General features: G+C 32.8%; 92 protein-coding genes and 3 tRNA genes (1 of these 95 running past the window's edge). 30 read left to right on the forward strand and 65 right to left on the reverse strand.

The genetic code is table 11. The features are described 5' to 3' along the window. Positions 1 to 173 precede the first annotated feature (173 nt). From ACKTTV_RS01960 to ACKTTV_RS02045, 18 genes are all read right to left on the reverse strand, one after another. On the reverse strand, positions 174 to 800 hold the full coding sequence (locus ACKTTV_RS01960) for a hypothetical protein (protein ID WP_408029125.1): 627 nt from the start codon (positions 798 to 800) through the stop codon (positions 174 to 176). A gap of 21 nt (positions 801 to 821) precedes the next feature. Then, positions 822 to 1,355, reverse strand: a complete 534-nt coding sequence (locus ACKTTV_RS01965) for an OmpH family outer membrane protein (RefSeq protein ID WP_408029126.1) — start codon at positions 1,353 to 1,355, stop codon at positions 822 to 824. A gap of 1 nt (position 1,356) precedes the next feature. Next, positions 1,357 to 1,851, reverse strand: a complete 495-nt coding sequence (locus tag ACKTTV_RS01970) for a hypothetical protein (protein WP_408029127.1) — start codon at positions 1,849 to 1,851, stop codon at positions 1,357 to 1,359. Further along, positions 1,841 to 2,377, reverse strand: coding sequence for a hypothetical protein (locus tag ACKTTV_RS01975; RefSeq protein WP_408029128.1), 537 nt, complete (start codon positions 2,375 to 2,377; stop codon positions 1,841 to 1,843). The genes ACKTTV_RS01970 and ACKTTV_RS01975 overlap by 11 nt, the downstream gene beginning before the upstream one ends. Further along, entirely contained in the window at positions 2,374 to 3,519 is a 1,146-nt protein-coding gene (locus tag ACKTTV_RS01980) for a hypothetical protein (RefSeq protein WP_408029129.1), read from the reverse strand. Before ACKTTV_RS01980 ends, ACKTTV_RS01975 begins: the two co-directional genes overlap by 4 nt. After that, positions 3,519 to 5,414: a type II and III secretion system protein gene (locus ACKTTV_RS01985; RefSeq protein ID WP_408029130.1), complete on the reverse strand. Its 1,896-nt coding sequence runs from the start codon at positions 5,412 to 5,414 to the stop codon at positions 3,519 to 3,521. The genes ACKTTV_RS01980 and ACKTTV_RS01985 overlap by 1 nt, the downstream gene beginning before the upstream one ends. Positions 5,415 to 5,420: 6 nt before the next feature. Then, positions 5,421 to 6,800, reverse strand: coding sequence for a GspE/PulE family protein (locus ACKTTV_RS01990; RefSeq protein WP_408029131.1), 1,380 nt, complete (start codon positions 6,798 to 6,800; stop codon positions 5,421 to 5,423). A gap of 506 nt (positions 6,801 to 7,306) precedes the next feature. Next, positions 7,307 to 7,717, reverse strand: coding sequence for a prepilin-type N-terminal cleavage/methylation domain-containing protein (locus tag ACKTTV_RS01995; protein WP_408029132.1), 411 nt, complete (start codon positions 7,715 to 7,717; stop codon positions 7,307 to 7,309). 50 nt (positions 7,718 to 7,767) lie between these two features. Further along, positions 7,768 to 8,889, reverse strand: a complete 1,122-nt coding sequence (locus tag ACKTTV_RS02000) for a type II secretion system F family protein (protein ID WP_408029133.1) — start codon at positions 8,887 to 8,889, stop codon at positions 7,768 to 7,770. Then, positions 8,879 to 9,370: a type II secretion system protein gene (locus ACKTTV_RS02005; RefSeq protein ID WP_408029134.1), complete on the reverse strand. Its 492-nt coding sequence runs from the start codon at positions 9,368 to 9,370 to the stop codon at positions 8,879 to 8,881. The genes ACKTTV_RS02000 and ACKTTV_RS02005 overlap by 11 nt, the downstream gene beginning before the upstream one ends. Continuing rightward, complete coding sequence (locus ACKTTV_RS02010; protein ID WP_408029135.1) at positions 9,357 to 9,701, reverse strand: hypothetical protein; 345 nt, start codon at positions 9,699 to 9,701, stop codon at positions 9,357 to 9,359. The genes ACKTTV_RS02005 and ACKTTV_RS02010 overlap by 14 nt, the downstream gene beginning before the upstream one ends. Continuing rightward, positions 9,689 to 10,900 (reverse strand): hypothetical protein, encoded by a 1,212-nt coding sequence (locus ACKTTV_RS02015; RefSeq protein ID WP_408029136.1) that lies wholly within the window; start codon positions 10,898 to 10,900, stop codon positions 9,689 to 9,691. Before ACKTTV_RS02015 ends, ACKTTV_RS02010 begins: the two co-directional genes overlap by 13 nt. Beyond that, positions 10,857 to 11,537: a toxin-antitoxin system YwqK family antitoxin gene (locus tag ACKTTV_RS02020; RefSeq protein ID WP_408029137.1), complete on the reverse strand. Its 681-nt coding sequence runs from the start codon at positions 11,535 to 11,537 to the stop codon at positions 10,857 to 10,859. The genes ACKTTV_RS02015 and ACKTTV_RS02020 overlap by 44 nt, the downstream gene beginning before the upstream one ends. A 101-nt stretch (positions 11,538 to 11,638) precedes the next feature. Continuing rightward, positions 11,639 to 13,066, reverse strand: a complete 1,428-nt coding sequence (pyk, locus tag ACKTTV_RS02025) for a pyruvate kinase (protein WP_408029138.1) — start codon at positions 13,064 to 13,066, stop codon at positions 11,639 to 11,641. A gap of 3 nt (positions 13,067 to 13,069) precedes the next feature. Next, positions 13,070 to 13,537: an IPExxxVDY family protein gene (locus ACKTTV_RS02030; RefSeq protein ID WP_408029139.1), complete on the reverse strand. Its 468-nt coding sequence runs from the start codon at positions 13,535 to 13,537 to the stop codon at positions 13,070 to 13,072. An 83-nt stretch (positions 13,538 to 13,620) separates the two neighbouring features. Beyond that, positions 13,621 to 14,358, reverse strand: a complete 738-nt coding sequence (gene rnc, locus ACKTTV_RS02035) for a ribonuclease III (RefSeq protein WP_408029140.1) — start codon at positions 14,356 to 14,358, stop codon at positions 13,621 to 13,623. A gap of 6 nt (positions 14,359 to 14,364) precedes the next feature. Continuing rightward, on the reverse strand, positions 14,365 to 15,615 hold the full coding sequence (gene fabF, locus ACKTTV_RS02040) for a beta-ketoacyl-ACP synthase II (RefSeq protein WP_408029141.1): 1,251 nt from the start codon (positions 15,613 to 15,615) through the stop codon (positions 14,365 to 14,367). Positions 15,616 to 15,639: 24 nt separating this feature from the next. Next, the gene (locus tag ACKTTV_RS02045) at positions 15,640 to 15,873 is read right to left on the reverse strand and encodes an acyl carrier protein (RefSeq protein ID WP_093671694.1); all 234 of its coding nucleotides are present in this window, start codon (positions 15,871 to 15,873) and stop codon (positions 15,640 to 15,642) included. A 180-nt stretch (positions 15,874 to 16,053) separates the two neighbouring features. Here ACKTTV_RS02045 and purN point away from each other — a divergent pair, with 180 nt between their 5' ends. Further along, the gene (gene purN, locus ACKTTV_RS02050) at positions 16,054 to 16,623 is read left to right on the forward strand and encodes a phosphoribosylglycinamide formyltransferase (RefSeq protein WP_408029142.1); all 570 of its coding nucleotides are present in this window, start codon (positions 16,054 to 16,056) and stop codon (positions 16,621 to 16,623) included. Then, entirely contained in the window at positions 16,616 to 17,254 is a 639-nt protein-coding gene (locus tag ACKTTV_RS02055) for a ribonuclease H1 domain-containing protein (protein WP_408029143.1), read from the forward strand. The genes purN and ACKTTV_RS02055 overlap by 8 nt, the downstream gene beginning before the upstream one ends. A 50-nt stretch (positions 17,255 to 17,304) precedes the next feature. Here ACKTTV_RS02055 and ACKTTV_RS02060 read toward each other — a convergent pair whose 3' ends face one another. Continuing rightward, on the reverse strand, positions 17,305 to 17,649 hold the full coding sequence (locus ACKTTV_RS02060; protein ID WP_408029144.1) for a toxin-antitoxin system YwqK family antitoxin: 345 nt from the start codon (positions 17,647 to 17,649) through the stop codon (positions 17,305 to 17,307). A gap of 157 nt (positions 17,650 to 17,806) precedes the next feature. Between ACKTTV_RS02060 and ACKTTV_RS02065 the strand changes: the two genes are divergently transcribed. The 3 genes from ACKTTV_RS02065 (at position 17,807) to ACKTTV_RS02075 (ending at position 19,291) form a co-directional block, all read left to right on the forward strand. Beyond that, positions 17,807 to 18,007: a dodecin family protein gene (locus ACKTTV_RS02065; RefSeq protein WP_408029145.1), complete on the forward strand. Its 201-nt coding sequence runs from the start codon at positions 17,807 to 17,809 to the stop codon at positions 18,005 to 18,007. Positions 18,008 to 18,065: 58 nt separating this feature from the next. Next, entirely contained in the window at positions 18,066 to 18,419 is a 354-nt protein-coding gene (locus ACKTTV_RS02070) for a DUF1304 domain-containing protein (RefSeq protein ID WP_408029146.1), read from the forward strand. A 65-nt stretch (positions 18,420 to 18,484) separates the two neighbouring features. After that, positions 18,485 to 19,291: a mechanosensitive ion channel family protein gene (locus ACKTTV_RS02075; RefSeq protein WP_408029147.1), complete on the forward strand. Its 807-nt coding sequence runs from the start codon at positions 18,485 to 18,487 to the stop codon at positions 19,289 to 19,291. A 111-nt stretch (positions 19,292 to 19,402) separates the two neighbouring features. Here ACKTTV_RS02075 and ACKTTV_RS02080 read toward each other — a convergent pair whose 3' ends face one another. The 15 genes from ACKTTV_RS02080 to cyoE all read right to left on the reverse strand — a co-directional run bounded on the left by ACKTTV_RS02080 (position 19,403) and on the right by cyoE (position 52,498). Further along, positions 19,403 to 21,460, reverse strand: a complete 2,058-nt coding sequence (locus ACKTTV_RS02080) for an OmpA family protein (protein WP_408029148.1) — start codon at positions 21,458 to 21,460, stop codon at positions 19,403 to 19,405. Positions 21,461 to 21,471: 11 nt separating this feature from the next. Beyond that, on the reverse strand, positions 21,472 to 22,395 hold the full coding sequence (locus ACKTTV_RS02085) for a PorP/SprF family type IX secretion system membrane protein (protein WP_408029149.1): 924 nt from the start codon (positions 22,393 to 22,395) through the stop codon (positions 21,472 to 21,474). 38 nt (positions 22,396 to 22,433) lie between these two features. Next, the gene (locus ACKTTV_RS02090) at positions 22,434 to 26,600 is read right to left on the reverse strand and encodes a DUF7507 domain-containing protein (protein ID WP_408029150.1); all 4,167 of its coding nucleotides are present in this window, start codon (positions 26,598 to 26,600) and stop codon (positions 22,434 to 22,436) included. 138 nt (positions 26,601 to 26,738) lie between these two features. Next, on the reverse strand, positions 26,739 to 32,186 hold the full coding sequence (locus tag ACKTTV_RS02095) for a beta strand repeat-containing protein (RefSeq protein ID WP_408029151.1): 5,448 nt from the start codon (positions 32,184 to 32,186) through the stop codon (positions 26,739 to 26,741). A 126-nt stretch (positions 32,187 to 32,312) separates the two neighbouring features. Beyond that, positions 32,313 to 40,661, reverse strand: a complete 8,349-nt coding sequence (locus ACKTTV_RS02100; protein ID WP_408029152.1) for an Ig-like domain-containing protein — start codon at positions 40,659 to 40,661, stop codon at positions 32,313 to 32,315. A gap of 702 nt (positions 40,662 to 41,363) precedes the next feature. Next, positions 41,364 to 44,747, reverse strand: a complete 3,384-nt coding sequence (locus ACKTTV_RS02105; RefSeq protein ID WP_408029153.1) for an Ig-like domain-containing protein — start codon at positions 44,745 to 44,747, stop codon at positions 41,364 to 41,366. Between the two features lie 363 nt (positions 44,748 to 45,110). Then, positions 45,111 to 45,788, reverse strand: a complete 678-nt coding sequence (gene tsaB / locus ACKTTV_RS02110; RefSeq protein WP_408029154.1) for a tRNA (adenosine(37)-N6)-threonylcarbamoyltransferase complex dimerization subunit type 1 TsaB — start codon at positions 45,786 to 45,788, stop codon at positions 45,111 to 45,113. 95 nt (positions 45,789 to 45,883) lie between these two features. After that, positions 45,884 to 47,248, reverse strand: a complete 1,365-nt coding sequence (locus tag ACKTTV_RS02115) for a TolC family protein (protein WP_408029155.1) — start codon at positions 47,246 to 47,248, stop codon at positions 45,884 to 45,886. A 437-nt stretch (positions 47,249 to 47,685) separates the two neighbouring features. After that, positions 47,686 to 48,216 (reverse strand): DUF420 domain-containing protein, encoded by a 531-nt coding sequence (locus tag ACKTTV_RS02120; RefSeq protein WP_408029156.1) that lies wholly within the window; start codon positions 48,214 to 48,216, stop codon positions 47,686 to 47,688. Continuing rightward, a complete protein-coding gene (locus ACKTTV_RS02125; protein ID WP_408029157.1) occupies positions 48,209 to 48,856 on the reverse strand; it encodes an SCO family protein in 648 nt (215 codons plus the stop codon). Before ACKTTV_RS02125 ends, ACKTTV_RS02120 begins: the two co-directional genes overlap by 8 nt. Before the next feature lie 36 nt (positions 48,857 to 48,892). Further along, on the reverse strand, positions 48,893 to 49,540 hold the full coding sequence (locus tag ACKTTV_RS02130) for a hypothetical protein (RefSeq protein WP_408029158.1): 648 nt from the start codon (positions 49,538 to 49,540) through the stop codon (positions 48,893 to 48,895). A gap of 64 nt (positions 49,541 to 49,604) precedes the next feature. Then, positions 49,605 to 49,949, reverse strand: a complete 345-nt coding sequence (locus ACKTTV_RS02135; RefSeq protein ID WP_093671655.1) for a cytochrome C oxidase subunit IV family protein — start codon at positions 49,947 to 49,949, stop codon at positions 49,605 to 49,607. 19 nt (positions 49,950 to 49,968) lie between these two features. After that, a complete protein-coding gene (locus ACKTTV_RS02140) occupies positions 49,969 to 50,949 on the reverse strand; it encodes a cytochrome c oxidase subunit 3 (RefSeq protein ID WP_408029159.1) in 981 nt (326 codons plus the stop codon). Between the two features lie 56 nt (positions 50,950 to 51,005). After that, positions 51,006 to 51,596, reverse strand: a complete 591-nt coding sequence (locus tag ACKTTV_RS02145) for a cytochrome c oxidase subunit 3 (protein ID WP_408029160.1) — start codon at positions 51,594 to 51,596, stop codon at positions 51,006 to 51,008. Then, complete coding sequence (cyoE, locus tag ACKTTV_RS02150; protein ID WP_408029161.1) at positions 51,596 to 52,498, reverse strand: heme o synthase; 903 nt, start codon at positions 52,496 to 52,498, stop codon at positions 51,596 to 51,598. Before cyoE ends, ACKTTV_RS02145 begins: the two co-directional genes overlap by 1 nt. A 167-nt stretch (positions 52,499 to 52,665) precedes the next feature. Here cyoE and ACKTTV_RS02155 point away from each other — a divergent pair. The 3 genes from ACKTTV_RS02155 to ACKTTV_RS02165 all read left to right on the forward strand — a co-directional run bounded on the left by ACKTTV_RS02155 (position 52,666) and on the right by ACKTTV_RS02165 (position 52,989). Beyond that, positions 52,666 to 52,737: transfer RNA gene (locus ACKTTV_RS02155), tRNA-Gly, on the forward strand. A 23-nt stretch (positions 52,738 to 52,760) separates the two neighbouring features. Next, positions 52,761 to 52,846 (forward strand) — tRNA-Leu (locus ACKTTV_RS02160). Positions 52,847 to 52,903: 57 nt separating this feature from the next. After that, positions 52,904 to 52,989 (forward strand) — tRNA-Leu (locus ACKTTV_RS02165). Between the two features lie 72 nt (positions 52,990 to 53,061). Here ACKTTV_RS02165 and ACKTTV_RS02170 read toward each other — a convergent pair. Next, a complete protein-coding gene (locus ACKTTV_RS02170) occupies positions 53,062 to 53,220 on the reverse strand; it encodes a hypothetical protein (RefSeq protein WP_408029162.1) in 159 nt (52 codons plus the stop codon). A 143-nt stretch (positions 53,221 to 53,363) separates the two neighbouring features. Between ACKTTV_RS02170 and ACKTTV_RS02175 the strand changes: the two genes are divergently transcribed. From ACKTTV_RS02175 to ACKTTV_RS02190, 4 genes are all read left to right on the forward strand, one after another. Then, complete coding sequence (locus ACKTTV_RS02175; RefSeq protein WP_408029163.1) at positions 53,364 to 54,071, forward strand: DUF547 domain-containing protein; 708 nt, start codon at positions 53,364 to 53,366, stop codon at positions 54,069 to 54,071. A 117-nt stretch (positions 54,072 to 54,188) separates the two neighbouring features. Then, positions 54,189 to 54,524: an arsenosugar biosynthesis-associated peroxidase-like protein gene (locus ACKTTV_RS02180; RefSeq protein WP_093671645.1), complete on the forward strand. Its 336-nt coding sequence runs from the start codon at positions 54,189 to 54,191 to the stop codon at positions 54,522 to 54,524. Between the two features lie 118 nt (positions 54,525 to 54,642). After that, positions 54,643 to 55,692 carry an arsenosugar biosynthesis radical SAM (seleno)protein ArsS gene (gene arsS, locus ACKTTV_RS02185; protein ID WP_408029164.1) on the forward strand — a complete coding sequence of 350 codons (1,050 nt, stop codon included), beginning with the start codon at positions 54,643 to 54,645 and terminating at the stop codon, positions 55,690 to 55,692. A 24-nt stretch (positions 55,693 to 55,716) separates the two neighbouring features. Beyond that, positions 55,717 to 56,208 carry a rhodanese-like domain-containing protein gene (locus ACKTTV_RS02190; protein WP_408029165.1) on the forward strand — a complete coding sequence of 164 codons (492 nt, stop codon included), beginning with the start codon at positions 55,717 to 55,719 and terminating at the stop codon, positions 56,206 to 56,208. On the opposite strand, the gene ACKTTV_RS02195 is transcribed toward ACKTTV_RS02190, so the two are convergent. From ACKTTV_RS02195 to ACKTTV_RS02210, 4 genes are read right to left on the reverse strand one after another with little or no spacing between them, the layout of a single operon-like run. Next, entirely contained in the window at positions 56,205 to 57,470 is a 1,266-nt protein-coding gene (locus tag ACKTTV_RS02195; RefSeq protein ID WP_408029166.1) for a POTRA domain-containing protein, read from the reverse strand. The two genes, ACKTTV_RS02190 and ACKTTV_RS02195, sit on opposite strands and share 4 nt — an antisense overlap. Then, on the reverse strand, positions 57,470 to 58,201 hold the full coding sequence (locus ACKTTV_RS02200; RefSeq protein WP_408029167.1) for a hypothetical protein: 732 nt from the start codon (positions 58,199 to 58,201) through the stop codon (positions 57,470 to 57,472). Before ACKTTV_RS02200 ends, ACKTTV_RS02195 begins: the two co-directional genes overlap by 1 nt. Continuing rightward, positions 58,191 to 59,192, reverse strand: a complete 1,002-nt coding sequence (locus tag ACKTTV_RS02205) for a glycoside hydrolase family 113 (protein WP_408029168.1) — start codon at positions 59,190 to 59,192, stop codon at positions 58,191 to 58,193. Before ACKTTV_RS02205 ends, ACKTTV_RS02200 begins: the two co-directional genes overlap by 11 nt. A 21-nt stretch (positions 59,193 to 59,213) precedes the next feature. Further along, on the reverse strand, positions 59,214 to 60,080 hold the full coding sequence (locus ACKTTV_RS02210) for a transporter family protein (protein ID WP_408029169.1): 867 nt from the start codon (positions 60,078 to 60,080) through the stop codon (positions 59,214 to 59,216). Between the two features lie 140 nt (positions 60,081 to 60,220). Here ACKTTV_RS02210 and ACKTTV_RS02215 point away from each other — a divergent pair, with 140 nt between their 5' ends. From ACKTTV_RS02215 to ACKTTV_RS02245, 7 genes are all read left to right on the forward strand, one after another. Then, a complete protein-coding gene (locus tag ACKTTV_RS02215; RefSeq protein WP_408029170.1) occupies positions 60,221 to 61,564 on the forward strand; it encodes an NAD(P)/FAD-dependent oxidoreductase in 1,344 nt (447 codons plus the stop codon). Between the two features lie 3 nt (positions 61,565 to 61,567). After that, complete coding sequence (locus ACKTTV_RS02220) at positions 61,568 to 63,193, forward strand: 4Fe-4S binding protein (protein WP_408029171.1); 1,626 nt, start codon at positions 61,568 to 61,570, stop codon at positions 63,191 to 63,193. A gap of 22 nt (positions 63,194 to 63,215) precedes the next feature. Further along, positions 63,216 to 63,698: a toxin-antitoxin system YwqK family antitoxin gene (locus ACKTTV_RS02225; RefSeq protein ID WP_408029172.1), complete on the forward strand. Its 483-nt coding sequence runs from the start codon at positions 63,216 to 63,218 to the stop codon at positions 63,696 to 63,698. A 3-nt stretch (positions 63,699 to 63,701) separates the two neighbouring features. Next, complete coding sequence (locus tag ACKTTV_RS02230) at positions 63,702 to 64,394, forward strand: glycosyltransferase family 2 protein (RefSeq protein WP_408029173.1); 693 nt, start codon at positions 63,702 to 63,704, stop codon at positions 64,392 to 64,394. Continuing rightward, on the forward strand, positions 64,394 to 65,884 hold the full coding sequence (locus ACKTTV_RS02235) for a cellulose synthase family protein (RefSeq protein WP_408029174.1): 1,491 nt from the start codon (positions 64,394 to 64,396) through the stop codon (positions 65,882 to 65,884). Before ACKTTV_RS02230 ends, ACKTTV_RS02235 begins: the two co-directional genes overlap by 1 nt. After that, positions 65,884 to 67,242 carry a mannosyltransferase gene (locus ACKTTV_RS02240; RefSeq protein ID WP_408029175.1) on the forward strand — a complete coding sequence of 453 codons (1,359 nt, stop codon included), beginning with the start codon at positions 65,884 to 65,886 and terminating at the stop codon, positions 67,240 to 67,242. Before ACKTTV_RS02235 ends, ACKTTV_RS02240 begins: the two co-directional genes overlap by 1 nt. A gap of 61 nt (positions 67,243 to 67,303) precedes the next feature. Continuing rightward, a complete protein-coding gene (locus ACKTTV_RS02245) occupies positions 67,304 to 68,338 on the forward strand; it encodes a LacI family DNA-binding transcriptional regulator (RefSeq protein WP_408029176.1) in 1,035 nt (344 codons plus the stop codon). Positions 68,339 to 68,485: 147 nt separating this feature from the next. On the opposite strand, the gene ACKTTV_RS02250 is transcribed toward ACKTTV_RS02245, so the two are convergent. From ACKTTV_RS02250 to ACKTTV_RS02285, 8 genes are all read right to left on the reverse strand, one after another. Beyond that, complete coding sequence (locus tag ACKTTV_RS02250) at positions 68,486 to 69,082, reverse strand: acyltransferase (protein WP_408029177.1); 597 nt, start codon at positions 69,080 to 69,082, stop codon at positions 68,486 to 68,488. Positions 69,083 to 69,134: 52 nt separating this feature from the next. Continuing rightward, a complete protein-coding gene (locus ACKTTV_RS02255) occupies positions 69,135 to 69,887 on the reverse strand; it encodes an energy transducer TonB (protein WP_408029178.1) in 753 nt (250 codons plus the stop codon). A 107-nt stretch (positions 69,888 to 69,994) separates the two neighbouring features. Further along, positions 69,995 to 70,717 carry an energy transducer TonB gene (locus tag ACKTTV_RS02260; protein ID WP_408029179.1) on the reverse strand — a complete coding sequence of 241 codons (723 nt, stop codon included), beginning with the start codon at positions 70,715 to 70,717 and terminating at the stop codon, positions 69,995 to 69,997. A gap of 64 nt (positions 70,718 to 70,781) precedes the next feature. Next, complete coding sequence (locus ACKTTV_RS02265) at positions 70,782 to 71,159, reverse strand: VanZ family protein (protein WP_408029377.1); 378 nt, start codon at positions 71,157 to 71,159, stop codon at positions 70,782 to 70,784. Continuing rightward, positions 71,128 to 71,508, reverse strand: coding sequence for a glycine cleavage system protein GcvH (gene gcvH, locus ACKTTV_RS02270; RefSeq protein ID WP_408029180.1), 381 nt, complete (start codon positions 71,506 to 71,508; stop codon positions 71,128 to 71,130). Before gcvH ends, ACKTTV_RS02265 begins: the two co-directional genes overlap by 32 nt. A 32-nt stretch (positions 71,509 to 71,540) precedes the next feature. Beyond that, positions 71,541 to 78,713 carry a T9SS outer membrane translocon Sov/SprA gene (gene sov / locus ACKTTV_RS02275; RefSeq protein WP_408029181.1) on the reverse strand — a complete coding sequence of 2,391 codons (7,173 nt, stop codon included), beginning with the start codon at positions 78,711 to 78,713 and terminating at the stop codon, positions 71,541 to 71,543. Positions 78,714 to 78,733: 20 nt separating this feature from the next. Beyond that, positions 78,734 to 79,315: a Holliday junction branch migration protein RuvA gene (gene ruvA / locus ACKTTV_RS02280; RefSeq protein ID WP_408029182.1), complete on the reverse strand. Its 582-nt coding sequence runs from the start codon at positions 79,313 to 79,315 to the stop codon at positions 78,734 to 78,736. Between the two features lie 78 nt (positions 79,316 to 79,393). Continuing rightward, complete coding sequence (locus ACKTTV_RS02285; protein WP_408029183.1) at positions 79,394 to 81,676, reverse strand: NADP-dependent malic enzyme; 2,283 nt, start codon at positions 81,674 to 81,676, stop codon at positions 79,394 to 79,396. Positions 81,677 to 81,829: 153 nt separating this feature from the next. Here ACKTTV_RS02285 and ACKTTV_RS02290 point away from each other — a divergent pair, with 153 nt between their 5' ends. Next, on the forward strand, positions 81,830 to 82,420 hold the full coding sequence (locus tag ACKTTV_RS02290) for a PAS domain-containing protein (RefSeq protein WP_408029184.1): 591 nt from the start codon (positions 81,830 to 81,832) through the stop codon (positions 82,418 to 82,420). A gap of 128 nt (positions 82,421 to 82,548) precedes the next feature. Next, a complete protein-coding gene (locus tag ACKTTV_RS02295; protein WP_408029185.1) occupies positions 82,549 to 83,175 on the forward strand; it encodes a PAS domain-containing protein in 627 nt (208 codons plus the stop codon). A gap of 50 nt (positions 83,176 to 83,225) precedes the next feature. Here ACKTTV_RS02295 and queG read toward each other — a convergent pair whose 3' ends face one another. Then, positions 83,226 to 84,161 (reverse strand): tRNA epoxyqueuosine(34) reductase QueG, encoded by a 936-nt coding sequence (gene queG, locus ACKTTV_RS02300; protein WP_408029186.1) that lies wholly within the window; start codon positions 84,159 to 84,161, stop codon positions 83,226 to 83,228. A 199-nt stretch (positions 84,162 to 84,360) separates the two neighbouring features. On the opposite strand from queG, the gene ACKTTV_RS02305 reads away from it, so the two are divergent. Further along, positions 84,361 to 86,961, forward strand: coding sequence for an AsmA family protein (locus tag ACKTTV_RS02305; RefSeq protein ID WP_408029187.1), 2,601 nt, complete (start codon positions 84,361 to 84,363; stop codon positions 86,959 to 86,961). A gap of 132 nt (positions 86,962 to 87,093) precedes the next feature. Then, the gene (locus ACKTTV_RS02310; protein WP_408029188.1) at positions 87,094 to 89,556 is read left to right on the forward strand and encodes a DUF5686 and carboxypeptidase regulatory-like domain-containing protein; all 2,463 of its coding nucleotides are present in this window, start codon (positions 87,094 to 87,096) and stop codon (positions 89,554 to 89,556) included. Positions 89,557 to 89,558: 2 nt separating this feature from the next. On the opposite strand, the gene ACKTTV_RS02315 is transcribed toward ACKTTV_RS02310, so the two are convergent. The 7 genes from ACKTTV_RS02315 to ACKTTV_RS02345 all read right to left on the reverse strand — a co-directional run bounded on the left by ACKTTV_RS02315 (position 89,559) and on the right by ACKTTV_RS02345 (position 96,737). Further along, a complete protein-coding gene (locus tag ACKTTV_RS02315) occupies positions 89,559 to 92,219 on the reverse strand; it encodes a carboxypeptidase-like regulatory domain-containing protein (RefSeq protein ID WP_408029189.1) in 2,661 nt (886 codons plus the stop codon). Positions 92,220 to 92,245: 26 nt separating this feature from the next. Beyond that, positions 92,246 to 93,004, reverse strand: coding sequence for a GLPGLI family protein (locus ACKTTV_RS02320; protein WP_408029190.1), 759 nt, complete (start codon positions 93,002 to 93,004; stop codon positions 92,246 to 92,248). Between the two features lie 55 nt (positions 93,005 to 93,059). Beyond that, positions 93,060 to 93,302, reverse strand: a complete 243-nt coding sequence (locus ACKTTV_RS02325; protein WP_408029191.1) for a hypothetical protein — start codon at positions 93,300 to 93,302, stop codon at positions 93,060 to 93,062. A gap of 513 nt (positions 93,303 to 93,815) precedes the next feature. Continuing rightward, positions 93,816 to 94,550 carry a GLPGLI family protein gene (locus ACKTTV_RS02330; protein ID WP_408029192.1) on the reverse strand — a complete coding sequence of 245 codons (735 nt, stop codon included), beginning with the start codon at positions 94,548 to 94,550 and terminating at the stop codon, positions 93,816 to 93,818. A 51-nt stretch (positions 94,551 to 94,601) separates the two neighbouring features. Next, positions 94,602 to 94,844 carry a hypothetical protein gene (locus ACKTTV_RS02335; protein WP_408029193.1) on the reverse strand — a complete coding sequence of 81 codons (243 nt, stop codon included), beginning with the start codon at positions 94,842 to 94,844 and terminating at the stop codon, positions 94,602 to 94,604. A gap of 343 nt (positions 94,845 to 95,187) precedes the next feature. Next, positions 95,188 to 96,273, reverse strand: coding sequence for a CNNM domain-containing protein (locus ACKTTV_RS02340; protein ID WP_408029194.1), 1,086 nt, complete (start codon positions 96,271 to 96,273; stop codon positions 95,188 to 95,190). Positions 96,274 to 96,353: 80 nt separating this feature from the next. Continuing rightward, the gene (locus tag ACKTTV_RS02345) at positions 96,354 to 96,737 is read right to left on the reverse strand and encodes an ankyrin repeat domain-containing protein (protein WP_408029195.1); all 384 of its coding nucleotides are present in this window, start codon (positions 96,735 to 96,737) and stop codon (positions 96,354 to 96,356) included. 500 nt (positions 96,738 to 97,237) lie between these two features. Between ACKTTV_RS02345 and ACKTTV_RS02350 the strand changes: the two genes are divergently transcribed. Both ACKTTV_RS02350 and ACKTTV_RS02355 read left to right on the forward strand, forming a co-directional pair. Continuing rightward, the gene (locus tag ACKTTV_RS02350) at positions 97,238 to 97,867 is read left to right on the forward strand and encodes a hypothetical protein (protein WP_408029196.1); all 630 of its coding nucleotides are present in this window, start codon (positions 97,238 to 97,240) and stop codon (positions 97,865 to 97,867) included. Between the two features lie 188 nt (positions 97,868 to 98,055). Beyond that, complete coding sequence (locus ACKTTV_RS02355; RefSeq protein ID WP_408029197.1) at positions 98,056 to 100,383, forward strand: GH92 family glycosyl hydrolase; 2,328 nt, start codon at positions 98,056 to 98,058, stop codon at positions 100,381 to 100,383. Between the two features lie 89 nt (positions 100,384 to 100,472). Here ACKTTV_RS02355 and ACKTTV_RS02360 read toward each other — a convergent pair whose 3' ends face one another. The 4 genes from ACKTTV_RS02360 to ACKTTV_RS02375 all read right to left on the reverse strand — a co-directional run bounded on the left by ACKTTV_RS02360 (position 100,473) and on the right by ACKTTV_RS02375 (position 104,009). Beyond that, positions 100,473 to 100,895 (reverse strand): hypothetical protein, encoded by a 423-nt coding sequence (locus tag ACKTTV_RS02360; RefSeq protein WP_408029198.1) that lies wholly within the window; start codon positions 100,893 to 100,895, stop codon positions 100,473 to 100,475. Further along, the gene (locus ACKTTV_RS02365; RefSeq protein ID WP_408029199.1) at positions 100,858 to 101,550 is read right to left on the reverse strand and encodes a hypothetical protein; all 693 of its coding nucleotides are present in this window, start codon (positions 101,548 to 101,550) and stop codon (positions 100,858 to 100,860) included. Before ACKTTV_RS02365 ends, ACKTTV_RS02360 begins: the two co-directional genes overlap by 38 nt. Before the next feature lie 244 nt (positions 101,551 to 101,794). Continuing rightward, a complete protein-coding gene (locus ACKTTV_RS02370; RefSeq protein ID WP_408029200.1) occupies positions 101,795 to 102,505 on the reverse strand; it encodes a hypothetical protein in 711 nt (236 codons plus the stop codon). Next, the gene (locus ACKTTV_RS02375) at positions 102,468 to 104,009 is read right to left on the reverse strand and encodes a hypothetical protein (protein WP_408029201.1); all 1,542 of its coding nucleotides are present in this window, start codon (positions 104,007 to 104,009) and stop codon (positions 102,468 to 102,470) included. Before ACKTTV_RS02375 ends, ACKTTV_RS02370 begins: the two co-directional genes overlap by 38 nt. Before the next feature lie 373 nt (positions 104,010 to 104,382). Here ACKTTV_RS02375 and ACKTTV_RS02380 point away from each other — a divergent pair, with 373 nt between their 5' ends. The 5 genes from ACKTTV_RS02380 to ACKTTV_RS02400 all read left to right on the forward strand — a co-directional run bounded on the left by ACKTTV_RS02380 (position 104,383) and on the right by ACKTTV_RS02400 (position 109,487). Beyond that, positions 104,383 to 105,144: a cyclase family protein gene (locus tag ACKTTV_RS02380; RefSeq protein WP_408029202.1), complete on the forward strand. Its 762-nt coding sequence runs from the start codon at positions 104,383 to 104,385 to the stop codon at positions 105,142 to 105,144. Between the two features lie 85 nt (positions 105,145 to 105,229). Further along, entirely contained in the window at positions 105,230 to 106,603 is a 1,374-nt protein-coding gene (locus tag ACKTTV_RS02385; RefSeq protein WP_408029203.1) for a DUF1800 domain-containing protein, read from the forward strand. Positions 106,604 to 106,614: 11 nt separating this feature from the next. Beyond that, positions 106,615 to 107,808 carry a DUF1501 domain-containing protein gene (locus ACKTTV_RS02390; RefSeq protein WP_408029204.1) on the forward strand — a complete coding sequence of 398 codons (1,194 nt, stop codon included), beginning with the start codon at positions 106,615 to 106,617 and terminating at the stop codon, positions 107,806 to 107,808. A gap of 154 nt (positions 107,809 to 107,962) precedes the next feature. After that, positions 107,963 to 108,799 (forward strand): helix-turn-helix domain-containing protein, encoded by an 837-nt coding sequence (locus tag ACKTTV_RS02395; RefSeq protein ID WP_408029205.1) that lies wholly within the window; start codon positions 107,963 to 107,965, stop codon positions 108,797 to 108,799. A 142-nt stretch (positions 108,800 to 108,941) separates the two neighbouring features. Next, positions 108,942 to 109,487, forward strand: a complete 546-nt coding sequence (locus tag ACKTTV_RS02400) for a YbhB/YbcL family Raf kinase inhibitor-like protein (RefSeq protein ID WP_408029206.1) — start codon at positions 108,942 to 108,944, stop codon at positions 109,485 to 109,487. 60 nt (positions 109,488 to 109,547) lie between these two features. On the opposite strand, the gene ACKTTV_RS02405 is transcribed toward ACKTTV_RS02400, so the two are convergent. The 6 genes from ACKTTV_RS02405 to ACKTTV_RS02430 all read right to left on the reverse strand — a co-directional run. Beyond that, positions 109,548 to 110,687, reverse strand: coding sequence for an ATP-binding protein (locus tag ACKTTV_RS02405; protein WP_408029207.1), 1,140 nt, complete (start codon positions 110,685 to 110,687; stop codon positions 109,548 to 109,550). Positions 110,688 to 110,689: 2 nt separating this feature from the next. Then, positions 110,690 to 111,556, reverse strand: a complete 867-nt coding sequence (locus ACKTTV_RS02410) for an aldo/keto reductase (RefSeq protein ID WP_408029208.1) — start codon at positions 111,554 to 111,556, stop codon at positions 110,690 to 110,692. Further along, complete coding sequence (locus tag ACKTTV_RS02415; protein WP_408029209.1) at positions 111,549 to 112,304, reverse strand: SDR family NAD(P)-dependent oxidoreductase; 756 nt, start codon at positions 112,302 to 112,304, stop codon at positions 111,549 to 111,551. Before ACKTTV_RS02415 ends, ACKTTV_RS02410 begins: the two co-directional genes overlap by 8 nt. A gap of 194 nt (positions 112,305 to 112,498) precedes the next feature. After that, on the reverse strand, positions 112,499 to 113,431 hold the full coding sequence (locus tag ACKTTV_RS02420) for a hypothetical protein (protein ID WP_408029210.1): 933 nt from the start codon (positions 113,429 to 113,431) through the stop codon (positions 112,499 to 112,501). A 164-nt stretch (positions 113,432 to 113,595) separates the two neighbouring features. Then, positions 113,596 to 114,423: a DUF3078 domain-containing protein gene (locus ACKTTV_RS02425; protein WP_408029211.1), complete on the reverse strand. Its 828-nt coding sequence runs from the start codon at positions 114,421 to 114,423 to the stop codon at positions 113,596 to 113,598. A 77-nt stretch (positions 114,424 to 114,500) separates the two neighbouring features. Continuing rightward, positions 114,501 to 115,343: the 3' portion of a DUF3078 domain-containing protein gene (locus tag ACKTTV_RS02430; RefSeq protein WP_408029212.1), read on the reverse strand. 6 nt of this gene lie beyond the right edge of the window; only the last 843 of its 849 coding nucleotides appear in the window; the start codon falls outside the window, past its right edge; its stop codon occupies positions 114,501 to 114,503.

Raw genomic sequence — 115,343 nt, forward strand, 5'->3', positions numbered from 1 at the left:
CCTTAGTGGCTCTATTAGTCTTAGAAAATTTCATAATAAATTATTAGCTGTTTTTAAGCAATTTGTTAATATTCTTTTTTTACAATTTTAGAAGTAGGCTCCTAGCAATTAATTTCTATACAAAATTAGAATTTTATTAGTTGATAGCAAACACCAATTTCAAAAAAAATCAATTATTTCTTAAGTGAAAACTTTAATATCTGATTATCAAACACTTTTCCAAAATATACTAATTTCATTTTTTCTTGTTCTTGAGGGAACTTGAAATACAATAATAATCTTTTATAAGGTGTTACCTTAAAAGTTCTTTCAAAAAGAACTCCTGAAGCCGGAATGGTATCACCTTTGGTTGTAATAGCGTAAAAATCATTCTTTATGTTAAACGACAAATATTTCACTAGTTCTTCAACTTCTTTCGCCGACCTATTCTTAAACAAATCGTCTCCTTTATAATACTGAAAATCAAACTGGACTACCTCTTCCTTCTTCAACTTATTTAAGTAATTATCAAGAGAATCTGTCTTTTTCAAGTGCTTTTTGATATAGTACTCTTTTGGTAAAATTGAAGCGGAATAAAACATATTATTAATAAAAACCGTCTTTTTACTCCCTGAAAAACTCTCACCTAAAAAATTAAAGCTCTTTTTAGTGTCTTTGAAATTATCTTCATCATACAATTTAAAATCCGAAATACTAGAATTAGCATCTCCCTTTCCCACAGAATTATCTTCACTTTTGGACTGTTTTTCTGTTTTACAAGCAACTATTAAAATCACAAATAAATAAATTATCTTCTTCATTTTTTTACACTTTATAAAAAATTAATTTCCTTCGTACTTTGAATTAGCATACTCAATAAATTCATCCGTCACATTAAACTCTTCTTTTGAATACATAATATTACCTTGACCCTGTGCTCCTAAAACGACATCGTAATTACGCTCTTTTCCAAACTCCCTCACATATGTATTTAAACGTTCCCAAACTTTCTTATTGATTTCCATTTTAACCTGCGTTCTTAAATCCTGAATTTCAGCATCTCCAGAAACTACCAATCTCTTTAGCTTTATATACTCCTCCTCTTCTTTTTTAGATATTTTCTTTTGACCGTTTAGTTTCTCCTCAAACGTCTTTAGCTTATTCACTATACTATCAAATTTGACTAAAAATGGCTTGTATTTTTTCTCATTTATATCTCCCAACTCCTTAGTCATATTAAATTCATTATACAACTTTACATTATCAATATAAACAACCCTTTCCTTATTATTACTAGCTATAAAAAACATTATGGCTAAACCAATAAGTATAACACTATTTATTATACTCCAACTATTTCTTTTAATATGTTCCATTTTAACTTCCTTTTTTTATTGTTTTTATTTTCTTTTTTCCTTCAATTATTATTGAATCTTTAAATACTTTCTTAATTTTAATATCATTTAATATTCTTTCATTTTTTCCAACTTTTTTAAACTTACCATTTACTAAAAGTAAAATCTTTTTTCCACTATTTTCTTTTTGCAAAAAACCTAAATATTTAATACTTGGCCAAACATCATTAATAATTTTCTTTGTTATATTTTTCTCTTTAACAACATTGGGCTTAGCAACTTTTTCTTTTCTTTCTTTTTTGAACATATTTTGGTTCAAAAACGGGTCTCTATTTAATGGAATTATAGAAACTTCTTTTATTTTCCTCGGGCTGCTGACAATGGAATTGTGTTTGGTATAATCTCTAACAAATTGATTTTCTGAAGAACCTTTAAACCAATATTTATATATTACCAAAGCCCAAACAAGGACAACAATAAAAACTAACACTTTATTTGTTAAACTCTTATTCATCATGCTTAAAGTTTTGGAATAATAACTCCACAAACAACTCTTCGTTTTTTAATTTATAATTTCTTTTCTTAAAAAATTTTACATTATTCAGTTTTGATTTTCTAAAATCCTTTTCAATCTGATAGATTAAATCTATCAATGAATTATACGTTCCTTTAAGAGTAAACGAATTTGATATTATAGAATAATTTCCTACAAAATATGAATGAGTTGGTTTTATATCAGTTACCATTATATTATTCCTTGATTCTTTTGACGTAATAAATTCTAATATTTCCTGTTGAATCATATGTTCTTTGAAGTTTTCTTCTCCTAAATAGTTATCTAGATTGTAAATCTCATTTTGAACACTTAATATCGATTGTCGAATTCCCTCTTCATTTTTCTTTATGTTTTTATTCTTCAAATACCTATTTCCTTCACTGATAGTATTTTTAATAACCCTTTTATATCCTAGAAGTAAAACAAGAAAAAAAAGCACAAAAACTCCTATTTTCTTTTGCTTGTATGTAAACTTATCTTCCATCATCTATTCAACTGAATATTTAATTCAAACTTCACTTCTTGGTCCTTTCTCTGTGTATAGTTGATTATATCAATTTTAAATATTTTCTCTTTTTGAGTCAATACTTTTATCCAGTCATTAAATCCATTTTCATCAAAAGAACTTCCCTTAACAACAATTAAATTCCCATTAATATCAATTTTCTTATTTTTCTTTATTTTCTGTTTTATAGTAAATACTTCAAGTTCTGATAATACTACACTTCTAGGAATATCTTTTACTATCTCATTTGTCCAATAGCTAACTCCGTCTGAGTTCAAAAAACCTGAAATCCTTAATATTTCCTCTTTTTTAGTCTTTTCTTTATTTAACTTATTAAGAAGGTTTTCTTCCTGAATTAAATAATTCAATCTCGACTCTATTTTTTCGTTTTGACTAGCAAAAAACTTAGTGACTACAAAACTCAAAAAAATTATTATAAATATTACGATGAGGGCTATCTTACCATAAAATAGAAGTTCAGACTTATGAACACTTTCTGTTTTATTTTCAAATATTATCGAGTTTTCATAATTACTTATCAATTTATCCGAAGGATAGTAATGATTATAAACCGATGAAAGCGCTATGTTGATTTCTTTTTTTTCATCAAGATCAGTTCTAACCAACGAATCTGATATTTTCTCAACCTTAACACAGTCCTCATCATCAAAAACCAGGGATAAATAACTTGTTTTAAACTCTTTATCAAAAAAACTCTTTTTGTAAAAAAGCCCAATACTGAAACTTCCAATTTGAATATCAATTATAAAAAGTCCATTATCTAAGAAATTTTTCACAATTTTATCTACCTCCTCTTTTCTCGCAAGAGCGAGAAACTCTCTATCGTCACTACTAGAATATTTACTCGTATAAAACGAATTTAATGTTGACCGAAACAAATCTCCATTTCCAGTATAAAGAACTTTATCTCCATTAAATAATAATATAACACTCTTCTTTCTTGAAACCTCAATTACTCCATGAATCTTCCCAGAAACCAAGACTTCATCAATAACCCTTATTTTATCTCCTACTTTTTTTACTGAAGAGCATATAAACTTAAGTTCTGATCCGAGCAAAATGTTAACTACAACTAACTCTTGAATATGTTTAAAAAACTCCATTATTGATAAAATACAGTTGGTTTTATAAACATGTGTAATTTCTTCTTCGCCTTTTTCTTCTTCCTTCCACTAAAGAACCATTTGATAATTGGAATACGAGATAAAAAAGGTGTTCCTGTTCCTGAGTTACTCTTCTCTGCTTCATCCAAACCTCCTAATAAAATCATATCTCCATTTTTTACTCTGATGAATGATTCGAACTGCTGCGTACTTTTACTTGGTGGAGCTGTTTCTCCTACCCTTCCTGTAAAAGAACTCTTTTCTACTCTAACTTCTAAAGTTACACTTTCATCTTGAGATACGAATGGCTTTATTTTCAAGCTTAAGTTAGCTTCTGTTGGTTTCCATCTTCCTGACTGTAATATATTATCATTATTATTATTGTTTCCGTTTAATAATTGATTCGTCTGTTCGAAATAGTAGTCTGTAGCCCCAATTTTTAAAGATGCTTCATGCCCGTTAAGAGTTGCCACTTTAGGGGTTGATTCTAAATCTATTATAGCATTGTTTTCTAACGCCTTTAACTGCATAAAAAAACTAGAAGGTACTTTTCCTAAATTTACTATTCCAAATCCATTAAATGCATCAATGATTTTATTAATATTATTTGAGTTTAAGTGAACATCAGTAGTAGGGAATGCACTTGCCAAATTTGATGTCTGTTGATTTTTATCAAACCCAGCTTTTAACCCTGTCTGTATGTCATGTGATTTTTCATACTGAAAAATAATAACTTCAATTTGAACCACTGGTACACTTTTATCAATTTGAGTTAAGAATGCTCTCAATTCTGATATCGCCGAAAAATGTCCAGTAACTACTAGAGCATTTAATTCAATAAACTCCTTCACTTCTAACTCAGAAACTATTCTTTGAGGTATCGATTTTAAAACATTTTCAATTGTTCTATTTTTCATTTTAATAACCTCTGTCATCCTCATTCCCTCAGTCGTTTTGTTTCCAATTAAAAAATAATCTCCTTCTTTTTTAAACGTAAACTTAGTTCCTTTTAAAATATGCTCCAGTACATCTTTATAAGATGCATTTTTAATAGAAAATGATGCCCTGTCTCCGCCATTTAAATTAGAATATAAAAAATAGCTTTTTTTCATTTCCTTTGATAAGTTATAAATGACATCAATTATTGAAACTTCATTAGCTAATATATTAACCGTTCCATCGGAATTCGTTTCTATTAACAAATTGTCTGTTGCCCTTTGCAGGTTTACTACCTTTCCTCTCTTTTTAACAGCAGGTTTAATTTCCTTAGGCTTCTTGGTAATGAAGTAATAGCCTTCTTTATTTTTTGCGATATGAAGATTATTTGATTTCGCTATCATTTCTAAAGCAAAATCGATTTCCTTATCCATCACAAAAGCACTAACAATTTCATTTTTAATTTCTGGGCTTAAGACAATATTTTCTTTTGTTTTGTTCGTAATTAATCTAGCAACTGTAAAAAGAGAATCTCTGTTTAAATTTAATGAAAGAAGTTTTTCATTTTTTTTATACGATATGTCTATTTTCTTTTGAAGTGTTTTTTTTACTTCTTTCTTCCTTTTTTCTACAACTATAATTTTACCAAGAATCTGTACATCTAAGTTATATTTTCTAACGAGAAAAGAAAAAACATCTTTGACTTTAACATCGTGGAAATTATTTATTATTCTTTGATTCAAAGATTTATCAACACTTACATTTAACTGATGGTCATTGCTTAATGCAGTTATAAAGTCATATAAGGAAATTTGCGATACGTTAATTTGAACCAAATTATTCAACCCTTTTTCGGTAAGAGATAATTTCTCTAGTTTTTCATTTATATTTCCTGATTCCTGTCCAATCATTAGATTAAACACGAAACAGAATATTACAAAACTTAATATTTTTTTCATTTCTTTTTAAATAGCATTAATTAAAATTGGATATACTTCACTAGGAGTAGTTTCTCCTTTCATCACCAAATCAAAAGCTTTATCAGCTAATGTTTTTATATTTCTCTTTTTCAAAATTCTACTGAAATTATTAGTTTCCTTACTAATTTCATTTGCTAAGTCATTATCTACAATTACAATTTCATAAATAGCTCTTCTACCACTATAACCAGTGTAGTGGCATTCTTTACAGCCAACTTCCTTAAAATATGATTCTGTCACTTCTAAAGAACTATAAGTGCTTGGAAAATCACTTTTATTAAACTTCACTTTCTTTTTACAACTACATAATTTTCTTACTAGCCTTTGAGCAAGTGTTACATTTATTGTTTCGGATAACAAAAATGGTGAAATACCCATATCTACTAACCTCGAAATTGTTCCCAAAGCAGAGTTCGTATGAATTGTTGATAAGACTAAATGCCCTGTTAAAGACGCTCTAATTGCCATTGAAGAAGTCTCTTTATCTCTTATTTCACCAAGCATTATAATATCAGGATCTTGCCTTAGAAAAGATCTTAATGCACTTGAAAAGGTAAGTCCGATATCTTCATTTAATTGCATTTGATTTACTCCATTCAAAACGTATTCTATTGGGTCCTCAATGGTCATTATATTCTTTTCTACACTATTCAACATTTTAAGCGTAGCGTAAAGTGTAGTTGTTTTACCAGAACCTGTTGGTCCACTAATTAAAACAATTCCATTGCTTTTTTTTACTGCTTCCAGATAACTTTTTAGTTCATCTTCCTCAAAACCCAGCATGTTTAAATCTAAGGAATCCGCACTCTTACCTAGAACCCTCATCACTATTTTCTCTCCAAATTGCGTGGGTATTACTGAAACCCTTATATCATAGCCACCTAGCTTAGTTCTTCCATCCTGAGGCAATCTCTTCTCTGTAATATCAAGGTTCGACTTAATTTTGATAATATTAACAAACTCAAGATATATTTCTTTTTCAATAGTTCTTTTTTGTATTAAAACTCCATCTAAACGATACCTAACTCTTGTATAGTCTTCATAAATTTCGAAATGAATATCACTACTTTTTAAAGAAATGGCCTCTTCAATAATTTCACCCAATAAATCTGACTGTACTTCTTTCTTTCTTTCTTTTTTCTCATTATTATCGGTATTTCGAAACCTTTGAGTTAGCTCTCTTTCGGCTTCGAATGAACTTACCTTTCTAAGAATTACTTCCTTTCCAAAAATTATTTCAAGTTCAACCTTTAACTCATCTTTGAACTTTGCCTCGTCAATAAGTAACTCAATACTTTCATCGTTTTCACTTATTGGTACAACTCTGTAATACCAAGCTAGTTCTTTAGTTAAAATATTTTCCATAGCACTAAAATATTATATTAACATATAAGCTTCTTCCCGAAACCTGAGTAAATAAGATCAATATTACTAGATAGAAAGCCATATATCCAGCTAATGGAATTGTTTCTCTTTTATCTATTCTAAACTTTACGAAAAGATGAATTATAAGAGAAATTAATAACCCAGTAATAAAAAAAAGCACATAATTATAAAAACTAAAGAGGGGGATAATTACCAGAAAAAAAAGTATATCTCCTTCCGCCAAATTATTGATTTTTAAAAAATTACCTGCAAAATCCTTTTCTTTAATAATTAAATAAGCTTTAATACATAGAAGGTTTATCAAAAGAAAAACAAAGCTAAAAGCTAGATTCTTAAAAATTCCATTTTTAAGAATAAATATGACAAAACCAGTTATGACTACTGCTCCAAAATAAAAGATATTAACCAATCTGAATTTAAAATCCTCCCAAAATATTAGCCCTAAAAAAAGAACTAATAATACATTTAGTAATAAAAGCATTTTATTAGTCTTTTACAACTTCTTTTAAATTTCTGTCTTGATCAATTTGCCATTCATTAAAGACGCCATCTCCATCAAAATCTGCCAATGCCCTAGCTCTTGCTATGAAACCTGAATTCGATGCTTCTTGAATTGTTATTACATAAACTGCCTGACCATTACTTTCAATTGTTTTTTCTTGAACAAAACCAATATCATCTAAGTTTGAAGTGTATTTGGAATATCTATAAAAATAATTCTTTTGTAAGCCATGTAGATGTGCTAACATATTTTGCGCTTCCAATGATTTGGCTTGAGATACAACTGACGTTTGATTTGGCATTACTAGCAGTATTATAATTCCAATAATAGCCAGAACAACAAGAATTTCACTAAGTGAATAGGCTTTTACGTATTTTTTGTTTTCTTTTTTCATATTCATTAAAATTTAAGGCTTCATAAGCTATTTATTTGCAAATATAGAAATTAATTTGAATTTAATATTTTACTTAAATCAAACATTGGGAGATACATGGCTATTAAAATAACCCCAACTAAACTTCCTATTACTATTATTATTACTGGTTCAATAATAACTCCAATTCTTTTAGATTTGGTTTCTACCTCTTCAGAATAAAGAGATGCCAAATAGTTGAACATATCCTCTAATTCATTAACTTCTTCTGAAATTTTTATCATAGAAACCATCCTATTATCAAAAAAGGTATGTTTTTTTAAACTATCGGTCAAACTCCTCCCCTTAACAATGTCTTTCTTTATATTATCAATGGATGATTCAATAGGGTAAAAAGTTATCATTTCTTTTATAAAGGTTAACGACTCTACTATAGACACATTGGCTCCAAGCAGTAGTGCCAGAGCATTGCAAAACCTTGATAAATAAATAGATTTTACCATAGACCCTATAAATGGGATTTTTAAAATAACACGAGACGTTATACTTCTGAATCTATTTGTGTCTTTAAATTTGAAGTAGAATAAAAAAGTAATTACCAAAAAAACGACTATTAATAGCAGGAAAAATGAAAAATTATCGGATATATATATAATTTTCTTTGTTAATTCAGGTAAATCGCTATTAAATTGCCTAAATACTTTCTGAAACATTGGCACTACATTTCTTAACATAAATACAAGTACACCAATGGTTATTGCTATTACAAAAGCAGGATAGGTTAACACAGTTTTAATTTGGCTCTTTAATTTGTTCTTTTTCTCAAAATAAAGCTCTAACTCCTCAAGTACCTTGGGTAATGTTTTAGTTTGTTCTCCTATGGATAAGCTATTAATTTCAAATGGGGTAAAAAACTTTACCTGATTCATGGCGAAAACTAAAGTTTTCCCTTTCAACAATTCCTCTTTGATTTTTTTAAGACCTGAAACTAATTTTTTATTCTTGTATTGCGAAATTAATAATGTAAAAGCTTCTTCCAAAGTTACTCCAGACTTTAGCATAACCTTTAACTCTCTATACATTATCATCTTCAACTTATCATTAACCTTAAAATCTAAGGAAAAACTAAGCCCTTGATTCTTTTTGGGCTTATTTACTTTTTTTCTTCTGTAATGTTTTACATCAATTTCCATTAGCAAAGTATAGATTAGTTAATATATCCGATGAATACTCTTTTGAAAAATGTAATCCCAAATCTCTTCCTAAGAAATCTAACCTAAGTGAAAGTTTTTTAAGCACCTTTAATTTATCATAATCAATAAAAGAAGGGGTTGTTTTTTTCACTTTAATTTCAAAAGTATCTATAACACTACTTTTCTTCAACCTTCTTGTTATGTATGAATCTCCAAAACTATAAATTAGAGTTTGGTTATTTCTTATACATTTGAGTTCGTTAAAGTTCAATATTAAATAATCTGATTTATAAACATCTCTTTTAAGAGTGTTTTTGAACATCGACACTTCTGTAACTTCAATTTCATTTTTATTAAAAGCTAAATATCTCTGAGATAGCATCGAAAAAAGCACATATAAAATACTTACTATAATACTTGTGATAACCATTGTAATTAATAATTCAAGTATTGTATATCCTTTTAGTTTATTCTTTTTCATTTATGATTAGATATTTTTTATCTAAAATTTCCTTTCCATTATAATCTGCAACAATATTCAGTAACAACAACTCTTGGCTCTTCTCTTTCAAGTTAGTTACAATAACCGTATTATTAAAACTAAACTCTTTTCTACCCAAATAAATAGCTGGATTTTGTTCAACCTCAATTTTTATCGAATCGATTCTAGCAATTACTTCTATTTCAACAACTCTACTATGAAACGAACCAAACAAATTTGAAAACATCATCATGGAAATAACAATCGCTATAGAAACCAAAGCCAAAGAGAGAATACTTTCCGCTAAGGATGATGCCTTTACTTTATACATTTTATAACTTTATAAGTACTTTTCTTTTTCTCAAATAGGTTTAAGTGACAAGCAAAGGAAGGTAAATTAAATATTTGTAAATCTAATGCTGCATTTTCATACTCCGACTCATTAGTTCTAAAGCATAAATCATTTGCCATAACTTCTCCATACATTTGTCCATGAACCATTAAATTCCCCATACAAAATATGTCTCCCATTATTTTGGTATTTTTATTTATGGTTACCTCAACTTTATTTTGATCAGAAACTGCAACAACAGCTCCTAAAACCAAGCTTTTATCTTCTATAAGAATTTCTCCTTCTTTCTTACCTTTTAAATACAAAACAGAGGGAAATTCCAACATAACATTTTCTTCTAATTTTATACTCTTAGTTGCCAATAATTGAATATTTCCAGTAAAACCACCTTCAATAAGAACTTCTGGCGCAATAATAATTACATCTCTTAATTTTGCACTTCTTTTAATTATAAGTTTTTGCTGTGATTCTATGATAACATTACCATTAATCTTTATATTTTCTAATACACCTTTTTCAATACTGATTTTTTTAGTTGGAGAAAAAAAACTGTTAGAGTACTCCATGTTAAAATCAAACAGATCAATAGGTTCAACATTTTTTTCAATAAAAAAATCTTCAACTTTAGGTAAATGATCTGAAGATTTATTTATCTCCCCTTTAATAGTTATATCATTTATTTTTTGTGGGATATATAATTCTCCAAAAGTACTCATTGGAAAATAGGCGTCTCCCTCTATGATTGTTTTCCCTCCTAACTTTAATTGTTTACTATTATTTGGAATATATAATGATATGTTTTTACTTCTTCTTTCTCCTAAAAATAATGTTTCTTTGAGTGTATCATTTTTTACCCAAGTCTTAAAATGAACTTTATCGATTAGACCCCATTTACTTTTCCTTACAACAACATTCTTCATCCCATCAAGTTCACCGAAAGTGCTTTGAAAAATATTTTCATTTCCAAAATTAGAACTACAAAAATTACGTATAGATTTCGCATTATCAATTAGTGAATCTTGACTTTCAAGTTCATTGGTTATTTTATAGAAATAGCTTACCATTAAAACTATTGAAGACAAAACAATTCCAACCAATAATAACGTAATTATCACATAGGGTAATGATTTCGCACTAACTTTTCTTTTCTCTGAAAGTATCCCAAAACGTTTCAACATGTTCCTCTACTATAGTGTCTTTATTGTATCTCTTCCTAGTCTTTTTTAAATAATCAATCCATATTCCTGATTTCATATTTCTTTTGTACTTACCCTTTCTAAGCAAATTACCTTGACTATCGTACTCTTTATAAGTTCCGTCTAAAAGATTCTTTGACCAATTAGCTTTTATTAAAACTCCATTCTTAACACTTATCCAAACACCCGTCTTTTGCCCTCTTCTAAAACTCCCTTTAGATAAAATTTCCTGGTTTTCATCATACAACTCAAACTCACCTTCTTTCCGACCTTTTTCCCAATTCGTAATACTGAGTATATTACCAGAGTTATCCCATTCCTTCCATTCTCCATTTTTCATCCCAAAGAAAAAAGACCCTTCTTCTATATTTCTTTTAGAATTATTCAAACTTTTCCTATAATGACCATTAAGTAATTTACCATTAAAACCATAGTAGGTCGATTGTATTCTCTCGAGAGCATACCAATAAAGCTTAATATCTTTTTCCAACTTCACCTTTGAACTCTTGTTTGTAATCGAAAATTCATAAGTAAAATTGGCATCACTATACCTCCTTTTTGTACTGTCCGACATAATAAAAGACAACACAGCTATATAAAACAATACTGAAAACTTCATAACAACTTGTAGTTTAAAGTACAAAGTAACAATTTTTTTTAAAAACTAAAAAACCTCTTCAAAATAATGAAGAGGTTTTGCAAATATATTGTCTTTGCTTTTTAGTCTATTTGTGAAACTCTTAAGGTATTTACCATACCTTTTGCTTCAACTGGCATTGAAGAAAGATTTATAATAAAATCTCCTGTTTTTACATATCCTTTTTCTTTAGATATTTCATTTATATCTTCAACAGTATCATCAGTACTTAGCTCTCTATCGTAATAATATGCTCTTACACCCCAAAGTAAATTTAACTTACCTAAGATTCTTTTTTCAGAAGAAAACGCTAAAACATGTGCCTTTGGTCTCCATGCCGATATTTGAAAGGCAGTATATCCACTATTTGTTAAAGTAGATATTGCAGAAGCTTTAATATCATCAGCCATTAACGCTGCGTGATGGCAAACCGATTTAGTTATGAAACGATTTGTTCTAATATGTGGTGCTTCTTGAGGTACTTTAATAAGATCTGAAAACTCAACACTTCCAATAATCTCAGTCATCTTCTTAATTACTCTAACTGGGTGTTTCCCTACTGAAGTTTCTCCCGAAAGCATCACTGCATCTGCTCCATCCATAATAGAGTTCGCTACATCATTTACTTCGGCTCTAGTTGGTACCGAATTCTCTATCATCGTCTCCATCATTTGTGTAGCAATAATAACTGGAATTCTAGCTTGTTTTGCTCTTTGAACTAAACTCTTCTGAATTAAAGGCACATCTTGCATAGGTACTTCAACACCTAAATCACCTCTAGCTACCATTAATCCGTCACAATAAGGGATTAAGGCATCAATATTTTCAACGGCCTCTGGTTTTTCTATTTTTGCAATTACAGGTACTCTGTAGCGAGATTTCTGCTTAATTAAATCTCTCAACATTCTTAAATCTTCAGGCGTTCTCACGAAAGAAAGCGCTACCCAATCAACTTCTTGCTCTAATGCAAAAACAACATCCTTTTTATCTTTCTCTGTTAATGCAGGAAGTGAAATATCAGTATTCGGTAGATTTACTCCTTTTTTCGATTTTAAAGGACCTCCTACAACTACTTTAGTCACTACATTTTTATCTTTGTCTGTAGAAACAACTTCAAACATTAACTTTCCATCATCTACCAAAATATTCTCTCCTGCTTTTACATCTTTAGGAAAGTTTTGATAGGTCATAAAAGCTTTTTCTTTACTTCCCTTACACTCTTCTGTTGTAAACACGAACGTATCACCTTCCTTTAGCACAACACCATCTTCCATAACTCCAACGCGTAATTTTGGACCTTGTAAGTCAGCCAAAATTGCAACATTGAACCCTCTCTCTTCATTTATTTCTCTAATTTGTTGAACACGTTCTTTCACGATGTCATAATCGGCATGTGAAAAATTAATTCTAAAAACATTTACCCCTTCTTCTGCCATTCTTTCCAAAACTTCTTTGGTACTTGTGGCAGGTCCTAGTGTGGCAACTATTTTCGTCTTTTTATTATGTGGCATATGCTAAAAAATTAAAAAATCCTTAGATTTTAATGAGTCTATATCTATTTCGTATGACGTTAACACTTGAGGTAGTTCTTTCAATTTTACCACCAAGTCCGATAAATAATCTGAATTAACGTCCCCTTCTATTTTAATAAAATAATCAACTTTTTTCTTTTCCGGAACTAAGTAATCTACCGTATAACTTTCCGTAAATAAACTTACTCCATTGGTAGTTGATTTATTCTTAAAAGTATTGTTAATCAGAAAGAAATCATATTCTGCATTGGAATACTCATATACAGAAAATGATGCTTTCACATCATTTTTATTATTCTTGTCTAAATTAAAATTACTCTTTTTAAATGTACAACTTAACTGTCGGTTTAATAGATAAGCTAACTTGTAATCCCCTAAAGTTGTATGTATTGCTACTAACGAATACTCACAAGATGAAAAATCATTAAAGTCTAACTCATAAATCGTCATAAACAACGTTAAGTTTTTTGCTAAGTTAATGAATGTCGTTAAAATTTAATATGAAAATAACGAAAAGGTTTTCGAGAATAACGTTAAGAATTGGACATTTTATCCTGCATTGCGAAATAAACTCTTTTCGCTGCAATCTCTTCTGCTTTCTTCTTTGATGTAGCTCTTCCCTTGGCTACCATAACTCCATCAATGCTTACACGAACACTAAAATGCTTCTTATCTTGATTACCAGTATCTTCATAAGAGTCGAATTTATACTTCTTCTTATTCTTTTGACACCATTCAATAATGAAACCTTTATAACTCGAAATCTTACCTTCTAATCGTTCAATATCCACATAAGGTAAAATTACCTGTTCATAAATAAACTGATGACAGTAATTATATCCTCTATCCAGGTAAATAGCCCCTATTAAGGCTTCAAAAATATTTCCATGAATATTCTCACTTATCTGATTGTTGACAATATTGCTTTTTACAAATTTTAAGAGATCTAAGTCCTTCCCAAGAGCGTTCAAATGCTCACGGCTAACAACTTTAGATCTCATTTGTGTTAAATATCCTTCATCTCCTTCAGGAACCTTCTTATATAAATAAGAGGCTATTACTGAACCCAAAATGGCATCTCCTAAAAACTCCAATCGTTCGTAGTTAATAGGATTTCCTTTACTATCAATTAACTTTAAGGATCTATGTGTAAACGCCTTTTTATAATGCGTTAATTTTATAGGCTTAAAATTTAATAGCTCCTTTAGTTCGTAGTAAAAGTTTTCATCCTCTTTATTCTGGGGCTTAACTATTCTACGAAGGAAATTCATATAAATTTAATCTAGTTTTTTGAAAGCAACACAAGCATTATGACCTCCAAAACCAAAAGTATTACTCATGGCCACTTTTATCTCTCTCTTTTGAGCCTTATTAAGTGTTAAGTTAAGGTCTGGATTAATATTCTCGTCAACCGTAGAGTGATTAATTGTTGGTGGAACAATTCCGTGTTCCATGGCAAGTATTGAAGCTATTGCTTCAATTGCTCCTGCTGCACCTAACAAGTGACCAGTCATTGACTTTGTAGAATTTATATTAATTGTTTTGGCATGCTCTCCGAATACTTCAGAGATCGCTTTTAACTCTGCCACATCTCCTAATGGAGTTGAAGTTCCGTGAGTATTAATATGATCAACGTCTTCTGGTTTTAATCCAGCATTTTCAAGACAGTTTTTCATAACAGCTATAACTCCTACTCCTTCTGGATGTGGAGCTGTCATATGGTGAGCGTCAGAAGACAATCCTCCTCCTACTACCTCAGCATATATTTTAGCACCTCTTGCTTTAGCATGTTCATATTCTTCAAGTACAATTGCACCTGCTCCTTCTCCTAAAACAAATCCATCACGTTCCGCATCAAAAGGTCTTGATGCGCTTTCTGGACTATCATTTCTAGTTGATAAAGCATGCATTGCATTGAATCCTCCCATACCAGCAATTGTAACCGCTGCCTCACTACCACCAGTTACTACTACGTCACAGTGACCTAGTCTGATGTAATTTAATGCATCAATCATTGCATTAGCCGATGATGCACACGCTGATACTGTTGTATAATTTGGTCCCATGAAGCCATTCTTAATAGAGATGTTTCCTGGAGCAATATCAGCAATCATTTTTGGGATAAAAAATGGGTTGAATTTAGGAGTACCATCTCCCTTAGAGTAATTTAGAACTTCATCTTGGAAAGTTTCTAAACCACCAATTCCTGCACCCCATATTACACCCACTCTTAATTTGTTAACCTCATCTAAGTTAAGCTTTGCATCAGCGATTGCCTCATCAGAAGCGACCATAGCATATTGCGTGAATCTATCCATTCTACGCGACTCTTTTCTATGGATGAAGTCGTTTACATTGAAGTCTTTAAGTTCACATGCAAAACGAGTCTTGAACTTGGCAGCATCAAAATATGTTATAGGTGCTGCTCCGCTAACTCCGTTAACCAAGCTATTCCAATACTCATTTTTATTGTTTCCTATAGGCGTTAATGCGCCAAGTCCAGTTACTACAACTCGCTTTAATTGCATATAATTCTTATTTTTTGCTTCTTATTATTTAGTGCCTTCAATATAGCTAATCGCTTGTCCAACGGTAGCAATGTTTTCAGCTTGATCATCTGGAATTTGAATATCAAATTCTTTTTCGAATTCCATTATTAACTCAACAGTATCTAATGAGTCAGCTCCTAAATCGTTTGTGAAGCTTGCTTCATTTGTTACCTCGCTATCGTCTACTCCTAACTTGTCAACGATAATCGCTTTTACTCTTGATGAAATGTCTGACATAATTTTATAAGTTTTAAAATTTAAAATCGGGGCAAAAATACAAATCTTAAGTTTTAATTCTAATTTTTCCTCAAAAATGTGATGTCTAAAATAAAAAAAATACTTGAATCTTTTGTCTCAGAGCCCTTCAATCTTAATAATTATTCTTTTTTTTGCACTAACAACACAATCAAAAAAAACATGAAACGTATAGTGATTTTTGCTTCAGGTTCAGGAAGTAATGCCGAAAATATCATTAATTATTTTAAAAATTCGAACGATATTTCAGTAACTCATGTTCTTTCGAACAACAAGAACGCAAAAGTTTTTGATCGATGTGAACGTTTGAATATTGAAGCTTCATTATTCGACAAAGAGAGCTTTACAAAGGAAGAAACCGTGCTAAATTTTTTACTAGTAGAGGCTGATTTCATAATTCTTGCTGGTTTTTTATGGCGAATTCCAGCGGCAATTGTCGATGCTTTTCCTAACAAGATTATTAATATTCATCCTGCATTATTACCAAAATATGGAGGGAAAGGAATGTATGGAATGAACGTCCATAAAGCGGTTAAAGAGAATAATGAGAAAGAAACGGGTATTACCATACATTATGTGAATGAAAATTATGATGAAGGAGCTATTATTTTTCAGGCAAAAACAGAGATAACTCCCGAAGACACTCCTGAAAGTATTGCTAGTAAAGTACATACTTTAGAGTATGAACATTTTCCTAAAGTTATTGAAAACGTCATTTTAAATAATGAGTAAAAAAAAGAAATACTATGTAGTTTGGAGAGGTAAAAAAACAGGTGTTTTTACCTCATGGGCAGAATGTAAAAAACAAATTGATGGTTTTGAAGGAGCTCAGTATAAATCTTTTGTAGATAAAAAAGAGGCAGAAGAAGCTCTGAAAAGGTCTTATAATGACTATAAGGGAGTTAATACGAAGGTAAAAACCTTAACAAAAGCTGAAAAGGAAAAGTATGGCTCTCCCATTTTACAAAGTATTTCAGTAGACGCCGCCTGTGCAGGTAATCCTGGTATTATGGAGTATCGAGGTGTTTTAACTCATAATAAGAAGCAAATATTCATAAAAGGGCCTTTTAAAAATGGGACTAATAATATTGGTGAATTTTTAGCTTTAGTTCATGGAATTGCCTTCTTAAAAGGTAAAAAAATGGAGAATCTCCCCATTTATTCGGACTCAAAGATCGCTATGAGCTGGATTAAGCAAAAAAAATGTAAAACTAATGTAACCTTCGATAGTTCTAATAAAGAGCTCTTAGAGTTAATAAAAAGAGCTGAAAACTGGCTTCAAAATAACTCTTTTAAGAATCCTATTCTAAAATGGGAAACAAAAGCTTGGGGTGAAATTCCTGCCGACTTTGGAAGAAAATAAAAAAACCGGGTAATTAACTTACTCGGTTTTTAAATATATTTAATTAGATATTACTTAATAGCAATCTTGGTTTCTTCTCTCCAAGTTTGAACACTTGCTATTGTATGATCTTTATAGTCAATTTCTCTTAAGCCTTCTTTATGCCACATGAACCACTTTCCAGTTTTTTTACCGTTGGTGTAATGAGCGATAGCGGTTTTGTTTCCTTTTTTATCGAAAGTAATCCAAGTTCCTTCAAGCTTTTTATTTTTAAAGAAACCTTGCTCTTTTACAGTTCCGTCTTTATAAAAATATGTAGCTTTTACTAAATCACCTGCTTTTTCGTATTTCGGTTCTACTTGAGCTTGCACAGCAACAAAGCATAACATACAAGCTAAAACAATTATTTTTTTCATATCTAACATTTTAATCATTAACATTGTTATTACAAACATAACACTTATTTTACACATAAGCAACATTTTGGTAACATTAATTTAACATTAGATTTTCAACTATTCTTTATGCCATTTTACTATATTTACTGTTATTCAACCATTTAAACAAAAAATCATGGCAGTAATGAAAGTTATCGAAATCTTAGCTAACTCTGACAAGAGCTGGGAAGATGCAACAAAGAAAGCAATTAAACACGCCTCGAAATCCGTTAAAAACATCAAATCGGCATTTGTTCAATCACAAAGCGTGGTGGTAAATGACGATGAGGTATCAGAATTTAGAGTTAACTTAAAAATTACTTTTGAAGTAGTTTAATTGTAAAATATCATTTATTTATTATGCGATTTCTTAAGAAATCGCATATTTTTATGGTATGAATTTACTCCAGAACTCCTTCGTAGCTATTTTAGCTCTTATACACATTTACATACTAATATTAGAAATGTTCTTATGGACGAAACCAAAAGGAAGAAAAGCTTTTGGTATTAGAGATGAACAGTTTGCTGAAGACACCAAAACCTTAGCTGCTAATCAGGGATTGTATAACGGCTTTCTCGCCGCTGGTTTTATTTGGGCTTTGATTTCACAAAAAACTGATGTTGCTTTGTTTTTTGCGGCCTGTGTTTTTGTTGCGGGACTTTACGGAGCCTATTCAACTGGTAAAAAAAAGATTTTATATATTCAATCTGTACCAGCACTTATCACAATTATTCTTTTAATATTATAAACTAGCTTGGTAAACCATTACTACTTCAATTCAATATTAACTATTTAAAAATTATAATTAAAAAAATGGAACAGTACATTGAAAAGACAAAGGAACTGTTGATGGATTACGCTCCGAAAGTTGTAACAGCTTTAGCTATTTTACTCGTAGGATTATTTCTTATTAAAATAGTTGTTAAAGGTGTTAAGAAAGTAATGCAGAAACAAAATGTTGATATTACTTTACAGAAATTTCTAGGCGACTTATTGGGATGGGCTTTAAAAGCTTTATTATTTGTAACAGTAATTTCAAAACTTGGTGTAGCCACAACATCGTTTGCTGCCATTATTGGTGCCGCTGGTTTAGCCATTGGTTTGGCTCTACAAGGTTCGTTATCAAATTTTGCAGGCGGAACTTTGATAATGATCTTTAAGCCTTTTAAAACTGGAGACCTTATAGAAGCTCAAGGTGTTACAGGTGTTGTGAAGGAAATTCAAATATTTACTACTCATGTTAACACTCCAGATAATAAACTGGCTATTATTCCAAATGGAGCTTTATCTAACGGAAATATAATTAACTATACCAAAGAAGGAAAGCTTCGTATTGATTTAACCTTTGGGGTTTCTTACGATGCCGACATTAAGCAAACAAAAGAGATACTAATGGAAGTATTGACTTCTAATGATAAAGTATTATCAGATCCTGCTCCTACAGTAAATGTCTCAGAGCTTGCGGATAGCTCAGTTAACTTTGCAGTTAGACCATGGGTTGATGTTGCACATTATTGGGATGTTTATTTTGAAACTACCGAAAACGTAAAAATCGCATTAGACAAGGCAGGTATTGAAATTCCTTACCCACACGCAGTTGAAATTCAGAAAAAAGAATAGCGACCTATAACATAACCATTATAAATTAAGAAAGTCGTTTGATAAACAAAACAAACGACTTTCAAACATAATGGGGGCTCTATTGACCCAAGTTATAATTGTTACTGAGAATTATTTATTCTCTCTTAGTTTCTTAATTTTAGCTCTTCGATCTTGAATTTCTTTCATTGCTTTCAATCTTTCCTTTTCAGCCCTTTCTTCCATGGCCTCCTTACCTTGAACAATAATGAAATAAGATCTTCTATTTAACTGATGTTCTTCTTTTGAACACTTTCTCTGATTTGCATCATTACAGTCATTTAAGAGCTTAGATTCTCCAAACCCTTGTGCACTTACTATTCTTGCTCTGTCTATACCTCTTTCAATAAGATATTCTCTTGTAGAAGCTGCTCTATTTTGAGAAAGTCTCAAGTTATAGGCCGCTTTACCCCAACTATCAGTATGCGATTCTATTCTAATTACTAATTCAGGATGATTTGCCATTATTCTGTAAAGCTTCTCAAGTTCATACTTTGCATCATCACGAATATCATATTTGTCTAGATCAAAATAAATTGGTTTTAAATCAATACGATCACCTACAATCAACTTATCAAGAGTCATATCAAAGTTACTAATTTCTTTAGAAGATAACTCAATATTTCTTTTTGAAGGCTCATAGTCAAACTTTTTAGCACTTATTGAGTATTTAGAATCACATGGTACTTTCTCTAAACTGTACATTCCTTCTGAATCAGATAATACTTCTTCTATTATTTCACCTTTTTCATTTAATAATGATACTGTTGCATAAGAAACCTTTGAATCCGTTTTTGAATCAACAACATGACCACTTATTCCATTAGTACAAGGTGGTGGTACAGAATAAATAAAGAAACTATAAATATCATCGCTTCCTTTACCGTTATCTCTGTTTGAAGAGAAAAAACCATATTTACCTTCATCATTGATAAAAAAGGCAAAGTCATCTCTATTACTATTCAATGGTTCTCCTAAATTGATCACTTTTTCGTCCTCTACATTATCGCCTAATTTCGTTTGAAAAATATCCAATAACCCTAAACCAGTATGCCCATCAGATGAAAAATACAAAGTCCCGTCCTTTCCTACAAATGGAAATTCTTCTCTTCCTCTGGTATTGATTCTATCTCCTAAATTTTTAGGAACTCCATAGTTATCTTCAGCATAAATTTCTACCATGTATAAATCAGTCATACCAAAACCTCCAGGCATATCAGAGGTAAAATATAAAGCTTTCTCATCAGAACTTAAAACTGGATGTCCTACTGAGTAGTCATCACTATTAAAAGGAAGTTCTACAACATTAGTCCAAACACCATTAATCAAAGATGCCTTGAAAACTTTAAGGTTTACTATCTTCTTTTTATCTTTTCTAACTCTTTTACCATCAAAGTTATTTCTAGTAAAATACATGGTTTTCCCATCCTTAGTAAAAATAGGTTTTCCTTCATGATATTCTGTGGTAACAGGAGCGCTAATCATCTTAGCTTCATCCAATACCAAAACAGTATCTTTTTTGCTCCAATCTAAAGGTTGAACTTTAGTTTTCGCCTTATATATATTCAAGAACGGTTGATTGTTCCAATCATATATTTTCTGTTTCATATTTGTATTCAAAGCAGATGAGGTAAAATAAGCGTTTCCATCCAAAATAAACCCTCCATAATCTGAATACTCAGAGTTTATTGCCAAATTACTTACGCTAATTCGTTCTTCTTTCATTTTAGAATGTTCTAAAATATATTCTGAACTTTCCATTCCGCTTTTTACAATACTTTCAGGTAACGATTTTAATGATTTTAATATCGAATCTGATTTTTTGTACTTTCCTGTACTTCTCAACACCTGTGCATATTTAAACAAATACGCATCAGACAATTCTCCTTTATATTTCTCTACCAGTTTACTATACCAAACTTCAGCCTCTTTCACATCGGCATTATTATAATACGAATCGGCTAGTCTCGAAAGCACATGCTTTGAGTCATCACCTTTTTCATTGTAAATATCTTTGTACAATTCAGCTGAACGTACGTAAGAAAACTCTTCGAAATATCTATCTGCTACTCTTTTACTTTGCGCGTAAGAATTAATACTAATACACATGCAAAGAATAAGTAACTTTTTTAAATGTAATTTTATTCTCATGACTAGTTTAATTAGAAAAATCTCGGAGACCTATACTTTAACTCTTTAAAAATATCATAACGTATCATCACCTCATGCGTTCCAGAGTTTGTGACATTATAATTTGTTGTTGTAAGGTCGTACGCATACCCTATCAAGAAAGAATCACTAACTTGAAATCCTAATAATACACTGATGGAATCATCCCATCTCCATGCAATACCTGTTCTAAATTTTTCATTAAACATTACCGTCGCAGAAATATCCAACGAAACAGGAGCTCCTGCTACCGCTTTTAACAATGTTGCAGGTTTTAACTTAATGCTCTCTGTTAAATCAAATACATAACCTCCAATAAAGTAGAAGTGCATTCTTTCTACTGCTGTCGTTTGAAGCGACTGAAGGTTTCCATCGTAATGTTCAGATTTTAAGAAATTAGGTACAGATAAACCAACATACCATTTTGGTTCATGGTAATAAACTCCTGCTCCAACAGTTGGTAAAAACCTACCACTAATGTTATTAGCAAAAATTGGTTCATTTTCATCAACTTGACCTTTAGACCAGTCAATATTTAAAATTCTACCACCTAATCTTAATCCGAACGATAAGTTTCCTTGATGTCCAGTTTCTATACTATAAGAACCATTTGCATCGAAATAAAATTCATCTGATGGCCCTATTTTATCATTTAATAAATTTATCCCCAGCCCTAGCCCTGAATAACCTAAAGGTGTATCAAAACTTAAATTTTGGGTATCTGGAGCGCCGTTAAAGCCTACCCACTGAGCTCTACCAAGGGCAGTAATCACTGCATGGCCTCGTGAACCAGCATAAGCAGGGTTCACACTCATTGTATTGAACATATATTGGGTGTAATGAGGATCCTGTTGAGCTGTTAACTCAACAAGACCTATTACTGTAAGAAAAAAATATATTCTTATTATTCTCTTCATGTTTTCACTCTATTTGAAAAATTTTATACCTAGGTAGACTATCGGTTAAGATATAGCCACCCTTTTAACACATCACTTCCGTTACCTAAATCGATCATATAAAAATATGTTCCTGTTGGTAACTCTTCATCAACTCTTACATTTGCTCTACCTTGGGATTTTCCTGTGAATGAAATTGTATTATTATTATATCCTTCAACTCTAAATACAAGGTTACCCCATCTGTTAAATATTTCAACTGTGTTATTTGGGTAATTTGTAATACAATCGATTTTAAAGTACTCATTAACACCATCTCCATTTGGACTAAACTCGTTATAAATATGTAAACAAGTATTTAAAATTAGGTAAGTGGCATCATCTGTTGGATCATTACCAATATCTGGGCCATCAACCGTTAAAGGATCTGTTATTGTATTTCCAAACTCATCTGTTCCAGCATCAGAAGTCACACTTACATCATCCGTTCCATCTGGGCTATCTCCTGTAGCTGTTGCAATATTGCTATAACTTCCATTATCAAGATTCAACTGTGTTACCGCATATTGAGCCGTTACTGTAGCAGATTCTCCTGGCGCTAAACTAGCTATTGGGTTTCCAGAAGTAATCGTTGCTCCTAAATCAGTTACTTCAATATTAGAAAGTGTAGTCTGTCCTGTATTTGTAACAACTAACTCATAAGTAATCATTGAACCAACATCGTAAGGACCAATTGAAGTTACACTCTTAATTAAGGTCATACTTGAATTGTTTCCAGAACCACTATCTAAATTAATATCTGTAGCATCATTTGTTGGATCTGTATCAGCATCTGGACCATCAACATTCAATGGATCTGAAATTGGATTTCCATCTTCGTCAGTTCCGGCATCTGAACCTACCGTTACATCATCAGTTCCACTTGGGCTATCACCTGTTGCGGTTGCTGAGTTGCTATAGGTTCCACTTGCAATATCTGACTCAGTTAACGTATAGCTAGCAAATACAGTTGCAGAAGCTCCTGGTTCTAAACTAGCAATAGGGTTTCCTGACGTGATTGTTGCTCCTGGGTCTGTTACCTCAATATTTGTTAACGTTACTGTTCCAGTGTTTGTAACAACTAATTCATAAGTTAATACATCTCCTGCTTCCTCATAAGGACCAGTAGAAGTTACACTCTTGATCAAAGTCATTGAACCAGATAGGTTTAATACAGTATCATCATTTGTTGGATCTGTATCTGTATCTGGACCATCAACATTTAATGGATCAGAAATTTCATCTCCATTTTCATCAGTTCCAGCATCAGACTCTACCGTCACATCATCGGTTCCAGTAGTACTATCTCCAGTTGCTGTTGCCGAGTTACTATAACTTCCATTATCAAGATCTGATTGGGTTAATGTATAAGCCGCAGTTACTGTTGCTGACGCTCCTGGTACCAAACTAGCTATTGGGTTTCCAGAAATAATTGTAGCTCCCGGATCTGTTACTTCAATATTACTTAAGGTTAATGTACCTGTATTAGTTACTACTAACTCATATGTAATTGTTGATCCAGCCGAATATGGTCCACTAGAAGTTACACTCTTTATTAAAGTCATACTTGAAGTTTGACCTTCTGTTAAATCAATATCCGTAGCATCATTCGTTGGATCTGTATCAGCATCTGGACCATCAACGGTTAATGGATCCGTAATTTCGTCTCCATTTTCATCTGTTCCTGCATCTGATGTCACACCAACGTTATCAGTTCCTCCTGAAACATCTCCAGTTGCTGTAGCTGTATTTGTATAATTACCATTATCAAGATCTGATTGGGTAATTGTATAACTTGCCATTACTGTAGCAGATGTTCCTGGTGCTAAACTAGCAATTGGATTTCCTGATGTAATTGTTGCTCCTGAATCAGTTACTTCAATATTTGTAATTGTTGTAGCTCCAGTATTTGTTACTACCAACTCATATGTAATTGTATCACCAACTGAGTATGGACCACTTGAGGTCACACTCTTAATCATAGTCATTGATCCAGATAAGTTAATCACTGTATCATCATTTGTTGGATCCGTATCAGCATCTGGACCATCAACAGTTAATGGATCTGTAATCTCATTTCCATTCTCATCCGTTCCTGCATCTGACTCTACAGTTACATCATCAGTTCCGCTAGGACTGTCACCTGTTGCTATTGCAGAGTTGCTATAACTACCATTATCAATATCCGACTGAGTTAATGTATAGCTCGCTGTTACGGTAGCTGATTCTCCTACAGCTAAACTCGCTATTGGATTTCCAGATGTAATTGTTGCTCCTGGATCGGTTACCTCAATATTCGTCAATGTAACACCTCCCGTATTGGTAACTACTAACTCATAAGTTAACGTTGAACCAGCTGTATAAGGACCATTAGATGTTACACTTTTTATCATAGTCATACTAGGGTCATTCCCTTCAGTAAGATTAAGATTCGTTGCATCGTTTGTTGGATCTGTATCAGCATCTGGACCATCAACAGTTAATGGGTCAGTAATTTCATTTCCATTCTCATCCGTTCCTGCATCTGATGTTACTCCTACATTATCTGTTCCTCCTGAAACATCTCCTGTAGCCGTAGCCGTATTACTATAGCTTCCAGTATCAATATCAGCTTGCGTCAATGTATAGCTCGCTGTTACTGTAGCTGATTCTCCCGCTGCTAAGCTAGCAATTGGATTTCCAGACGTAATTGTTGCTCCTGGATCAGTTACTTCAATATTTGTAATTGTTACAGAACCCGTATTGGTAACTACTAACTCATATGTTATGGTACTACCAACGTCATATGGTCCTGATGAAGTTACACTCTTTATCAATGTCATAGAACCTGATAAGTTAGTAACAGTATCATCGTTTGTTGGATCTGTATCAGCATCTGGACCATCAACGGTTAATGGATCAGTAATTTCATTTCCATTTTCATCCGTTCCTGCATCCGATTCTTCAGTAACATCATCTGTTCCTGTAGTACTATCTCCAGTTGCTGTAGCAGAGTTGCTGTAGCTACCACTATCAATATCTGTTTGAGTTAATGTATAACTCGCCATTACTGTAGCCGATGCTCCTGGTGCTAAACTAGCTATTGGATTTCCAGATGTAATTGTTGCTCCTGGATCAGCCACTTCAATATTACTTAAAGTAACCGTACCTGTATTTGTTACTACTAATTCATAAGTTAACATAGAACCCGCAGTATATGGACCACTAGAAGTAACACTCTTAATTAAGGTCATACTTGGATTTTGCCCACTAGATAAATCGATATCAGTTGAATCATTTGTAGGATCAGTATCCGCATCTGGACCGTCAACAGTTAATGGATCAGTAATCTCATTTCCGTTTTCATCGGTTCCCGCATCTGATGTTGATACTACATCATCTGTTCCAAAAGGACTATCTCCTGTTACGGTAGCTGTATTACTATAAGTACCGTTATCAATATCTGCCTGAGTTAATGTATAACTTGCTGTAACAGTTGCCGATTCTCCTGGAGATAAACTCGCAATAGGATTCCCAGATGTAATTGTTGCTCCTGGGTCAGTTACTTCAATATTAGTTATTTCTTCATTTCCTGAATTTGTAACCTCTATTTCATAATTGATTACAGTACCTACAGAAAAATCCGATGGTAAATTTACGACAGACTTAATAGCATCTAAAGAAGCTCCTGATGTATAGGTAAAGAAGCTAGTATTTCCTGATGCATTAGTAGTTGTTCCTAATGCCGCAATATTACCGTTAAACCCGTTTCTACTTTCTCCTTGAGAAGAGTTTTGGGTAACAATAATTGGAAAACTAATTTCTTCAAATAGATCAGCAGGAAGATCTGCTTTTTGGGTAAATTTTAGAATTCTCGTACCTGATGCATAGGTAACATCAAATAACGACAACACGTCCACATCGTTAGACGTTCCAGTAATTAGAGAAATATCATCATTTTTTAATGCGATATAATCTCCTAAGTCAATAGTTACTGTAACGTTAGGCTGACCTCCAAATACGAATGCATCAACATTTGCCCCTGAGGTTTCCTGAATTTTAAAACTTGCTATTCCTTCTCCTGAATTCTCAACGGTTCCCAATGGTGCAGGTGTAATAAAACCATCCTGCAAACTAACAGATTGAGAAAAACCAATCTGAGAACACATTAATAATAGAAAAGTGCATAACTTAACTATCCCCCTCATATATTCATTATGTTTATTTTTTTTATCCCCTTACTTAAATAAAACTCCTTTATTAAAAGAATGATTTTTGGCCCCCTCAATCTTTTAATAATGCTGGTGCCAGCTTATTAACTAGCACCAGCGTTGTTTTTAGGAATTTTATTGGTTATTACTATAACTTATAGTATCAGAGTCATTATCATTTCCTCTAAATACCTGACCTCCAGAATTACCTCTGATTGTCGCTTTTAATGGTCTTTCTCCTCTAGAGTTTTCAGGAGAAACGAATTTCGCCTTAATTCCAATTCTTGAGAATGAGTTTCCATTAAATATTCCTCCATTTCCTATATAAGTGAACTTATGAAGTCCTCTATCTAATTGGTACGACCAATCAGAATTAGATACTGTTTGTCCATTTAAAGTTGTTAGAGTGCTATCATATGTGAATTCAAAGTTTGCACTATCTGAAATTCTGAATTCTACTGTATCTAAACCATTCGAGTTAAATCCGTTTCCTTCACCAACGAACACTACAAAGTCAATATCTCCTTCTGCACCAACAACATTTGTCTCTCTAGTAATTACAGAAACTGTATAATCTGGCTCCATGAATTTCTTCACAAGAAGAATTACTGTAGCAGTATCACATGCTTGAGGTGTTCCATTATCACATACTTGGTAAGTGAAACTATCTTGACCAGTGAATCCTGCATTTGGTTGGTAATTAAATGTACCATTAGCATTCAACGTTAATGTACCATTGCTAACATTAACAACCGGAGTTGTATTCACTGTTTGCGTATCTCCTTCTGGATCTGAATCGTTCGCCAATACGTTTCCAGTGATGTTATTATTTGCTGTATCAGCTACTGTATCAAATGCATCATCATTTGCTACTGTAATGTTTCCAGAATCCTCGTTAACTTGAATTTCTACTGTAGCAGTATCACATGCTTGAGGTGTTCCGTTATCACAAATTTGATAAGTAAAGCTATCAGTTCCTGTAAATCCTGCATCTGGAACATACGTAAATGTACCATCAGCATTTAAGGTCAACGTACCATTACTAACATCACTTACTGGTGTTGTATTTACAGTTAATGGATCTCCATCTGGATCGAAATCATTACTTGCTACGTTTCCAGTTACCGTTGTTCCTTCTTCTGTAGTTACAGTATCAGGGTTAGCAATTGGAGCGTTGTTTGATGAAGTCGAATCTGGTAATACTTCAATAAATACTGTAGCTGTATCACATGCTTGAGGTGTTCCATCATCACATACTTGGTAAGTGAAACTATCTTCTCCTGTGAATCCTGCATTTGGAGTATATGTATAACTACCGTTAGCATTTAATGTTAAAATACCACTACTTACATTACTTACTGGAGTTGTATTCACTGTTTGAGTATCTCCTTCTGGATCTGAATCATTTGTTAATACATTTCCTGCCAATGTTGTTCCTTCATTTGTATTTGCGATATCATTAACAGCAATTGTTGAGTTCGCTAATCCTCCAACGGTAATTACAACTGTACCTTCGTCACATGCTTGTGGAGTACCGTTATCACATACTTGGTAAGTGAAGCTATCCGTTCCTGTGAATCCTGAACTTGGAACATACGTAAATGTACCATTAGCATTCAACGTTAATGTACCGTTACTAACATTGCTTACTGGTGTTGTATTTACTGTTTGAGTATCTCCTTCTGGATCTGAATCATTTGCTAATACATTTCCTCCTGTTAATGTTACATCTGTTCTCGTAGTAAATGCATCATCATTTGCTACAGTTGTATTTCCGTTATCTTCAACAACCATAATCTCAACTACTGCAGTATCACAAGCTGGAGTTGGTGTTGCATTATCACATACTTGGTAAGTAAAGCTATCAGTTCCTGTAAATCCAGCATCTGGAACATATGTAAATGTACCATCAGCATTCAATGTTAATGTACCATTGCTAACATCACTTACTGGAGTGGTATTCACTGTTAAAGGATCACCATCAGGATCGAAGTCATTACTTACTACATTTCCTGTTAAAGTTGTTCCTTCTTCGGTAGTTGCTGTATCCGCATTTGCAATTGGAGCTTCGTTAGCAGCTGTACCCGAATCCAATACCTCGATAAATACTTGTCCTTCGTCACATGCCTGTGGATTTCCATCATCACATACTTGGTAAGTAAAACTATCTTGTCCAACAAAACCTGCATTTGGAGTATATGAATAACTACCATCAGCACTTAAACTCAATGTACCATTACTAACATTGCTTACTGGTGTTGTATTTACAGATTGAGTGTCTCCTTCTGGATCGTAATCATTTGTCAATACATTTCCGCTTACCGCTACATCTTCATAAGTATTATTAATATCATTAACTGCTACTGTTGTATTTGCTAATCCTCCAACTGTTAGTACAACAGTTGCCTCGTCACAAGCTTGAGGTGTACCGTTATCACATACTTGGTAAGTGAAACTATCCGTTCCTGTGAACCCAGCACCTGGAACATAGGTAAATGTACCATTAGCATTTAAGGTTAATGTACCGTTACTTACATTGCTTACTGGTGTAGTATTTACTGTTTGAGTATCTCCTTCTGGATCTGAATCATTTGTTAATACATTTCCTCCTGTTAAAGTAACTCCTGGAGTTGTATTAAATGCATCATCATTTGCCACAGTAATATTTCCAGAATCTTCGTTAACATGAATTTCAACCGTAGCTGTATCACATGATGGCGGTGTTGCGTCATCACAAACTTCATAAGTAAAACTATCAGTTCCCGTAAATCCAGCATCTGGAACATAAGTAAATGTACCATCAGCATTTAATGTCAACGTACCATTACTAACATCGGTTACTGGTGTTGTATTTACAGTTAATGGGTCTCCATCTGGATCAAAGTCATTTGCCGCTACATTTCCTGTTACCGTTGTTCCTTCTTCAGTTGTTACGGTATCAGCATTTGCAATTGGGTTTTCATTATCAACTGTTCCATTCGGAATTACTTCAATAAATACCTGTCCTTCATCACATGCTTGAGGATTTCCATCATCACAAACTTGATATGTAAAGCTATCTTGCCCAGTAAATCCAGCATTTGGTGTATATGTATAACTACCATCAGCACTTAAACTCAATGTACCATTACTAACATTGCTTACTGGTGTTGTATTTACAGATTGAGTATCATTTTCTAAATCGTAATCATTCGTTAATACATTTCCAGTTGTAGCTGTATCAGCATATGTATTACTAATATCGTTAACAGCGATTGTAGTATTTGCTAATCCTCCCACTGTTACAATGGCAGTTGCTTCATCACATGCCTGAGGCGTACCGTTATCACATACCTGGTAAGTAAAGCTATCTGTTCCTGTGAATCCAGCATCTGGAACATACGTAAATGTACCATTAGCATTTAAGGTTAATGTACCGTTACTAGCATCTACAACAGGTGTTGTATTTACTGTTTGTGTATCTCCTTCTGGATCTGAATCATTTGCTAATACATTTCCTCCTGTTAATGTTGCTCCTGGAGTTGTATTGAATGCATCATCATTTGCGACTGTGATGTTTCCAGTATCTTCATTTACATGGATTTCAACTGTAGCAGTATCACATGATGGAGTTGGGCTTGCGTCATCACAAATTTCATATGTAAAGCTATCTGTACCTGTAAATCCAGCATCCGGAACATAGGTAAATGTACCATCAGCATTTAAGGTTAATGTACCATTACTTACATCTGTTACTGGTGTAGTATTTACTGTTAATGGATCTCCATCTGGATCAAAGTCATTCGCCGCTACATTTCCTGTTACTGTTGTTCCTTCTTCAGTTGTTACAGTATCAGCATTTGCAATTGGGTCTTCATTACCAGCAGTTCCTTCCGGAATTACTTCGATAAATACTTGACCTTCATCACATGCTTGTGGGTTTCCATCATCACATACTTGGTAAGTAAAGCTATCTTCACCTGTAAACCCAGCATTTGGAGTATATGAATAACTACCATCAGCATTTAAAGTTAATGTACCATTACTTACATTAGTTACAGGAGTGGTATTTACTGTTTGTGTATCTCCCTCCGGATCTGAATCATTTGCTAATACATTTCCACTAACTGCAGTATCTATATAAGTGTTATTAATATCGTTTTCAGCTATCGTTGTGTTAGCAACACCTCCAACAGTAAGGGCAACAGTTGCCTCATCACATGCTTGTGGGTTTCCATCATCACATACTTGATATGTAAAACTATCAGTACCCGTAAATCCAGCATCCGGAACATACGTAAATGTACCATTAGCATTTAAGGTTAATGTACCATTGCTAACATTATTTACCGGTGTTGTATTTACTGTTTGTGTATCTCCTTCCGGATCTGAATCATTTGCTAACACATTCCCTCCTGTTAATGTTACATCTGGAGTTGTAGTAAATGCATCGTCATTAGCTACTGTAATATTTCCAGTATCAGGATTAACGTTAATTTCAACTGTAGCAGTATCACACAAAGGTGTTGGACTTGCGTCATCACAAATTTCATATGTGAAAGTATCAGTACCTGTAAATCCAGCATCTGGAACATACGTAAATGTACCATCAGCATTTAAAGTTAATGTACCATTACTCACATCTGTTGTTGGCGTAGTATTAACTGTTAAAGGATCTCCATCTGGATCAAAGTCATTACTAGCAACATTTCCTGTTACCGTAACTCCTTCTTCAGTTAAAACTGTATCAGCATTTGCTATTGGAGCTTCATTAGCTACTGAACCATTTGGTAATACTTCAATAAACACTGTTGCTTCATCACAAGCAGCTGGGCTAACATCATCACAAACTTGGTAAGTGAAACTATCTTCACCTGTAAATCCAGCGTTTGGTGTATAGGTATAGCTACCATTTGCAGCTAAACTTAATGTACCATTACTAACATTTGTTACAGGAGTTGTAGTTACTGTTTGCGTATCTCCCTCTAAATCGAAGTCATTTGTAGATACGTTACCGCTTACGGCAACCCCTTCATAAGTATTATTAATATCATTAACCGCTGTAGTTGTATTCGTTGTCCAAGTAAAGAATGCTGCGTTTCCTTCAGCATTTGTATCTGAACCTAATGCCGCAATATTAGCATTGAATCCATTACTTACTTCCGACTCACTAGAATTTTGAACTACTTTAATTGGAAAAGTAAATTTAATGTTTGCATCTGCAGGAATATTATTATTCGTCTGCTCAAACTTTAAAATACTACTCGCTCCGTCATACGTCATTGTGAACAAACCACTCATATCAGTTCCATCAAAGGAATCTTCTATGGTAATATCACTTAATGAAGTCACTCCATTTGGTAAGTCAATATAATCACCTAAATCAACTGTGATCGTTACATTTGGTAAAGAACCAAATACCGGTGATGAAACTGGACTTCCTGAAGTCTCTTGAAGCCTAAACTCGGCTGTACCTGAACCATTTGCCTGCACCGAAGGTAGTGGCGCTGGCGAAATTAATGCATCTGTTAAATTTACAGACTGGCTATATCCTAAATGGACACAACACAAAAACATTATTAAAAATGTAATTTTTCCCCTCATAAGAAAACATCTTAAATTATTAAACTCAAACTATTTATTTAAAATGTTAATAATTGTACAGTATAACTGTTATCAATCTCCCCCATTACTAGTAGATTATTAATTATTAACCCTTTTAATTCTTTATTAATTTTTATTACTAAACTGTATTATATCTTGGTCATTATCATTTCTTGTATTCACCTGCCCTCCAGAGTTTGCCTTAACAGTAACCTTAAGAGGAACCTTCCCACTTGAACTTGCTGGTGATTTAAATATGGCCATTACCCCAATCTTTGACACAGTATTCCCTTGAAAGTCACCACTTTTCGTATAAACAAACTTATGGAGTCCGGATTCCTTTCTATAAGACCAGTCAGAATTATCCACTTTTGTTCCATTTAATAAAGTCTGATCTTTATCAAATTGAAAAGAAAATCTGTTACTATCAGCAATCCTAACCTCTACTGGATTTAGACCATTTGCATTCTGATTATTTGCTTCTCCGACGAAAACCACAAAATCAATTTTGGCACTATTTCCATTTACTATTGTTTTTTCAGTAAATAGAGTTGGATAGTAATCAGGTGGTAAAAATTTATTCACTACAATAATCACCGTTCCTGAATCACATGCTTGTGGAGAACCATTATCACAAACTGTATATCTAAAGCTGTCTTGACCAAAGAACCCAGCATTTGGTTGGTAATCGAATGTTCCATCTGCATTTAATGTCAAAGTTCCGTTACTTACATCTTTAACAGGAGTTGTATTTACCGTTTGTGTATGTCCCTCTGGATCCGTGTCATTATCCAACACATTCCCTTCTACATTATTATTTGCAGTATCTCCAACAGTGTGGTAAGCATCATCATTAGCTACCGTTATATTACCTGTTTCTGAAGTTACCGTAATGTTTACTATCGCAGTATCACAAAGAGGAGTTGGACTTGCATTATCACATATTTGATATGTAAAAGTATCTGGTCCTATAAACCCAGCATTTGGCACATAAGTAAAACTACCATTAGCATTTAATGTTAAAGTTCCATTACTTACATTACTTACTGGAGTAGTATTCACTGTTAAAGGATCCCCATCTGGATCAAAGTCATTACTTGCTACATTTCCTGTAAGTGTTATTCCAACTTTTGTAGTTCCAGTATCAACATTAGCAATAGGTGGTTCATTATCTGTAGTTCTTCCTGGTAAAACTTCAATAAAAACACTTGCTCTACCACATGACTGAGCAGAATTATTATCGCAAACTTCATAAGTAAAAGTATCCTCCCCTACAAAATTTGGATTTGGAGTATAAGTGAAGTTTCCATTCGAACTCAAGGATAATGCTCCATTAGCAACATTTATCACTGGAGTTGTCTTTACAGATTGTGAATCTCCTTGTAAATCATAATCATTAGCTAATACATTTCCTGAAACAACCTGTCCTTCATTCGTGTTTACAAAATCATTTACAGCGAAAGTATCGTTATGACAAACAGAATTTACAGAGCTTCCATCGATAACCTTAGCCACATCACCTGTATCATACGACGCCGCAACCACTTTACCAGAAGTATTTACTGCTCCAGAACTAACTGTTAATGGTTCAGTTAAATTTGATGGGTTGTAATAGGTATCACCATTTCCATCAGCATTTCTATTATTATAAGCTTCATTTGCATCACTACACCCGTCATTATCACTATCAGCACTTAAGTAATCCTTAACTCCGCTTATAGTTTCTCTTGCAACTGTTCCTTTATCTACTCCATTGGTAGTTTCAATTGAATCCGCTAGTCCGTCTTTATCAGTATCTATGTCAACAGAAGTGCTATCCATATTATCAACACGTCCATCATTATTGCTATCTAAAGACGCGGTTCCCGCTTCAACAATATCATAAATACCGTCATTATCACTATCTAAATCTAGATGGTTTGGAATACCATCTTGATCAAAATCGTTCCCTGCTGAGGTACAATTTGATCCAGAACCTCCACCTGATGTATATTTAAATCCTCTGGTACCAACTGAGAAGAAAATTGCATCTCCTGCAATCGCACTTGGACGGCTAATTGTCATTGTTATAGAACTATGCTCTCCTGAGAACTGTAGAGTTGCATTTGGCTCATTGGTTCCTGTTCTCATTCCAGAAGCTCCTGTAACACTGTTTCCACTCTTTACTGTCCAGCATTGATCAAGAACAGAGAAAGACTTATCAAATGAAACGACATCCGAAACATTTTCTGAAGCTGCTCCTCCTGAGAAGGATGTTAAATGTATTAATGGATCAACAGCAACTCCGTTTTCAAAAGTAAACTTGATGGTTACTGAGTTATTAGGATTTACCGACACCGCCATTGCACGAGAGGCTCCAACTGGCACATTTGCCGAGTTAGAATATCCTCTACTTGGATTAGGCTGGTTTCCATCACAATAAAAATACATTTGATTTACATGTAAGTTATTTGCGCCAGAAACATGTTCAGTTTTTATGTTTATATCCGCTCCGGTTCCTGATGAGATAACTCCATTTATTGGTCCTTGATAAGGTCCATTCCAAGTACTCCAATAGTAAGTTCCTGGTGTTACAGGTAAATCATCTGGAGTTTCACATACGTTTTCATCTTCGTCTGCAATACCGTCATTATCATCATCTAAATCACAGTCATTATTGATTCCGTCTCCATCAGGGTCGTTTGCTGTTGGTGTTCCTTTGATAGCTCCATCATAGCATGGACCACAAATAGCAGCATCAGTATCACCATCAATTACTTTTGCAACATCGCCTGTTGTATAAGATGCTGCAGTCACTTTTCCATTGGCGTTTACAGCACCCGAAGCTTCCGTTAAAGGTTCAGCTAAATCATTTGGATTATAATACGTATCTCCAGCTCCATCTGCACTACTATTACCATAAGCTTCATTTGCATCACTACATCCATCTGCATCACTATCTGCATTTAAATAATCTGCAGTACCTGTAGTAGTCTCTCTTGGAGAAGTTCCAGTATTTTGACCGTTAATAGCTTCAATAGAATCTGCTAAACCATCATTATCAGTATCTCCTGATGTGCTTGTTATACTATCAATAGTTCCGTCGTTATTAGTATCCATTGAACCTGTTCCAGCCTCAACCACATCATAAATACCATCATTATCACTATCTAGATCTAAATAATCTGGTATTCCATCACTATCAGTATCTCTCGCTTCTGAACCTCCGTTATCGGCACAATACCCCATTACTCCAACTCCAATAAAGTAATTTTCACAATTACAAGAAGAAGCATTAGAGTTATCAACGGTAAAGCTAAAACTAGTATAAGTTCCTGGAATTTTCACTAATCCTTGAGCTGCAACATTTGAACAAGTTCCTGTCGCAGTTGTTGAACCAATTGAAAGTCCACAATTTTGAATAACTTCAATATTTCTATTAAAACGAACAGTTTCTGTTCCACAAGGACCTGCCCATCCTCCAGCGATATCATTGAAATATACCACCATATCAGTTACTGGCTGTTCAAAAGTGACTGTATATTGATGTTGGCTTCCTCTAGTAGACAACCCAGTAATCACACTTACTTTTCCAGACAAACTACAACTAGCGTTGTTTTGTTGCATTGAGAAATCTACATTCGAAGTTATTGTTCCATTTAATGTGCTAGTTCCGTTAGATATTTGAACTTGTTTAGATTTGTTCCAACCTTCACTACCTGCCTTCATATCAGCAAAATAATAAGTCCCATTTTGAGAATCAACACAACTAGAAGAGTTTCCAGAAACACCTTCATCAATGTCTAAAATTCCATCATTATCATCATCGATATCTACTAAATCTCCGATACCATCTCCATCAGTATCCGCACAAGCTCTCAAGTCAGAATCAGTACCATATTGTTCATAAAGAGAAACATAATTAATTTCTCCACTATCCACTGAAGTTTCAAGAACATCTGCAAGTCCATTCGAACCAACCGCAGAAGTAAATTTATAGTCAGATGTGGTATCTGTGGTTGCTCCTGCTTCATAAGCATCACTACAGCCATCACCATCACTATCTAAATCTAAATGATTTGGTGTTCCATCATTATCTGTATCAACTAATGGACAATCATTTGAAGATCCACTAAGATTATCCGCAGTAATTACAATGTCTTTATAAGTTACTGGAGAGTACTGTGAAATTGCCAACTGGTAATCTGAAACTGTTCCATTAAAAGAAGCTTTCTCAACTCCTCCAATTTTAACAGTTATGGCTCCATTCACATCAATATCAATTTCATATAGTTCATCAGCTTGTGATGTATGTGTAAATGTCCATGCATTCGGGAAATACCCATAAGTTGTTCCGTTGCTATGATAAAACTTATAACCTTGGTCATTCCAGTTCGATACAGTTTTATTAGCCCCTGTTGGGATTAAACCGAACATTGTGATTCCAGATAAATTAGTTCTTTTAAACTCAAAATGAATTGGCAGACTAAATGTCTGATCACTATAAGAAGATCTCCACCCTCCACTTCCTGAAGTTAACGTGTTATTTTCGTTAGTAATTGTTGCATTTCCAGTAAATGTCAATTCCGAAATATCTTGTGATAAACTACATCCTAATTCCTCTATATCTAACACTCCATCATTATCATCATCAATATCAATTAAATCACCTATACCATCACCATCTGTATCTACACAAGCATTTAACCCATCGTTTTTCGCATAGTCCTCATAGGAAGAAGTATAGTCAATCACTCCACTATCAGCTGAGGTTTCAACAGCATCGGCAAGTCCATTTGAACCTACTGCCGAAGTAAATTTATAATCAGTAGTTCTATCTGTCGTAGCTCCTGCTTCATAGGCATCACTACAACCATCACCATCACTATCTAAATCTAAATGATTTGGTGTACCATCTCCATCTGTATCTATAGATAAGCATATTCCTGCACCCGATGTAGACTTTAATGTGAAGTCATCTAAAATAATATGACCTTCAGAAGTTCCCATTAAATTATTTAATGAAATTTCTGCTGATGTTTGATTAGCTCCTGTCGTGAATCGAACTTCATATGTATTCCACTGAGGGTTGGCTATAGTATTTTCACTATACATACCTAATTGCACCCCATCAACTTTGACTTCCCATTTAGACCAACGAACCGTCCATATTTTATATGAAAAAACATATTCCTCATTAGGAACCAAGCCTGTAACTGTTTGATACCACATTCTGGTATTAGCTCCTTGGTTTACAAATAATGCATTTCCTATAAGACCGTCAGGATCCGCTGCTGTTGGATAATTTGGAGATCCTCCATAGTTATAGTTAAATATTACTGTGTTATATGGTGCAATTCTATATTGTGATTCTCCAACTGATCCACTTGTATAGGTATAATCCGAAGAAAACCCTGTATTACCTTGTGAAAAATCCCCATTTTTAATTAGATTCTCAGAATTACATCCTTCTTCAACATCTAACACTCCATCATTATCATCATCAATATCAATCAAATCTCCAATACCATCGCCGTCTGTATCTGCACAAGCATCTAGATTAGAGTTAACTGCATATCTTCCATAAAAAGAAGTATAGTTGATTTCTCCACTATCAGCTGAGGTTTCAACAACATCGGCAAGTCCATTTGAGCCAACTGCTGAAGTAAATTTGTAATTAGACGTAGTATCTGTCGTTGCTCCTGCTTCATAGGCATCGCTACAACCGTCACCATCACTATCCAAATCTAAATGATTTGGTGTTCCATCATTATCCGTATCAACCGAAGGACAGTTATTTGAAGAACCGTTAAGATTATCGGCTGTAATGACAATATCTTTATAAGTTATCGGAGTGTTCTGTGAAATTACTAATTGGTAATCTGAAACGGTTCCATTAAAAGAGGCTTTTTGAGCTCCTCCTATTTTAACCGTTATAGCTCCATTGACATCAATATCTATTTCATATAATTCATCAGTCTGTGATGTATGTGTAAATGTCCATGCACTTGGAAAATATCCATAGGTGGTACCATTACTATGATAAAATTTATACCCTCCATCATTCCAATTCGATACAGTTTTAGTAGCTCCAGTGGGAATTAAACCAAACATTGTACTTCCAGACAAACTTGTTCTTTTAAATTCAAGATGAATAGGCAAACTAAATGTCTGATCACTGTATGAAGACCTCCAACCTCCACTTCCTGAAGTTAATGTATTATTTTGGTTAGTTATTGTGGCATTACCTGTGAATGTCAATTCTGAAATATCTTGAGACAAACTACAACCTAACTCCTCTACATCTGTGATTCCATCGTTATCGTCATCAATATCTATTAAATCTCCTATTCCATCGCCATCTGTATCCGCGCAAGCTCTTAATCCCGAATTTAACGCGAAGTCGTCATACGTTAAAGTATAATTCAGTTCTCCACTATCAGCAGAAGTTTCAAGGCTATCTGCTAAACCGTTTGCTCCAACTGGCCCTGTAAATTTATAATTTGCAGTTGTATTTATCGTTGCTCCAGCTTCATAAGCATCACTACAACCATCTGCATCACTATCTAAATCTAAATGATTAGGAGTACCGTCTCCATCCTCATCTCCTGTACATAAACTAGCTTTCCCAGATGTTATAACCACGTTATTCGCAGTAAAAGAACCTCTAGAAATTGTTATTTTATAATTTTCAACTTGCCCTTGGTAAGTTTTCTTTACTACTCCATCAATTGAAAAGGTAACTAAACCATTTTCATCAATATCAATCGTCTTTACAGTTCCATTTGCGGCACCTTGCCATCCTGAGTTACCACTTTCATGGCGGATATAAGCATTATTGTTTTGTAGCTGGTATTTGTATCCTCCATCATTCCATCCCGATGTTTCAGTTTTGCTTACTGGAAGTAGCCCTAACATACCATTAGAAATAGAAGAAATCGTAAATTCTAAATGTATTGGTAAAGAAAGCTCTTGGTCGGAATAAGCATTCCCCCAAGCAGAACCTGTCATCCCTAATGTTGTATCAGTTGCCTGCACATTTGCAACAGAACCACCATGCCAAGTAAAATCGCTAGCCAAAGTTGATCCCGTACAATCTGATTCTTCCACATCAGGAATCCCATCATTATCATCGTCAATATCTACGATATCATCAACACCATCTTGATCTGTATCAATACAAGCATTAATTTGTTTTTCTAAAGCGTAACTTAAATACGATGAAGTATAGTTGAGATCACCACTATCAACGCTTGTTTCTAAGGCATCAACTAGTCCGTTATTCCCTACGCTTCCAGTAAATTTGAAATCTGCAGTTTTATTTGTTGTTGCCCCAGCCTCATAAGCATCGCTACAACCATCACCATCACTATCAAGATCCAAATGATTTGGAACCCCATCACCATCCGTATCAATAAAGGTACAGTTTGCAGAGGAACTTTCCGTGCATTTAAGTTCTATGGTATCTAAAATACCGTCATTATCATCATCTAAATCACAAACATCATGGATACCATCTCCATCCGCATCATTTTCCGAAGGAGCATTAAAACAGTCAACCTCTATAACATCTGTAACCGTAACCGTTATATTCTGATTTCGACATGCTCCATAGCTATCACAAACTCTAACTGTTACATTATAAACATTATTACCATCAGAATCGGAAGGCATCTCATAATCTGGAGAATTAACAAAAGTAAGAACTCCAGTACTACGGTTAATATTAAAATCTCCAGAATCAACTCCTCCAACGATTTGGTAATTTAAACCAGAACCTGGATTTGGATCACTAGCATTTACATCCAAAACTGTTCCTGTATGATTCTCTTCTACCGTTACCGATGAAGCACTTGTGAATGAAGGTGTTGTATTTCCACAACTACCTGTTGGAGAAACATATATACTTGCAGACCTTCCACCAGCAGAAAAAGTAAAAGTACCACTAGCATTAATTCTAACATTGAACTCCATTCCTCCATTTATTCGAGAAGGCCCTTGAGTTCCCCAAATTTGAACAGAATTCGATCCAGATATGCGAGCACCTTCATTTACAACCCCTTGATCAGAGTGACTCCAACTATTTACATACAAGTTGGACATGTTTGGGTTACCCCCAGAGACATTTAATGTAAAATTGTACGGTACACCATTTCTACCTGAACCAAAATAAACCATGGTTCTTACTGTAAATTCATTTCCACAATTAATAGATGACCTATTAACCGTTATACTTTCTACAGATTGCGCGAATGCGTTCTGAAGTGATAAAAATAAAATTGAGAATAGTACAAGTATTGAAGTTTTTAAATTGATAGATCTAATTACAGACCCATTACTTATACTAAAAGCAAGTTGTTGTTCTTTCAATGATCTGCGAAAAAAACACGAAATACAATCAGCTATGTTAAAAACTAACATGCCCAATCTCCGCAGATACCCTCCTAAGTTTTTAGCCCCAAAACTGGTAAGCCAATGTATAAAATTATCCCCCACTTTAAACAAGTTTTATAAAACAAAAAAATTGTTTTGATTAACTTAATTTAATCGGGATTATGTTTACAAAAAACAAAAATCCCAAACTATCACAACAAGCTACTACCATGCTTGTATGCATAAATTTGGGGGGTATACATCTAATTAAAGGCGGGTCAAATATACACTAAAAAAATACTCCAGCAAAAAAAAAGCACTTTTTAATTGATTGAAATACAATATTTTAATACTTTTCACCATTTATCGATACTTTTTTACCATTCACAGATAAATATTCACCAACTATACTAGTTATCAGTAAGCTGATAAATGAAATACCCTTTTCAGCGTCATTTTTCCACCTTCCAGGTTAATCGTCATATCACTATCCATTACAACCTATAATCAAAATCTTTTCAGGCGAAATAAGAAGGCTAAATGAAAGAAATTATCCCTCACTCTTATATTCAATAAAGTTTTAATCGTTATCGTTTCTTATATTCGTTTGACCTCCTGAATCCGATTTTACAGTTACTTTTAAAGGTATCTTGCCAACTTGAATTTGCTGTAAATTAAATGTTGCTTTTATCCTTGCAAGAAAACATCTTAAACTATAGAACTCAAACTATTTATTAAAAGTTCTAATAATTGTAAGGTGTAACTGTTATCAATCTCCTCAATTATTTGTGGATTATTTAATCATTAACTTCTTTCTGTTATTAATTAATCATCATCCTCATCGTCACCATATCCTCCGTTACCATTACCATTGCCATTGTTCCCATTACCGTTACCGTTATTTCCATTACCATAAGCGTTACCGTTGTTCCCATTACCATTGCCGTTACCATTATTTCCACTAGCAACTAAGTTGGCGTATTGTATGATATCTTGATCGTTATCGTTTCTTGTATTTGTTTGACCTCCTGAATCCGATTTTACAGTTACTTTTAAAGGTCCCTTCCCACTTGAATTTGCTGGTGATTTAAATGTTGCTTTCACCCCTATCTTTGACACAGTATTTCCTTGAAAGCCACCACTTTTCACATAAGTAAACTTATGTAACCCAGATTCTTTTCGATATGACCAATCTGAATTGTCTACATTAGTTCCATTTAAAGTTGTTAAAGTCGTATCAAACTGGAAAACAAACCTATCACTATCGGCGATCCTAATTTCTACAGGATTTAATCCATTTTCATTTTGTCCATTTGCTTCACCAACGAAAATGACAAAATCAATTTTCGCCTTACTACCATTTACAATGGTCTTTCCAGTAAATAACGTTGGGTAGTAATCTGGGGGTAAAAACTTGTCCACCAAAATAATTACAGTTCCTATATCACATGCTTGTGGGGAACCATTATCACAAACCGAATATCTAAAGGTGTCCTGACCAAAGAATCCAGCATTTGGTTGGTAATTGAACGTTCCATTTTCATTCAATATTAGGGTTCCATTACTCACATTACTAACAGGTATTGTATTCACTGTTTGTGCATGCCCCTCTGGATCTGTATCGTTATCCAAAACATTACCTTCAACATTATTATTTGCGGTATCCCCCACAGTATAATAAGCATCATCATTCGCTACTGTGATATTTACCGTTGCAGGAGTCACTATAATATTAACAATTGCTGTATCGCAAAGTGGAGTTGGACTCCCATTATCGCATATTTGATACGTAAAAGTATCTGCTCCTATAAATCCAGCATTTGGTACATAAGTAAAACTACCGTTAGCATTTAATGTTAAAATCCCATTACTCACATTATTTACTGGAGTTGTATTTACAGTTAACGGATCACCATCTGGATCAAAATCATTACTAGCTACGTTTCCATTAAGAGTTATTCCTGCTTTTGTAGTTCCTGTATCAACATTAGCAATTGGTGGCTCATTATCTGTTGTTCTCTCAGGTAGTACTTCAATAAACACATTAGCTCTGCTGCATGATTGAGCAGAATTATTATCACAAACTTCATAGGTAAATGAATCTTCTCCAACAAAGTTTGGGTTTGGTGTATAGGTAAAGTTTCCATTTGAATTTAACGTTAATGTTCCATTAGCAACATTCACAACAGGAGTTGGCTTTACACTTTGTGTATCTCCTTGTAAATCGTAATCATTTGTTAATACATTACCAGTAACCGCTCGCCCTTCAATTGTATTCACAAAATCATTTACTGCAAAAGTATCATTATTACAAACGGAGTTCATAGAACTTCCATCAATTACATTGGCCACATCTCCAGTATTATATGACGCTGCCACCACCTTACCTGAAGCAAATACTGCTCCAGAACTAACTGTTAATGGTTCTGCTAAATTTGATGGATTGTAATAAGTATCACCATTCCCATCGGCATTTTTATTGTTGTAAGCTTCGTTTGCATCACTACACCCGTCATTATCACTATCCGCGTTTAAATAATCCACGGTTCCCGTTGTAGTTTCTCTAGCAGAAGTTCCAGTATTCTGACCGTTAATAGCTTCAATTGAATCGGCTAAACCATCATTATCATTATCACCTGAAGTACTTGTTATACTATCAATAGTTCCGTCATTATTTGTATCCATTGAAGCAGTTCCAGCTTCAACAACATCATAAATACCATCATTATCACTATCTAAATCTAAGTGGTTTGGTATCCCATCTTTATCGAAATCAGGGAAATCGGTACTATAAACGAAACTATCTAACCCCATATGATCAGCAACATTTCTTAAATACCCTTCCTTAACATCATTTCTAATCGTTACTTTTTTCACCAACTTACTCGTATTGAAACCTATTGACGCTTCAATATTATGACCCACTTTTATTGATTTCTTGAAACTTCCATTTGCATCATAAACTTTAACATATCCTGTACTATCACTCCCCACCGTTTGACCTTCCAAATAGGCAATTAGCTTATCATCTGCATACACTTGATAACTTAATGTTGGTGGACAATAATGTCCGCGTACACTAATATCAAAGATATCTGTTAGATCTATATTGAAAGCATTTACGGAAGTATTAAAGTCTATCTCTATTTTGTAATAATTATTATGGCACATCCCGTATTCTGGAACAACAAAAGCGGCGTCTCCTGAATTTCCTGAAACAATATTTTGAAGCGTGGTATCCTTAAATTCAGCATAATTACTACTAATATTTGAAGTGTATTTCATGGAACCATTTGGAAAACTCACTGTGCTATATATTGCTGTACCTGGTCCAGTACGAGTAGCACTAAAGTCATTTAAATTATTAAGTACAACCAGTGATTTACCTTGATTAGCGACAGCTTGTTGAAAGCCGGACTCTTTATATCCCAAACCGTTGGTATTTCCTCCTATAACAAATATTTGAAAACCGTCGAAAACCCAGTTAACTGCATCTGAGTGAGGTGGATTATTAATCGAAGAAGTTAAATTTTGAAATTCATCTACGTCTAAAATACCATCATTATCATCATCCAAATCACAATCATTATGAATCCCATCTCCATCTGGATCGTCTTCTGGATTTGGGTTACTACATGAAAACTCATCTACATCTTTAACTTTAATATAAATACACTTATAACCAAAGGCTCCATAACAATCGATTACTTTAACCTTAATTTTATACCTGTTATCCCTATCGCTATCATGCGGCGCTTCATAATCTGGCGGCACAATAAAACGTAATTCACCAGAATAACGATCCAAAGTAAAATGGTTTGAGTCCCAAACATTCACTAGATAATACTGCAACCGACCACCTGGGTTAGGATCATAAGCCTCAATATTCATTACGGGTCCTGCAAGATTTTCATTTACCCAAACGACATTAGGGGAAGTAATCACAGGAGGGTTATTGTAATAATAACCTCGACTATGAGTCGATTGAGAATTTACATTATGGAATGACAAAAATAAAATTGAAAACAGTGTAAGCATTAAAGTATTTGAACTGATAAGTTCACTACTTACACTACAAGCCTTTAGCTCTTTTTTTCTTGATCTGCGGTAAAAACATGAAATAAAATCGAACATGTTCATCTTCTGCAGATACTTCCCTAAGTTTTTAGCTCCAAAATTGGTTAGCCAATGTATAAAATTTTCCCCCACTTTTAAACAAGTTTTATAAAACAAAAGTTGTTTTGATAACTTAATTTAATAGGGATCATGCCCACAAAAAACAAAAATCCCAAAATTTAACAACAAGTTACTAAAGTACTTGTATGATATAAATTTGGGAGGTATTTATCTAATTAAAGGCGGGGCAAATATACGCTAAAAAACTACTCTAGCAAATAAAAGTACTTTTTAATTATTTAAAAAACAACGCCTTATTATTTTAATGTTTTAGAGCAGCTCTCAATACTTTTTACCATTCACAAATAATTAACGACCAAACATACTAGTTAACCGAAAATTCATAAAGAGAAGCAATTATTTTCGTGAAGTTTTCTAACACAAATTAAGTTACACCTATACCTTTTTCTTTTCAGGAGTAACAACAAAATCTTTTAAATAAAATGGCTCAAAATACGCAACATCTTCAAACTTGTTTTCCTTAAACTTAGTATAACTTAATTCAACCATTTCTCGAGAAGAAGGAAATTTATCATCGTGAAAAATAGCATTTTCGCTTGTAATCACATCTTTGCATTTATTTGCTCCATCTCCTAAAAAGTGTACTTCATTATTTTCCAATAAAGTAACGAATGACTCTTCATTAATAATTTCAGCTTGAATTTCCCTTTGTTGCGAATAATCAATATTATACACTTCAGAATAAACTTCCATACGCCTAGCGTCGAGCATTGGAACAATGTATCCACTATTAATACTAATACTCGTAGCCAATGAATGTAACGTTTCCAATGCTATCAATGGAATATCATTTGCAAAGCACAATCCCTTGGCTGCTGAAACACCAATTCTTAAACCAGTATAAGAACCTGGCCCTTTACTTATAGCAACAGCATCCAAATCATTCATTTGAATTCCAGACTCATTTAGAACCTCTTGAATAAATGGATGTAATTTCTCAGCATGCGAATAATTTCCATCATTTAATTCTTTAATAGCTAAAAGCTTCCCTTCTTTTCCTAAACTTACTGAACAATTCTTAGTTGCCGTTTCAATATTTAATATTAATGCCACAGAAATTCTTTTAAAACTACAAAGATAATCATAAAAAAAACCTTACCAATTTGGTAAGGTTTTATATAGATTAATATTTAATTTTCCCCTGTACATTAATCTACTATAGATTCTCCAAAGTAAAACTTTAATACTTTGGTTTTGAAAACATAATCGTATTTAGCTCTGATCATCGCTCCTTCAGCATTTACCAATCTATTACGAACTTGGTCGAAATCGAACTGGGTCATTGATCCATAGTCATAACTAACCTGTGCATTTTTAAAAGCTTCTTTCTGAGCTTCTAAAGAAATTTCAGCTGCTTCAAAAGTTTTCGCTGCTGCCTTTGCATCCAAATAAGCTTGCTCAATAGTTTGTTGTAATTGAAGCTTTTGATTTTCCAACTCTAACTCAGAAGCTTTTTTGCTTATAACAGATCTTGAAATTCTATTCTTGTTTTGAAACCCACTAAATATTGGAATATTTAAACTCAAACCTGCAGAATATCCAAGGTTTCCATCTAATTGAGTAAAGAAACCATTACGTTGTAATATAATATCTCCTGTAGTTGGATCTTGAACAGGTAACACATCTTTCTCTCCTAAAACGGTTTGGTAAGAAGTATTGGCGCTAGCAAAAAACGACAATGTCGGTAACAAAGCCCCTTTAGCTAAATCAATAGTTAAGTCTGCATTTTCAACATTAAGTTTTGCTCTTGATATCTCAGGTCTGTTTGTCAATGCTTGATTATATACCTCTTTTGAACTACGGTAAAGGAATGCTGCAGATGGGGCATCAATAGCTACAGAAACAACATCAAAACCTTCTGGAGATATTTGAAGTAACTGCGCCAACTGTAACAAAGCTATATTTAAAGTATTTTCCTGAACGATAACATTTTGAAGATCATTGGCAGATGTAGATTGAACATTTAACAAATCTCCTTTAGGAATAGCTCCTGCGTCAAATTGTGCTTGAGCTCTTTCTATTTGTTTTTTACTAATTTCTGCTTGAACTTTAGCTACATTTAAATTCTCTTTAGCAAACAATACATTTAAATAAGTTTGAACAACGTTTAAAGAAATGTTATTAATATTAGTTTCTAAGTCTAGTTTGCTTCCCTCAACTCCTAGCTTCGATTGCTTCAGTGTGTTTTTATTTCTGTTTCCGTTAAATAAAGTTGCATTTGAGCTTAGACCGAAACTATTCCCTCGAGTATCTCTAGAAATCCTTGATCCGTCCTGACCAATGAAAGAACCAAAATTTACATTTTGAGTGGCAGATCCACTCAAAGTAGGTAGAAAATTTCCTTTAGCAATTGCTACATCTTTTTCAGCCAATTGAACATTGACCTCATTTTGTTTTATAGTAATGTTATTTTTTAATGCGTAATCTACACATTCTTTTAAAGTCCATTGTTTTTGAGCAAAAAGACTACAAGTTGATAACAAGGTTACCAATAATACAATTTTAGTTTTCAAAACGTATATTTTTTATGTTCAATTAGTTTTTTCAATTGTTGTTCCAAATAAAAAAGAACAAACAAAGTCCTAAAAACCAATTAGTTTATTCATTTTTAATGTTTTAAGAAGTTCAAAAACGGACACTTTTGTGTTTGCTTTCGGACATTCTTTAACAATTTACGCGTATATGACGACTAAAATTTAATTTTGTTACAAGAAAACTTATTAATTATTACGATATTTTTTTATTTTTTTTTCGATGCCTATAAATGAAGTAAAATAGAATTCCTACCAATATATATGGAAACACCATTAAATAGGTAATTCCACTGTTAACACCTTCAGCCATTGTTTCATTCCCGCCTTCGATTACGGCTTTACACATCGCACATTGTGCATAAGTTTTAACACTACTCAAAGCACAAAAAACTAATAATAGTATTACTATTTTATTTTTAAGCATAATATGGAGAAATCATTAAATAAACTACCACTCCCGTTACAGCAACATACAACCACAAAGGAAATGTAATTTTTGCTATTCTTTTATGATCTGTAAACTGTCCTAATCTGGCTCTCATAAAAGTTATAAGCACAAATGGTATTATTATTATAGAAAGCAATATATGTGTTATTAGTATAAAGAAATAAACATATTTTATAACTCCTTCTCCTCCAAACTTCGTTGAATCTGAAGTCATATGATAGGCTACATACATTACTAAAAACAATGCAGAACAAATTATAGCAAAGGTATTTAACTGTTCATGTAATTTTCTATTCCCTTTCTTTATTGCAATTACCGATAACACCAATAAAACAGCCGTTACTCCATTAATACTTGCATATATGGGAGGTAAAAAAGATAACGGTTCAACATTAGGTATTTTAATTCCAAAAAGCGCGGCCACAGCTAATGGGATTACAATAGAAATTACCGTTATGAATTTTTTATATTTCGATTCTTGAGACACTGAACTATTCATTTAACAACAACTTAATATCTTGTTTTAACTCTGTTATTTGATCTGGAAGACCATTTTCACCTAGGGCTCTATACACAAATATAGCATTCCCCTTATCATCATACCTTGAACGTATGTTACCATTCTTATCAATTAAAGCGAAATTACCCGAATGGTACAAACCTCCATGATCTGTTCCACCCTCACCAGCAGGTAATTTAAATCCGTTACTAGAAAAATCGAAAACTACATTTTTAGATTTTCCTGTTAACAAATGCCAGTTTTTATGGTTTATTTCGTTTCGTGACGCATAAGCTTTGAGTGTTTCCGGTGTATCAATATCTGGAGTAATAGAAAAAGAAGCAATTCCGAAATTAGGGTTTCCCATAAACTCGTTCTGTATACTTACCATTTTTTTATTCATTATAGGACAAATGGTTGGGCAAGTTGTAAAGAAAAACTCAACTACATAAACTTTTCCTTCATAATCCTTATTGGTAATTGTTTTTCCATCCTGATTTATAAACTCAAAATTAGGAACCTTATCAAAAACGTGTAAATCTGCCGTTTTAAAGTGTTTTACAATTTTCGGAACTGCATAAATTCCAAAAAGCAATATTACCAGGGATATTCCAACGTATGAATAATTTTGTTTTTTCATTCCTTTAAATTTCTTAGTTAAGAAATCGGATAAAAATTATATCTCTCTATCCGCATTATTCTTTTTAAGTGCCAAACGATACTCTGCCAAAACCACTTTTACATCATCCTTCATTTTATCATTTAACTCTCCTACTGACTTCATATTATAACCAAATAATTTCCCATCTGCAGCATCTTTATCATCAGTTCTTCCTCTTAAGTTAACTTCTTTATCAATAATAAAAGCCTTTGATGTATGTAAATTAGCATCTAATGATTGGTTGGTTTGAAAACTATCATAGAATGCTTTTACAACTTCTTCATTAGCAAAAACAAATTGCCATTTATTCATATCTGTAAACGCTCCAATTTCTTTCCTAAGTTTTTCTACGTTATCTTCTGTTCCTTTTACCGCAATAACAATCATTTGAAAATCTTTAAACCCATAAAATGGTTTGTAAATTTTCTGATTTAAATTAAAGAACTCTCCTTTTACACTCTCTAGGTCCTTGCCTAAAAACGTGACTATTGAAATCTTTCGATCGAACTTCTTTGTTGCATCAACTGTTGAAACGTCAATAACATTTTTAGTTAGCACTGGAAGTTTTGCGAAGTTATTGATTCCCAGCGACAAAAAAATATAGAAAAGTAGAGGCACTATAAACAGTGCAAATAGAACAATAAACTTTTGTTTTTTACTCATAATACTGCCGTTTAATGCAAAAAAAAGGTGGTTTAGACCACCACCTTTTCGTTGCTATATTTTATTACCATTTTACTAATGGTGCCAAAGTTTCAAATAAATAACCACCTTCAATTAACACTAGGGTTACTAGGTAGCAGATAAGGAAAACTGCTGTCCAAACTACTGAACGTCTGAACCACGTTTTTTCTCCTTCTAAATGCATGAATGCCCATGCAATATAATACGCCTTTGCAATAGTTAAAATGATGAAGATCCAGTTTAAGAAACTAGTTCCTAAAAAACCACTTAAGTATAGTGAGTCTGGCTTATAAATACCTAATACTACCTCTACTGCTGTTATAATTGATAAGATTGCTAAAACAATCCAGATTCTTTTTGTATTTGATTCGTGTGCGTGACCTGCCATTGTATACTATTTTTTATAATTATACTAAGTAGAAGAATGTGAATACGAATACCCAAACTAAGTCTACGAAGTGCCAATATAAACCTACTTTCTCAACCATTTCATAATGACCTCTCTTTTCATATGTTCCTAAAACGACATTAAAGAAGATTATGATGTTTAAAACAATTCCTGAAAATACGTGGAAACCGTGGAATCCAGTAATGAAGAAGAAAAAGTCTGCAAAAATCGGATTACCATACTCGTTCTCAATTAAGTTAGCTCCTTCAACTACTCTTGTAGCTTTCGCTAATTGAGCTAAACTTTCCTCTCTTGATAAAATTATTTTTTGCTTTGTTTCTGGATTAATTCTTTCTGTTCTAATCAATAAAGAAGCGTCACTAGCAAAGGCTTTTTGAACTTGTGCTACTGAATACTGAGATATTGTTCCTTCACTTTCGAACCATAATCCATTTTTTCTAGAGTGCTCCTCTCTTCCATCAACTCTATCATTATGCACAAAATCAGCTAATGCGATTTGATGCCCGTCTTTAACAAATTGTAAAATATGATTGTCAGATGTTTTTACGGCTCCATAAGAACCATTGATAAATGTTTTCCATTCCCAAGCCTGAGATCCAACGAAAATTAAACCGAAAACAATAGTTACAAACATATAAACTGCAACTTTCTTTTGTTTCATATGATGACCTGCATCTACTGCTAATACCATTGTTACAGAAGACACAATTAAGATAAATGTCATAAATGCAACATAAATCATTGGATAATTACCATGGAAAAATGGGATGTGAGTAAACACCTCATCGGCAATTGGCCAAGAATCAATAAATTTAAAACGAGTTAAACCGTAGGCTGCTAAAAAACCAGAAAAGGTTAACGCATCAGATAATATGAAAAACCACATCATCATTTTACCGTAACTAGCTCCAAATGGCTTAACACCACCTCCGCTCCAAGTCTCTTTTTTGTCAGAATTTACAGCAATATTTGCTTCCATAAATACTCTTTTGTTATTTTTTGTTAAAACAGTGCGCCAAAATTACGCATTTTTAATTACCTAATGAAATAGAAAAAGAAAAATAGATAAATCCATAAAACATCTACAAAATGCCAAAAGATTGCACCTAGTTCAAACCCAAGCATATCGGCAGATGAATACTTCTTTTTATAATGATTATAAATAACGACTAATAACACAACAACCCCAGCAATTAGGTGCAGTACGTGCATAAAAGTAATACCGATTATGAAAGATGTTGATACTGTACTTTCAGGACCGGTGAAATATAATCCTACTTCCTTTAACTGATTAAATCCTACATATTGATACCAAACAAATCCCAACCCTAATACAAAAGTGATTAATAAAAGGATTAAAGAGTTTGATATTTGATCTTTTTTTAATGCTTTCTGAGAAAAGAAAAGGGTAATACTACTCAATACAATTAATACTGTACTGATGTAAAACGCCTGAGGTAAATCAAACGTCACCCAATCTTCACGGTTCATGCTAACAACATACGCACTTGTTAATCCAGCAAAAAACATGACCATGCTAATCATCGAAACCCATAGCATTGGTTTTGCTGATTTTCTTCTACCTACTCTTAATTCTTCGTCTACTATTTGTGTTTGTTCACTCATTAGTGTAAAAATTTATCTACTACATATATTATTGGCACAACTGTGATGTAAAAAACACTTGCCAACATTAATTTTCTTGCATCTATATTTTCTTCCGATTTATACAATTTAAAAGCATACCAAAGCATTAATGCCCCTAATAGGAAAATTATTATTGCTGTTGCTGGAAAAATGTAGAAACCTCCTGTAACTTTTAATACTGGAGCTATAGACATTAATATCATAATACAGGTATAAAAAATTATTTGTACAACTGCTCCCTTATCTTTTTTATCCATTGGGAGCATGTGTAATCCTGCTTTATTATATTCTTCATATTGTAACCATCCAATGGCCCAAAAGTGAGGAAACTGCCAAAAAAACTGAATCATAAAAAGGAAACCAGCTTCAATACCGAATTTACCTGTTGCTGCTACCCACCCTAACATAAAAGGAATAGCTCCTGGTATTGCCCCTACGAACACAGCCAAAGGTGTTACTGCCTTCAACGGTGTATAGGCCGAAGTGTACAAAAAAATGGAAATTGCACCAAACAATGCACATTTTGGATTTATACTATATAAAATGGACAATCCTGCAATGGTAAAGAAAATGGCAATTCCCATTGCTGTATTTACCGACATTCTTCCTGATGGTAATGGACGATTCTTCGTACGCTTCATTACCGCGTCAATATCTTTTTCTATAACTTGATTAAAAGCATTGGAAGCTCCAACCATGAAATATCCACCGATAGCCAATAATATAATAGTGGTATAATTGATTTCATTTGCCCCTAAAAGGTAGCCAGTAATAGAAGTAAAAACCACACTTACAGACAAACCAATTTTTGTAAGCTGCTTGAAATCAGAAAAAAGCGTTTTTACTGAAGTTTTATCTTGTATTGTAGAAACAGTACTCACTTGTTTTCAAAAAATTTTTGCAAAGATATTTCTTTCTGAGTGAACCACCGAATTTTTTGAAATTATTTAAAAAAAACAGAAAAGTACTTTGTATTTCAAAAAATCGTATTATATTTGCACCCGCATTCAAGCAATGCAACGTTCATTAAAATAACATTATTGACTACGCGAAAGTAGCTCAGGGGTAGAGCATCACCTTGCCAAGGTGAGGGTCGCGGGTTCAAATCCCGTCTTTCGCTCTGATCCTTTTTTAAAAGATTATGCTGAAGTGGTGGAATTGGTAGACACGTTGGACTTAAAATCCAATGAGCCGTAATGCTCGTGCGGGTTCAAGTCCCGCCTTCAGTACTAAGCCTCGCTTTAATTAGTGAGGCTTAATTTTAAAAGTAGTCAATATTCATATACGCTGAAGTGGTGGAATTGGTAGACACGTTGGACTTAAAATCCAATGGGCCGTAATGCCCGTGCGGGTTCAAGTCCCGCCTTCAGTACAAAAGCCTTAACATTTATGTTGAGGCTTTTTTGTTTTTTAACAATTGCTAGTCATTATCTTTTATTAAATATTAAAAACTGCTTACATCTTCATCCTTAATTGGATGATAACCTCCTCCTATTTGGTTATGATTTTCTTCAGCCCAAGTTATAATTAGACTCATTAATTTATATGCTTTCTGTTCATCTATTGAAATTTCATCTTCTGTTTCTAAACAAAACAAACTCATAACAATCCGTATTCCTCATAAATTATCAATTTTATTATTCGCCAATCACCTTCTTTTTTAGTAACTTAGAAATTCATTCAATGATTGTTTGTAATGACCTCTTTTTCTTTTCGTCTAAATCAACAGTTCTAAATAAATTAAACATGCGAAAAATATTTTTATTTCTGAGTTTATCTTTTTTTATCAGCTCTTACGGTCAAACAAGTGTATTCAATTCATTGTTAAAGAAACATGTTGACACAAAAGGAAATGTAAATTACAAAGCTTTTAAAAATGATGAAGCAAAGCTTCAAGATTATTTGAGTTATTTAGCCAAAACATCACCTCAAAAAAGTTGGTCGGCAGCTAAAACTAAAGCTTTTTGGGTAAATGCATACAATGCTTACACGATAAAACTGATTTTAGATAATTATCCTTTAAAGAGTATTACCAATATTAAAAAAGGAGGTAAAGACGCATGGAATATCAAATTTGCAAAAGTTGGTGGTAAAAATTATACTCTAAACCATATCGAACATGAAATTTTAAGAAAGAAATTTAATGATCCTAAAATTCATGTCGGGGTGAACTGTGCTTCTGGATCTTGTCCTCAATTAGGGAATTTTGCTTTTACTGAAGCCAATTATGAAGCCAAAACTGATGCACTCATGAAGAAGTTCGTAAATGACACTAAGAGAAATAAAATTTCTGGAGACAAGGTTCAAATTTCAAAAATATTTGAATGGTTTAAAGGTGATTTTACCAAAAACGGTTCTTTAATCGATTTTCTTAACAAATATTCGAATACAAAAATTAGCTCTAATGCTAAGATCAAATATTTACAATACGACTGGAGTTTAAACGGAAAATAACAAGTATTTGAGAAAAGTATTTAAGCGAAACAATTCGTATTTTTACTTTTTTAGGGATTTTCCTTTAATACCTCACATTATTGTGGGGTACTTAACTTTAAACAGAAATAAAAAGACATGTCTAAAACATACTACGATCCAGCAGATTTAAGAAAATTTGGTAAAATTACAGAATGGAGCGAAGAATTAGGAACTAAATTCTTTGATTACTATGGAAAAGTATTTGAAGAAGGAGCTTTAACCGCCAGAGAAAAAAGCTTAATTGCTCTTGCTGTTGCCCATACTGAACAATGTCCATACTGTATTGATGCTTACACGAAAGATGGACTCCAAAGAGGTGTTACTAAAGAGGAAATGATGGAAGCTATACATGTTGGAGCAGCTATTAAAAGTGGTGCTACTCTCGTTCATGGAGTTCAAATGATGAACAAAGTAAATAAGTTAGAAATGTAAAAATTAATTTTGAGTGTTGAATTTTAAATTCAGAGTTTGAACATTATATAAAAAATAAATCTCTTATATAGCTATTTCGAAAAACTTAAAAATCAATACTCAAAATTCATCATTAAAAATGAAGAAATCTCTATTAGCAAGAAATAATGATTTAGCAAATACGCAACGTCAGTTAGAAATTTTATCCAATGGAATTTTTAAAGACGAACTTCCAACTTTTGCCGATAAAATAAAGGAAACCAATCAATTTCCTTTGCGTCCTAAAAAATTGGAAATCCTTCAAATTAATGTTGGGTATATGTGTAATCAGGTTTGTGCACATTGTCATGTTGATGCTGGCCCAGACAGAAAGGAAATCATGACAGTTGAAACGATGGAGCAATGTTTAGAGGTTATTCGAAATACTGGTGCTCATACTTTGGATTTAACAGGTGGTGCTCCAGAGATGAACCCTAATTTCAGATGGTTTGTTGAAGAAGCTGCTAAAGCTGGAATTAAAGATTTTATCGTTCGTTCGAATCTAACCATTATTCGAGCTAATAAGAAATATTACGATCTTCCAAAGTTTTTCAAAAAACATAATGTACATGTTGTTTCGTCCATGCCTCACTGGACACGAGGTAAAACTGATAAGCAAAGAGGTGATGGTGTTTTTGACAAGTCTATTAAAGCGCTTCAAGAATTAAATGCAGTCGGCTATGGTGTTGAAGGAACTGGTTTGAAACTTGACTTAGTTTACAATCCTTCTGGAGCTTTTCTTCCAGGAGATCAAGCTTCGATGGAAAAAGACTTTAAAAAAGCTTTATTGGAAGACTTCAATGTAACTTTCAATAGTTTATTTGCAATCACAAACTTACCTATCAGTAGGTTTTTAGATTACTTAATTGCTTCTGAAAACTATGAAGATTACATGTATGCCTTGGTTGAAGCCTATAATCCAATGGCTGTTGAAAATGTAATGTGTACCAATACACTTTCTATAAGCTGGGATGGCTATTTGTATGATTGTGATTTTAATCAAATGCTCAACTTAAAAGTTGCGAGCAAAGTAAAACACATCTCTGAATACAACGAAAAATTATTATCTAACAGAAATATTATCATTAATCAACATTGTTACGGTTGTACTGCTGGTGCTGGAAGTAGTTGCCAAGGAACAGTAGCTTAGTTCAGTTATCAAAAATAAAAACAAATGAAAAACTTACTTTATACACTTCTTTTTCTTTGTTCTTTGACTGTAAGCGCTCAGAAAAGCTTAAAAAGTTTATTGAAAGAGCATAACACTGAGAATGTTCCGTACATTACAGTTGATGAATTGAAAAAAGAGACTAGTAATGTTATTCTATTAGACGCCAGAGAACCTAAAGAATTTAAAGTAAGTCATATTGAAAATGCTCAGTGTGTTGGTTATGATCATTTTGATTTAGATAAAACCATTTCTTCTTTAAAAAATAAGGATGCCAAAATTATCGTTTACTGCTCTCTAGGAATTAGATCAGAAGATGTTGCTGAAAAGCTCCAAAAAGCAGGCTTTTCCAATGTTTACAATCTTTACGGAGGTATTTTTGAATGGAAAAATGAAGGAAATAAAGTTGTCAACAGAAAAAACAAGTCCACAGAAAAAGTTCATACCTTCAATAAAGATTGGAGCAAATGGTTACTAAAGGGTAAAAAAGTCTACTAGAAATACTGTCCTATTCCGAAAACCAAACCACTTGAAGAAGAACTCGGAGTTATCCCATAACCATAGTCAATTCTAAAAACAGCATTGAATATTTTCTTGCTAATAAATCGAAGTCCCAATCCAGAATACACTCGAACATTCTCGCTTTTAACAAAATCCTTTAAACTTCCTCCGGGAGTTCGCCAAGTTCCAAAGTCTGTAAAAACGTTTCCTTGAAGCACAAACCACTTTTTCTCGTAAAGTGTATGACGATATTCCGTATTCCAAACAATACTTCCTGTGCCTCTATCTACCAAAATACCTACACCTCTTAAATTAACGTTATTATCTAAGGCAAAAGGTGCAAATGGGCTTTCTTCATTGGTTGACAGCCCAACTCTTAAACGGTTTGCCCAATTTCCTTTTTCGCCGATTCTTTTAAAATAAAACGCATCATTCCAAGCAATAAAAAAGTCGTTTTGATACTCATTTACAGTAGTTACATATTGTCCGTACAACTGGCTCTTAAATCCTTCAACATAATGATAAAAATAATTTAAATCGTCGTAAGTATAGACAAACTTTAAGAGCTTCTTATTTAAATCTAACTGCTGTGGAACACCATCGGCAGTATGCCCATTCAAGTAAGTATACTTTTCATTAAAAAGATTAATTCCAAAGTCTACATTATGCTTAAAGTTTATTCTATATAACAAAAGCAGTTCATAGGATATATTCTGGTACTTATAATTGGCAGAATTATCTCCAAAATATAGAGGTTCTTCACTACTCCAGTTTTGATGATTAAAGGCAAGTCCTAATGTTCTTGAAAACAACATTGGAGCTCTAAAATTAAAGCCATAAGAGTCAAAACCGTTTTGCTGATAAAATCCTCCAATTCCAATATTTCTTCCTAAGAAATTATAGTCATAAACTCCCAATTTATAAGCTAACCTTCTATTCGTTGTTGTCCATATATTCACTTCTGGAATGATGGTGAAATTTTCTTCAACATGAAAAGTTACAATGCAATTCGAACTGTCAACATTCTTTATTTTATAATAAGCGTGAGATATTGCTGGTAATCTTTTTAACTGAATGATATCTTGCTCGAGTTTAGAAAGCTTTAGTTCTTCGCCTTTTTCTATTTGAATAACTCTCAAGAGGATTTGTTCTTTCGTTTTTTTTAAGCCTTCAAATTTTATATCAGAAATAGTCGGGGCTTGAGAAAATAAAGAGGTTGCACAAAAAACAGTTAGAAAAATAAGTATAATTTTATTCATTAGTTAGCCTCAAAGTTTTTTTCAATAACAAGATTCACCCAGTTATCTTCACTCACACCCATTAAAGTGAATCCATAATTCATTCCCATTTGTAAAGCAGGCGGTGTTTCTCGAGTTACGTTTAAAACAACATTATCAAGTTTATAATACTGAAACATTTTCTCATAGGTATACGTCCCTGATAGCAAATCACCTCCTTGATTAGTTATTACCTGAAAATAGATAACGTTCTCTCTCACTAATCCATCCATCCAAGAAAACTCAGGCATTAATTCAGCACTTTCATCTATGGCAACCGAATTATTCCATTCCGTTGGTTTTGTCGCATTTTTTAACCTAATTGGGTTTGAAACGTGTACGATGTTATTAACTTCGTAAGTAACAATGCTCCAAACTTCATTGGAACCGTTCCTAATAAATCTTCCTAAATAGTTATTAAAAACACCTTCATTTTCTAAAGAGACTTTTTCGTATTGAGAGAAATCATTTGGATCGACTGAAACACTGTTTGTTTCAAAATATTGAATATTTCGAGCCTCAGGAACTGGGTAGTAAAAGATATATGATATTGACGCATCTGCCCTATCGCTAGCAGCACAAGCAATTACCCCTTCCTTCTTTATCTGTTCTTTGGTATTCAAATAGGAATTCAAATTACTTGTATTTTCTTCACTTTTTGAACAAGCAAGAATAAAAAAGACGGTCAAAATCAATATTATTCTACTTCGCATAAGCTTTTCTTATAATTTCTTCTGCTGGTTTATTCTGAGGCGTAAAACGATTGTTATCATTCCCTCCTACTTGATCATGATTATGAAACCATTTCCATAAAAACCCTCCAGCAAACCAAGGTTCTTCCCAGAATTCTTCATAAAGAGCTTGTAGGGCTATCTTTTGCGATCTTAAATCTACCTTACCTTCCACTCTGTTTGAATCCCAAGGCTGTTTTCCAGTGTAATACACACTTCGATAACCATATTCAGTAAAAAGAATGGGTTTTTCAAATTTATCTTTAATCGAAATAATTTCCTTTTTATGAGGGCCCCAACCTTTCTTAAAATCGTCTTTTGTAGGAGTTTTCTTATCACTTAAAGGAAAGTAAGCGTCAATACCAATATAATCAAGTTCCTTCCAAAAATCAATTTTCTTATATTCATCCCAATTCGCAGCATAAGTAAGCTTACCAGTATACACTTTTCGTACGTCAGCAATTAGAGATTTCCAGTATTCAGGTCTAGTTACTACGAATTTTTCAAGTTCTGTACCCACGCAAAAAATTTCCGCATTCACTTTCTGAGCAACTTCTGCAAACTTCAAAATAAACTCTGAATATGTTTTTTCTAATTGCTTCCAATCATCCTCAGTTTTCATGGTGATAAGTCCAGTATACTCACCATGCCAAACCCATATTTGAGGTTTAACCATAATCTTTATCTCTTCCCTCTTAAATTTCTCAGCATATTGTTCAACTCCCGCAACAGTCTCTCCAAACCATTGTTTGGAAGAATTGAAATGTACGGTTGATGAATTAACATTTTCAATAAAACCGAAAGGCATCAACGAAACGTAATTCGCTGATACCTTTTTAACGGGTATTGTGTGATTAAAGTTTATTTCTTTCGACGAAGCTACAAAGCTTACTCCATTAACTGTTTTCCTCTGACTTTCACAAGATGTATGGAGACAAATTATTCCTAAAATTAGGAGCCACTTAATTTTCATAGTAGCAATTTACATTTTTTATTAAAATAAAGCTCTTAACCCTAGGTTAAAACTCTGTCCCAGACCAGTATCCGTACCTGCAACAAACTTACTGTATAGCACTTCTAGGTTTAATACTTTTGTAATTTGGTATTTTCCACCGAAACCTAACGCCGTGTAATTTTGAGAAAAGTCCCCAAAACGCTGAGCATGCTGAGCAAAAACTAACACCGTAGACTCATCACTTGGGAAATAACTTAAGAAAGCTCCTGGTACTAATAAAATTGTATTATTTGCAAAACTTTTCTCGTCTCCAAAGTTATATTCAGTATTCAATTCCGTGAAAATCTGCCATTTTCCACTACTAAAAGTGTAATCGTAGAAGAATCTGTTTTGAAAAGCCCATGCCGTTTGATCCAAAAACACTCCATTTTCATCAGTTTCTTCATCTGCTAAAGGAATATGTAAGGCTGATTGAATTGAGAAATTCCCTACATTTTCTAAAGGTTGAAATTTAATTGCTGGCGCAATAGTAGTAAGCCCTTTTCTATCTGTATTCGTGTCTTCTAAACTAAAAACAGATAAAGCCTGTCTTCCTCCTCTTGTATTAGATCTAAATTCAAGAATCGCACCAACATTAATTCTATTGTTCTCAGAAACTCCTGTAAACGCTTCTACTGTTGAAGTAAAATAGTTCTCTCTTGGTTTATCAAAGGTTGCATCATTAAAGTTTGCTCTTGTTTCAGTATATAAGTTATTAAAGAATTTAATATCCCACTGACCTTTGTTTAATAAACGAGATGGTGTATACGTTTGAATATTGCTTTTTGTCTGTTCTTCCTCCTGTGCAAAAATGCTTGCACCAAATGAAACGAAAAGTATTAAAAGAAGCTTAGCTCTATTTTTCATGATAATCATTTTTAATGCTTCATAGGTCGAAGGAAAATGAAAGGGCTTACAATGAAGACCTATTTAAAATCATTCTAAATTTATTTCACCCATTAAGTTATTAACTTTAATGACGACCTAATTTGCAAATCAACTTTTTTATGGAACATGTTGTTATTATTGGTAATGGAATTTCTGGGGTTACGGCCGCTAGGCACATTAGAAAATTATCTGATAAAAAAATCACGATCGTTTCTAGTGAAACGAAGTACTTCTTCTCAAGAACGGCACTTATGTATGTTTACATGGGACACATGAAGTTTGAACACACTCAACCTTATGAACCTTGGTTTTGGAAAAAAAACAATATTGATTTAAAAGAAGGAACCGTTACGAAAATTCATCCTTTAGTTAAAAGGATACAGTTTGATAACGATGAAACCTTGAGATATGATAAACTCATTATTGCAACAGGTTCAAAACCTAATAAATTTGGATGGCCAGGCCAAGATGCTAAAGGAGTTTTCGGCATGTATCATAAACAAGATTTAGAAAAGCTTGAAAAATACGCTCCCGATAACAAAACGTGTAAACGAGCTGTTATTGTTGGTGGAGGACTTATAGGAATAGAGCTTGCTGAAATGCTTCACAGTAGAAACATTCCTGTAACTTTTTTAGTTCGAGAAAGTAGTTTTTGGAACGGAGTTTTACCTGAAGGTGAATCAGCAATGATCAACAGAGAAATTATTGACAACCATATTGATTTGCGTCTTAATGTGAATTTGAAAGAAATTAAAACCGATTCAAATGGAAAAGCTAAGTCAGTGATCGTAGCTGAAACTGGAGAAGAGATTGAATGTGATGTGGTTGGGCTAACGGCAGGAGTTTCGCCAAACGTTGATTTTTTAAGAGATAGCGATATCGAAATTGGTAGAGGCGTAAAAGTTAATAGGTTCTTAGAAACAAGTGATCCGGACATTTATGCTATTGGCGATTGCGCTGAACAACATGAACCTATTGGGGAAAGAAGAGCTATTGAAGCGGTATGGTATACAGGCAGAATGATGGGAGAAACCGTAGCTCAAACTATCTGTGGAAACAAAATAGAATACAAACCAGGGCACTGGTTTAATTCAGCAAAATTTATTGATATTGAATATCAAACTTATGGTTGGGTTTGGGCAAAACCGAAGGAAAATGAGGCACGTTTTTACTGGGAACATGAAAGCGGTAAAAAATGTATTCACCTTAATTACGACAAAAACACACGAAAGTTTATTGGTATCAACACTTTCGGAATACGAATGAGACATGAGTTTTTTGATAAGGTACTCAATAATGGTGAAACCGTAGATCATGTTGTTGAGTATTTAGCCGATGCAAACTTTGATCCTGAGTTTTACAAACTCCATGAACCTGAAATCGTTCAAAAATTCAACCAAGAAAACAATACTAATATTAAATTAAAAAAGAAAAGCTGGAAACGTATTTTCAGCAGAATTTAAAATATGAAAGCAATCAAACAATTTGGTCTAGTAATATTTTTGCTAGGACTTAGCATATTTACTGGAAGTCTATTCACTGGTTCTTTTAATTTAAGTTCTGCCGAATTAGACACCTATATCAAAGAAAAAGGATTTAAAAGTGAGGTTATAAAAGATGAGTTAGCGAAAGCAGTAGTTACTGATGAACCATTGAGTATTTTTGAGTTTTCATCAAGAGCTCGTCAGGCTTTTAAAAATTCAAATGACCACTATGATCAGTTAATAGAGAAATACGATGCTGAAAAAAATTGGGATTTAAAAGGAGCTCAATATCAGTATAAAATCTATGGAAAACCACATACTTTAAGTTACAACTTAGCGAAAAAAGCGGGTAAAGGTTATATCAAAGAAAGCCCAGGGTTCGTATGGTTTTTAACCTTCGGACTTGGTATTATAGGCGCCTTGTTATTTATAATTCCGAATGTTGTTTTATTAGGCCCTAAGGGAATAAAAAACAATGGAATTTACTTAGAATCAAGTACAAATAGAGGATGGATTGCGTGGTTAGTATTATTTTATTTAGTGATATTTTATATCCTTCTATATTTTTTACCAGATTATGTTGTCAACTGGACCTTTATTTTAGATCCAATTAGTAAAGCTTTGAACGGAGGAGCTGCAAGTCAATGGTTCGTGTATGGATTCTTATATTGCGTTATCATGATTGTTATGGGGGTTCGCATGTACATCAAATATCGCCATAACAATTATCAAATTGTTCGTACTACTTCTGTCTTATTCTTTCAGATAGTATTCGCTTTCTTAATTCCTGAAATTATGACAAGCTTGAACATGCCTGGATATGACTTTAAAAATGCTTTCCCTTTAGACTATGATTTCTTTTTTGAATGGAATTTAGATTCTCTATCAAAAAGTGGTGGTATTGGTATTTTTATTTTGGTATGGGGAGTATTATTAACCTTAGTTTTTGTTCCTGTCATGGTTTATTTCTTTGGTAAAAGATGGTACTGTTCGTGGGTATGTGGATGTGGAGGTCTTGCAGAAACTTTAGGAGATCCTTACCGTCAACATTCAAATAAAACCTTAAAGGCATGGAAACTTGAGCGCTGGGTAATTCACTCTGTATTGGTATTCTCCATTGTTATGACGATTGTAACGCTATATTGTTATTTCACAGGAGCTTCTTCTTTTCTAGGAATTAACTCACAATGGATTAAAGATTCATACAGTTTCTTAATCGGAGCCTGGTTTGCTGGCGTAATTGGAACTGGTTTTTATCCAATATTTGGAAATAGAGTTTGGTGTCGATTTGGTTGTCCATTAGCTGCATACTTAGGTTTAGTTCAACGATTTAAATCTCGCTTCAGAATTACCACAAATGGAGGGCAATGTATTTCTTGTGGAAACTGTTCAACATATTGTGAACAAGGAATCGATGTTAGAGCTTATGCTCAAAAAGGTGAAAATATCGTTCGTGCCAGTTGTGTAGGGTGTGGGGTGTGTTCTGCGGTATGCCCTAGAGGGGTTTTAAAATTAGAAAACGGACCAGAAGCGGGTAGAATTAATCCAACAGATGTTTTACTTGGAAACGATATTGACCTAATGAAGTTAGTTAATGATAAAAAATAGGTTATATAAACTAAAAAATATAATGATTGGAAAGAGTGTTCTTTTCCTCTTTCTAATCGTTTTGTCTGAAAATTCTTGGGGACAAAAAACATATCACAAAAGCTATTACTCCAACGGAAACCTAAAAGAAGAAGGATGGCAAATTGGAGACAAAAAAATTGATTATTGGAAGTTTTATTATAAAAGTAAAGTACTAAAAAAAGAAGGGCATTATAAAAACAATCTTCCTACAAATTATTGGTACTTTTACCGCAAAGATGGTAAAAAAGAAAAGGAAGGGCATTTTGTAAACGGGAAACAAAACAAGTGGTGGTTATACTACGACAAAAAGGGAAACGTTAATCATAAATGCCAACTAAAAGATAACATAAAGAATGGGTATTGTTTACTTTATCGTAAAAAACAATTAATAAAAGCTGTTAAGTTTAAAGACGGTAAAAAAATAAACGAATGGTCTGATTTTTCTTCCTTTAAAAAGGAGAATGATCTGAATGATTTAAGATAAAAAATGAACCAAATAATTAAAGTTATTATTCCTGCTTATAATGAGCAAGATTCTATTGCAAATGTAATTAAAGACATACCTCCAATAGTTGATGAAGTAATTGTTGTAAGTAATAATTCTACCGATAATACCGAGTTAAATGCTAAAAATGCTGGAGCAACTGTCCTGAAGGAATCGCGAAAAGGTTATGGTTATGCTTGTTTAAAAGGAATGGACTATGTTGCTAGCAAGGAAATAAAGCCAACTATTTTAGTATTTCTTGATGGAGATTATTCTGATTATCCTGAGCAGTTAACTGAGATAGTTGCACCAATAATAGATAGAGATATCGACTTTGTTATTGGAGCCAGAGTTAAAAAATTACGAGAAAAAGGAGCTATGACCCCACAACAGGTTTTTGGAAACTGGCTTGCTACTTTTTTAATGAAACTCTTTTTTGGAGCAAAGTTTTCAGACCTTGGACCTTTTAGAGCTATTAAGTATGAGAAACTATTGAATTTAAACATGGAAGACAAAACATATGGTTGGACTGTTGAAATGCAATTAAAGGCAATAAAACAGAAATTAACCTATGAAGAAATCGCTGTAAAATATAGAAACAGAATAGGTGTTTCAAAAGTTTCAGGAACCGTTAAAGGTACTATCTTTGCAGGCGTAAAAATTTTAGGTTGGATATTTAAATACAGTTTCAAGTAATGGTTTTAGAATATATTGTAATCGCGCTATACACAATATCGTTAGTTCTTATTTTAATGTATGCGTTGGCTCAATTAAATCTGCTTTTCAATTATTTAAAAGCAAGAAAAAAGCAAGATGATTCACCTAAATTTGATTTAACAAACTCAGAAGAGGTTCCTTATGTAACCATTCAGTTACCAGTTTACAATGAGCTTTATGTTATGGAACGTTTGTTAGATAATATTGCTAAAATAAATTATCCAAGTGACAAACTTGAAATTCAGGTGTTAGATGATTCGACAGATGAGTCTGTGGAAACTACAGCAAAACATATCAAAAAACTTCAAGGAACTGGTTTAGACATTCAACATATTCGACGTGAAAACCGAGAAGGGTTCAAGGCTGGAGCATTAAAAGAAGGTTTGAAAATTGCTAAAGGTGAATTCATTGCCATTTTTGATGCCGACTTTTTACCAAAACCTTGTTGGTTAGAGAAGACTGTTCCATTTTTTAAAAATCCAGAAATTGGGGTTGTTCAAACTCGTTGGGGACATATTAACAGAAATTATTCTACCCTTACAAAAATACAAGCCTTTGCTTTAGATGCTCATTTTACTTTAGAGCAAGTAGGAAGAAATAGTCAAGGGCATTTCATCAACTTTAACGGTACTGCTGGTATTTGGCGTAAAGAATGTATATACGATGCTGGAAATTGGGAAGGAGATACCTTAACAGAGGATTTAGACCTTAGTTACAGAGCTCAGTTGAAGAAATGGAAATTCAAGTATTTAGAAAATGTTGAAACACCTGCCGAACTCCCTGTTATTATTAGTGCAGCTCGATCGCAACAATTTAGATGGAACAAAGGTGGTGCTGAAAATTTCCAAAAAATGTTGAGGCGTATTATTACATGTAAAAACATTCCTTTCAAAACAAAAATCCATGGAATGCTGCACTTGTTAAACAGCTCTATGTTTACCTGTATTTTCTTGGTAGCGATACTTAGTATTCCAATGCTGTATATAAAAAACGAATATGCTCATCTAAAAATTTACTTTTTAGTAATGAGTTTCTTTGTGGTTAGCACACTTATTTTCTTTGTATGCTATTGGTTTATGTATAAGAAAACCTACGGAGGAGGCTTTATGAATTTCATAAAATATATTGGTGCATTCTTTTCATTTTTCTCCATAGCAATGGGCTTTTCCTTACATAACACCATTGCTGTATTGGAAGGACATTTTGGTAAAAAAAGTGAATTCGTAAGAACACCTAAATTCAATATAAAATCGCTTACCGATAGTTGGAAAAACAATAAATATATTCGAAACAAACCTTCCATGAATGTTATTATTGAAGGACTATTAGCATTGTATTTCGCTTTTGGAATGTACAGTGCCTTTATTGTTGGGGATCAAGGAGGAGATTTTGGTTTATTCCCTTTTCACTTGATGTTATTTATCGGGTTTGGATATGTATTCTTTAAATCTCTTTTTTCAAAAGCTTAATGAAATTCATTGAGAAATATAGTTCTTTATTAACGGGAGTTATTTTAATCCTATATTTCTTATTTGCATATTTTCTGGAAAGAACCTCTTTTTATTGGCTACTGACCTTATGGGTAAGTTTGTTTACCACTACTTACCTTTTATTTCATGCAAAAAAATATGACTTTTCATATTTAGCTGGAGTTTCAATTTTATTCAGACTTGTATTTCTATTTGCAATACCCAATCTATCGCAGGATTTTTATCGTTTCATTTGGGATGGTCGTATGTTATTTGAAGGGCTTAATCCATACCTATCACTTCCTGAAACCTTTATCGAGCTAGGAAAACAGCCAATAAATGAAGCTGCCGAGTTGTATAAAGGAATGGGAGAAATGAATGGGAGTCACTTTACCAACTACCCTCCTATTAATCAACTATGTTTTTATATTGCTGCTTTAATAGGTAACCACAGTGTTTTAGTGTCTGTAATTGTTATGCACGCCTTAATTATTGGAGCTGATATAGGTATTCTTTTCTATGGTAAGAAGCTCTTACAACGAATGCGTCTTCCAGTTGAGAACATCTTCCTGTATATTCTGAATCCCTTTGTTATTATTGAGCTAACTGGAAATTTACACTTTGAACCTGTAATGTTATTCTTTCTTGTTCTTTCTCTTTATAAACTATCAAAAAAAAAGTGGATTCTCTCTGCTGTATTTTTAGCATTCTCAATATCGGTAAAGTTAATTCCTCTAATTTTTCTGCCATTATTCTTTAATCATTTTGTAAACCGTGATAATTCTTTTTTCCAAGGAGCAAAAAAACTAATCCTATTTTACCTTATTACACTGACCTCACTCTTGCTCACCCTTATTCCTTTTGCTTCAGGAGAATTTCTAGCTAATTATGGTAATTCAGTCGGGCTTTGGTTTAGAAGTTTTGAGTTTAATGCCAGTTTTTACTATCTAGCGAGAGAAATCGGCTATCTTTTTAGAGGATACAACGAAATTGCTATCATAGGAAAAATAATTCCTTTAATTGCTATTGCATTTATCTTCTCCGTTACCTTTTTTAGAAAAAATAAAAAAATGCAAGAATTGATAACAGCAATGCTTCTAAGTTTGTCTTTTTATTATTTTATTTCTACAACAGTGCATCCTTGGTATTTAGCTACATTATTAATTTTAAGTGTTTTCACAAAATATCGATTCCCTCTAGTTTGGAGTTTCGTTATTATTCTCAGCTATCAAGCATACGCAAACACACCATGGAAAGAGAACTTAATATTCGTTTTTATTGAATATTTAATAGTTTTTTTAGTATTTTCCTATGAATTAAACATTCTAAAACCCAATTTTAAGACAAAGCTAACCTAATCCATTGTGCTCATATTAATGGATTTTCGTATTATTGTTTTTCACTATTTCCTAATTTTTTATGAAAAGGCTAACAATTAAAGACATAGCTAAACATCTTGGTGTTTCGATTTCCACAGTTTCAAAAGCATTAAACGACAGCTATGAAATTAGCGAAACAACAAAAGAAAAAATCAGAAAATTTGCGAAAGAAAACAACTACAGACCAAATATTACCGCTGTTAACTTAAAAAATAAAAAAACCAAAACTATTGGTATTTTGATTCCTAACATGCTGAATTACTTTTTAGCTCAAGTATTTAAAGGAATTGAAACCGTTGCAAGTGAGAATGGCTATAAAATTATTTCTTGTATTTCTAACGAATCATACGACAAAGAGGTAGAAACCATTCGAATGCTGTCAAATGGAAGTATTGATGGTCTTATTTTGTCTTTAGCCGAAGAAACAGTTAAAAAAAGAAGTTACGATCATTTTCAAGATACAATTGATAGTGGGGTTCCTATTGTTATGTTCGATAGAGTTGCTCAGGACATTGATTGTGACAAAGTAATTACCAATGATTTTGAAGGGACAGTTACAACCGTAAAACACCTATACAAAACTGGGCACAAAAACATTGCTTTCATTTCTACGATAAGTGATTTAAAAATAGGTGAACGACGATATTTAGGGTACCTGAAAGGTTTGGAAGACTTAAACATTCCTTTAAATAAAAACCTAGTAATTAATATCGTTGAAGAAGACTATAAAAAATACGAGTCTATTCTAGATCCGATATTTAAAAACAATACGATTGATAGTGTGATTACTACGGATGAATCTTCTGCTGTTGCTGCGATGAAAGTTGCAACAAGAATGGGATATAAAATCCCTCAAGACTTTTCTGTGATTTCTTTTTCAAATGGAATATTAGCCCGACACTCTAGTCCAAAAATGACTACAGTAAGTCAACACGGAGAAATTATGGGGGCAACCGCTGCTGAAATGCTAATTAATAAATTGGAAAGAAAAGGAAATGCAAATAAAAACGAAACAAAAGTTATCAAGACCGATTTAGTTATTCGAGAATCAACAAGACCAACAAAAACTTACTAAAAAAACAAAACCCACTCAAAAAAGACTGAGTGGGAAAAATTGCTATGAAAAAGAAAAAGAAAGTGGTTTATTCAACCACATCACAAATTTAATAAACTTTTTCTTTTACGCAAATATTTTTTACAAAAAATTTACATTTTTCTAATATTAGTTAATCTTTTGATTTTCAACACGTACAATATCGTCCTCTTTTACGTACAAAACGTTAGATTCAGGGCAAACTGCTTCACCTTTTTCATCGAAATTTAATCGATGACCGTACTTACTTACCCATCCAATTTGTTTTGAAGGATTACCAACAACCAATCCATACTGTGGAACGTCTTTTGTTACTACCGAACCTGCCCCTATTAATGCATACTCTCCAATAGTAACACCGCAAATAATGGTTGCATTTGCTCCAATAGAAGCTCCATGCTTTACTAATGTAGTTTTAAATTCGTTTTTACGGTTAATTTCACTCCTTGGGTTAGTAATGTTTGTAAATACCATTGAAGGCCCTAAAAACACGTTATCTTCGCATATTACACCTGTATAAATAGACACGTTATTCTGAACTTTTACATTTTGTCCAAGAATAACTTTAGGAGACACTACAACATTTTGACCAATATTACAGTTCTGACCAATTTCAGCATCCGGCATTATATGGCTAAAGTGCCATATTTTAGTTCCTCTTCCAATTAAACATCCATTATCAATTACTGAAGTTTCGTGAGCAAAGTATTCCTTATTGTTATCCATAAGTACAAATGTAAAAAACTCAGTCAATAAAATTAACTGAGTTTTCTTTTCACTACTGAACCATAAAAGTAATAGGTAACATGTAGCTGACTTTAACAGGTTTGCTATTTTGCTTACCTGGTGTGAACTGTGGGAGTTTGCTAATTACTTTATTGACCTCTTTTTTAAGTCGTGCATGAGGAGCCCTTATTTTTACATCGGAAATGTTTCCTTGTTTATCAATTACAAACTGTGTGTAAATATTGTATTTACCTGATCTCATACCAAGATCGTTCGCCAAATCAGCGTCAAAATAGCGACGTACATATTGCTTCATTTTTTTCTCCAAACAAATTCTCCCTTCTTTTTCATTCAACCCTTCACAACCTTTAAATACAGGAGCGTTCTGAATACTTACCATTGGCACAGGATCATCACTTTCCTTTATTTCATCGCCATCTGAAACCTCTACTAATTTCTCCACATCAACAATAGGTTTATCCTCATTACTTGGTAAATCAATTACCTCTCTTAGGTCTTCATCGTTATTAACTACATCTATATCCGTTAAATCTACAGGTGCTTTTCTTTTTACTTGGGGTGCCTTTTTTTTAGGAACATCCTTCACAAAAACAATTGGACGGTCATAATTATAAACCTCATCTGTATCAGGCTCATGATTAGCGACTGCAACATTTTCTTTTTTCTCGGATTCATATTCTACCAGAACATAGACTATAAACAGCGCAAGAACCAACCCTAATTGGGTGAAAATAGTTGAGAATTTTTCTAATTGTTTTCTTGAATGTTTTTTTTGCATTTTCATAGTGATTGAATTTAAGTTATAATTATATCTTCATTACAAGAAACATGCCAATAAAAAAAAAGCAACCAAATTGGTTGCTTTTTATATAAATCGTAAGTTTTTAAAGACTACTCTACATTAAATGTAATTGGTAATGTATACCCTACACGTACAGGCCTTCCTCTTTGTTTTCCTGGCTCCATTTTAGGTAATTTCTTGGCAATACGGATGGCCTCTTGCTTTAACCTTGGGTGTGGAGCTCTTGCTTGAATATCTTCTATATTACCAGTTTTTCCAATTTTGAAAACAAGATAAATTCTTTTCTTTCCTGGAGATAATCCTAATTCGTTAGCTAAATCAGCATCAAAATATCTTTGGATATGCTTATTCATTTTCTGATTTAAACAAGCTTTCTTTTGAGCTTTTGTTCCTTTACAACCAGGAAATACAGGTACATCTTCGATAATAGAAAAAGGTACATCTTCTACTAGATCTTCTTCCTCCTCTACTTCTTCAATCTCTTCAACAACTACTGCTTCAGCTTCATCAGTTTCAGTAGACTCAATAATTGTTTCTTCTACTTCTTGCTCATCCTCTACAACTTCAATCTTTTCTGGTGCAGGAGGTGGAGGTGTATTTTTTGGTGGAGGTGTAATCTCCTGTTGTATTTCAATAGTTTCTTCTTCAACGTCTGCAGACATATTACTTTGCCCTAGGTCGCCGTATTCTTTATCGTACGTTTTATTTTCAATGGCCACATACGTTATAAATAAAGCTAAAACCAAACCTAACTGCACAAACAGCTTACTGTAGTTTTCAAGATTTGATTTTGGATTTTTCTTAATTTCCATCCTTTATGTTTTTAATAGTTCGCTAATTTAATTAATTTATTTCAACTTTTACAAGCTATTTTTTCTAAAAAGTGCCTTTTTTGTAAAAAAACACTCGAAACACTGTAAAAGCCAAAAACACTCCTATTACATTGGCTATAATATCGTAATAGTCACCGCTCCTATAAGTTGTTAATGTTGCCTGTAAAACCTCAATAATTATGCCGTAAAGGGAACATAACAATAAGATTAAAAGAGAATCAGACTTTTTTCGAAAAGCTAACAACCAAAATAATGTTAGAAAAAAATAAGCTGTTATATGCTCCAGCTTATCAATATGTTTAACATTAACTGGCGGATTGTCAAGTTTTATTAAACAAAGAATAGCGATACTAATTGTTATAAGTATCGCTATTGCAAGGTTAATTTTTCTATGATTGAATAAGCTCTTTATAAGCTTCATCACTTAACAAGCCTTCAATTTGAGAAGTATCAGAAATCTTCACTTTAATCATCCATCCTTTTCCATATGGATCAGAGTTTACTAATTCTGGTTCATCTTCTAAACCTTCATTAAACTCTATTACTTCACCCGTTAAAGGCATAAATAAATCTGATACAGTTTTAACTGCCTCAACAGAACCGAAAACTTCTTCTATTTCAACAGTATCATCTAATGTATCTACATCAACATAAACGATATCTCCTAATTCTCCTTGCGCAAAATCAGTAATTCCGATTGTAGCGATGTCTCCTTCAATTTTTACCCACTCGTGGTCCTTCGTATATTTTAATTCTGATGGAATGTTCATTGTGTTGTTTGTTTTTATTCTTGATTCGTTTTTTAATTTCCTAAATTATATACAAGATTTAATCCTGCATTTATTGCTTGTCTAGGGAATGTTGTTGAAATGGCGTAATTAAATGTTTGATGGTTATAATAGAAAGACGCCGTTAAGTTTTTACTCAAATTATAATCTGCTAAAAACTTTATCCCAAACAATCTTTCTCCTCCTGTAACTTGATTATTACTTTCATCAACACTTCTAATTAATGTAAGGTTATCTCTTAACGAGATATCAGCCCTTAAATTAATATCACCTTTCAAGGTTTCTTTCTTCCCTGTAAATCGCGTTACAAATTTAACATCTCTTATCTTATATCCAAATCCAAATACATATTCTGTTCCATTTATATCAGTAATCGTATTGTTATTGAAATTTAAAGTCAAACTTCTATCTCTTCTAATTTCTCCTTTAAACGACAGAGAATTCTTCATTCTGAAATCAACTTTTATCAATGGTGAAAATTCATCAATAAGTGTTACTGAGGAAATTAGCAAGTTAGGCTGGAAGTTTCCAGAAGTATTTGCAACCCCTTCTTCGTACTGTAAATTGTTAGTATAATTACCTATTGTATATGATGATTTATATCCATGAGTAAGTGTAAATGACGAGAAATTTTTCTTGAACCATTTGTATTTCATAAGTCCATTATAACGTAATGTCCAGTTAGGGATAGGAATATTTTTGAAAGGACTTGTACTTACTGAATTAGGATCTTGCCCAGAATACGCCGCCAAGAATGCAGGAAGCATTGCCTGTTGTCCATTTTCTTTAAAGGCTGGATCATCGGGATTCGTTGGTCTAGTGAAACCAGTTTCATCATACAATCTGTTTGCTATTGTTGATCTGTAATCTCTAAAGTTTTGATATAAGGTTTCTCCATCAGTAAACATGGTAGATAACATAAAATGACTTATACTAAAATCCCCTGTTTCAAATGCCTTAATGGTTTCATTTTGTCTGAACCCTCCAACACCATCAGAAATAACATCAAGTTGCTGAGTAAGTCTATTTGCTTCAATTCTATTCCCTCTTAAGTCAATGGTTAAACTTTTAAAAGGTTTTACTGAAACCGTATAGTCTAATTTTTTATTGCTGTTTTTACCGTAATTCTTGTTATAATAAGTATCGTTTGGATCATTTGGATCTCTGGTTACTAACCATCCATTATCAATAGCACTTCTTAAAATATCCGTTTGACTTCCAAAAACAAAACCAAATGTTGGTGCTAAACCACCTCCGTAGTTATTTCTTCCTAAGAAACCAACCGATGGTATATATCCTTGAAGTAAGGTTCCGTTGTTTTGGCTGTAACTAATTTTAGCTCTTTTAACAGAAGTTAATACATCATATAATCCTTTTAAAGCCTTTTGACCAAAACTTGCATTCTTCTTTAATTTTAGTTTTTCATCAGTTTTTTGATCGGCTCCTAATTTTAAAGAACCTTTTTTAACTGGTCCTTTCTTCCCTTTTTTAACTAGTAATTTATCTAGTTTTAAAGTTTTATAAAAACGTCCAAAATCTACAGTAGCATTTATGTTATGCGTATTTGCATTTTGAATCATGTTCCCCACTTTGTCTCTTACATTACCTACTAACTCACCTACGTCATTAAATATCGGACTTTGAGATGCCGCTTGCCAATCGAAATCAGCTGTATATGCATAGTCAGCGGATAAAAACCCTAAGTAAGGAATTTTATTAATCGGAACTTTATAGGTTCCATTTAATTTTTGATGATAAGAATTTGGCCTACCAATATTGAAGAATTTATCATAAATTTCTAAGTCTTCCTCTCTACCAAAACTATCATAAATAAAACTATTGGTTGCATTAAAGTTTAATTGTAACGACTTTGTTAAATCGAATCCAATTGTATAATCCCAGTCAAACACAAAATTGCGTTGCTTCAACTCTGGCTGAGGAGATAAACCTTCAATTAAGTTCCTAGATTTTTGAGAACTAAAATTTCTATTAATTCTTGAGTTTACCGCAATGGTTTTCGGTACAGGATTTAGGTTAAAATCTTTTATAAATTTTAAATATTTACTACTTAAAAATTTAGTTTTTTTGAATGGTTCTATAACGAATGGCTTGAAATTAAAATTATAACTCGCACCCGCCATTACATTTTGATTAATATATTTTTCAATATTATAATCTCTATGATATTCTTCATTAAAAGAATAGGATACTGAGAAATTTTCTACATCGTAAAATTTTTGTTTTTTCTTACTATCTGGATTTCTATTCTTCTTAACATTAATAAAACTTATACTCTTTCTACGAGTATAATCTTGAGCGTTGGCTATATTTTCTCTTGCTTGCTCATTATTTGAGTTTTCAGCAGCATCACGAGCTTGCTCAATGGTTATATCTTGAGATTGTGGATCATACTTTGGATCTCTAAATTCTTCCCCGTAACTATAGCTCATTGGAATTTGCATATTCCATTTCTTAGGCATCATTTTACCTAACTGAACATTTGTTGCAACATTATATTGCTTTACTTCTTCAATACTTCTTTGCTGTACTCGATCTTCTACATTTCCAAAACCAACTGTTGACATTCTTCCTCCAAGAGAGAGATTCATTACATCGGCAAGGTTCGCATCCGCATTTAAAACAGCTGCCCATCCTCCTTTATTATCAAATCCAACAGCTCTTAATTCATTGTACCAAACTTCAATTGATTTTTGGTTTGGAGATGTATTTTTTACTCCGAGCATTACCGTTCGAACTTGAGCCAATGTTGGATTACCCTTTACGGATATTTTAAGCCCGTTAGAACTGACCCCTGAAAATAGTTCAGAAACAATAGCTCCTGCTGGTCTTTGTAATTTAAGTCCAGATAAATCCTCCAAAATAACATCGAGATTGTTTTCTTCTGGCCATACTTGATCGGCTACTGGGGTTCCTCCAACAGCAGAATAAACTAGAGGCTTTTCAATTTCATAATAGTTTTCGTTCAAATCGGTACCTAATCGGATGATTGCAACGGCACCAGCATCCTGACCTTGACTTGCATTTCTTTCAGGATCCTCCGCATGCAAGAACATACGCATGTTCTTATAACGACGCATATCAATACTAATATTCTTATAAATCGTACGTATTGAGTCCGCTGGTAAATCGGTTACCTTTAAGGTTACAGACTGCTCATTTTGTCTTTGAATTCTATTCGTTCCTTGAAGCAATTCTCTTTGAATTCCTGGAGGTAATGCATATCTATCTCCATTTTGCTCAATATTAACCACTCCTATTTCAAAATTATTTAATTGATCATCTGGAACCGTTTGAACATATCTTCGCCAATCACTTCTTACCAATTCTAGCTCTCCAAAACGCAGAACAACAGGCATTTTAAACTGAGTTAAAAACATTCTCACGAAACGAATACTATTAAAGTCAGATATTCCATTTATAGGAGTACCCGATCTAACTGGAATTCTAAATTGATACCATCTACTTGTTTCTACCTCACCATTTGGGCGTGTAACTTGAGTTTCTTTTACATCAACAATATGATTAAATCCTACACCTCTATTTAACTCTGTTCTATCTAGTGATACTTCGTATTCAAAATAACTACTTACCGCGTCCATTGTCTGATCTCTGTTGATATCTTCTGTATCTGGATATGTGGTTGAAGAAACTGGATAGGTTTCAGGAGATTGTTCTGGTGTTGGAGAATTTCCTTGTGGATTGTTATATCTTTTATAACGCGATAAAATAGAAGCGTTTGCATTATCCAATTCACCTCCTCTAAAAAACTGAAAGTTATCTCCAGCCGGATCAGAGAACTGATTATAATTTCTACCTGCTACAGGCACATTAAACCTTGCCTTTTCTTCACTATCATTTAATCCATCTAAACCAACATCTTGATTAACTCTTGCATTTGCATCAGCAGCAAAGGCATATAAAATTGAAGGATTAATCGGCGTGAATCCCCAAACCGATTCACGAACGTTACTCCCCACTGTTTTTACACCATCTTCAGGCAATCCATTCTCATATTGCTTAGTACCATCACGTAAAATATCTTCTGAAATACTTCCTAAATTAATTACAAGCTTACCTACTTGATTGATAGGCAGCTTTGGATTTATTGAAGCTGGTCTCCCTTCTTCTTCTGTTATTGAATAGTTTTCATATGGATCCATTAACCAGAATTGAATATACTCAACATTTGCTTGTTCGAAATTATTCGTTGTTAAAGAACGCATAATTCCACCCCAGTTTCCTTCTGGCTGCGTTAATCGAATATCATTACTTTCAGAATCAATATTTACCTCACTTGCATTATCGTTAAAGTTATAAGGTCCTCTTTCGGAAGGATAATACGCTAAATCTAATGTTCTCACTAAATTCTGTTGCGTAATATCCAAATCAAGATCGAAAAGCTCTTCGAATCGAATTTGACGAACCTCATCTCTGGAAAGCTCAACTTCGTCAATATTTCCAGGTCTATTAACTGTTCCGTAAAATAATTGGTCAATATTATACCATGCCAGTTTAGCTCTGTGATTGTTATATGACAAGTTATTATTTGCACTACCATCAGCTTCAAACCCTTGAGATTCTGGTGTACTTGCTAAGAACCACTGCTGCGGTGAATTTAGATTAATAGGAATTTGAGACGCCTCAAAATCATCTAAATAAGAAGTAGCCGTTCCGTTTACATCGATACCACTTGGAGAACCAGGTAATAAATAGGCCATATCTGCCCTAACCGAAACCTTCGAAGGAACATCAGTTTCAACAAACGGTAATTTATTCGCTAGTTTTGTTAAATAAGGTACTTCAGATGAATAATCTAAATTCATCCCTAACATAACATTATCTATTGGTTCACCTCCAAAGTTTACTTTTGGAGTAATCGGACGCTCGCTTACATTTAAGAATGTTCCTCCTAAAATAAAATCTTCCGAGAATTGATGTTCAACATCAATTCCGATAAACGTTTTTCTCTGTTGATTAAAAAATGTGTTATTCTCTACTGTGGCATTAATTGGAACTCCAGAAGCTTCTAATCCTGGATCTAAAATTTGCACTCTTCCTAACTGATAATCTACTACATAATCAACCCCTTCCACAAGGACTCTACCTCCTGCGGTAACTTTTACAGAACCTCTAGGAATATTAAAAGCACCTAAAGAAATACCTCTACTTGTTTCAGATTTGTAATACCCTTTTAGAAAGAATTTATCTTTATTCTGATATTCGTTCTTCGCTTGAATTTTTGTGGTTAAATATAATTCATCAAATAAATATCTTGATTTATCTGCTCCTACTAACCTATTATCAAGATATGAGTCCAATCCAAAAGGTTCTGGATCTGGGAAAATAATATATCCTTTTTCTGAATTTACCGTAGCTCCTTCTACGAAATCAAAATAACCATCTCCACCTGCTACTTGATACTGACTCTGGTCAAGGCGGTCAATATGGAAAATCCGCATTAATGGTATATTTCCAATATCGGAAGAACTTGCATTTTGTAATGTATTTTGCAAAGTTCCTGTTTGATCATCTCTATATAATAAATCAAAACGGAAACCTTCTTGTCTTAATGGATATGCCCCAAGAGCATATACATTTTTCATCATTAATCTCCAAGTTGGAAATGGCTCCGCTGGAATAACTCCAGGTCTAACGGTTGTTAAAATCTCACTTCTTAATAACTTCACTACTAAGTTCGCAGGAGCAATAACACCATCGTTAGAGAATTCTCCTACTTTAAAAACGGCTTCATTTGACGAAGCTCCAACAACAGTATATTCGTAGGCTACTGCAAGTACCTCACCATCATTTAACCTTCTATTTAAAGAGATAAAACCTAATTGAGGATGTAAACGGTATTCACTTGGTTGTAATTTTCTCGCATTTTGTAAGTACGAGAAGTCAGTCCCTTGAGCGACACCTGTAATTCCTTCACCTGCAAAAGCACTTTGCATGGTAGCAACATCTCTAATAGGTCCACTATCCGTTAACAATCGATCTAATTTATTAACTCCATTGTAAGGAATATTTACCCCATTTGCTTGGACAGGAACTATCGCTGGATCAACCACCGTGTTATTAACTAAATTATTAGAAGCTGGTGTTGTATTCGATTCTCCTAAATCGGCAATAGCCACAATACTTCTAAAATCATTAACACTTTGAGTTCTATTTGTTACCCAAACCTCAATTCGAGTAATGTTTATTGGACTATTAATTAAAGGATATTGAGTAAGTGCTTTTTTATAGTTTTCTCTAAAATACTGAGAAAGGAAGAAGTGGCGATCATTATCATAATCGGAAGCTCTTAATTCAAAATCTTCAATAGTCGCCCCTCCTTCGGCAACAACTGTTCTAGATTGTGAGTTCTGTTGTGAAAATGCGGCTGTTACTCTTGTTTTTCCAAATTGCAGTTCAGTTTTCACCCCGAATAGTGCCTGCGCTCCATTAATTAAAGAGTTCTTTATTGGCATATTGATGTTACCCGCGTCAATTCCTTGGATAATATCATCTTCTGTAGGTGTATATTCAAGTTTGATTAAGTTCTGAAAATTAAAAGTAGACTGAGTATCGTAGTTTGCTGTAACTTTTAAACGCTTCCCAACTTTAGCTTGTAAACTTGCACTAATCTGCTGATCGAAATCAAATGTAAAACTACTCTGCTGATCAATAGAAATCTGAGGATTCTCATTATTCTGATAAACTCCTCCTAATTTTATATTTACTTGACCTCTAGGAATTACCTCTACAGTATTTCCTCCAAAAACAGACTCGAAAAACTTTGAGTTTACATAATATTTTGGAAGTAAATTTTTTCGTGCATCTTTTTTACCTTTCTTTCTGGTATCAGCTGCATCAATTTTTTCTTTGAAATAGGTTTTGATATCTTTTTTAAGGCGATATTTTTCATATTCCTTCGGTGTTAAAAATATAGGAGTTCCTATCAAATAATCTCCAATCTTTTCAACAATAACAAATTTGTTTAGAGCTTTATCAAAAGTAACCTGAAACTCTGACGGATTGTTTAAGAAAAGCTTTCCTGTTTGGTTATGTTTAAAATTGTATTTAAGCGGTATTACTGTATCTTTTAATACCCTATTACCAACACTTTGTGAAAACGAAACAACACTTACCAATAAAGTAAGTGCTGTAAATAATTTATTCATAAATGTATTTTTCAACTTTTCTATAAGTTTTTTAATGCCTGCTTAATGAGCTGTTCTACAGACGCATCAGGCATTCCCTTTAATATATTATTGACAACCTTTTCGGCTTGTTTCCGAACAAAACCTAAGACCTCTAAAGCAGATAACGCTTCTTCCTTGTTTGTATTGTTCTGGACTACAGAAACTTCTTCTAAATCGAAGGTTTTTAGTATTTTATCTTTTAAATCAACAATAAGTCTTTGAGCTGTCTTTGCCCCAATTCCTTTTACAGATTGAATCAATTTTACATTCTCAGAAGCTATTGCTTGTTGAATTTCTTCAGATGTCATAGAAGAAAGCATTGTTCTAGCCGTACTTGGACCAACACCCGATACAGATATTAATAACTTGAAAAGTTCTCTTTCAATTTTACTAATAAACCCGTATAAAGTATGTGCGTCCTCTCTAATAGATAAATGTGTGTACAACACAATATTTTCATCACTCGGTAATAAAGAATATGTGTTTAGAGAAATATGAAGCAAATATCCCACACCGTTACAATCAATCACAACGTACGTTGGATTTTTTTCCACAAGTCTTCCCCTTATTTGTGTAATCATCTATTTCTTTTTTCGCGTTGTCTAAAGTAGAAAAATTATTTGTTTTTAAAAATTCTCGTTTTCAATGTTTTAAAAAGACTATGCTTTTTTAATTATAGCCTTATTCTGAGCATCTACTACAGCTACTGCTGCCATATTCACCATTTCATCAACACTTGCTCCCAATTGCAAAATGTGAACTGGTTTACTCATACCTAATAAAATTGGTCCAATTGACTCAATTCCATGAATCTGCTTCATTAATTTATAGGTAATATTTGCTGCATCAAGATTAGGAAATATTAAAACATTTACTTTCTTTCCGTTCAGTTTAGAAAAAGGAAACTCCTTCGCTAACAACTCCGGGTTTAAAGCAAAATCAGCTTGTAATTCACCGTCAACAACCACATTTGGATGATTTCTATGAATATAAGCAACTGCCTCTCTAATTTTAACTGAACTCTCAGATTTAGTAGATCCAAAATTTGAAAATCCTAACATGGCAATATTCGGAGTCATTCCAAACATTTTAGCTAAAGACGAAGTCAATTGCGTAATTTTTGCTAAATCTTTTGCTGAAGGATTCACATTGATAGTTGTATCTGACAAGAACATTGGTCCTTGTTTTGTCAACATAAGATTCGTTGCAGCTACTCTTGTAACCCCTTTATCCTTTTCTATTAATTCTAAAATTGGACGAACTACAGAAGGATATGGTCTAGAATATCCAGTTATTAAAGCATCCGCTTCTCCAGAGTTCACCATCATTGCAGCAAAATAATTACGCTCACGCATTAATTTTTTTGCTTCGAATAAAGTAACTCCTTTTCTTTGGCGTGATTTCCAGAATATTTCTGCATAACGGTTCCTAGTTCCTTCTTCCTCATCTGTTTTTGGATCAAGAATTGGTACTTCTCCATCAAAACCAAGCTCTTCTTTTAACTCTAAAATAACTTCCTTTCTACCCAATAAAATTGGGAATCCAATCTTCTCTTCGTAAACTCTTTGAGCCGCTTTTAATACATCTAAGTGATCTGCTTCTGCAAAAACAATTTTCTTAGGATCTTTTTTAGCTCGGTTATGAAGTAATCTAATTTCTTTCGTCCCTGTTCCAGATCGGTCCATTAACTCTTCTCTATACTTCTCCCAATCAGTAATTGGTTCTTGAGCTATTCCTGAATCCATTGCTGCTTTTGCTATCGCTGGAGGAATTTCATAAATCAATCTTGGATCGAATGGTTTTGGAATGATATAATCTTTCCCAAAAGATAAACTTATTTCATCGTAAACAATGTTTACTTGCTCTGGAACGGATTGCTTTGCCAAATCAGCCAAAGCATGTACCGCTGCCATCTTCATTTCTTCATTTATCTTGGTTGCTCTAACATCTAATGCTCCTCTAAAAATAAATGGAAAACCTAAAACGTTATTCACTTGATTAGGATGGTCTGATCTTCCAGTAGCCATAATAATGTCTTCCCTTGTATTTACCGCCAAATCGTATGATATTTCAGGCTCAGGATTGGCCATTGCAAAAACAATCGGGTTTTTCGCCATAGAAAGTAACATCTCAGGAGACACCACATTTCCTTTCGACAGACCTATAAACACATCAGCATTGTGCATAGCTTCTTCTAAAGTATTTACATCTTTATCTGTAGCAAACTCGGCTTTTTGCGAGGTAAGATTATCTCTATCATTCCTGATAACCCCTTTACTATCGCACATTACCACATTTTCTCTTTTAGCTCCAAGAGCAAGGTATAAACGCGTACATGAGATAGCCGCTGCACCAGCACCATTTACTACGATTTGGACTTCTGAAATATCTTTTCCATTAATTTCCAATGCATTTTTCAACGCTGCAGCAGAAATAATTGCTGTTCCATGTTGATCATCATGCATTACTGGAATATCAAGTTCTTCCTTTAGCCTTCTTTCAATTTCAAAGGCTTCAGGAGCTTTAATATCTTCTAAATTGATTCCTCCAAAAGTTGGAGCAATTGCTTTGACTGTTTCTACAAATTTATCAACATCCGTAGCATCCACTTCGATGTCAAAAACGTCAATATCTGCAAAAATTTTAAAGAGCAATCCTTTCCCCTCCATAACAGGCTTCGATGCCTCTGGCCCTATGTCTCCTAAACCTAAAACCGCTGTTCCATTAGAAATAACCGCTACTAAGTTACTTTTAGATGTATACTTGTATACGTTATTTTTATCTTTCGCTATTTCTAAACAAGGTTCTGCAACACCAGGGGAATACGCCAAAGATAAATCGTGCTGTGTTGCATACTTTTTTGTAGGCACCACAGAAATTTTCCCAGGAGTTGGTTTTGCATGGTATAATAAAGCTTCTCGTCTTTTTCTTGATTCGCTCATAATAGTGTTGTTTGTATGAACATACAAATATAAGGTTTGTTGCGAAGTAAAAAATTTACAACCTGATAAAAGTCATATTTTATAAGGTTTATTTCCTTGACCTTTGTTGTATCATTAACCTAAATAATTATAAATATGCAATCCCCACAAACAATGAGACAGATCATAGATGAGGAAGTGAAATGGGACAAAACCCAAACTATTGTTAGTAAAACTGATCTTTTCGGAACTATTTTATATGCAAATGATGTATTTACACAAGTATGTGAATACAGTGCAATTGAACTTATTGGTGAACCTCATAATATTATCAGGCATCCAGATATGCCAAAAGTAGCTTTTAAAGCTCTATGGGATGCTTTGAAAAAAGGAGAGAACTTCCATGCAATTGTTAAAAACCTAACAAGAACAGGTCGATACTACTGGGTTATTACCGATTTTACCATTGACAAAGATGAAAATGGAGAGCCTTGTGGTTACACAGCAAGAAGAAAAGCTGTTCCTAATGGTGTTGTAGAAAAGATTGAACCTATTTACAAAACGCTACTTGATATTGAAAAGCTAAAAGGAGAAAAAGCAAGTGAGTTGTATTTCGATGCTTATTTAAAAGAGGAAATCGGAAAAACCTATAATGAATTTGTTGTGGACTTATTTGAAGAGGAAAGTAAGAAAGAACAATATCAAAAAGAAAAAACTAAAAACACTATTAAAAAAGGCCTTAACTGGTTCTTCTTTGGTGATTAAGATTAGATAAAAGATATACCTTAAATACAGATTGACAAAAACACATGAGCAACCAACTACAGTGGGGGTTTCTCTTGTGTTTTATATTTTATAGGCTTATTTTTGTGTTCAATTTAAACTTTTAGAAAATGAACACAAACTTGTCCCCCCGTCCCACAAAAATCATCGATGAAGAAGTTAAATGGGACAGATCAAAAACCATCATTAGCAAAACCGATTTAAAAGGTACTATCCTCTACATGAATGATGCGTTTGGAGAAGCTTCAGAATACAATAAAGTTGAACTTATTGGAGAACCTCACAACATTATTAGGCACCCAGATATGCCTAAAGTGGTTTTTAAAGTTCTTTGGAAAGCTTTGAAAAAAGAAGAAAACTTTCATGCCATTGTAAAAAACCTTTCTCGAACGGGAAGATACTACTGGGTTATTACCGATTTTGAAGTTGAAAGAGATGAAAATGGAAAAGCGACCGGTTATACTGGAAGAAGAAAAGCTATTCCACAAAGCATCATTGACAAAATAGCTCCTTTGTATAAAACATTGTTAGAAATTGAGCAAATAAAAGGAGAAAAAGCAAGCGAACTTTATTTTGAGGCGTTTTTAAAGGAAGAAGTTAACATGAGTTATGATGAATTTGTTGTTGACTTGTTTAAAAATGAAGTTGAAAAAGCTGCAAATCAAAATGAAGAAGCTGAGCCTAACAGTAAATTGAAAAAAAGCCTTAACTGGTTTTTCTTTGGGGAGTTTGTTTAAAATAAAATATTAGGGATTATATTATGAAAACCACCTGAGAAAGGTGGTTTTTATTTTTTATTCAGAAATTTAATATTTCGCTGTAATCCAGAAAACTTCGTCCTTTTAACAGCAGATTTTTTAAATACTTTACTAAACGTTTCTTGGGTAAGTTCTTCCCAATCTCTAGCCTTCATTTCCAATAAATTTTCTTGAGGACTAAATAGAGGTTCGGAGTGGGATTTTGAAAATCGATTCCAAGGGCATACATCTTGGCACACATCACAACCGAACATCCACCCTTCCGTTTTATCTTTAAAATCAGTTGGTATTGCATCCTTTAACTCAATTGTTAAATAGGAAATACATTTACTACCATCAACAGTATTATTTGGTAAAATAGCTTGTGTTGGACAGGCATCAATACATCGTGTACACTTACCACAATGATCTGTTGTAAACGGATGATCGTATTCTAACTCTAAATCAATGATTAATTCTGCCAAAAAGAAAAACGATCCTTGTTGTTTTTGAATTAATAACGAATGCTTACCATTCCAGCCCAATCCTGCTTTTTCTGCCCAAGCTCTTTCTAATACAGGTGCAGAATCGACAAAGCAACGTCCAGAAACCACTCCTATTTCATCATTTATTAATTGTAGTAGTTCTCTTAATTTGTCTTTAATTACATGATGATAATCTTGACCATACGCATATTTCGAGATTTTATATTCTTCTGACTTCTGGGTTTCTTCTGGAAAATAATTATAGGATAGAGAAACAACAGACTTGGCTCCCTCAACCAGTAAAGTAGGATCTAATCGTTTGTCAAAATGATTCTCCATATAATGCATTTTTCCATGGTACCCATTTTTCAACCACTCTTCCAAACGAGGAGCTTCCTCTTCTAAAAATTCAGCTTTGGCAATACCACAACCTAAAAAGCCCAAGCGTTTTGCCTGTTCTTTAATAAACTTGCTATATTGCTCTTTGGTAGTAATTGCCAAACCTGTCTTTTTTTTGCAAAATTATCAAAACTTTTATTTTTATGGTTTTCTTATCCTTTTGTTAACAAATAAATACGGACATTTGCTCGTTATAATCTGTATATTAACTATTTCTTCTGTACTTTTTTGTCAGAACATACTGATTTAATGACTTTTCTATCAAAATAAAAGTCAACCGTTTAATTTAAAATTTAGACTTGTGAAAAAGCTTTATAAAATCATTTTGGGTATAATCGCATTCCTTTTTGTCTTGCTTCTTGTTATTCCATTAATTTTTCAAGACAAGATAATAGGATTAGTTAAAGAAACAATTAACAACAATGTCAACGCTCAAGTCGATTTCTCAGATGGGAGCTTAAGTTTACTTCGCAATTTTCCAAACGCCTCTGTGAGTCTTTCAGATGTTTCTGTTATTAACGTTGAACCGTTCAAAGGAGACACTCTGCTATATGCTAAAGATATAACGCTTAAATTAAAAATAACGGAATTATTCAAAAACTCTTCAGAACAGCTTAATATCAAATCGTTTTCTATTGATAAAGCCAAAGTAAATGTTTTAACGAATGAAAAGGGAATTGCAAACTACGATATCGCTAAGCCTAATACAGAGGTGAAAGAAGAAGAAAATCAATACACGGAACCATCTTCTTTTGGTTTATCAATAGATAGTTACCGTATTGCTGACACACAAATAAAGTATCTTGACGAGAAAGGTAAAATTAGTTTAGTTTTAAAAGATCTGAATCACAGTGGAAGTGGCGACTTTTCTCAATCTAATAGCGAGTTAACAACTGAAACTAGCACTTTAGTTTCTTTTGCCATGGACAATATCAATTATGCAAAAGATCAAAAAGTGTCTCTAGATGCAGTCTTAGGAATGGATTTGGTGAACAACAAGTTTTCATTCTTAAAAAACGAAGCAAAATTAAACAACCTTCCTTTGGTTTTTAATGGATATGTGAAGTTGAATGAAAATAACCAAGAAGTTTCAGTACATTTTAAAACTCCATCTTCGGATTTTAAAAACTTCTTAGGATTGATACCCGAAGTTTATGCTAAGAATATATCTGATGTAAAAACATCTGGAAACTTTAGTGTTGCAGGGCATATCGAAGGAATTGTTGACGATAAAAATATTCCAAAACTTGATATTGCCTTAAAGGCTGAAAATGCTTCTTTTAAATATCCTGATCTTCCAAAAAGTGTCCGAAACATCAACATTAGTTCTCAACTAAAAAATACCACTGGAAAAATTCAAAACACTTTTGTTACTATTGATAATTTATCATTTAAAATTGATGAAGATGTATTCTCAGGAAATGGAAGCCTTCATAATGTAACAACGAACCCATTGGTTAATGCTAATTTGAAGGGAACTTTAAATCTTGCCAATATAAACAAAGCATACCCCGTTAGTTTAGAAAATGAATTGAGCGGTATACTTAAGGCTAACTTGAATACGCGATTCGATGTTAATGCCATTAAAAAGAATATTGTTAGTCGTATTAAAAACAATGGAACTGTTGAGCTTCATGACTTTGTTTACTCATCAAAAGATGTTGTAAATCCAATCGAAATTAAAAACTCTTTAGTAAAGTTTACTCCAAAAACAATTTCATTAAATAAATTCCAGGCTAGTACAGGTAAGAGTGATTTGAATGCAACAGGTAAAATTAACAACCTACTTGGCTTCTTATTATCGGATAAAAAGCTGCAAGGAACTTTTAACGTTGCTTCGAGCAATTTTTATGTAAGTGACTTTATGGAAAAGAACGAAGGTACTACTTCTGAAAAAAATCCTGAAGAAAAGAATGATAAAACATCAAGTGAAGGTTCTTTAAAAATCCCTGATTTTCTTGACTGTAAAATTAACGCCGACGCCAAAAAGGTATACTATGATAATTTAACGCTTTCAAATGTAAAAGGTACACTTTGGTTGAAAGATCAAAAAGCAACACTGCAAAACATGAAAGCTGGAATTTTCAATGGTCAAATTTCTTTAAATGGTGAAGTAAACACTCAAAAAGAACGACCAACTTTTGCTATGAAGTTAGGTGTTGATTCATTTGACATTTCCCAATCATTTAGTACTATGGACTTACTACAATCATTAAGTCCAATTGCAGGTGCAATGGATGGTAAATTAAATTCAGATATTAATTTATCTGGAAGTTTAAATGATGATTTTACACCTAATTTAGGAACAATATCAGGAAAAGCTTTAGCACAATTACTAACAACAAAGATCAATCCTGAAAAAACTAAAGCATTGAGTTTATTAGACAGTAAACTATCTTTTATCGATTTAACAAAACTTGATTTATCTGACATTAAAACTCACTTATCTTTTAAAGATGGTAAGGTAGAAGTTGCCCCATTTAAACTAAACTACAAAGACATTGGAATTAATATTGGTGGTAGTCATGGATTTGACCAAAGCATGAATTACAATGTTACTTTAGATGTTCCTGCTAAATATTTAGGAAGTGAAGTTTCAGGGCTTTTAACAAAATTAAGCCCAAAAGATCAAAATATTACAGTTCCAGTAACGGCTACCATTACTGGAAACATGACATCGCCAAGTGTAAAAACTGATTTAGCTTCTTCCGCTTCAAAATTGAGTCAAAAACTAATTGAACAGCAAAAAAATGACTTGGTTAACAACACTCTTGGTAATTTATTAGGTGGCAATAAAAAAGATTCAACGAAGACAGGAAAAGATGGAAAAAGTGATGCTGTGAACAAAGTAAAAGATGTACTTGGCGGATTATTTAGTAAAAAGAAAAAAAAGAAGAATTAGTCAGGCAACTTTTCTCATTAAATAAGTGTCTTTATTTTAAGATTTCTTTGTAACAAACTTAACATATTTTAGTCATATTGCTGATTTTATATAAGTTAAGTTTGCTGCAAAACTAATTTCAAACAATTAATAATGAGAAAAATAATCACGTTTATTCTATTAACCTCTGTTTTTTCGAGCTTTGCTCAATTGAAAGGAAAAGTATCAGATAAAAATGGCACTCCATTACCCTTCGTGAGTGTTTATTTGGAAGGAAGTATTACCGGAACCATAACTAACAATAGTGGAGATTACTTCCTCGACATAAAAAAACCGGGTGACTATGTAGTAGTTTTCCAGTTTTTAGGCTATAAAACTGCCAAAAAGAAAATTAGTTTTAGTAAATATTCAAACTTAAATATCACCTTAATTGAAGAGCAAGTTACTTTAAGTGAGGTGCAAATAAATTCTAAAGAGAATCCTGCTAACAGAATTATTCGTAATGCCATTGCAAGCAAGGATAAAAACACTGATAAACTAGGAAAGTATACTGCTAATTTTTACTCAAGAGGACTCTTTAAAATAAAAAATGCTCCTGAAAAATTTCTTGGTGAAGAAATTGGAGATTTAGGAGGAGGTTTAGACTCAACAAGAAGTGGTGTTATTTACCTTTCTGAAACCATATCAAATATTAAATACCAAAAAAATCCGAAGAGATTTAAAGAACACATTATCGCTTCAAAAGTTGCTGGACAGGACAATGGAATTAGTTTTAATCGAGCAGATGAAGTAAATTTCGATCTTTATGAAAATTCTTTCGATTTAGCAGATGCTCAAATGGTTTCTCCTATTGCTAACAGTGCTTTCGGATATTATAACTACAAATTGGCAGGAACCATATACGATGACAATGGTAAGCTTATAAATAAAATACAACTCATTCCTAAACGAAAAAATGATCGTGTTTTTTCAGGACATATTTATATCGTTGAAGATGATTGGGCCGTTTATGGAACGGATGTAACCGTTTCTGGAACTCAGGTTGGAATTCCACTTATCAAGGAATTAAAAATTAAACAGAATTACAATTATGTAAAAGAGTCTAATGCTTGGGCAATTGTTACACAAACCATAGACTTTGAAGCAGGCATACTCGGTTTTAATTTTGAAGGACGTTTTTCTGCCGCATATTCAAATTATAATTTTACCCCAAATTTTAAGACCTCATCCTTTACTAATGAGGTATTGTCTTTCGCTGAGAATGCCACCAAAAAAGATTCTGTATATTGGAATACTATCCGACCAATGCCTTTAACCCAAGAAGAAGTATCTGACTATAAATTAAAAGACAGTATAAAAGTACTTAGGAAGTCTAAAAGATATCTTGACTCTGTTGATAACAAACAAAACAAATTCGAATTATTAGATATTCTCACAGGTTACACTTACGAAGACACTTATAACAAATGGTCTGTTTCTTTTTCTTCACCTATAGAAAAATTAGGTTTTAATACTGTTCAAGGCTGGAATTCCAGTATAGGTGTTGATTACAGTAAAAGATATAACGACAAAGGAAAGCGTCTTAATATGGGATTAGACGTGAATTATGGTTCTTCGGATGAAAGACTGCGACCATCTGGACATTTATCGTATAAATGGAACAACAAAACCTATCCAATTTTATCAGTATCTGGAGGGGTTACTACTGCACAATTCAATGCTAAAAACCCGATATCGCCATTTTGGAATACAATTAGTTCTATTTTCTATCAAAGAAACTATATGAAAATCTATGAAAAGACTTTTGCTAAGGTTTCTTTTTCGAGGGAAGCGGTCAATGGAATTCGTGTATTTTCAAGCCTAGAATATGCCAGAAGAAATCCATTATTCAATACGACAAATTATGTAATGTTCCCTGAAGACGATGTGGAATATACCTCAAACAACCCACAAGAACCTAATAACTTTGACAGTTCTTTTACATCACATAATATGTGGACAATGAATCTTGGGGCATCAATTCGTTTTGGACAAAAATACTTATCATATCCTGATAGCAAAATCAATATTCCCAACTCAAAATACCCTTCTTTATATGTTGGATATCGAAAAAACTTCGGATCTGGTAATAGCCAGTGGGATTCTGACGTTGTATTTTCTGAATTAAACCAAAGTATTAACCTTGGAAATTTGGGACGTTTAAGCTATAAAGCCAAAGGAGGTATTTTCTTAGAAAAGAAAGATATTCCGTTTATGGATTATGCACATTTTAATGGAAACAGATTAACAATCGCTCCTAATAGTAATTATCTTGATGGTTTCTTTTCACTTCCATTCTATGATCTAAGTACTAACGATCGTTATGGAGAACTACATGTAGAACAAAATTTTAAAGGAGCTGTTTTAAGTAGAATTCCTTTAATAAACGAATTAAACTTCTATTTAGTGGCTGGAGCAAAAGGGTTGTTCACAGGAGGCAATAGACCATATTCTGAATTTTCTATTGGATTAGATAATGTTGGTTTTGGAAAATGGCGCTTCATGAGAGTTGATTTTGTGAGATCAAACTTTAATGGAACGACGGAAAACAGATTTTTAATTGGGTTTAAATTGTAAAACTACAACTTATAACCAACACTCAACAATACAACCCTAGGCATTATAAATGTTCTTGTATCAGAAATAAGATAGTCTGAAAATTGATTACTTTGCTTAAATGTTTCATTGAAAATATTTTGAGCTGTAATTTTAAAATTCCAAGGGCTATCTTCTTTTTGATAAAACAATGAAGCGTTGGCTATACTATAATTATTCTGTTGCCCTAATGTTTTATTTTTATAATCGTAGTAATTATAATTTCCTTTCAAGGTAAAATCGTTTAAAAAAGTATATTCTAAATCAACAAAAGGTTCGTTTGTTACAAACTTTGAGTTCGTAGCTCCTGACTTGTAATCTCCAATACTTTGTTTATATCCGAATTCAATCCTTGGGAATTTATCAAATAATGTTTCAGTACTTAATGTATACGAGTAATTTTTATTCACATTATTCGTAAGTGAATTATTTACTTGTTGAATAAACGTTGAGTTTCTATAACTTCCTTGAACTTTATAACGTATTTTATTAATCTTCTTATGAAGGCTTCCACGTAGCCCCCAATTTTCATCAGGATTGTCAAATAGATTCACACTCACGAAGCGATTAATTCCATCGAAATCAACCGTACTCCTGAAACCCCTTACTTTTTTCGTATAGTTTGCACTTGCATGTAACATTAGTCCACGATACAAACTAAACCTACTATAAAAAAGCCGAGCTGAATGAAATAATTCATTTTCTAAGTTTTCATTACCTCTAAAAACCGAGTTATACGATTGTAAATAAAATCTATTCGCTAACTTAGAAACATCCGAGAAATTTGTTTTTAAATTGTAATTAAATTTTAGTTTTTTAGACTTATTAAACTCTATATTTACGAAGACATCAGGTAACGCTACCCACTTATTCTTGTGAACTAAAGAATTTGACTGTACAACTCTCCAATTATAATTATGCAAGAAAACACCTTGTTTAAAAGTGAATATCCCTGTTCTGAATTTATAATGGACTCCAGCAAAAAAATCATTAAACCTTAAAACTGTACTGTTATTAAAGCCTCCAGAAGTAAAATTATTGATACTTGAGTCATCTAATATCTGCGAATCATTACTTATAAACTTTTCTTGTTGATGTGTATTTCCAAGCGTTGTATAAATATGATTATTTCTATTTAACACCCAAAAATCCTTAAAGACAGTATATAAATGATGTTGTTTCTTTTCCTGAATTTGTAGTAATCGAAGTTGATTTTGATTGACATCTACAGGGTTTACCATTGCTTGAATTGTTTGAGCAAACGATTGTGATGCATTCCACATTGTATTAGGACTGTAATTGTCAAAAGCATAGTTAGCAACTGCGGAAAAAGTATGTTTCTTCGATTGTTTTTTATGCCATTCTATATTTTGATTTACATTCCAAACTCCAAGTGATCTATTTGTAAGTATTGAGTTTACCTGACTATCCGTAGATGATAAAACACTACTAGTGTCATAACGAGTACTTCTTTTTAGCTGGCTCCTTAAATAGAATTGTTCATTGTTATTAGGTGCATATTCTAAATTTAGTTTCCCAATACCTAAAACATCTTTCACATTACCCTGTGCCTCTTTATTTTCTGTAAATGCCGTATACTCATTTAACGTTTCTCGGAAACTCAATGTATTATTGTGAGAAAAAATAGCATAACCTGAAACATCTAATTTATCAGAGGTTGTTTTTGTAATGTTAATAGCCCCAAAACGTTGACGGCTCCCTAATAAATCTTTATTTTCTAAAAACTGTGAAAAATCTCCACCTCTCCAATTAAAGTTCTCGTTAAAAGCTGCATTTACTCCTCCTTGAAAATTCAAATAGTCTTTAAATGTAAAGGTCTTTTCACCAATATTGTTAAGGTTCCCTATAAAATTGACATTAGTTTTTGGCGTATAGTAAAATAAATTCGTACTACTCTTATAGTAAGCTTCATTTCCCTTCCCAGCTTCAATATCCCCAAAAAGAAAACGCTTTTTATCTTCTTTCAATTGAATATTCATCGCCATATCTTCGGAATCAGTCAAATCTTTTAGAAAAGCAACCTCATTATAATTATCAATTACTTCAACTTTATCAACAGCATCAGCAGGAATATTCTCAACACCTAATTTTGTTCCTCCTCCGAAAAACTTCTTTCCGTCAACCAACAATTTGGTGACTTTTTTACCTTGTACAGTTACCTCTCCTTCTCTACTAACCTCAACACCTGGTAACTTCTTTAATACATTTTTTAGTTTGCGTTCGTTTCCGTTTACAAATTTATCGGTATTGTAAATAATGGTATCTTGCTTTATGATGACAGGTAACTCAATAACTACCTCTTCTAACTGGTTCTTAGACTCAAAAAGCACAATATTTTTAGTAAGGTTATCAGTCGGAGTTAGCTCAAAGCTTTTAGTTTCAAACCCCATCATACTAACGGTCACTGTATACGTATTATTCTTAATTAACTCTAATCGATATCTTCCTTGCTCATCACTAAAAGAGAACGCCATATTTATTGCAGAATCCATTGGGCGAGCAATCACGTTAACATAAGGCAATGCATTTTTTAAAGAATCTGTTATAAAACCATTTACTCTTGCCTTCTGAGAAAAGGTCTTAAAACTAAAAAGTAATATAAAAAAGTAGAGTATCTTTTTCATATAAATTGTCAACAATAATTATAAATTTAATTTCTTCTTGATTCTATTTTTACCACATTTTTTTTAACAATTTCACGAAACTCTTCTTCATTAATCTTCTTTAAGTCTAATGAGTTTTTAGATTTAACTTTCACTCTATTTTTTAGATTTATTTCCTGAGCGTAAATAACTACCCCTCCTTTTTTAACCTTCAAAACTAATCCTGGAAAACCAACAAATTCCGCTGGCCCAAATGGTATTGGAATATCAGGAGTATACCAGACTATTTGTTTTTGTTTTACCATTCCCTTTCGAGTATCAAATTCATAGAACCTTTCTGCTTTATAGCAATTGTATTTTCCAATCTTTTCCTTTTCATTTAACAACTTCCAATCAGAGGTTCTTATATTCCTCCTAATTAAAAAATTTTCCCCTAAATAAGTTTTTTCCTCCAAAATTTCATCTTTCCCAAACTCATAATAAAACCTACCCTTTGTTTCATACTGAATTTTAGCAACTCGATAGGATAAACCTTTCTTTTTACTTAACTCCATATGCTCCAATAATTCGTAGTAGGATCTATTTTTATTAAAGGACAATCTCAACTCAAAATCTTCCGCTATTTCTTTAGCTTCATCATGAAGTTGTCTTACCTTCAGAGCCATTTGGCTTAATTTCTCCTCATTACTTTTTTGTATCTTAATATTTTGATTAGTTTTTATTTTATATATTACTTCTCCATGTCCTTGGCTTAAGACTGTAATACTCGAAAAAAGCGTTACACAAAAAAAAATTAAATTCCTCATATCGTTAAGATTTAAAGAAGCACTGGATTAAACACAAGTACTTCTTTATTTTTAATTAATTATAACTTCCTCCGTTTCCTACCCAACAATCAGCTACAATTTGATTCATAACTTCAGTGTAAAACTCGTCAGTAAGAACACTACAGTTGCATCCGGACGCATCATGCCACCCTTCATACATTTCTACGGCAATAACTGCAGACTCAAAACAATCTTCACCTGCAACGTCAAATGTATTGGCTTTTAAGAAACTTCCACTGGCAAAAACAAAAACTAATGTTAATATTATTTTTTTCATTTTGTAAATTTTTAAATTTTTATTGTAATACTAATCCATAAAGTTTATGGATACACTTTCATAAATCATTCTAAAAAATAATTTATGTATTGTTCAAAATTTAAAAAGGAAATGTGCGCAATTTTTCATGATCATCCCCTTCTTTTTCTAGCTAGCTATTTTTATAGGAAAGCGATCAATTCCCCTATAAAGCACCCAAATCTAAACAAAAAAAACAAAACACAAAAATACTTTCCATATTCTCAAAAGAATAATTTTATTTTTTCGAAAATATTGAACTCTTTAAATACAAAAAAGGCAGATCAAATTTGATCTGCCTTTTTTGTTCTATCAAGTAAATAAATTGTTATTCAGCCTCTTTTTCTATAATCCCTAATCGTTTTCGTTTATTCCTATTTCTTTTCAAGCGAAACTTTGTAAATCGGCAACGTTATCACTCTCATTCTTTTTTCAAAAAAAACCTTCTTCTAATCCTATTTATTTACTCTACTAATATCGACTCGAAAATTCTTACTATCTATTTTCAAATGCTTTTTTACCAATACTCTCAAGCTCTTCTTTTGTTACCAATTTTCCTTTTGAGGGTTTTTGTATTTTCATCTCCTCTTTCTTTAAAACAACCTTTGTTGCCCTATATATTCTATTCTTAATCGAAAGCTCTATAATTAGACCCGGTAAATTACAAAACTCAAACGGACCATAATTAAACGGTATAGTTGGGCAATACCATGCAATATAAGTTATGTATGCATCTTCTCCTTTATAAGGACCACTTCTTTTCCTTTTCACTTTTGCTTTGTAACAAGTATAACTTCCAATAACTTTTGTTTCATTTATCAGCTCCCATTTTAAATCGGAAGTCGATGATTGAACTAAAAAATCTTCACCGAAAAAAGGCTTTTGTTCTATCAATGTTTTTTTTCTAAAATCGACAAAATATACATGATCGCTCTTTGTTAATACTTTTGCCAATTTTGAGAAGCTTTCTTCCTTTTCTAAAGTCATATCTAAATTCACAGAAAACAAAGAACTTACTCTGTTAAACTTTAATCTATAACTCACTGTTTCAGAAAAACGATCCATTTTCTTACGAAAACCATTAAAATCGTTCCTTTTTAAAGGATTCTCAAAATTAGATTTAGAAGCAATCTTTACACTGTAAATTACTTCCCCAGACTCAAATGACTCTTGAGAAAACAGATTGAAACTTATAAACCAACAAATAAACACTAATACTAAACTCTTCATTATCTTAATTTTTTAAAATAAAAAAGCATGTTGACTATCATAAACACATAGTCAACATACTATTTGATTTCTACCAATTTTTACTTCTATGCAATGTCCATATGCTGCAAACCATACGGTAAAATAATCACAACCTTCATTTGAATAATCATGTGCCTCCTTGTGAGTCCAATCTCCACACGCATCTACAGCTTCAATCTCCTTTGCTCCATTTGCATTAACTTCTATTGAAGTAGCGTTTATAATACTTCCTTTAGCAAAAACAAACGCTACAGCTAAAATTACTTTTTTCATTTTGTAAATTTTTATTGTAATAATAACCCCATATAAGTTTATGGTAAAACTTTCATAAATCATTCCAAAAAAATAATTTATGTATTGTTCAAAAATTAAAAAGGAAATGTGCGCAATTTTTCATGATCATCCCTTTCTTTTTCTAGCCAGTTATTTTTACAGGAAAGTGATAAATCCCCCTAATAAAACGTTCCCAACTTAAATAAAAAAAACGAATTACAAAAATACTTTCCATATTCTCAAAAGAATAATTTTATTTTTTCGAAAATATTGAACTCTTTAAATACAAAAAAGGCAGATCAAATTTGATCTGCCTTTTTTGTTTTCTCAAATAAATGAATTATTATTCACCTTCTTTTTCAATTATTCCTAAACGTTTTGCTCTTTCTTCCCAGTTCTTTCTAGCAAAACTCTGCAAATCGGCAACGTTATCGCTTTCATCCATAATTTCGAAACCAAGTAAGGTTTCAATTACATCTTCTTGTGTTACCAGTCCACTTACTGCACCAAACTCATCAACTACTAAAGCTAAATGCTCTCTTTGTTCAATTAATTTCTCAAATAAATCCGGAATTGATAAATCTCTTTTCGCTACAATAATATCCCTTTTGATACTTTTTAAAGTTTCTTCTCCTTTTCCGTTAACTAACGAAAGTAATAATTGATCCTTTAAAAAATAACCTGTTATGTTATCGGTTTTTTCTGCATAAACAGGAATTCTTGAAAACCTCAGTGGTTGATTTGCATCAAAAAACTCCTGAATTGTTTGATTTTCATTTGCTGACTTTAGCACTGTTCTTGGTGTCATAATATGCTTCGCTTGAACCTCTTTAAATCCAATCATATTACGAATTACCTTACTCTCATTCTCTTTAAAAACTCCTTCTTGCTCTGCAATATCTGTCATCGCAGTAAAATCTTCTCTACTCAATACACTTTCGCCGTGAGCTCCTTTTCCTCCGATAAGTTTTGTTGTTAACTGTAACATCCATAAAATACCCGTCCAACGTAATGGAAAAATTAAAAGCTTCAAAGCTTTTGCCGTAAAGTTGGCTAATCCTTTCCAATATGTAGCTCCTATAGTTTTAGGAATAATTTCAGAAACAACTAAAATTAAAATGGTCATAATAGCAGAAACTATTCCAACCACATTCACTCCTAAAATTTCAAACTTATAAGGAAGTTGTTCTGCCTGTACACCTACTAAAATTGCTCCTACAGTATGAGCAATCGTATTTACAGTTAAAATAGCAATTAACGGTTTATCTACATCTTTCTTTAACGCCTCTAATTCACTAGCATAAGCTTTTCCTTCCTTCTTTTTTACATTAACAAAAGTTGGCGTTACACTTAACAAAACTGCTTCTAAGATGGAACACAAAAAAGAAAAAAGAATAGATAGTGTTGCGTAAATAAGTAATAAAGTCATTATTTAGTTTTTCAGACAAAAATAAACAAAAAAGGCTATCTCGAAAGACAGCCCTAAAATCAATATGTAGTTTAAAGTTCTTATTTTTTATCTAATGCTTCTTTCAAAACAGCATATGCTTCGTTAGCCTTTGACATTTTTGCATACTCTAAAGCAGTATATCCGTTAGAAGACTTTACGTTTAATTTTGCTCCTTTCTCTATTAATAATTTTAAGATATTTACTTTATTGTAGCGAGCTGCGTACATTGTTGGAGTTAATCCTAATGATTTTCTATTGATATTGGTTCCGTTACTAATAAAAGCTTTTACAGTGTCATAATCTCCTGATCTAATCATTTTACAAAAAGTACTTAATCCATCAAACTCAACACGAGTTGGTTCTATAGCTTCTTTACTGTTTGAAGCGCTTACTGAAGTTAATGATAATAAAATTACAAACGATGCTAAAACAAATTTTTTCATGATACTATTTTTTAGTTAATGTTGTTGCTTATAAGACTGGGGGATTTTTAAAATGTTTCACCTAAACCATCTTATTAACAATTATTTAGCATTTACTTAAAAGTTGCATTTTTGAGGCAAAATTTTAATTTTTCATCATTTTTTAATATTTTAACAATCAATTATTTAAATCAATAACTAATGAGTAAAAATTTGACTTATTTATTAGGAAATTATTCAATAATTTTTCCGAAAAACACGTTACAGTTTTGGGCAGATTTTTGCAATTCATTAAGAAAAGTGATTAAAATTAAGTTCAATAATAAGCACTCTAATTAAACTCACTTTACTATGTATATTAAACCTCGAAGAATCGACTATACTACTGGTTCAATAACTACACTTCTTATAAACACTAAAAAAACAAACATGTAAGTAATATTTGATATTGGTAATCTTTATTATTTCATGCGGTAATAACAGAAAATTAAAAGAACTATTAATTAAAAACAAAAGCAAAAATGAACGTATTAGCAACCCAAATACCTTGGTGCTGGATAATTCCAGTAATTGTTGGAATTTTATGTGCTATCTTAGGATACCTTCTCGGAAGATTATTCGGAAATAAAAACTCAGAAAACGATAACGATAATGATTCAACTGATGTTATTGCAAAATTAGAAACTGATTTAGAAACTTGTAAAAAACAGAAGGCTGTTTTAAAAGCGGATTTACAAGAATGTTATAAGGTTAAGTTAGATTTGGAAAAAGGACTATCTGGAGAAGGTTCTTCAACGAATGCCAACCTAGCAGCGGCTGCTTTTACTGGAGGGGAAATTGAAAAAGACATTCCATTCGATGCAGCAGCAGCAAAAGCTGTTTTTGGTAAAAAAATAAAACAAAACGATTTAAAGATTATAGAAGGTATTGGACCTAAAATTGAAGGGTTGTTTCATAATTTCGATATAAAAACCTGGAAAGATTTATCAGAAGCTTCAGTAGATAAATGCCAAGAAGTATTGAATAGCGGCGGTGATCGATATAGAATGCATAAACCTGGAACATGGCCTGAACAAGCTAAATTTGCCTATGAAGGAAAATGGAAAGAACTTAAAGATTGGCAAGATAAATTAGACGGTGGAAAAGCCTAATTCGCTTTTCCTACTTTATATTAATTGATAAAAACCTCGCTAAGCGAGGTTTTCTTTTTGTTTAAAAATCAACTAAATATAAAAAATTGTTAATCTCCCCTTTCTTTTTAATCATAAATTATTTCTAATCCCATTTTCTGTGCTATTTTTACCTTTTTATCAATTTAAACCTTCTTTTATTACTAAATATGAAAAATCTGAAATTAGCTCTACTATTAGGCTCTCTTGCGGTTTTACCATTTTCCTGTAAACAAAAAACAGAAGAAAATACCGCAACCTCAGAGAACAAAACAACTACGGACTTAACCAAATATGTGAATCCTTTAATAGGTACCAGTAAAATGGGACATGTATTTCCAGGAGCAACAGCGCCTTTTGGAATGGTTCAATTAAGTCCACAAACTAACTTTCAGGTAATGTTTAAAGACGATGGAAGTTATAATAAAGAAACCTATGAATACTGTGCAGGCTACCAACATAAAGACAGCACTATTATTGGTTTTGCTCATACCAATTTTAGTGGTACTGGGCACTCAGACTTAGGAGATTTTTTGGTAATGCCAACTACAGGAAAACTTGTACTGGATCCTATGAAAACGAAGGATGATTCAAAAGGATTTTATTCTACCTTTTCTCATGATACCGAAAAAGCAGCTCCAGGATATTACCAAGTAAATCTTGATAGCTATAATATTAAAGCAGAATTAACAGCAAGCGAGCGTGTTGGTTTTCACCAGTACACATTTCCAAAATCGGAAGACGCTCATATTATTCTAGATTTAGTATATAATGTATATCACCATGACAATAAAAATGTTTGGACATTTATTCGTGTTGAAAACGATAGCTTGATAACAGGGTATAGACAAACCAAAGGTTGGGCAAGAACTAAGAAGATATTCTTTGCCATGGAGTTTTCTAAACCTTTTAAAAGTTATGGTCATAAAAAATATAACAAGGAAACTTATGATGGTTTCTATAGACGTTTTAAACAAAATGAAAACTTCCCTGAAATGGCAGGAAAAGATATAAGAGCGTATTTCAATTTCGACACCAACGAAGGTGAAAAAATTAAAGTGAAGTTTGCTTTATCTCCAGTTAGTACGAATGGAGCTTTAAACAACTTAAAAACAGAAGTACCTCATTGGGATTTTGACACTACAAAGGAAGAAACTCAAAAGAAATGGAATAAAGAATTGAACAAGATTCAGGTTGAAACAATTTCTGAAGACGATAAAACTACTTTTTATACCGCTTTATATCACACGAGCTTATCTCCTATTTTATATGAAGACGTTGATGGAAAATACAGAGGTTTAGATCAAAACATTTATACGTCTGAAGATTTTACAAATTATACTATTTTTTCTCTTTGGGATACTTATAGAGCTTTACACCCTTTATACAACATCATCCAGCCGAGCAGAAATAACGATATGATTAAGTCAATGCTTGCTCATCATGACGAAAGCGTTCATCACATGTTACCAATATGGAGTCATTATGCAAATGAAAACTGGTGTATGATTGGTTATCATGCTACTTCAGTAATAGCTGATGCTATGGCAAAAAATGTTGGAGATTTCGACATTGATCATGCTTTAAAAGCCTCAAGAAACACTGCAACTGTGAGGTATTTTGATGGGGTAGGTGATTATATTGACTACAAATATGTACCAGACGATAAGAGTCATTCTTCAGTTTCTAAAACCTTAGAATATGCATATAATGACTGGTGTATTGCTCAAATAGCTAAAAAAGCAGGAAATAAAGAAGCTGAAAACGAATACTCAGAAAGAGCCGAATATTATAACAACGTATATGATCCTTCAATTGGTTTTATGCGCCCAAAATTATCTGATGGGAAATTCAGAGAAAACTTTGACCCAATGGACACACACGGTCAAGGGTTTATTGAAGGAAATGCATGGAATTACGGATTATACGTTCCTCAAAACATAGACCATATGGTTGAAATGATGGGAGGAAAAGATAAATTCAGCAAGCAATTGGATGAGCTTTTCACTATGGAAATTGAAGATAAATATATTGCTCATCATGAAGATATTACGCGCGATGGTATCATTGGAAACTATGTACATGGAAACGAACCAGGGCACCACATTCCTTACTTATACAATTGGACCAACAATCCTGAAAAAACTCAAAAGCGAGTTCGTATGATTATGGATACTATGTACGCACCTACGGTTGAAGGCCTTTGCGGTAATGATGATGCTGGACAAATGAGTGCCTGGTATATATTCAGCAGTTTAGGCTTTTACCCGGTAACTCCTGGATCTGCTGATTATGCAATTGGTAGTCCAAACATTAAAGAAGCAACCATTAATTTAGAAAATGGAAAAACATTGAAAATAATTGCCAATAACCAAAGTAAAGAAAACGTGTACGTAAAAAGCGTTACGGTTAACGGTAAAAAGTTAGACGGTTTATTGCTCTCGCATCATGATATTGCCAATGGAGGTGAAATTATATTTGAGATGACAAATAAATAGCTATTCAAAGCTATCTATAATTTTATTTAAATAAAACCGAATTCTAGTTGAAAATCAAATCATTCTGGAATTCGGTTTTCTAATTTATTTTAATGAATGAGTCTATTATCTTCTTTTAAATAAGCTTTAATGACTATTGAATCATTAGTCTTAACTAAAAGTGAGTTTAATTTTAAAGGAAGTCTACCTACAGACATTATTTCAATATTAAACTTTTTATTTGGTTTAGGTGAGACACTGATTGACTTTATTCTATCATCTTCATTTTCAACGAAAAAAAAGATATCATTAATACATACAAAACTAGGAATCTCGGTTTTATAATTGCGATCAGAATATGTATCAATTGTCATTACAGGAGCTGCTTTATTGGTCTTATACCTATTTACAATATAATCTTTGGTAACTATATTGCTTTTTTTCGCAACAGAACACAATACTATAAAACAAGATAGAACAGCACATAGTTTGAGCTTATGGACATTTAGCACTTTTCGCATCTCTGGTTGCATATCTTTCATTGTTAATAATTCTTTGAATTTCATTCTTTTCATCTTGCTGAAGTGCTTGGCAAGCAACCGATGATTCTAATCCTCCCCACGACATAGCTTTATAATAACTCATATCTTGTCTATGGTTATCATAAGCTGATAGAGAATAAGCAAGTGCTTCAACAAACTCTGACATAAAGTTATGTTGTGATAAATTAGAGTCATTATTATAAGTTGCATAATAAGATTGTATAGATCTTATAAAAGACCAATCACTGTTGTATACATGAGCTGTGAAATTAATATAAAGATGCATACTTTCATGAATTAAGGTTTTAGCAATACTTAGCCGAGTAGCATCATCAATTAGATCATCGTCAATAATAATTGTGGTAATTCCCGCGGTACCAGCATTTATCTGATTACCATGAGAATCAGTACCTAATTCTTCAGAAGTTATTTCTAAATCGTAATTACTACAATTCCCAAACAATTCTAAAACAACTTGAGATAAATGTTGCATCCCTTCTAAATCTGGGACTAATGCACCGTTTTGATCTTTTTCTTGTAAAGATCTGATAATATCTCCTAAGCAAGGACCACCTGTGTTGTTAACAACATCATCCTCTTCTTCACATCCATCAGGAGTAGGATTATCACATGGGAATAAAGGCATATCATCATCACTTGAGCCAGAGCTTCCGCCTCCATCTGAATTGGAACCTCCTCCGCCTCCAAAGCCGCTACTTCCTCCTGATAAATTTAGGTATTACCAACTTACACTAAATATTGAATCAGTAACGTTCTTATATAAGGAAAGTAACGGGGTGAAAATAAAGTCACCTTTTAGGTTTATTAAAAAGATATAAAAAAGCAAAAACTCTTAAAATCCGTACTTATCTCATTTTTTATATACTGCATTATGGTTTGTTGTTTATTTTCATTAATCTTATTATTTTATCTTGCTTTTTTAAGTTGATATTTTTATCAGTTATCTCTAATATTTTAAATTTTTCTACCTGATTCTTTAATGCCTTGGGGTGATACTCATAAGTTTCTGTTTTATTTAAAAAAACATCTATTTCATAGTTCCTATCCAAATTAATATAAACAATCAATTTATCAAAACCTACTTGGTCAATATGAATTTGAGCTACTTCTTTAAATGATTTCTTCTTAAAATTTAGAAAAGCCTCTCCTTCCTTATTCGTTTCCGTGTCTTTATAATTAGGGAAAGACCATATTTGAATCCTATTCAATGACTGCTTACTAAAATCATAAATATTAAACTTTACACTTATTGAATCCTTATTATTAAAATAAGTCTTAGTTTTAAAATAACTATTTTCTCTAAGTTTAGTTAAGTTATATTTTAACATTAAAGAATCCTTTCGAATGAAGTACTCTCCTTTTCCGAATTCTAAAAGACCTAAATCCCCTGAATGATTATACTCAAAAATTCCATTAGGATAAAAAACTAAATTTGTACTAAAGTCTTTTAAAGAATAATCTAAAATAAAACTTCCTTCTATTTTTTTTTGAGCAAAGCAATTGTTGCTATAAAAAAAAACTAAAAGACAAAACAATAAAATTTTAGTTACATTTTTTCCCTTTAGCTGCATTATTCCCATCTTGTTCATTTTTTAAAATTGCTCTAATGTTATTCCTATCTGATTGACTCGGAACTAGTTCTTTAAATGAATCAGTATCTATTAAATTCCCGTTTGAATCCTTATAAAACAATCCACCAAATGCCATAGAATAATAATAATCCCAGCTATGGTAAATATCCCTAGGATTTTGAGTTTTATCCCATTGAAATAAAGAAGAGGCTATTGCATTAACATATTGCCCCATAAACTCATGATGCAATCTTTGATAATCAGTATAGCCATTATCTTGTGCATATTTTATAAGTTTAAGTCTAAATGGCTTATCCTGAAAATCGGGATAACTGTAATATTTCACATTCAAATAAGCATGAATTGACTCATGTATTATTGTTCGAGCTATTGATAATGTAGTAGCATCTTTTAGGTAATCATTTGACAAAATTGTAGTTGTGTTTTGAGTTTGGGGGCTGGAACTTGTGGAAGCATTAGTTCCTGATAAACTACCATTACCTATAATATAATTCGATTGATTGGATTTATCAAAAAGATTAAGTATATCTCCAGAAAAGGTTAGGTTACTGCCAAAATATTGATTAGTATCAAATTCACTTATATCTTTTTCATTTCGTATGTATTCAAAAATTGTATGTGCACACTCATTGGTTAAATTATTAATAATTTTATCCTCCTCACATCCATCTGGAGTAGGATTATCACAAGGAAATAAGGGCATATCATCATCACTTGAGTCAGAGCTTCCCCCTCCATCTGAATTGGAACCTCCTCCACCTCCACCTCCAGAGCCGCTGCTTCCCCCGGATAAATTTAAATTTATCCAACCTTGAGTTGATATTGGATTGGTTACTATATTAATACCACCAGATCCAGAAGAGTCAGTATTTCCTCCTCCACCTCCTCCAGAAGATATATTAACTTCATCTAATTCTTGATCGCAAAAATCAGTACCATAATCTGTACAATCATAATCCGAAGGATTCATCGTTCTTGCTCTTTCTGAAAGCTCAATTCTTTTTATGTATTTAGAAACAAAAACGCCTTGTTCTACCTTATATCCATTGATAAACTTACCATCTATTGTGGTGATAATAATTTTCCCTGAAAATGGATCATTTTCTTTATAATCCCTCTCCAATGGAATACAATGATAAAGGCAAGTATAAATAATCCCTTCTTTCTTAACCATAAAAACTTTTGTATTAACTTTTTCGTTCAAGTTTGCGGAAAAAGTTGGTAAAGAAAGGTTTGTATTTTTCACCTCTGTATAATGTAATGAAGAATTATCTATAACTAAAGAGGAACCCCCTCTTTGAAATAATCTACCCCCATTACTTATTATGGCATCAATAGTTATTTTTGCCTCTGATTGCTCAATAGGTTCATAACCTTGGTAATTCTCTTGAATACTCAACTCCCCATTCGACTCGCAGTTCCATAAGAACAAAGAGCCCCCTAAAAGGGCCAATCCAAACCTTAGCAGTTTTCGCAATTTGATTGTTTTCATTTTCATAATCTTAAAAATTTAATTAATAATTCACAATTTATAGAGATAGTTTTTTATTCATAACAGTTTGTACCAATTACCAAAATCAAACTAGAAAACACTATAACACTTTTTCATTGTTTATTTTAATAGATCTCTATCGCAAGTTTGTTTAAATAAAAGTAGAGGGATTTTTTTAAGGTGCATTAAAAGTATAAATAACTTACAGACAACACAACACCTAGTTTCCCTGAAATTAAACTAAGGGTTTACACTAGTGTCAGTCAGGAATTTTTAATTATGAATTACGAGTTTTTTGAGTTTGAAAATGTTTCTTGTATGTTGCGAGAAGGTGTTTTTAGTTTACTTTTGTTTCTCAACTAAATTCCTTCTCATGCAAATTATCGATTTATCAAAACCCATACAATATAACAAGCAGGACCCTTGGTTTATGAAGGTTAAAATCAAACATAAACCTCATCATAAAGCAAAGTGGCTAATTAGAATTTTAGGACTTCCTTTCAAACTATTTCCAAAGAATTTTACTGGATGGGCTGATGATACCATACAAAAAATGGGAGTACATTCCACTACTCATATTGATGCTCCTTGGCATTATTCACCAACTACTAATGGAGAAAAATCTAAAACCATTGATGAAATTCCATTAGACTGGTGTTATGGTGACGGAATTGTTATTGACATGAAGCATAAAGTTGATTTCGATCCTATAACCGTAGATGATATCGAGCAATTTTTAAAGAATAATAACCTAGTCTTAAAACCAAACATGATTGTTTTGATAAAAACGGGTCGTGATAAGTTTAACGGCACTAAAGATTTCCATAAAATAGGGACTGGAATGAGTGCTCAAGCCACAGAATGGTTAATTGATCAAGGAATTAAAGTAATGGGTATTGATTCTTGGGGATGGGACTTACCTCTTCCCTATCTTATTCAAAAAGCAAAAGAAACTAATGATGCAGAATTATTCTGGGAGGCTCATTTGGTTGGAAAAGACAAAGAGTACTGTCATATGGAGCAATTAGTAAATCTTGATGCATTGCCTTTTACAGGTTTTAAAGTAGCCGTTTTTCCATTAAAAATAGTTGGTGCATCTGCGGCACCTGCCAGAGTAGTTGCCATGTTAGAATAGTATAATTTAAGGCAACCCTTATATGATTAAACTTTGAGTTATCGCCTACAATTAAACTTTTTATCAAAAACTGTGTCTTATATATATGGAAGTAAGACACATACAACATTTATATAACAGAATTGGTTTTGGAATTACTCCGAAACAGCTTGATAATATCAAGGATTTATCTAAAAACCAAATCCTTGATATTCTATTTAACTCTTCTTCTGAATATACTCCTTTACAAATTGATATTTCATTTCTTAAAAACATTACCCGTGAAGATGTAAAAAACAAAGCTCGAAGGTCAGAGTTAATGAAAATGAGTCGAAAAAAGCTAAAAGAGTTCAACCATGCTTGGCTTGATAGACTTTGTCATCCCAAAGAGCTGCTAAGAGAAAAAATGACTCTTTTTTGGGCAAATCATTTTGTATGCGAAGACAAGAACATTCTTTTTGTTCAACAATATAACAACACGCTAAGAAAGTATGCACTTGGAGACTTTAGAACTTTTGTAAAAGCTATTTCTAAAGAACCTGCAATGTTAAAATACCTAAATAATAAGCAAAACAAAAAAAGCAGACCGAACGAGAATTTTGCTCGTGAGCTTATGGAGTTATTTACTCTGGGGCAAGGGAATTATTCAGAAAAAGATATCAAAGAAAGTGCTCGTGCCTTTACAGGTTACAACCATCGATTTTCGGGAGAATTTATTCTAAGAAGAAGACAACATGATTATGAAGAGAAAACCTTCTTTGGAAAAACAGGAAATTTTGATGGTGATGATATAATTGACATCATTTTAGATCAAAAACAATGTGCTGCGTTTGTTTGTCAAAAAATCTATAAATACTTTGTCAATGAAACAATAAGCTCTTCACATATCGAGGAAATGACAAATGTATTTTACCCGAATTATAACATTCAAGAATTAATGCATTATCTTCTAAGTTCCGATTGGTTTTATCAAAAGAAAAATATTGGCTCCAAAATTAAATCACCTATTGAACTGGTTATAGGTTTGTATCAAACCATTCCATTTGCATTTGAAAAGCCAAAACAAGAATTATTAATTCAACGATTACTTGGGCAAATATTACTGTTCCCTCCCAATGTTGCTGGATGGAAAACAGGAAAATCCTGGATTGACAGCAATACCATTGTAACAAGACTTCGCTTACCTTCTGTATTATTAAACAATGCTGAAATAAGCTATTCTGACAAAGGAGACTTAAAAGATGATGCCAGCAACCTTTCCAAAAGAAGGCTTAGAAGAAAGGCTTTCATCAAAACAAAAGTTGATTGGAGCACGTTTCATAAAAACTATCCTTCAAATAACAATCAAGATTTAGTCCATCAATTAATTATAAGTCCAATAAACAAGGGGACTTTAGAATTTCTTGAAGGAAGTAAGCAAGTTTCAAAAAGAGATTTCTGTATTCAATTATTGTCACTTCCAGAGTATCAACTTTGTTAAAAACTATGAGTATGAAAAGACGAGATTTTATAAAAAAAACACCCATTGCCACTGGAGGCTTATTCTTTATTCCTCAATTTATTCAGGCTTTTAGTCAAAGTGCTAAAAAACTTTTTAGCCATAAAAAACTGGTAATTATTCAACTTAAAGGTGGTAATGATGGATTGAATACAATTGTTCCTTTTAGAAATGATATCTACTACCAAAAAAGGCAAAATATTGCCATTTCCAAATCAGAGCTTATAAAACTAAATGACGAGGTAGGTTTGCATTCTAAACTGGCTCCGTTAAAAATTTTATATGATAAAGGCTATTTAAGTATCATAAACAATGTAGGGTATCCAAATCCGAATCGATCGCATTTCCGATCTACAGATATATGGCAAACCGCCAGCAATAGTAATGAATATTTACAAAGTGGTTGGGTAGGACGTTTTCTAGATATGACCAGCTCCCAACCTTATCATGCTATTGAAGTAGATGAAAGTTTATCGTTAATGCTCAAAGGGAACCAACAGAACGGTTTGGCAATTACTAATCCGAAGCTTTTTTATCAATCCTTAAGACAGCCATTTTTTTCCGATGTATTACAAAATTATGATGACACGCACCTTAGCGAACACAATCTTGGGTATTTATATAATACCATGATTAATGCAAAATCATCAGCGAAATATATTTATGAAAAAAGTAGCGCAAAATCTACCAATAAATCATACCCGCAAAATGTTTTTGGAAAGCAGCTAAAAACCATTGCCGATTTTATTAATTCAGGCTTAGATACTCAAATATATTATGCCGCTTTAACTGGATTTGACACGCATGTAAACCAAGTTAACAAACAATCACGTTTACTTGAAACCTATGCAGAAAGTATCTCTTGTTTTGTTGATGATTTAAAAGATCAAAACACTTTCGAAGATACACTTATTCTAACCTTTTCTGAATTTGGGAGAAGAGTACAGCAAAATGCTGCCAATGGAACCGACCATGGAGCGGCGAACAATGTTTTTGTTATTGGTAAGAAATTAAGACAATCTGGAATTTACAATGAACTATCACGACTTGATAATCTCGACAGCAATGGGGATCTTAAATACACGATAGACTTTAGGGAAGTATATGCAACAATCTTAGACAAATGGCTTGAGGTTGATGATCGTAAAATTTTAAACAAATCATTTTCTAAACTTTCATTTATCTAAAGTAATGCGAGTTTGACACAAGAAAAAAGTGTAATTACATACAAATAAAACAATTACAACTCCGCATCGCTCTTAACTTCTTTATGAATACCGAATGAGCGCTTGTTTAAACTTCGAATATTAATTACATTCGTTGGAGATTTTCTGTTTCACCATGACTACAATTTCAATACCTGAAGAATTACATATTGAATTCTCAGAAGTTTCAATCTACAATTATCAAAGTATTCAAGAAATTGCCAAACAACAAATACAACTAACACAAAACACTTTTAGTTTTTTAGTAGAAGGAACGAAAGAAGTTATTACAAGTAATGAAACTATTTCCATTGATAATTCTAGTTTTTTATTAATGAATTCAGGACATTGTTTAATGACAGAGAAGCTTTCAAATGCTCAAAAAAGATATCAAAGTATCTTACTCTTTTTCTCCAATGATGCTGTTTTAGATTTCATTCGAAAATATGGTATCACCACTGCCAAAAAAACCGAACAAAAATTAATACACGCTTTCACAAAAGATCTTTTTCTTAAAAATTACATTCAAGGCTTGCAACATGCCATGACCTTATCTGAAAAAACCAAACGACGTCTTGTTTCATTGAAATTCGAGGAACTCATGTTGTATTTAGTGGAAACTTATGGAACCCATTTTTTATCTTCAATTATCAAAAATGGAAATCAGAAAAACAATGATTTCTTGAATACCATTGAAGCCTATAAACACAAAAAATTAACCCTAGCTGAGCTCGCTTTTTTATCAAACATGAGTGTTTCAACATTTAAAAGAGAGTTTGAGAAACACTTTCAAGAATCACCGATAAAATGGTTTCAAGAAAAACGACTAGAACATGCAGCATTCTTACTTAAAAATGAGCAAAAAAGAGCCTCAGAAATCTATTACGAAATTGGTTATGAAAGTCTTTCGAGCTTTGTGCAAGCATTCAAAGTAAGATTTGGAAAAACACCAAAGCAATTTCAATCGATTTGACCTTTTTCCAACACTTTTTGAGCTAATTCAAATCTTAATAACTCCAAACTTCGGCTAACTTTGCATTGTCTTTAAGGCAATTAAAGAGGCTTTTATTTAAAATCAAATATTTTGATACATTGAAAACAATAAACATAAACACATGAAACAACTAACACTAATTTTACTCCTTGCAACAGCTACTTTAGTAGGACAAAACACCTTTACATTAACAAGTTCAGATTTAGGCGGACAAGCAACTAAAAATCAAGAATTCGGTGGATTCGGATGTACTGGAAAAAATGAATCTCCACAACTCTCTTGGAAAAATGCACCAGCAGAAACAAAGAGTTTTGCGATTACAATGTATGATCCAGATGCTCCAACGGGAAGTGGATGGTGGCACTGGCTTGTATTTGACATTCCAACGAATATTAGTTCCATTCCAACCAATGCGGGAAATGTGAGTTTAAACCTACTTCCAAAAGAAGTAGTTCAAAGTATTACAGATTATGGAACTCGAGGATACGGAGGTCCATGTCCACCTCAAGGACACGGTTTCCATCAATATATTATTACCGTATATGCCTTAAACAAAGAAACTTTAAAATTAAATTCTAAAACCAATCCAGCTGTTGTGGGGTACTATTTAAATAGTAGTGCATTAGCGAAAGCTAGTATTGTTGCCTATTATAAAAGAGATAAATAACTTATATAGTTTCCGATTTAAAAAGCGTCAATAAGAATATAATCTTATTGGCGTTTTATTTTATTTGTACTTCACTTTCCTTAGCACACGAAGAACTTCCTTAAACTCAATATAAGTTTTCTTATCTTCTAAACTTCGAATATATTTTTTCGCTTTTTTCAATTTCTCTTCCGACTCTAAAAAACCATTCAAATAGCAAATTAAATAAGTAGTTGGTAGTTTAAGAACATCTTCATGCTCAGTTACAGAAAGTGGTATTTCTTTTTCGATTTTAGAAATTATAGAGTTGTTATTGTTATAAATATGATAAAGTACTTTTTTATTGAACTTAGGGGGTTCAAATAAAAACTCAGTAGCAATATCATGAATTCCATTTTCTTTAAAATGAATAATGGTTTTCTCCAAAGGATAATGCTTATGCTCTTTATCTATTCCTAACATAATGTATTCAGTAATTATAAAAGAATTCTCATTATACGAGATTTTCACATCGTCCAAATCAGAATAAAACAAACGTACTTGTTCGTTAATCAATTCAATATCTACTCTGGAAAAGTACTCTTCATCATTAACCTCTGATTTCTTTCCAGCCCAGCACAAAACAAATTGTTCATTGAACACCTTATATTGAGGATTGTATTCTTTTTTATGCCTATTAAAAAAATCGAAAACCCCATTTAAAGTGAGCTCTATGTTGTTTCTTGCGTGCTTTTCAATAGCCTCGACAATAGGCTTATTCGTGTTTTTTAAAATGAAATTACCTTCAGCAGGAATAGAGTTACTTCCTATTCTATAAAAAGTAGTTTTCTTTGGATACTTCCATGCAGTTTTTGCTAGAGAAGTAATTTCTTTGTTAGGATAAATAGTTACCAACCCAACAACTTTATAACGAGGCAACCTTGGAAAATGAACATTTTCATAACTAATTTTCGGAGGGTTGATTAGGTAAGCGTTTACTAAATTCTGAATCTTACTATCGTCAAAAAAATCAACCCCGACAATTTTATTCTCTTCGTCCTGAACTCCAATAACGATATAAGAATTATTATCAGGATTTGAATTAGATAAAGCACAAACATGCTTTATAAATTTTGCCTTACCTTCTCTAGATTGCAATGATAGTTTTTGCTTTTTATCGTAAAAACTATTCTCATCGTTCTTTGACAGTAAACTTTTTATTAAAAGCCGCTTATTAATCATTTTTAAGGTACTTTATGTCCTTGGCTTGCAACCAATAGAGCAAACCAGTCTTCTAATTCCAACGTTATTGATTGTGCCTTTACTGACTCAATGATTCTTTCTTTATTGGTAGTTCCAATCACAGGAATCATATTGGTTGGATGTTTATATAACCATGCTAATAATAACTGACTTTCGGTGGCTTGATATTTTTTACAAAGATTTTGCAATTCAGCTTTTATTTGGTGACTTCGTTCATTATCTTCTTTAAAATACTTCCCTAAAGGACTCCATATCATTGGTTGTATTTTATTTAACTGCATGTAATGCAAGCTATCATCAAGTAATGCGGAAAATTGAGTTAATGAAACTTCAATCTGATTTACAGAAACTTCCTCACAACTTTTAATCAATTCTGTTTGTTGTGGTGTAAAATTAGACAGGCCAAAGTCTTTTATTTTTCCTTCCTGTTTTAATTGCTGAACTGCTTCAGAAATTTCATTTGGATTCATTAACGGACTTGGTCTATGCAATAACAATAGATCGAGATAATCAGTTTGTAAATTCTTTAAGGATTCTTCAACACTCCAAACGATATACTCTTTCGAATAATTGTAGTGTTTTACTCTATTCGACCTAGATTTGCCAATGTATTGAATTCCGCATTTTGAAATCAACTGAATGCTCTCTCTTGCCACATTACTTTCTTTTAATGCTTTTCCAAATTCAATTTCGGTAGTATAATCACCATAAATATCTGCATGATCAAAGGTGGTAATGGTATTTTCAATACAAAAATGAATAAGATCAGACATCTGAGATGTACTGAATTGCTTACCCCATTGTCCCCAAGACATGCATCCTGCAATAGTTTTTGAATATTTAGGCATCTTTATTTAAAATTGTAGGGGTAGCTTGTGCTGTTGGATATACAATCAAATCCTCGATATTCACGTGATACGGTCTGGTCGCTACAAAATAGATAATATCGGCAATATCTTCAGCCTGAAGTGCTTTATATCCTTTATATACGTCATCAGCTCTTTCGGTATCACCTTTAAATCGAACTTCAGAAAACTCAGTTTCAACAAAACCAGGATGTATAGCTCCTACCCTTATATTATGTTTGTTTAAATCGATTCTCATTCCTTTGTTCAAGGCATCTACAGCAAATTTCGATGCACAATACACATTTCCATTTGGGTATACTTCTTTAGCTGCAATAGATCCAATATTTAAAATAAAACCTCTTTTCTTTTTTATCATCTCAGGCATTATTGCTTTAGTAACATAAAGTAATCCTTTAACATTTCCATCAATCATTGCATCCCAGTCATCGATGCTTCCCTCTTGTATAGGATTTAAACCATGCGCATTTCCAGCATTATTAACCAGTAAATCAATCGATTTAAATTCTTCAGGAAGACTTTCAATGGCTTTTTGAACGTCCTCTTTATGCCTAACGTCAAACTGAAGTGTATGAATTTTCGCATATTCACTTAACTCTCTTTTAAGTTCATCAAGCTTATTAGCTCGTCTACCACAAATTACCAAGTTCACAGAATTTTTAGCAAAAATTATCGCAGTAGCCTTACCTATTCCCGAGGTAGCTCCAGTAATAAAAGCAGTTTTAATCATTTTATTAAAGTAAGTTTACAATTTTAAAAATTAATTACAAGTGGCTCTATAAAATTGAAGAGCAGACAAGTAATTCCTTATAAAAATAACCTTTTTTAGGTAAAGAAAATATTAAAAAAGAAAAACCGCCCCGAGAGGGGCGGTATTTTAATTGGTTATTGTTCATAACCAACCAAAAATCAACTAACCAAACTTTATTTTAAAACTCTTCTTTCAACTGTTTTTCTTGTTATTTTAGTACGTTTTCTTCCACTATTCCTTACAATATCTTTTGCCTTTGCCTTTGTTTCCCCATCTCTCTTTCTATACTGGATAAATCCTCTTCCTGCAAAAGTGTATGTAGTTTCAGAACGTAAATGGTATAATGCTACCGTTTCATCATTAATAACGCTTAATTCAAATGTCTCAGTATCACCTTGATCATAATTAAGTGTTAAAATCTTTAGGTCGTCGTATCCATTCACATCAGCTACTTCATATCCTCCGACGTAATCCCACAATATATTATCAATATTCGTGCCAAATGGATCATGAGATGAACGGAATGTTACATTATTTTCTGGCGTAAACTGTAAATAGTGTTCATCATCAAAATTATTTGGGGTACCTCCTTCCGATCTAACACGCTCCCATGCTACATACTCTTGTAAGAAGTATTCAATGTTATCATAAAACAACTTATCATAATCAAATGCATTTCTTTGATAACCTATTAAATAGTAACTCACATTTAGAGATATACAATCTATTCTAATTTCATTTCTTGATAACTGAACTACCTCAAAGTCATATCTACCATCTAAATTATGGCTAGTTTCTAAAATAGAATTGAATGTATTATACCTTCCCACTTGAACTCCCAAACCATTACCCGTTCTGCCAATATCTACAATATTGTTATTTGCATACATTCTTCCATTAAGAAACGACATTGTAAAAGCTCTTGAAATAAAAGGAATATCGGCATTACCTTGAGTTCTATGATAATCGATATACCATAAATCGTAACTTGTAACTAACTCTTCTAAAGAAATTCCGTTATCTATATATTCATCGTTAACAACAACACATGAAGTTAACATTGTTCCTGTAACCAATAATAGTAATAGTAATTTAAAACGTCTCATACGCAAATGTTTTGTGGTTGTGTTACACTAAATTCAAATTGCGTGCCAAAAAAATAATCACCTCAAAAAATCGTTGTTTTTAGCTGGCAAAAAATCACTATTTACCTCAACAAAAAAGGCCGTTTACATTAGTAAACAGCCTTTTAATATTTTTAATTATTTCTTTAGAAATTATAATTAACTCCTAACCCAAATACTTCTCTTGTTTGAAAACCTTCGAAAGCATTATCATCATAAATAGCTTGTAATGCTAAGTTAGCAGATAAAAATTTATTGATTTTCATTACTACGTTAACTGTATAATCAATATCAACATTTTTAGCTTCTTCTAAATAGTTACTATATAAGTTTAAAATATTCTCAACAGAAACATTCTCCATTAAATTAAACTTATAATAAGCGTTTACAGCAGCACCTAATTCATAACGAGTAGACTCACCTAGATCAACACCAAAAGCAGGAGCTAAATCCGGACTTAACACTACTAACTTTGAAGTTGCAGGAGCAATGTTAACTTTTAAATTATCTGATTTTTTCCACATCATACCTGGACCAAACTGGAAATATGCAGGTGAAAAGAAGTGTGATGTTTGTACTCCATTTACATCGGTAGACGACATTTGTGTTTTGAAGTTAAAAAATGCAGAGTAATACCAGTTTTTAGAAGCTTTTTTACCCGCAATCGAATTAAACTCAAGACGGTCATCAGTTTTTTGAGCTTGTTCAGACTTTAACTTTGTTAGTCCATAAGAAGCTATAATTTTATTATCCCAAGTCCAATCTCCTTTTGCATAATTAAAATCATAGTTTACCCCTAAAGTACCAGAAATGTTATTTGTACCTCCAGCTAACCAATTGTTAAATGCTGATTGATTGAATAAAAAAGTAACAATACCACTCTTTTTCCATCCTTCTTTTGGCTCTTCTTTTGTTTCTTGCCCTTTTACAGTTATTGCCGCGAATACCAACGCAATGGCTAATAATTTTTTCATTATATATTCTTTTTGATTTTTTAGATATACAAATCTAAATGTTTTCATTAGCTTAAGACAACGATATTATGGAAAAGTCACGTTTTATGAAAAATATAATTCAATCCCAACCCAAACATTTGCTTGAATTGGACCTTACTAGAGGCATTATCATCAATAATTGTATGAAAACCTAAATTAGTTGAAAGGTATTTGTTTATTTTTATAAAGAACCTCATTTGATAGTCAATATCAACATTTTGAGGTTTGTCAAGATAATCAGAGTACATAGCCAGAATATTCTCCATTGCTACATTCTTCATTACACTAAACTTGAAATAACCTGATAAATTAAAACCAAGTCCCACTGCAGTATTCCTTCCTTCATCTACACCATATTTTCCTGAAAATTCATCTGTAACAAAAGTTAAACGAGCAGATGCAGGAGCAATATTGACTCTTGCACTATCTGATTTCTTCCATAACATACCTGGACCAAAACTCCAATAGGCAGGGGCTAGGAAGTCAGAAATTGGCTCAAAAGGTGTTTTTTTATAATCGTATCCTCTCGTATATTGCGTTTTAAAATTGCTGATAAAGGAGAAGAACCAGTATTTCCCAGATTTTAACCCAAGTAAAGAGTTGTATTCAAAGCGATCGTCAGTTTTTCTTACACCTTGACCATCAATATAACTCAACCCATAAACGGAAGTAATTTTGTTATCCCAGCGCCACTTCTTTTTTTTGTAGTTAAAATCGTAGTCAACTGCTAAGTTTCCTGCCACGGTATTACTACCCCCGGCAATCCAATTTGAAAATGATGATTGATTTAAGACAAAGGCCATTTTCCCTTCGACCTTCCATGATTTTGGAACACTGTCCTTCTTTTCTTGTGAATATCCAAAAAATGTGAATCCCACTAATAGCGTAAAAAGTATAGT

Source organism: Tenacibaculum xiamenense, assembly GCF_964513065.1.
GTDB classification, from domain to species: Bacteria; Bacteroidota; Bacteroidia; order Flavobacteriales; family Flavobacteriaceae; genus Polaribacter; species Polaribacter xiamenense.

What these genes read in the sequence shown, in the direction of transcription:
- ACKTTV_RS01960 (WP_408029125.1), bottom strand. Translation starts at nt 800, where the DNA reads ATGAAGAAGATAATTTATTTATTTGTGATTTTAATAGTTGCTTGTAAA.
- ACKTTV_RS01965 (WP_408029126.1), bottom strand. Translation starts at nt 1,355, where the DNA reads ATGGAACATATTAAAAGAAATAGTTGGAGTATAATAAATAGTGTTATA.
- ACKTTV_RS01970 (WP_408029127.1), bottom strand. Translation starts at nt 1,851, where the DNA reads ATGATGAATAAGAGTTTAACAAATAAAGTGTTAGTTTTTATTGTTGTC.
- ACKTTV_RS01975 (WP_408029128.1), bottom strand. Translation starts at nt 2,377, where the DNA reads ATGATGGAAGATAAGTTTACATACAAGCAAAAGAAAATAGGAGTTTTT.
- ACKTTV_RS01980 (WP_408029129.1), bottom strand. Translation starts at nt 3,519, where the DNA reads ATGGAGTTTTTTAAACATATTCAAGAGTTAGTTGTAGTTAACATTTTG.
- ACKTTV_RS01985 (WP_408029130.1), bottom strand. Translation starts at nt 5,414, where the DNA reads ATGAAAAAAATATTAAGTTTTGTAATATTCTGTTTCGTGTTTAATCTA.
- ACKTTV_RS01990 (WP_408029131.1), bottom strand. Translation starts at nt 6,800, where the DNA reads ATGGAAAATATTTTAACTAAAGAACTAGCTTGGTATTACAGAGTTGTA.
- ACKTTV_RS01995 (WP_408029132.1), bottom strand. Translation starts at nt 7,717, where the DNA reads ATGAAAAAAGAAAACAAAAAATACGTAAAAGCCTATTCACTTAGTGAA.
- ACKTTV_RS02000 (WP_408029133.1), bottom strand. Translation starts at nt 8,889, where the DNA reads ATGGAAATTGATGTAAAACATTACAGAAGAAAAAAAGTAAATAAGCCC.
- ACKTTV_RS02005 (WP_408029134.1), bottom strand. Translation starts at nt 9,370, where the DNA reads ATGAAAAAGAATAAACTAAAAGGATATACAATACTTGAATTATTAATT.
- ACKTTV_RS02010 (WP_408029135.1), bottom strand. Translation starts at nt 9,701, where the DNA reads ATGTATAAAGTAAAGGCATCATCCTTAGCGGAAAGTATTCTCTCTTTG.
- ACKTTV_RS02015 (WP_408029136.1), bottom strand. Translation starts at nt 10,900, where the DNA reads ATGTTGAAACGTTTTGGGATACTTTCAGAGAAAAGAAAAGTTAGTGCG.
- ACKTTV_RS02020 (WP_408029137.1), bottom strand. Translation starts at nt 11,537, where the DNA reads ATGAAGTTTTCAGTATTGTTTTATATAGCTGTGTTGTCTTTTATTATG.
- pyk (WP_408029138.1), bottom strand. Translation starts at nt 13,066, where the DNA reads ATGCCACATAATAAAAAGACGAAAATAGTTGCCACACTAGGACCTGCC.
- ACKTTV_RS02030 (WP_408029139.1), bottom strand. Translation starts at nt 13,537, where the DNA reads ATGACGATTTATGAGTTAGACTTTAATGATTTTTCATCTTGTGAGTAT.
- rnc (WP_408029140.1), bottom strand. Translation starts at nt 14,358, where the DNA reads ATGAATTTCCTTCGTAGAATAGTTAAGCCCCAGAATAAAGAGGATGAA.
- fabF (WP_408029141.1), bottom strand. Translation starts at nt 15,615, where the DNA reads ATGCAATTAAAGCGAGTTGTAGTAACTGGACTTGGCGCATTAACGCCT.
- ACKTTV_RS02045 (WP_093671694.1), bottom strand. Translation starts at nt 15,873, where the DNA reads ATGTCAGACATTTCATCAAGAGTAAAAGCGATTATCGTTGACAAGTTA.
- purN (WP_408029142.1), top strand. Translation starts at nt 16,054, where the DNA reads ATGAAACGTATAGTGATTTTTGCTTCAGGTTCAGGAAGTAATGCCGAA.
- ACKTTV_RS02055 (WP_408029143.1), top strand. Translation starts at nt 16,616, where the DNA reads ATGAGTAAAAAAAAGAAATACTATGTAGTTTGGAGAGGTAAAAAAACA.
- ACKTTV_RS02060 (WP_408029144.1), bottom strand. Translation starts at nt 17,649, where the DNA reads ATGAAAAAAATAATTGTTTTAGCTTGTATGTTATGCTTTGTTGCTGTG.
- ACKTTV_RS02065 (WP_408029145.1), top strand. Translation starts at nt 17,807, where the DNA reads ATGGCAGTAATGAAAGTTATCGAAATCTTAGCTAACTCTGACAAGAGC.
- ACKTTV_RS02070 (WP_408029146.1), top strand. Translation starts at nt 18,066, where the DNA reads ATGAATTTACTCCAGAACTCCTTCGTAGCTATTTTAGCTCTTATACAC.
- ACKTTV_RS02075 (WP_408029147.1), top strand. Translation starts at nt 18,485, where the DNA reads ATGGAACAGTACATTGAAAAGACAAAGGAACTGTTGATGGATTACGCT.
- ACKTTV_RS02080 (WP_408029148.1), bottom strand. Translation starts at nt 21,460, where the DNA reads ATGAGAATAAAATTACATTTAAAAAAGTTACTTATTCTTTGCATGTGT.
- ACKTTV_RS02085 (WP_408029149.1), bottom strand. Translation starts at nt 22,395, where the DNA reads ATGAAGAGAATAATAAGAATATATTTTTTTCTTACAGTAATAGGTCTT.
- ACKTTV_RS02090 (WP_408029150.1), bottom strand. Translation starts at nt 26,600, where the DNA reads ATGAGGGGGATAGTTAAGTTATGCACTTTTCTATTATTAATGTGTTCT.
- ACKTTV_RS02095 (WP_408029151.1), bottom strand. Translation starts at nt 32,186, where the DNA reads ATGAGGGGAAAAATTACATTTTTAATAATGTTTTTGTGTTGTGTCCAT.
- ACKTTV_RS02120 (WP_408029156.1), bottom strand. Translation starts at nt 48,216, where the DNA reads ATGAATAGTTCAGTGTCTCAAGAATCGAAATATAAAAAATTCATAACG.
- ACKTTV_RS02125 (WP_408029157.1), bottom strand. Translation starts at nt 48,856, where the DNA reads ATGAAAAAACAAAATTATTCATACGTTGGAATATCCCTGGTAATATTG.
- ACKTTV_RS02130 (WP_408029158.1), bottom strand. Translation starts at nt 49,540, where the DNA reads ATGAGTAAAAAACAAAAGTTTATTGTTCTATTTGCACTGTTTATAGTG.
- ACKTTV_RS02135 (WP_093671655.1), bottom strand. Translation starts at nt 49,949, where the DNA reads ATGGCAGGTCACGCACACGAATCAAATACAAAAAGAATCTGGATTGTT.
- ACKTTV_RS02140 (WP_408029159.1), bottom strand. Translation starts at nt 50,949, where the DNA reads ATGGAAGCAAATATTGCTGTAAATTCTGACAAAAAAGAGACTTGGAGC.
- ACKTTV_RS02145 (WP_408029160.1), bottom strand. Translation starts at nt 51,596, where the DNA reads ATGAGTGAACAAACACAAATAGTAGACGAAGAATTAAGAGTAGGTAGA.
- ACKTTV_RS02170 (WP_408029162.1), bottom strand. Translation starts at nt 53,220, where the DNA reads ATGAGTTTGTTTTGTTTAGAAACAGAAGATGAAATTTCAATAGATGAA.
- ACKTTV_RS02175 (WP_408029163.1), top strand. Translation starts at nt 53,364, where the DNA reads ATGCGAAAAATATTTTTATTTCTGAGTTTATCTTTTTTTATCAGCTCT.
- ACKTTV_RS02180 (WP_093671645.1), top strand. Translation starts at nt 54,189, where the DNA reads ATGTCTAAAACATACTACGATCCAGCAGATTTAAGAAAATTTGGTAAA.
- arsS (WP_408029164.1), top strand. Translation starts at nt 54,643, where the DNA reads ATGAAGAAATCTCTATTAGCAAGAAATAATGATTTAGCAAATACGCAA.
- ACKTTV_RS02190 (WP_408029165.1), top strand. Translation starts at nt 55,717, where the DNA reads ATGAAAAACTTACTTTATACACTTCTTTTTCTTTGTTCTTTGACTGTA.
- ACKTTV_RS02195 (WP_408029166.1), bottom strand. Translation starts at nt 57,470, where the DNA reads ATGAATAAAATTATACTTATTTTTCTAACTGTTTTTTGTGCAACCTCT.
- ACKTTV_RS02200 (WP_408029167.1), bottom strand. Translation starts at nt 58,201, where the DNA reads ATGCGAAGTAGAATAATATTGATTTTGACCGTCTTTTTTATTCTTGCT.
- ACKTTV_RS02205 (WP_408029168.1), bottom strand. Translation starts at nt 59,192, where the DNA reads ATGAAAATTAAGTGGCTCCTAATTTTAGGAATAATTTGTCTCCATACA.
- ACKTTV_RS02210 (WP_408029169.1), bottom strand. Translation starts at nt 60,080, where the DNA reads ATGAAAAATAGAGCTAAGCTTCTTTTAATACTTTTCGTTTCATTTGGT.
- ACKTTV_RS02215 (WP_408029170.1), top strand. Translation starts at nt 60,221, where the DNA reads ATGGAACATGTTGTTATTATTGGTAATGGAATTTCTGGGGTTACGGCC.
- ACKTTV_RS02220 (WP_408029171.1), top strand. Translation starts at nt 61,568, where the DNA reads ATGAAAGCAATCAAACAATTTGGTCTAGTAATATTTTTGCTAGGACTT.
- ACKTTV_RS02225 (WP_408029172.1), top strand. Translation starts at nt 63,216, where the DNA reads ATGATTGGAAAGAGTGTTCTTTTCCTCTTTCTAATCGTTTTGTCTGAA.
- ACKTTV_RS02230 (WP_408029173.1), top strand. Translation starts at nt 63,702, where the DNA reads ATGAACCAAATAATTAAAGTTATTATTCCTGCTTATAATGAGCAAGAT.
- ACKTTV_RS02235 (WP_408029174.1), top strand. Translation starts at nt 64,394, where the DNA reads ATGGTTTTAGAATATATTGTAATCGCGCTATACACAATATCGTTAGTT.
- ACKTTV_RS02240 (WP_408029175.1), top strand. Translation starts at nt 65,884, where the DNA reads ATGAAATTCATTGAGAAATATAGTTCTTTATTAACGGGAGTTATTTTA.
- ACKTTV_RS02245 (WP_408029176.1), top strand. Translation starts at nt 67,304, where the DNA reads ATGAAAAGGCTAACAATTAAAGACATAGCTAAACATCTTGGTGTTTCG.
- ACKTTV_RS02250 (WP_408029177.1), bottom strand. Translation starts at nt 69,082, where the DNA reads ATGGATAACAATAAGGAATACTTTGCTCACGAAACTTCAGTAATTGAT.
- ACKTTV_RS02255 (WP_408029178.1), bottom strand. Translation starts at nt 69,887, where the DNA reads ATGAAAATGCAAAAAAAACATTCAAGAAAACAATTAGAAAAATTCTCA.
- ACKTTV_RS02260 (WP_408029179.1), bottom strand. Translation starts at nt 70,717, where the DNA reads ATGGAAATTAAGAAAAATCCAAAATCAAATCTTGAAAACTACAGTAAG.
- ACKTTV_RS02265 (WP_408029377.1), bottom strand. Translation starts at nt 71,159, where the DNA reads ATGAAGCTTATAAAGAGCTTATTCAATCATAGAAAAATTAACCTTGCA.
- gcvH (WP_408029180.1), bottom strand. Translation starts at nt 71,508, where the DNA reads ATGAACATTCCATCAGAATTAAAATATACGAAGGACCACGAGTGGGTA.
- sov (WP_408029181.1), bottom strand. Translation starts at nt 78,713, where the DNA reads ATGAATAAATTATTTACAGCACTTACTTTATTGGTAAGTGTTGTTTCG.
- ruvA (WP_408029182.1), bottom strand. Translation starts at nt 79,315, where the DNA reads ATGATTACACAAATAAGGGGAAGACTTGTGGAAAAAAATCCAACGTAC.
- ACKTTV_RS02285 (WP_408029183.1), bottom strand. Translation starts at nt 81,676, where the DNA reads ATGAGCGAATCAAGAAAAAGACGAGAAGCTTTATTATACCATGCAAAA.
- ACKTTV_RS02290 (WP_408029184.1), top strand. Translation starts at nt 81,830, where the DNA reads ATGAGACAGATCATAGATGAGGAAGTGAAATGGGACAAAACCCAAACT.
- ACKTTV_RS02295 (WP_408029185.1), top strand. Translation starts at nt 82,549, where the DNA reads ATGAACACAAACTTGTCCCCCCGTCCCACAAAAATCATCGATGAAGAA.
- ACKTTV_RS02310 (WP_408029188.1), top strand. Translation starts at nt 87,094, where the DNA reads ATGAGAAAAATAATCACGTTTATTCTATTAACCTCTGTTTTTTCGAGC.
- ACKTTV_RS02315 (WP_408029189.1), bottom strand. Translation starts at nt 92,219, where the DNA reads ATGAAAAAGATACTCTACTTTTTTATATTACTTTTTAGTTTTAAGACC.
- ACKTTV_RS02320 (WP_408029190.1), bottom strand. Translation starts at nt 93,004, where the DNA reads ATGAGGAATTTAATTTTTTTTTGTGTAACGCTTTTTTCGAGTATTACA.
- ACKTTV_RS02325 (WP_408029191.1), bottom strand. Translation starts at nt 93,302, where the DNA reads ATGAAAAAAATAATATTAACATTAGTTTTTGTTTTTGCCAGTGGAAGT.
- ACKTTV_RS02330 (WP_408029192.1), bottom strand. Translation starts at nt 94,550, where the DNA reads ATGAAGAGTTTAGTATTAGTGTTTATTTGTTGGTTTATAAGTTTCAAT.
- ACKTTV_RS02335 (WP_408029193.1), bottom strand. Translation starts at nt 94,844, where the DNA reads ATGAAAAAAGTAATTTTAGCTGTAGCGTTTGTTTTTGCTAAAGGAAGT.
- ACKTTV_RS02340 (WP_408029194.1), bottom strand. Translation starts at nt 96,273, where the DNA reads ATGACTTTATTACTTATTTACGCAACACTATCTATTCTTTTTTCTTTT.
- ACKTTV_RS02345 (WP_408029195.1), bottom strand. Translation starts at nt 96,737, where the DNA reads ATGAAAAAATTTGTTTTAGCATCGTTTGTAATTTTATTATCATTAACT.
- ACKTTV_RS02350 (WP_408029196.1), top strand. Translation starts at nt 97,238, where the DNA reads ATGAACGTATTAGCAACCCAAATACCTTGGTGCTGGATAATTCCAGTA.
- ACKTTV_RS02355 (WP_408029197.1), top strand. Translation starts at nt 98,056, where the DNA reads ATGAAAAATCTGAAATTAGCTCTACTATTAGGCTCTCTTGCGGTTTTA.
- ACKTTV_RS02360 (WP_408029198.1), bottom strand. Translation starts at nt 100,895, where the DNA reads ATGCAACCAGAGATGCGAAAAGTGCTAAATGTCCATAAGCTCAAACTA.
- ACKTTV_RS02365 (WP_408029199.1), bottom strand. Translation starts at nt 101,550, where the DNA reads ATGCCTTTATTCCCATGTGATAATCCTACTCCTGATGGATGTGAAGAA.
- ACKTTV_RS02370 (WP_408029200.1), bottom strand. Translation starts at nt 102,505, where the DNA reads ATGGGAATAATGCAGCTAAAGGGAAAAAATGTAACTAAAATTTTATTG.
- ACKTTV_RS02375 (WP_408029201.1), bottom strand. Translation starts at nt 104,009, where the DNA reads ATGAAAACAATCAAATTGCGAAAACTGCTAAGGTTTGGATTGGCCCTT.
- ACKTTV_RS02380 (WP_408029202.1), top strand. Translation starts at nt 104,383, where the DNA reads ATGCAAATTATCGATTTATCAAAACCCATACAATATAACAAGCAGGAC.
- ACKTTV_RS02385 (WP_408029203.1), top strand. Translation starts at nt 105,230, where the DNA reads ATGGAAGTAAGACACATACAACATTTATATAACAGAATTGGTTTTGGA.
- ACKTTV_RS02390 (WP_408029204.1), top strand. Translation starts at nt 106,615, where the DNA reads ATGAAAAGACGAGATTTTATAAAAAAAACACCCATTGCCACTGGAGGC.
- ACKTTV_RS02395 (WP_408029205.1), top strand. Translation starts at nt 107,963, where the DNA reads ATGACTACAATTTCAATACCTGAAGAATTACATATTGAATTCTCAGAA.
- ACKTTV_RS02400 (WP_408029206.1), top strand. Translation starts at nt 108,942, where the DNA reads ATGAAACAACTAACACTAATTTTACTCCTTGCAACAGCTACTTTAGTA.
- ACKTTV_RS02405 (WP_408029207.1), bottom strand. Translation starts at nt 110,687, where the DNA reads ATGATTAATAAGCGGCTTTTAATAAAAAGTTTACTGTCAAAGAACGAT.
- ACKTTV_RS02410 (WP_408029208.1), bottom strand. Translation starts at nt 111,556, where the DNA reads ATGCCTAAATATTCAAAAACTATTGCAGGATGCATGTCTTGGGGACAA.
- ACKTTV_RS02415 (WP_408029209.1), bottom strand. Translation starts at nt 112,304, where the DNA reads ATGATTAAAACTGCTTTTATTACTGGAGCTACCTCGGGAATAGGTAAG.
- ACKTTV_RS02420 (WP_408029210.1), bottom strand. Translation starts at nt 113,431, where the DNA reads ATGAGACGTTTTAAATTACTATTACTATTATTGGTTACAGGAACAATG.
- ACKTTV_RS02425 (WP_408029211.1), bottom strand. Translation starts at nt 114,423, where the DNA reads ATGAAAAAATTATTAGCCATTGCGTTGGTATTCGCGGCAATAACTGTA.